The organism is Halomonas sp. MCCC 1A11062 (assembly GCF_021404355.1).
GTDB lineage: Bacteria > Pseudomonadota > Gammaproteobacteria > Pseudomonadales > Halomonadaceae > Halomonas > Halomonas aerodenitrificans.
On record NZ_JABFTW010000014.1, the window covers coordinates 1 to 112,536 of the forward strand.

The window sequence follows — 112,536 nt, forward strand, 5'->3', positions numbered from 1 at the left end:
TCCGGAAACTTAGCCTGCCAGAGATCGTGCACCTAAACCCCGAGCGGGACCCAGTGCCACAGGCAGCCGGATTTTAAAGAGCGAGAACTATTTCATGTGCCAACTATGTTGACAGACTCCGCAATCGGCCTGCCAAAAGGGTGCAGTTCCCTTAGGCTTGGGTGCCAGTGAGCCATAGCGGGGCATGGCGCACTGCGCTTGGCACCTGGGATGTGCACGACCAGCGCCAAATCGGGCCGCTTGCACCAGCTTAGTTCATCGGTGACGAACAGCACACGCCAGGTAACGCAGCGTAAACGCAGGGATGGGAACGGCGCATCAGCGTGCACACAAAGAAAAACGGCACCGACGAGGGTCGGTGCCGCTGGATGGAAGCTTGCGGGATCGCCGTTACTCGTCGCCAGCTTCCTGCATCTGCTTCAGCAGGTAATTCTCGATGCCGACCTTGTCGATAAGGCCGAGCTCGGTCTCGATATGGTCGATGTGCTCTTCTTCATCGGCCAGGATGTGACGGAACAGATCGCGGGAAACGTAGTCCTTGACCTGCTCGCAGTAAGCGATGGCCTCGATGTAGTCGTTGCGGCCTTCATGCTCGATCTTGAGGTCGCTCTCGAGCATCTCGCGCACGTTCTCGCCGATGTGCAGCTTACCGAGGTCCTGCAGGTTGGGTACCCCTTCGAGGAACAGGATGCGCTCGATCAGCTTGTCGGCATGCTTCATTTCGTCGATGGACTCGTCGTACTCCCACTTGGCCAGCGCCTTGAGGCCCCAGTCCTTGTACATCTTGGCATGCAGGAAGTACTGGTTGATCGCCACCAGCTCGTTGCCGAGAGCCTTGTTGAGGTACTCGATGACCTTGGCATCGCCTTTCATTGCCTTTCTCCCTTCTCCGATCGGTCGTGGGGCCTTGCTTTGTCGTTACGTGACGCTCATCCATTAATGATAGGCAGTATCCGGCCAACCACGCAAAAAATCCAACCGGAGCAGCAGGTTGGATCAATGACAACAAGAATGAGAAAGATTGGCGTCACCCGCAGGACGGCTGCCTGCGGGGAAGAAGAGAGCCGCTATACGGCGTAAGCCAGGTCGTTGGCGGAAGCCATGACTTCAGCGGTGATGGCGTCGCGGGTAATGGTCTTGCCCACACAGGCGCACTTGCCGCACTGGGTACCGCAGCCCGTTTCGCGCTGAACCTCGCGCCAGCTGCGCGCGCCGTCCGCCACGGTCTCACGGATCTTGCGGTCTGATACGCCCTTGCAGAGACATACGTACATCGACATCACCTCGCTGTGCTTACGAGGTTTAATGTAAATGATTCGCATAGACTATCGCAAGGGCAAATCGAACATTTTTTGATCGGCGTCACATCACCGCCGCGTCGCCTTGGGCAGCACGACCACTTGCGTTCCGGAGACGATATCCGGCCAGCTGCGACGCTGGCGGTCGAACAGCACCCAGAGGTAGCCCAGGCCGAAGGCGGCCAGGGAGAGCCAGGCCACCACATAGCGGACCAGGCTTTGCATCAGCGTGATCGAGCGGCCATCGAGAGTCTGCACACGCAGGCGCCAGGCCTGCATGCCAAGCGTCATGCCACCGCGCATCCAGGAGAAGGCGAAGAAGACGAAGGCGCCTATCAGCAGCAGCAGTTGCAGCGTCATGCGCTGGGGCTCTCCCGCCCCGACATCCTCCGGGCCCAGGCCCAGCACGTAGCGCACGAATGCCACGTGCAGCACGGCGATGGCGATCCAGATCGCCGCCACCAGAAAGGCGTCGTAGAGCATGGCGCCCAGGCGCCGGCCGAGGCCGGTCGGCCACACATCGTCGAGCTGATCGAAACGTCGTTGCATTGCGGTCTCTTCCTAACGTGTACGTGGGCTCGGTCGCCCAGGCAGTCGCGGCCAGCGCCCCTCAGCCGGTACGGCGCAGCAGGTACAGTCCCAGCCCGGCACTGAACAGAATCGGCGTCAGCACCGCCCATACCGGGGAAAAGCCGAACACCGTCGAGGCCGGTGCCAGCAGGTCCTGCAGGTACTTGAACGTCAACCCGACGATGACCCCATAGAACACCCGCGTACCGGCCGCCACGGTGCGCAGCGGGCCGAACACGAACGAGGCCGCCACCAGCACCAGCGAGCCCATCATCAGCGGCATCAGCATCTTCTGCCAGAAGTAGAGCAACGGCTGGGTCGCCTGCAGGCCCTGATCCCGCAGGAAGCGGGAGTAGGCCCACAGCTCGCTGGGCGCCTGGCTGTTGATCGGCAGCAGCAGCCGATTGAGCTGGGCCGGCGTCAGGTTGGTCTGCCAGGGGTGCTGGGCGTGATGCTCCGCCTCGGTGCGGTCGTCGAAGAAGCGCGTGATGCCCACTTCCTCGAGCTGCCAGCTGCCGTCGCGCCATACCGCACGCTCGGCCACGATGGCCTCGCGCAGTTCGCGCCCCTCGAAGCGATAGCGGGTAAGGTCGAGCACGGTGTCATCGGCGCGTATGGCACCGAAGCGGTAGACGCTGTCGCCCTCACGCTGCCAGCCGCCGCGCTGGACCAGTACCGCCCCTTCGCCCTGCATCTGCTCCAGGCGCCAGGCGCTGGCAAACTGCTCGGTACGCGGGCTGACATACTCGGCGGTCAGCAGCACCACGACCACCACCAGGATGATGGGCTTCATCACCCCCCACAGGATGCGCGCCAGAGAGCGTCCTGCGGCCCGCATCACCGTCAGCTCGTTGCTCGACGCCATGCTGCCCAGACCGATCAGCGCGCCGATCAACACCGCCACCGGGGCGTATTGATAGAAGCGCCATGGCACCCGCATCAACAGATAGAGCAGCACCTGGAAGGCACCGTAGTTGCCCTCTACGTCGTCCAGGTCGTTGATGTAAGAGATCACCAGGTCGAGGCCAAGCAGCACGACCTGGACGACGATGATCGCCCCCAGCACGTTGCGGGCGATATAGCGATCGAGACGATCCGTCAGCATCAACGCATCCCCCTGCGCTGGTGGTGCATCATCAGGCCCAGGCCGAGCGCCAGGAACACGAGGTGAATCGGCCACATGCCGATCACCGCCGGCAGAGTGCCGCGGCCGATGGCATCCAACGCCGCCAGCAGCAGGCTGAGATAACAGACGTGCAGAAAAATCGCCGGCAGCAGCTTGGCGAAGCGTCCCTGACGCGGGTTGACCTTTGAGAGCGGCATCGCCATCAGCGTCAGGATGAAAACCATCAGCGGCAACGACAGGCGCCACTGCAACTGGGCCTGCGCGCGGCTGGAGTCGTCGCCTAGCAGCTCAGCCGTGGTGGCGTACTCCGACGACTCCAGCTCGCGTCGCTCACCGCCGAGCGAGAGGCGTACGGCATAGGTCTCGAACTCCAGCCGCTCGGCCTCGAAGCGCCCCGGGTCGACGCTGTAGCGCTCGCCGTCGGCCAGCACCAGGAAGCGGCTGCCGGTGTCGGGGTCGACGGTCTGGTAGCCGCTGCCGGCGCGGGTCACCGCGGTTTCCGGCGAGCCGTCGCGGCGGCGCTGCCGCTCGCTGATGAACACCTCTAGCATGCGGCTGCCGTCATCGCTGAACGACTCGGTGTAGGCGGTGCGGCCGCCACCGAAGTCCTGAAAGCGCCCCGGTGCCAGGGCAGAGAAGTCGAGCCGGCTGCGCTGTTCCTCCAGCATCACGGCGTTGTGCAGCGCCCCGGCAGGGGTCAGCCACAGGCTGCACAGCCCGACCAATACCGCCACCAGGGAGGCCGGCACCAGGCTGATCTGGAACAGCCGAATGGGGCTGGTACCGCAGGCCACCAGCACGGTGATCTCGCTGTTGAGATAGAGCTGCCCATAGGCCAGCAGAATGCCGAGAAAGAAGGCCAGCGGTAGAATCAGCTCGAGAAAGCCGGGCAGGTGGAACAGCATCAAGTTGCCAAGGATGGTGGCAGGAATGTCGCCCTCCGCCGCATCGGTGAAGTAGCGGATGAACCGGCTGCCCATGATGACCAGCAACAGCACGCCGGCAACGGCGGCCATGGTGAGCAGGATCTCGCGGGTCAGGTATCGAAAAATGATCATGCAGCGGTCTTCCATGCAATGGCGCCATGCCTTGAGTACACTGGGGTGATTCGGCAGGCCCCGGAGCCGTGCCGGCATTATCCAGAATCCCCCATCGCTTGTCTTGTGGAGTCACCATGGAATTCCCAGTTCAGACGGCCAATCCCGCCAAGGCCGAATCGGCCTGCCTCGTGGTCCCGGTTTTCAAGGATAGCGATCTGCTGCCTGCCGCCGCCAAGCTCGACGACGCCAGCGAGCGGCTGATTGGCCAGTTGATCGAGCGCGGCGACTTCGATGCCAAGCTGGGCAACGTGCAACTGCTCCCCTTCGCCCCCGGCCTCAGCGCCGACCGCCTGATGCTGGTGGGGCTGGGCGAGCGCGGCAAGTGCCAGGAGCGGGCCTTCATCAAGGCACTGGATGCCGCCTTCACCGCCGTTGCCGGCCTGCCGGTGGAAGACGTCGCCGTAGCCTTCACCGACGTCCCCGTGCCTGAGCGTAGCATTGCCTGGAAGGCGCGCATGACCGCCGAAGCGGCGCAGCGTGCGGTCTACCGCTTCGACGAGTTCAAATCGGAGAAGGCCCCGCGCCCGCGGCTCGGCAAGGTCGCCCTGCTGCTCAGCGACAGCGAGGCCGCCGGCGAAGCCCGCGAAGGCGCGCGCATCGGCAATGCCGTGGGCCAGGGCGTGGCCTACACCCGCACCCTGGGCAACCTGCCGGGCAACGTCTGCACGCCGAGCTACCTGGCCGACCAGGCCGAGCAGCTCGGCCGTGAATCGGGCGGCACCCTCGCGGTCGAGATCCTCGACGAGGCGGCACTGGAGGAACTCGGCGCCCACAGCCTGCTATCGGTGGGCCGCGGCAGCGAACAGCCCTCGCAGCTGATCGTGATGAAGTACCAGGGCGCCGACAGCGCCGATGAGGCCCCTCACGTACTGGTCGGCAAGGGCATCACCTTCGATACCGGCGGCATCTCGCTCAAGCCCGGCGAGGCCATGGACGAGATGAAGTTCGACATGTGCGGTGCGGCCAGCGTGTTCGGCACCGCCAAAGCGGTACTCGGCATCCGCCCCAAGCTCAACCTGGTGTTCATCGTCGCCGCCGCCGAGAACATGCCTGACGGCCGCGCCACCAAGCCCGGCGACATCATCAAGACGCTAAAAGGGCTCACCGTGGAAGTGCTCAACACCGACGCAGAGGGGCGCCTGGTGCTGTGCGACGCCCTGACCTACGCCGAGCGCTTCGAGCCTGCCAGCGTGGTCGACATCGCCACCCTCACCGGCGCGGCGATCATCGCCCTGGGCCACCACGCCACCGGTCTGCTCTCCAATGACGACGACCTGGCACTGGACCTGCTCGACGCCGGCGAAGCGGCCTGGGACCGCGCCTGGCACCTGCCGTTGTGGGACGAGTACAAGGAGCAGCTCGACTCCAACTTCGCCGACATGGCCAACATCGGCGGTCGCCCGGCCGGTACCATTACCGCGGCCTGCTTCCTCTCGCGATTCGCCGACAAGTTCCCCTGGGCGCACCTGGACATTGCCGGCACCGCCTGGACCTCAGGCAAGCAGAAAGGCGCCAGCGGCCGCCCGGTGGGGCTGCTGACCCAGTACCTGCTCGATCGTGAGGAAGAGGCGCGCCAGGTCGAAAACGAGAGCTGACACCGCCAAGGTTGCCATCCCGGGCGTCAACCGTTACATCTGTCGCATCAGGCGCTCCGGATGCATCCCGCCGGAGCGCCGAAAAGCTCAATAAATCGCCGGAATCCCGGCATAGCGGAGACCCATTTGCCGTGCCCAACGCCACTTTCGACATGCTGCCCACCGCCACGCCCACGGCAGCCAACATTCGCGACGACATTCTCGCCAACCCCGGTTTCGGCCTGCACTTCAGCGACCACATGGCCCACGTGCGCTGGACGGCCGACGCCGGCTGGCACGGTCACGAAGTGCGCCCCTACGGCCCGCTGACCCTCGACCCGGCGGCCGCCGTGCTGCACTACGGCCAGGAGATCTTCGAGGGCATCAAGGCCTACCGTCACCCGGACGGCTCGGTGTGGTCGTTCCGCCCGGAGAAGAACGCCGAGCGCTTTCGCCGCAGCGCGCGCCGCCTGGCGCTGCCGGAACTCGACGACGAAACCTTCGTCGAGTCGCTGCGCGCATTGATGCAGCTCGACCAAGGCTGGGTGCCCACGCCCAAGAACGCGGGCGACGAATCGAGCCTCTACCTGCGCCCGTTCATGATCGCCAGCGAGAAATTCCTCGGCGTACGCCCGGCCAAGGAAGTCGACTACTACGTGATCGCTTCCCCCGCCGGCGCCTACTTCAAGGGCGGCATCGCCCCGGTGTCGATCTGGCTCTCCTCGCACTACAAGCGCGCCGCCCCTGGCGGCACCGGCTTCGCCAAGTGCGGCGGCAACTACGCAGCCTCGCTGGCGGCCCAGAAGGAAGCCGAGAAGTACGGCTGCAGTCAGGTCGCCTTCCTCGACGCCGCCGAGAACAAGTGGATCGAGGAGCTGGGCGGCATGAACCTGTTCTTCGTCTACAAGGACGGCCGCCTGGTCACCCCGCGTCTGACCGACACCATCCTCGAGGGCGTGACCCGCGACTCGGTGCTCACCCTCGGCCGCGACGAAGGCCTGACCCCGGAAGAGCGCGCCATCAGCATCGACGAGTGGCGCGATGGTGTGGCTTCCGGCGAGATCGCCGAAGTCTTCGCCTGCGGTACCGCCGCGGTGATCACTCCGGTGGGCCAGCTGGTCACCGAGGACGGCACCGTGAAGATGCCCGACGCCGGCAACGAGATCGCCAAGCGCCTGCGCGGCAAGCTGCTCGATCTGCAGTACGGCCGGGCCGAAGATAAGCATGGCTGGTTGACCAAGCTGATCTGACAAGGATTCCCTGCTGCGCTCGAGATCCTGGCCGCCGGCGGTGCTCACGATCCTCATTGAGCAACAGTCAACTCCGGTCGCTCCGCTCCGGCGGCGGCCAGCCTCTCATCGCTCGCGACGGGAATCCACGCTTCGTTAATGACATTTGAGTCTGCTACCTAGACGAGGGGCGTCGGGGACAGGGTGAAGAGGAGGTCTTTTGCCATGGATGGCAAAAGTAGCGCCCAGGGATGGGTTCACAGCGCCTCCTCGTAACCCTGTCGCCGGCAAAGCCCCTCTGCCACCGAGGTCAGAGAGCCTTCCATGACCCAGGTCGACTTCTACATTCTCCCCGACACCACGCTGGAAGCGCGGCTCGACTTCGCCTGCCGGCTGGCCGAGACCATCGCCGGCAAGGGCTACCGGCTGCACCTGCACGCCGAGGACGAGGCCATGGCCAGCGATCTCGACGAGCGGCTGTGGACCTTCCGCCCCGAGGCCTACCTGCCCCACGCCCTGCTCGGCAGCGAGATGGCCGAGAGCGTGGCGGTGACCATCGGCTGGGAGCAGCCGCCCGAGCCCAGCGCCGAAGCGCCCATGGCGCTGCTCAACCTCGACCCGGGCATCCCCGAGTGGTTCTCGCGCTTCGAGCGGGTCGCCGAGATCATCAACCAGCACCAGCAGGTGCTCGTCGCCAAGCGCGAGTGCTGGCAGACCTACAAGCAGCGCGGTTATCCCGTCAAGGCACATCAACTCAAGGGGTGAACCCCGCTTCAAGGTTGCGGGAGGCTGCCGGGACCGGGGCTGATCCGGCGGCAGGGCTGCGAGGAGGCGCTGTGAACCCATCCCTGGGCGCTACTTTTGCCATCCATGGCAAAAGACCTCCTCTTCGTCCTGCCCCCGGCGCCCCTCTGAAGTGTTAACACACCTGGCTGACGCCCACTCCCCCATCGCGCTATAATCGAGCCCATTTTTCGCACGCTTTCGATGACTTCCCGCCGCCCGGCCCCACGACCCGGCGGCGATCATTTCTGGACCCGGAACGCCCCATGGACAAGACCTACCAACCCGAGCAGATCGAATCCCGCTGGTACGAGCGCTGGGAGGCCGACGGCCGCTTCGCCCCCTCGGGCGAGGGCGAACCCTACTCGATCATGATCCCGCCGCCCAACGTCACCGGCAGCCTGCACATGGGCCACGCGTTCCAGGACACCATCATGGACACGCTGATCCGCTGGCGCCGCATGCAGGGCAACAACACCCTGTGGCAGGTGGGCACCGACCACGCCGGCATCGCCACCCAGATGCTGGTCGAGCGCAAGGTCGCCGCCGAAGAGGGCAAGAGCCGCCACGACCTGGGCCGCGAGGCGTTCATCGACAGGGTGTGGGAGTGGAAGCACGAATCCGGCGGCCACATCACCCGCCAGCTGCGCCGCATGGGCGCCAGCGTCGACTGGTCGCGCGAACGCTTCACCATGGATGATGGCTTCTACAAGGCGGTTCAGGAAGTCTTCGTGCGGCTCTATGAAGAGGACCTGATCTATCGCGGCAAGCGCCTGGTCAACTGGGACCCCACCCTGCACACCGCCATCTCCGACCTCGAGGTCGAGAACCGCGAGCAGCAGGGCCAGTTCTGGCACTTCCGCTATCCGCTGGCCGACGGCGTGACGACCGATGCCGGCCTCGACTACCTGGTGGTCGCCACCACCCGCCCCGAGACCCTGCTCGGCGATACCGGCGTGGCGGTCAACCCCGAAGATCCGCGCTACGCCTCGCTGATCGGCAAGTTCGTCGAGCTGCCCTTGGTCGGCCGCCGCATCCCCATCGTCGCCGACGAGCACGCCGACATGGAGAAGGGCTCCGGCTGCGTGAAGATCACCCCGGCCCACGACTTCAACGACTACGAGGTGGGTCGCCGCCACGGCCTGCCGCTGATCAACGTCTTCACCCAGGACGCGGCGATCCTGCCCCAGGCCGAGGCCTTCGACATCCAGGGCCGCCCGCTGCCCGAAATCGATCCCAGCCTGCCCCAGGCCTACGCCGGGCTCGACCGCTTCGAGGCGCGCAAGCGGATCGTCGCCGACATGGAGGCCGCCGGGCTGCTCGAACAGATCGAGACGGTCAACAACACCCTGCCCTACGGCGACCGCTCCGGCGACGTCATCGAGCCGCTGCTCACGGACCAGTGGTTCGTCGCCGTGGAGAGCCTGGCCAAGCCCGCCATCGCCGCGGTGGAGAACGGCGACATCCAGTTCGTGCCCAAGAACTACGAGAACATGTACTTCTCGTGGATGCGCGACCTGCAGGACTGGTGCATCTCGCGTCAGCTGTGGTGGGGCCACCGCATTCCCGCCTGGTACGACGCCGAGGGCAACGTCTATGTCGCCCGCACCGAGGCCGAGGCGCGCGAGAAGCACGGTCTTCCCGCCGACCTCGCCCTGACCCAGGACGAAGACGTGCTCGACACCTGGTTCAGCTCGGGGCTGTGGACCTTCGGCACCCTGGGCTGGCCGGAGCAGACCCCGGAACTGGCGACCTTCCACCCCTCCAGCGTGCTGGTCACCGGCTTCGACATCATCTTCTTCTGGGTCGCGCGGATGATCATGCTGACCCTCAAGTTCACCGGCGAGGTGCCGTTCAAGACCGTCTACGTGCACGGCCTGGTGCGCGACGGCCAGGGCCAGAAGATGTCCAAGTCGAAGGGCAACGTGCTCGACCCCATCGACCTGATCGACGGCATCACCCTGGACGAGCTGCTCGAGAAGCGCACCGGCAACATGATGCAGCCGCAGAAGGCCAAGGCCATCGCCAAGGCCACCCGCGACGAGTTCCCCGAGGGCATCGAGCCCCACGGCACCGATGCGCTGCGCTTCACCTTCCTCTCCCAGGCCACCACCGGGCGCGACATCAAGTTCGACATGGGCCGCCTCGACGGCTACCGCAACTTCTGCAACAAGCTGTGGAACGCCTCGCGCTACGTGCTGATGAACGCCGAGGGCCAGGACTGCGGGGTCTCTCTCGAAGGTCAGGGCGAGAGCGTCGAGCTGTCGCTGGCCGACCGCTGGATCGTCTCGCGTCTGCAGCAGACCGAGGCCCAGGTAACCAAGGCGATGGAGGAGTTCCGCTTCGACCACGCCTCCCAGGCACTCTACGAGTTCGTCTGGAACGAGTACTGCGACTGGTACCTGGAGCTCTCCAAGCCGGTGCTGTGGGACGATAACGCCAGCATCGAGGCCAAGCGCGGCACCCGCCGCACCCTGGTGCGGGTGCTGGAGGCGATCCTGCGCCTGGCCCACCCGATGATGCCGTTCATCTCCGAGGAGATCTGGCAGCGCGTGGCTCCCCTGGCGGGCAAGGCTGCGGGCGACGGCAGAGAATCGATCATGGCACAGCCGTGGCCCGTGGCCGAGCAGGAGAAGATCGACGAGCAGGCGACCCGCGACATCGAGTGGCTCAAGGGCGTGATCGTGGCAGTGCGCAACGTGCGTGCCGAGATGAACATCGCCCCGGGCAAGCCGCTGGAGGTGCTGCTGACCAAGGGCTCGCAGGCGGATCGCGAGCGCCTCGAGGCCAACCGCCTGTTCCTCGCCAAGCTGGCCAAGCTGGAAAGCGCCACCTGGCTCGACGACCCGAGCCAGGCGCCGCTGTCGGCCACGCAGTTGGTCGGCGACATGGAGGTGCTGGTGCCCATGGCCGACCTGATCGACAAGGACGCCGAGCTCGCCCGCCTGGCCAAGGAGATCGACAAGCAGGACAAGCTGATCGGCGGCATCGAGAACAAGCTCGGCAACGAGAGCTTCGTGGCCAAGGCGCCGGAAGCGGTGGTCGAGAAGGAGCGCGGCAAGCTCAAGGAGTACCAGGCGGCTCGCGCCGTACTGCTCGAACAGCGCGACAAGATCGCCGCGCTGTGATCCAGCGGCCCGAAACCGCCGCGCGGTGACTTTTCAGCGGCCCGGAGATGACGCCAATGCCTCGAGACGACAGCAGCATGGCCAGCCAGAGCCACGGCTTGACCCTCGAGGCGATTCGCCCGCTGTTTCCACTGCTCGAGCGCAACAGCGCCGGGGCGATCCTGGTCGACGAGGCGAGCCGCCTCATCTGGATCAACGCCTGCTACTGCCGGCTGCTGGGCATCGACGACCCGGCCCGCGTCATCGGCCGCCCGGTCGCCGAGGTGATTCCCCGCACCCGCATGCCCGAAGTGGTGCGCAGCGGGCGCCCCATCCTGCTCGACATCATGGAGTACCAGGCGCGACAGCTGGTGGTCACCCGGTTGCCGCTGCACGACCCGGCCAGCGGCCGGGTCAACGGCGCGGTGGCCTTCATCGTGTTCGACGACCTGGAGCCGCTGACGCCGCTGATCGGCAAGTACCGCCGCCTGCAGCACGACCTGGCGGTGGCCCGGCGCGCCCTGGCCCAACGCGGTTCGCGCTACGCGCTGGCCGATTTCGTCGGTGCCAGTCCCGCGGTGCTCGAGGTCAAGCGCCGCGCCCGCCTGGCCGCCGCCCGGGCCACGCCGGTGCTGCTGCTGGGCGAGACCGGCACCGGCAAGGAGGTGCTGGCCCAGGCCATCCACGGCGACTCGCCACGGGGGGCCAGCCCCTTCGTCGCCGTCAACGTCGCCGCGGTGCCGGAGAACCTGCTCGAGGCCGAGTTCTTCGGCGTCTCGCCGGGTGCCTACACCGGCGCCGACAAGCGCACCCGCCAGGGCAAGTTCCAGCTCGCCGACGGCGGGACCCTGTTCCTCGACGAAGTCGGCGACATGCCCTTGGCGCTACAGGCCAAACTGCTGCGAGCCCTGCAGGAGGGCGAGGTGGAGCCGCTGGGCTCCAACGAGATCAAGCGTGTCGACGTACGCGTAATTGCCGCCACCAGCCGCGACCTGGAAGCCATGGTCGAGGAGGGCAGCTTTCGCTCCGATCTCTACTATCGCCTCAACGTGCTGCGCATTCAGGTGCCGCCGCTGCGCGAGCGTCTCGTCGACCTGGGTATCCTGTGCGAGACCTTGCTCGGACGGATCGCCGCGGAAAGCGGGGAGCCGCGCGCAGAGATCACCTCGGAGGCGGTCGCACTACTGCAGCGCCACACCTGGCCCGGCAACATACGCGAGCTGCGCAACGTGCTGGAACAGACCCTGGCACTGAACGAGGCCTGCAGCGTGATCGACGTGCCGGAGCTGCGCGCCGCCCTGCCCCACACCACCATGACAAACCCTCTGCCGCCGCCCACTTCCGCGGTACGTCCGCTTGCCGAAGTGGTGCTCGCCGCCGAGCGAGATGCCCTGCACAACGCCTTGGCCGCCTGCGGTGGCAACAAGTCCCGTGCGGCGCGAATGCTGGGCGTTCCACGTTCGGTGCTGTACGACAAGCTCTCCCGCATGTCCGAAAAACCGGACGCCTGACCGGATTTTCGGACAAAACAACTTTCCACCAAGGTCTAATGTTGTCCGCATATTCGGACACACCATCTGCTCCACCTCCCCCTGGCAACGATTAACTCTTTGAAACGAAAAGATTTACTCGAAGTGGCATGAAGCGTGCAATGACGTGGTCACGCGTCATGTCTTGACGCGACGTCGCGGCCAGCCGCGACACATCGAGTCACATGGCTGCAACGACAGCGCCGACCAAAGGCGCTGCGACGACAACAAAGCACAAGGAGCCAACATGTCGTTCATTCCGTCTCTCGCCACTCGCCTTCGCCCGCTCACCCTCGGCATTGCCGCCGCCACCTTGATGGTAGGTGCCACCGCTGCCAGTACCGCCAACGCCCAGGAGCGCGTGCGCTGGCAGGTGCCCATCGCCTTTCCCTCGCACCTGGTGGGCCTGAGCACGCCGGTACGCTTCCTCAGCGAATCGCTCGATCAGGCATCCGGCGGCAACATCAACCTGCGCTACTACGAGCCGGGTGAGCTGATCCCGCCGTTCGAGATCCTCGATGCCGTTTCCGAAGGTCGCTACGACGCCGGCTTCACCTGGGTCGGCTACGACCAGGGCAGCATTCCCGCCCTGCCGCTGTTCGCCGGCGCACCGTTCGGCATGGAGCCGCCCGCCTACCTGGCCTGGCACTACTTCGGCGGCGGTGCCGAACTGCTCGAGGAGATCTACGAGGATTACAACGTCCAGCCGCTGCTGTGCAGCATGATCGGCCCCGAAGCAGCGGGCTGGTTCGCCGAGCCGCTGGAAGACCTCAATCAGATCGACGGTCTGCGCATCCGCTTCGCCGGTATCGGCGGGCGCGTGATGGAGCGCCTGGGCGCCTCCGTGACCATGATCCCCGGCGGCGAGCTGTATCAGGCCATGGAGCGCGGCACCATCGACGCCATGGAGTTCTCGGCACCTGCCGTGGACCGCATCCTGGGTATGCAGGAAATCGTGCAGAACTACGTGCTGCCGGGCTGGCACCAGACCTTCACCACCGCTCACCTGCTGATCAACAAGGACAGCTGGGAAGCGCTGGAGCCGCAGACCCGCGCCATGATCGACATGGGCTGCCGGGCCGCCACCCTCTTCGGCTACTCCGAGAGCGAGATGGAGAATCCCAAGGCGCTGCGTGACTTCGAGGAAGAGGGCGTCAATGCTCAGGTGCTCTCCGACGAGATCCTCGGCGAGCTGCGCCGGGTGACCAATGAGGTACAGGCCGAGATCGCCGCCGAGAACGAGATGTTCGGTCGCGTGCTCGAGAGCCAGCGCGAGTTCATGAAGGTGCATGGCAACTGGCACGTCAAGGGCCACCTGCCGCGCTCCTACTACGCGCCGGAAAACCTCGAAGACTGAGAGAACGCCGTCCGAACGGCCAGGCGAGCTAGTCGCTTGGCGCTTCGGCCGGCTTTTCAAGGTTCGTTCATTCCCCAGTAATGGCCGCCGTCGACAGGCGGTGGCCGACTGACCCGATTCCCCGGAGTTACCCATGAGCATCCATGACTCGGCGACCCCGGCGCCGGAGGGGCACTCCGCGCCGCCAGAGCTGCCCACCAACCGCCTGAGTTACCGCCTCGACATGACCATCCTGCTGTTCGGCCGGGCCATCTCCTGGCTGTGGCTGGCCACCCTGGCGGTGGTGCTGACCAACGTGGTCAATCGATTCATTCTCGGCCGCGGCTCCATCGCCGTGGAAGAGCTCTCCTGGCACCTGTTCGGCGCCACCATGATCCTGACCCTGGCCTATGCCGTCGTCAGCGACGACCACGTGCGGGTCGACGTGATTCGCGAGAAGTTCTCGCTGCGTACCCAGGCCTGGATCGAACTGCTGGCCATCGTGCTGCTGGCCCTGCCGATTCTCTATCTGATGGTGGAGCAGCTCTACCAGTACGGTTACCGCTCCTACCTGCGCGGCGAGCGCTCCCAGGCCCCCAGCGGCCTGCCCTATCGCTTCATCATCAAGACCCTGATTCCCATCGGCCTGACGCTGGTAGCGGTGGCGCTGTTCTCGCGGGTGCTGCGCTGCTGCACCCTGCTGTTCGGTTTCCCCAGGCGCATCCACAAGACGACCCCGCGGCAGTAGCCAACACGCGCTCGCTGGAAGACGCCTCGTTCACCTGAAGAGATCGACTATGGGACTGGAACAATTTCTCGTGCTGGCGATGTTCGCCAGCTTCATGAGCCTGCTGCTACTGGGCTTCCCGGTGGCCTGGTCGTTGGCCGGCGTGGGCTTTGCCTTCGCCGTGATCGGTCACGTGCTGGTGGAGTACATGGCTGCCGATCTGTGGTTCTCCTGGGGCGGTACCATCGGGGTGCTCGACCGGCGCATCTACGGTATCGTCGCCAACGAGCTGATGGTGGCCCTGCCGCTGTTCATCTTCATGGGCATCATGCTCGACCGCTCGGGCATCGCCGAGCGGCTGATGAACTCGCTGGTGCGGGTACTGGGCGGTCTGCGCGGTGGCTATGCGGTGACGGTGGTCATCGTCGGCGTGCTGCTGGCCGCCTCCACCGGCATCGTCGGCGCCTCGGTGGTACTCCTCGGCATGCTCTCGCTGGGCCCGATGATGCGCGCCCAGTACAACAAATCGCTGGCCGTGGGCACCGCCTGCTCGGTGGGCACCCTCGGTATCCTGGTGCCGCCCAGCATCATGCTGGTGCTGATGGCCGACCGCATGGGCACCTCCGACGCCTCCGTAGGGCGCCTGTTCATGGCCGCACTGGTGCCCGGCGTGATGTTGGGCGTGATGTACATCGCCTTCATCCTGATTGCCGCCTACCTGAAGAAGGACCTGGCCCCCGCGCCCAAGGATCGCCAGCCGCTCGATGCCCGGGCGTTCCTGCAGGTGTTCATCGCCGTGCTGCCGCCGCTGGGGCTGATACTTGCCGTGCTCGGCTCGATCTTCACCGGCTTCGCCACCACCACCGAGGCCTCGGCGGTGGGTGCACTGGGCGCCATGCTGCTGGCACTGTTCAACCGCCGGCTGACTCTGGCGACCCTGCGTCATGCGCTCTACCAGACCAGCCGCACCACCGCCTTCATCTTCGCCATCTTCATCGGCGCCACGGTGTTCGCCGCCGTGCTGCGGGGCCTGGGTGGCGACGATGTGGTACGTCTGGCACTCACCGGGCTGCCTTTCAGCGAAACCGGCATCGTCCTGACCATCCTGCTGGTGGTGTTCTTGCTGGGCTTCTTCCTCGACTGGGTGGAGATCACACTTATCATCCTACCGCTGGTCGCGCCGGTGGTGTTCAGCCTGGGGGTCGACCCGCTGTGGTTCGCCATGCTGTTCGCCATCTGTCTGCAGACCTCGTTCCTGACGCCGCCGGTGGGCTTCGCGCTGTTCTACATCAAGGGGGTCTGTCCGCCGGGCATCACCACCCGTGACATCTACCTGGGCGTCGCGCCTTTCGTGGCCATCCAACTGCTCGGGCTATTGCTGGTGTTCTTCTTCGCCCCGCTGGCGACCTGGCTGCCCAACGAGATCTATGGCGGTCGCTGACATTTCGACAAGGAGCAAGACATGCAACTGACCGACAAGACGGCCCTGATCACCGGGGCGGCAGGCGGCATCGGACGCGCCATTGCCGAGCGTTATGCCCGCGAAGGGGCAAGAGTGGCGGTGGCCGACCTCGATCTGGCCGCAGCCGAAGCCACGGTGGCAGAGATCCGCGCCAACGGCGGGCGGGCCATGGCACTGGCCATGGACGTGACAGACGAGGCAGTGGTCGACGCAGGCGTCGAGCGAATCGTCGCCGAATGGGATGGCCTGGACATCGCCATCGCCAATGCCGGCATTCAGCATATCGCCCCGCTGCACAGTCTGACCTTCGCCGACTGGCGCAAGGTGCTGGCGGTACATCTGGACGGTGCCTTCCTGGTCACCAGCGCAGCCCTGCGTCAGATGTACCGTCAGGAGCACGGCGGCTGCCTGATCTACATGGGCTCGGTGCACAGCAAGCTCGCCTCACCGCTGAAGGCGCCCTACGTGGCGGCCAAGCATGGCCTGCTGGGGCTTTGCCGAACCGTGGCCAAGGAGGGGGCGAAACATCGGGTGCGCGCCAACATGATCTGTCCCGGCTTCGTGCGCACGCCCTTGGTGGAGCGACAGATTCCCGAGCAGGCCGCAGCACTGGGCATCTCCGAAGAGGCGGTGATACGCGACGTGATGCTCAAAGATACCGTCGACGGCGAGTTCACCACCCTGGAGGACATTGCCGAGCTGGCGCTGCACCTGGCGGCCTTCCCCAGCGCGGCGCTGACCGGGCAGTCGGTGGTGGCCAGCCACGGCTGGTACATGCAATAGGGAAACACAGCACAAATACCTGCGCGAGCGAATCGCTGCGTTGCGCGGTGCTCGGAATCCTCACATATACCCCATATGCTCCGGTTCCTGTGCTCCGTGCGCCTTGCGCTTCATCTCGCTCGTCAATTTGTGCAGCATTTCCTCAAATACCGTGAGCATTAGGGAACGCTGTTCTGCAACGCAGCTTTCCCCTAGAATGGGGCATCGACCATCAACCGTGCCGATGCCCTCATGCCTCATACCGAACCGACCTTCGCGCCTGGCCGCATTCTCGTCTTCAACCTGTTGGGCGCCCTGCTGGTGTGGTCCTGGTTGTCCCCCGGCCTGATGTTCTGGACCGAGCTCGACGATGCGGTGTTCTTCGCCACCAACGCCTGGCTGACCGAGGACAACGAGACCTGGGTGCTGTTCGTGGCGGCGGTGAACAACCGCATGTTCGACGTGGTCAGCCTGATGATCCTGCTGGCAATTTACCTGTGGGCCATCAGCCGCGACCCCGACCCCACCCATCGTATGCTGCGCTGGGGCGGCATCGGCGTCACCATGCTGTTGACCGCGGTGTTCATCGCCCAGGGCTTCCGCATGGTGGTGCCCTACACGCACCCCAGCCCTACACTGGTGTACGACAACGTCAACCTGATCACGGAAATGGTCGACTTCTCGACCAAGGACAGCTCGGGCAGCAGCTTCCCCGGCGATCATGGCGTGAACCTGTTCCTCTTCACCGCCTTCATGTGGCGCTTCGCCGGCCTCAGGGTGATGCTGGTCAGCGCCGTTTTCGCCGTCCTGCTCAGCGCCCCGCGCATTCTCAGCGGCGCCCACTGGTTCAGCGATGTCTTCTTCGCGGCGCTGATGATCAACCTGATCGTCGCGCCCTGGATACTGCTGACGCCGGTAGGACCGGGGCTGGCGCGGGCGATCACTGCAGGACTGGTGAAGGCACGCAATGCCCTGCCAGGACGCTAACCAAATCACTTGCCTATTGCGCTCGATATCCTGGCTGCCGGCGGTACTCACATTCCTCATTGAGCCGCAAGTCAACTCCGGATGCTCCGTTCCGGCGGCAGCCAGCCTATCTTCGCTCATTACGGCAACTGAACTTGCTTAGTCTGTGTTCGACCAATGAAAAAGCGCGGCCTTGGCCGCGCTTTTTCATTTCCATTGCCTTAATTGGCTTTGCGCCAGCCGCCTAGTACCCGCTGATCGCGGCCGAAGAACACCAGCCGGTCGTGGTCGATGAGGAAGCGGTAGGCATCCTCCATCATCCCGGTGACGCGCTTGGCGTCGTCGAGCTGAGGGCAGCCGCGACGCGTGGTGCCCAGCTCACCGAACTGGATGCGGTTGCCCCCGTCGAGATTCACCCGCCCATTGATCTCGTTGCAGCCGTCGCTGCCGGTCACACGACCGTCGGGCGAAACGACGAAATAGGGCGTCTCGGGCATGGAGAGGCGTTCGTTGGTACCGACCAGCAGCAGGTTCCAGCGCTGCCCCACCACCGGATGGTCGCTAGAGACGCGGGGCTGATCTTGACGAGCGGGTTCGGTTGGCTTGCCGCCACATGCGGCCAGAGACATGGCCACGAGCGCCAGCAGCAGCGTTCGGCCAGGCATAGTCTTGATCATCGAGAGATTCGTTCCTTATTCTCGTCGCGGGTTCTTACCAAGATCCAGAATTCGGCATAGAGGCCCAGGGCTCTCTGGCCGGCAGCGCATCGCCCTTCTGCAGCAGCTCGATGGAGATACCGTCGGGGCTGCGTACGAACGCCATGTGGCCGTCGCGGGGCGGGCGGTTGATGGTCACGCCGGCATCCTGCAGCCGCTGGCACAGGGCGTAGATATCGTCGACCCGATAGGCCAGGTGACCGAAGTTGCGCCCGCCGCCGTACTCTTCCGGGTCCCAGTTGTAGGTCAGTTCCAGCTCCGGTGCCTTGAGCTCGGCGGAGCGAGACTCGTCCTCGGGTGCCGCCAGGAACACCAGCGTGAAGCGCCCCTTCTCGTTCTCCTTACGCCTCACCTCCTTCAACCCCAGCAGGTTGCAGTAGAACCGCAACGACGCATCCAGGTCGCTGACTCGAACCATGGTGTGCAGGTACTGCATGAGCCCTCCTACGCTTTGTCTGAAAACTGTCTGCGCTCGGTCATACGGCGTTAAAACTCGGCTCAAAGTACTCATTTACACCGCGTAAACTCCGTCTTTTCGCCGATTTTTGCCTTGCCTGACCGTCGCTCGACGACTTTTCGGACAAAGCTTAGCCAACGTTCAGCAAAGAAATCAGGAAATACTGAACGAGTCGGTATTTCCTGTTCAGTGAGTATACTCGCTGAAGATAGCCGGCGTCCGGTCCTCATGCTGCCAGGTCAGTACGGCATAGTCGTCGTAGCGGCCGGTTTCCATGCCGGGCGAACCGTGGGGCATGCCGGGCACCGTCAGCCCTACTACGTCAGGGCGCTCCTCGAGCAGACGCTTGATGTCGGCGGCCGGTACGTGACCTTCGATCACGTAGCCGTCGATCAGCGCCGTGTGACAGGAGGCCAACTCGGGCGTGACGCCATGCTCTATCTTGATCGAGCGCATGTCGCGGGTTTTGTGCTGACGTACCTCGAAGCCCGCCTCCCTGAGGTGATCGGCCCAGTCGGTGCAGCAGCCGCAGTTGGGATCCTGGTACATCTCCACCACCGAGCCGGCCTGGGTGCTGGTGCCGGGGGTGAAGGCCAGATAGAGGGCCAAGGCACCGCCGCCCAACAGGGAGAGCGCGGTCACCTTTTTCGTCTTGCGGTTCATGGGTAGGCTTTTCATGCTGGGTGGCTCCTGAAGCGTTGACGCCGGATAATCGAATCGTGACAAGCCCCCGATGGCTTGCCAATACCCACTAAGGGAAAGAGAGCGGAAATGTCACACTATTGTGATCTGGCACCGGGTCATCCATGGCATGGCCCCTACCACGAGCAGGAGTACGGCTTTCCCGTCAGGGACGACACGGCGCTGTTCGAACGCCTGATACTGGAGATCAACCAGGCCGGCCTGTCGTGGCTGACAGTACTCAAGAAGCGCGAAGCGTTTCGCCGTGCCTTCGACAACTTCGACATTGCCAAGGTTGCCGCCTACGGCAGCGGTGAACGCGAACGCCTGCTCGGCGACGCCGGTATCATCCGCAATCGACTCAAGGTAGAGGCGGCGATACACAACGCCAACGTCATCCTGGCACTGTGCGACACGCACGGCAGCTTTGCGGCATGGCTCGACCATCACCACCCGCTGACGAAAGAGGAATGGGTCAAGCTGTTCCGCCGCACCTTCCGCTTCACCGGCCCCGAGATCGTCGGCGAGTTCCTTATGAGCACCGGCTACCTACCGGGAGCCCATCATGACGAGTGCCCGGTGCATCGGCGCATCCTGGACTGTGGTCCGGCTTGGTACACGCGCTGAGGGCTAGGGCTACGCTAGATGCAGGGAAAGACTAGGAGTCCAAACGGATGGATACCCTGACGCACGCCGTCCTTGGGGCGGCGGTAGGCGGCACCGTGCTGGGACGCCGGCTGGGACGCAAGGCGGTGCTGATCGGCGCGGCGCTGGGCACCCTGCCCGACTTCGATGTGTTCCTGGATTATGGCGATGCCGTGCTCAACGTTACCGAGCACCGTGGCTTCACCCATTCGCTGTTCGTGCTGACCGGGTTCGGCACCCTGCTGGCACTGCTTGCCCGGCGCTTCGCTCCGGCCCGCGACATCACGCTGGGGCGCTGGTGGGCCTTCTTCGTACTGTGCCTGGTCACCCACCCGCTGCTCGACGTGCTGACCACCTACGGCACCCAGCTCTGGTGGCCGCTGAACGTTCGCCCCAGCGCCTGGCCGGTGGTCTTCATCATCGACCCCCTCTATACCCTGCCGCTGCTGGTAGGCATCGGCTTCGCCATGGCAACGGGCAACGGCTTTCGCGGCCCCGCCTGGGGGCTGGCGCTCTCCTGCGCCTACCTGACCTTTGCCATGCTCGCCAAGGGGGTCGTGGAGCACCGCCTCGAGCCGGTACTCGCGGAGCACGGGATCGAAGATGCGCCGCGGCTGGTGCAGCCCATCCCGTTCAACACCTTGCTGTGGCGGGCAACGATCATCGACGGCGACCGACACTACGAAACCCTGGTGGGGCTGTTCGACGGCGCCGAGACACCGCTATTGGAGATCTTTCGTCGTGGTGCCGAGCTGGAGGCGGACGCCCTGGCTCTGGAGAAGGGAGAGCGTCTGGACTGGTTCGCCGGCCCCTACCTGCGCTATGAGGTGCGCGAGCGCAATGGCCGGGAAACCCTGATCGCTACCGACGTGCGCCTGGGTTTCCCGGGGTTCTATGCCTTCAGCTACGCCCTGGCAACGCGCGAAGGAGAGACGTGGCAGCCGCTGGAGCCCACCGAGATGGTGACGCCTGACTCTCGGGCCGACAGGGAGGCGCTGGGCCAACTGGCCGCCCGCGTTTTCTCTCCCGAGGCCAGGCTGTGCACCAGCGACTTCGTCACCGACCGCTGGGTGGCGGACGTTCCCGAGGCGTGCTGAGCGTTACAGCCTCTCGACCAGCGAGTCGATGGCCTGGCGAGCCTCCTTGAGCGCGGCATTGCGCAGGCCGTCGCCCATGGCAAGTCCTTCGGCATAGATCGTCGAGACGTCGGTGATACCGATCATGCCCAGCATCGCCTTGAGATGCGGTGTCTGGGTATCGTTCTCGGTGCCGGCGTACTGCCCGCCGCGGGCGGCCAGGATCACGGCGCGCTTGCCTTTCACCAGGCCCACCGGCCCCTGCTCGGTATAGCGGAAGGTGGTGCCGGCGCGCATCACCCGGTCGAACCAGGCCTTGAGCTGGGACGGAATGCCGAAGTTGTACATCGGCACGGCCAGCACCAGCACGTCGTGGGCCTGCAGCTCATCGATCAGGTCGTCGGAACGCTGGGCCAGCACCTGCTGCTCGGCAGAGCGTTCTTCGGCCGCCACCTGCCAGCTGGAGAGCTCCTCGAGCCCCAGATGGGGCAGCGAGTCGACGGCCAGGTCGCGATGGGTGATGGCGAGTTCATCGCGGCCGGCGGCACGCTCACGAAGGTGGTTGGCCAGAACATTGGACTGGCCATGCTCGCCGAGGATGGAGGAGGTAACGAGAAGAATACGGGTAGCCATGACGATCTCCCAGATTGGGGTAGTGTTGATCATCATGTTACGTGCAATTAATGCCATTAAAAGCGCATAGTTTTGCGCTTATCATTCGATAAAAACGAAAGTCTATCGCAGCAAAAGGCCCTGCCTATCGGCAGGGCCATGCTCAACTCACACTCAGCCCAATGAATCGTCGAGCGGGAGATTATTTCGATTGCACGCTCAGGAGCTGAAGTTCTGGGCGACGAAGTCCCAATTCAGCACGTTCCACACGTTCTCGAGGTACTTCGGACGCGCGTTGCGGTAATCGATGTAGTAGGCATGCTCCCACACGTCGATGGTCATCAACGGGGTCTGGTCGTGGGCGATGGGGGTGTCGGCATTGCTGGTGTTGACGATGTCGACGCCGCCGTCGGCGGTCTTGATCAGCCAAGTCCAGCCGGCACCGAAGTTGGCCACGGCACTGGCATTGAAGGCGTCCTTGAACTTGTCGAAGGAGCCGAACTTGGCGTTGATTGCCTCAGCCAGGGCACCGCTGGGCTCGCCGCCCCCGTTGGGCGAGAGGCAGTGCCAGTAGAAAGTGTGGTTCCACACCTGGGCTGCCTGGTTGAACAGGCCACCGGTGGCGGATTGGATGATCTCCTCGAGGGACTTGTGGGCGTCCTCGCTGCCTTCGATCAATTCGTTGAGCTTGGTGACGTAAGCCTGGTGGTGCTTGCCGTAGTGATACTCCAGAGTCTCGGCGGAGATGTGCGGCTCGAGGGCATTCTTCTCGTAGGGCAGTGCCGGCAGTTCGAAAGTCATTGTGGTGGCTCCTTGCTTGTCACGGTGAGCGGCGGGCTCGTTCAAGACAACCGGATGGTTAGGGTGCGATGCCCTGGCCACAGCCCCGGTACGTTTCTCCTTCGAAGGTCAGCGTGACCCTGGCCGGGAACGGCTCGCCGCTCATGTCGTCGAAGCAGGCCCGCGCTTCCAGGCGCAGCTCGAAGGGCTGATCGGTCAGGCCGCTGGAGAGCAGCACCCTGCCGCCGCCGTTGTCCATGGCGATGACTCGATAGGGCAACGTCATCTCCCGTGTCCCGTAGTCCATCGTCAGCGTCAGTTCGGGGGTGTCGTGGGCCAGGTTGACGTGCCAGCCCGGCTCATTGCCGCGACCGTGGAACATCACCCCGGGGCGCTGCTCGCGGGTCAGCGCCGAACGCGCCATGGCGGCAGTGCAGTCGAGCCGTCCGTTGGCGCTCTCCACCACGGCCTCTCCGCCCTTGTTCCAGAAGCTGAGATCGCCCTGCTGATAGCGCGCTCCGCTGGCCACCACGGCCGGCACCAGGCGATAGCCGCCGTGGGCCGACCACAGCCGTAGCTCGCGCTCGCCGAAAGCGGTCACCAGATCCTGCTGCGGCGTGCAGCGCCAGGCTTCGAAGTGCTCGGCGCCGCCGGGAAACAGCAGCGTGGGCAGCAACGGTGCCGTGCTGGCCACCTTTGCGCCAGCGGAGCGCGGCCCGTCGACGGGAGCAGCGGCACAGCCGGCCAGCAGCAGCGAAGCGGCAGCCAGCAACGCGGGGCGGAAGGAGAGAGGTAAACGAGAGATCATGACGATTCCTTGGGCATAGCGAACCGGCACAGCATAACAGGCACCGGGCCGTGACGGCCCGATACCTGTTTCACGCACTGCGAACGCAGCGCAGCGGCGCCTTCAGCCGTGGCGGCGACGCAGCTCGCGAGCCGCCGCGACCATGTTGGCCAGGGCCGGCTCAACCTCGGCCCAGCCGCGGGTCTTGAGGCCGCAATCGGGGTTGACCCACAGCCGCTCGACGGGAATCCGCTCTGCCGCCTTCTCCATCAACTGCACCATCCACGCCACGTCAGGCACGTTGGGCGAGTGGATGTCGTAGACGCCCGGGCCGATCTCGTTGGGATAGGCGAAGTCCTGGAAGGCGTCGAGCAGCTCCATGTTCGAACGCGAGGTCTCGATGGTGATGACGTCGGCATCCAGTGCGGCAATGGCCGCGATGATGTCATTGAACTCCGAATAGCACATGTGAGTGTGGATCTGGGTGGTGTCGCGCACCACCGAGGCGGTCAGGCGAAAGCACTCCACGGCCCAGTCGAGGTAGGCCTGCCATTCACCCTGCCGCAGCGGCAATCCCTCGCGCAGCGCCGGTTCGTCGATCTGGATCGCCGGGATGCCGGCGGCCTCGAGGTCGGCCACCTCGTCGCGCAGGGCCAGGGCGATCTGGCGACAGGTCACCTCGCGCGGCTGGTCATCACGCACGAAAGCCCACTGCAGCATGGTCACAGGTCCCGTGAGCATGCCCTTCATCGGCCGCTGGGTGAGCGACTGGGCATAGCGGCTCCAGGCCACCGTCATCGCCGCCGGGCGGCTCACGTCGCCGACGATGACCGGCGGTTTGACGCAGCGCGAGCCATAGCTCTGCACCCAGCCGTTGCGGGTGAAGGCGTAGCCGTCGAGCTGCTCGCCGAAGTACTCGACCATGTCGTTGCGCTCGGCTTCGCCGTGCACCAGCATGTCGATTCCGTAGGCTTCCTGACGCCGTACGGCATCGGCGATCTCGTCGCGCATCTGCGCTTCGTAGGCGTCATGACCCAGCTCGCCGTTCTTGAAGGCGCGCCGGGCGGCGCGGATCTCTGCGGTCTGCGGAAAGGAGCCGATGGTGGTGGTGGGAAACAGCGGCAGGTCCAGCGCGCGCCGCTGGGCTCGGGCCCTGACCGGATAGGGGTTGTCGCGTGAGAGCTCGGCATCACCGACGCCGGCCAGACGCTGAGCGACCTCGGGCCGGTGCAGCCTTGGCGAGGCGCGCCGGGCATCCAGTGCCGCCGTGGCAGCGGTAACCCGGGCACGATCCTCGTCAGTGGCACGATTGCCGAGCAGGCGCGCCAGGGTCACGGTTTCGTCGAGCTTCTGGCGAGCGAAGGCGAGCCAGCTCTTGAGCTCCTCGTCGAGCGTCGTCTCCGCCGCCAGGTCCACCGGCACGTGCAGCAGCGAACAGGAGGGCGCCAGCCACAGCCGCTCGCCGAGGCGCATGCGGGCATTGGCCAGGCGCTCGTGCAGAACCGCCAGATCGGCGCGCCAGATGTTGCGGCCGTCGATGGCGCCCACCGACAGCACCTTGTAGCCCGGCAGATTGTCGAGCACCGCTGTGAGCTGCTCGGGAGCACGCACCGTATCGATGTGCAGGCCATCCACCGGCAGACTCGCGGCCAGGCGCAGGTTGTCGCCGAGGCCACCGAAGTAGGTGGCCACCAGCAGCTTGACCGGGGCGGCGCGCAGGCTGCTGTAGGCGAACTCATAGGCATTGCGCCATTCGATCGGCAGGTCCTGCACCAGCGCCGGCTCGTCCAGCTGCACCCACTCCACGCCCTGTTCGGCCAGCCGCGCGAGTATCTCGCCGTAGACCGGCAGCAGCGCTGGCAGCAGGCTCAGGCGGTCGAAGTCGGCCTCACGCCCCTTGCCCAGCCACAGCCAGGTCAGCGGACCGGTGAGTGCCACCTTGGCCGGGTGTCCCGCAGCATGCGCCTCAGCTACCTCGTCGAACAGCCGCGTGCCGGCGAGCTTGAACGTCTGCCCCGCATGTAGCTCCGGCACCAGGTAGTGATAGTTGGTATCGAAGTATTTGGTCATCTCGCAGGCGGCAGCCGGCGCCCCACTGGGCGCCCGCCCACGGGCCATACGGAACTGGGTGTCGAGCTCGACCTCGCCGCGTGCGACCTCCGCCTCGGCGGCAAAGCGCGCCGGTACGGCCCCCACCATGGCGCTGACGTTGAGTACCTGGTCGTAGAAGGCGAAGTCGCCCACCGTGACCAGATCGAGGCCGGCATCGCGCTGCGCCTGCCAGTGGCGTGCCCGTAGCTCTCGACCCACAGCCTCGAGAGCGTCCCGGCCCAGCTCGCCACGCCAGTAGGCCTCGACAGCCCGCTTGAGCTCGCGGTCGGCGCCGATTCGCGGATAGCCAAGCACATGAGCTAATGTCATGATGAAACCCTCTACGCATGAATGTTGCGGTAGAGTCTCGCTGGCACATGAAATTGAATCAAACTAAATAAATTAACCCAGAACATGAAAGAAGCTCATGATTGAACTTCGTCACCTGCGCACGCTGATCGCGCTGCGCGACGCCGGCTCCCTGGTCGAGGCGGCAGAGCGGGTTCACCTGACCCAATCCGCTCTCTCCCACCAGATCAAGGATCTCGAAGAGCGACTGGGTACCGCCCTGTTCGTGCGCAAGACGCGGCCCGTCGAGTTCACCCGCGCCGGGCAGCGGTTGCTGGTCCTGGCCGAGCAGGTGCTGCCGCTGGTGCGTATGGCCGAGCGCGACGTGGCGCGCTTGATCGGCCATGAACCGGGCCGCCTGCATATGGCCATCGAGTGCCACAGCTGTTTCCAGTGGCTGATGCCGACCATCGACCGCTTCCGCGACCACTGGCCGGAAGTGGAGATCGACATTCCCGGCGGGCACCACTTCGACCCGCTGCCGGCACTGGCCCGCGAGCAGCTCGATCTGGTGATCACCGCCGACCCGCAGCCGCTGACCGGCGTCTATTACGAGCCGCTGTTCCGCTACGAAGGACTGCTGGCCGTGGCCCGCCAGCACCGTCTCGCCGAACACTCCTTCGTGACCCCCTCAGACCTGGCCGAGGAGACGCTGATCACCTACCCGGTAGAGCATGCCCGGCTGGATGTCTTCACCCAATTCCTCGATCCTGCCGGCGTGCGCCCCCGGGAGATCCGTACCGCTGAGCTCACGGTCATGATGATGCAGCTGGTGGCCAGCGGTCGCGGCGTCTGTGCACTGCCCAACTGGGCGTTGACCGAGTATCTGGAGCGGGACTACGTGAAGGCAGTGGGTCTCGGCGAGGCTGGCATGTGGAGCACGCTTTACGCCGCCATCCGCGACGAGAGCCGCGATCAGCCGTGGATGGAAGACTTCCTGCGTACGGCCCGCGAAACCTCCTTCGCCGTGCTCGAAGGCATCAAACCGGCTTGACCGGCGGCAGCCTCTCCTTGCCCACCGGCACCCGCGGCAGCAGCAGCGAGAAGCGTGCGCCGCCCAGCTCCTGGCTGTCGTCGACCACCACGCTGCCACCATGCCAGGCCATGATCTTCTGCACGATGGAGAGCCCCAGCCCATAGCCGCCGCTGCGCCGGGTGCGGCTGTCGTCGAGGCGGGCGAAGGGTTTGAAGATCGACTGGCGCTCACCGGGCGGCACGCCGGGGCCGTCATCCTCGATGTCGAGCCGCACCAGACGCGACTCCAGCGAGAGCCGCACCAGCACCCGCGACTGCGCATGGCGACAGGCGTTGGCCACCAGGTTCTGCAGGGCCCGCTGCAAATAACGTGGATCGGCCTGGACCTCCACCTCGGCCCCCGGGGCCAGCTCGAGACGCAGATGGGCATGCAGCGGCGCCAGGGTCTCGATGACCCGCTCGGCGACGGCCCGGCAGTCGACCCGGGTACGCTCCAGTGCGGTGCCGTTGACCAGGCCGCTGTCGAGGCGGGCATAGGTGAGAATCTCGTCGATGAGCTGGTCGAGCTCCTCGATATCGCTGTCGATGCCGTGCAGCTGGCGGTGAACGGCCGGGTCGTCGGTCATGTCCTCGACCATCTGCATGGCGAAGCGGATCCGCGCCACCGGGGTACGCAGCTCATGGGAAACCGCCCGGATCATCTCCTGCTGCGAACGCAGCAGCGACTGTACCTGAGCCGCCATGGCGTTGAAGGCCATGCCGACCCGACCGATGAAGCCGCCGCCATCGACCTTGACCCGGGTATCGAGGCGGCCGCTGGCGATGCGCCCGGCGGCCAGCTCTAGCCGCGCCAGACGTGCCTCCACGCCACGCACGATCAGATAAATGATCGCCGCCAGCACGCCGAGCATGATCACCAGCACCAGCAGCAGCAGCGAAATGGGGGTGGGTTCCAGCGCCGAGACGGGGCCGATCGACAGCCACTGCCGCGAGCCGTCGGCGGCAGGCACCGCCAGATGCACCGTCAGCGCCCAGTGGCCGGGCAGCAGACGAATCACCAGTTCACCGTCGCGCAGTCGGGAAAGCTGGTGGCTATCGAGTCCTTCGGGGGCCAGGTCACGCAGGTGTACCGGCAGGGCATCGCTGGTCACGCCTTTGAGGCGCCGCTGGCGCGCCTCGCCGTCGACCTCGGCGAGCCAGTCGCCGAGCAGCTGCGCCAGGCCGCGCAGCTGACGCTCGTTGAGCCCCGACAGGCGCGCCTCGAGAATACGCTCCTCACGCGGCAGTTTCCGATAAAGACGCCAGCTGTCTTCGTCGTAGACCTTCACCAGCACGCGGCCCCGATCCAGCCGTCGCCGCTCGAACCAGCTCAGCTCGGTGTCGTCGGGCTCGCGCAGCGAGAGCCGCATGTTGAGCAGATCGGACTGCTGGGTCAGCCAGGTGCCGCGTTCATGAGCCGGCAGGGCCGCCACTCGCCAGGAGAGAAGCTGCAGCGGCGCTTCGGCCAGCTGTTCACGATACTGTTCGACTCGCACCCGGTCGACCAGGGCCAGGCCCATCAGGGCCAGGCCGAAGGTCAGCAGCAACGCCAGCGCCAAGGCCAGATAGACACGCAGAAAGGAGCCATCGGCCAGGAACCGCTGCATCGATCAGGCGTCCTTGACGAACAGGTAGCCCTTGCTGCGTACTGTCTTGATCCGGTGCGGATGGTTGGGGTCGTCGCCGATCTTGGGCCGTATCCGCGATACCCGCACGTCGATGGAACGATCCTGGCCATCGTATTTGATGCCGCGCAGATCGCTGAAGATCTCTTCCCGCGTGAGTACCCGCCCGGCGTTGCTGGCCAGCAGCCACAGCAGGTCGAACTCGGCGCTGGTGAGATCGATACGCTCGCCCTCGAGCCAGGCTTCGCGGGTGGCGCTGTCGACCTCGAGATTACCGAAGGTGAGCCGCGCATCGCCGGACTGGTCGGTATTCTCGGCGCGACGCAACAGCGCCCGCATACGCGCCAGCAGTACCCGTGGCTGAACCGGCTTGGGCACGTAATCGTCGGCCCCCATCTCCAGCCCAAGGACCTGATCCATGTCGTCGGTGCGCGCAGTCAACATCAGAATCGGCCCGGCATAGTTCGGCCTGGCCCGGCGACAGATCGACAATCCATCCTCTCCGGGCAGCATCAGATCGAGAATCACAAGATCCGGCTGCAACGCCTGGATCTGTTCAACGCCTCGCGAGCCCTCGGCCTCCACCGTTACCTTGAAGCCATTCGACTCCAGATAGTCCCGGGTGAGCTCCGCCAGGCGCACGTCATCCTCGATAATCAGCACGTGTTCCATGTCGCTGCTTTCCAGGTTGTCATCCATCCTAGTCATCCCCGTGCTGGGCCTCGTTGTCATTGGGACACCCTGTCCCGCCAATCACTCATCAAGGATACCCGAAATAGGCGCTTTCGCCTGCCTTTGGCGACATTTCGCGTCCTTGCAGCTTGCCAGCGAAGCATAGCCCGGACTGGACGATATCCCAAAGGATGCCCCCTGAACAGTCACAGCTCACCCACAGGTTATCCACTTGAAGACGGCGACAAAGCACACTATCTTGTGCTCTCAAGATGGAACAACACAAGATGATGTGCATTTAGCAAGTCCACCCCTGACTGTCAATGCCTTCATCGCCCCCTGTCTCATCCCCACGAAAAAGGGATCATCGGCTCATGGAACTTCAGACCCCCGACCCGACCGACCTGTCGCTCACGGCCCCGCACACCCTGCGCGTGATCAAGCGCAACGGCGACGTGGTGCCCTTCGATGCCGGCAAGATCGCCGTGGCCATGCGCAAGGCCTTCATCGCCGTGGAGGGCGACAACGTCAGCGCCTCCTCGCGGGTTCGCGACTTCGTCGACCAGGCCAGCCAGGGCATTGCCAGCGCCTTCCTGCGCCGCATGCCCGACGGCGGCACGGTGCACATCGAGGACATTCAGGATCAGGTCGAGCTGGCACTGATGCGGGCCGGTGAGCAAAAGGTGGCCCGCGCCTACGTGCTCTATCGCGAGGAGCACGCCCGCGCCCGCGCCGCCGCCGGCGGCGACATCGAAAAGCCGCATCCCACGCTCAACGTCACCCTCGACGACGGCAGCCGGCGGCCGCTCGACCTCGGCCGCATCGAGACGCTGGTATTCGATGCCTGCGCCGAGCTCGAGAACGTCGACCCCAACCGCATCGTCGAGGCATCGCTGAAGAACCTCTACGACGGCGTTTCGGTGGACGGCGTGTCCCAGGCGCTGATGATGACCGCGCGCACCCTGGTGGAGAAAGAGCCCAACTATACCTACGTCACCGCGCGGCTGCTGCAGGACAGCCTGCGCCGCGAGGCGCTCTCCTTCCTCGGCGTGGCCGAAGAGGCGACCTTCGGCGAGATGGCCGAGCTCTACAAGCCGGCATTCCTGGCGTATGTCGCCCGCGGCATCGAGTACGAACAGCTCGACCCCAGGCTTGCCGAGTTCGATCTCGAGCGGCTCGGCGACGCGCTGGACCACACCCGCGACAACGCCTTCACCTATCTCGGCCTGCAGACCCTCTACGACCGCTACTTCATCCATCGGGACGACGTGCGCTACGAGCTGCCCCAGGTGATGTTCATGCGCGTGGCCATGGGCCTGGCGCTGAACGAGGACGACCGCGAAGCGCGCGCCATCGAATTCTACGAGCTGCTCTCCAGCTTCGACTACATGGCCTCGACGCCGACCCTGTTCAACTCGGGCACCGTGCGCAGCCAGCTCTCCAGCTGCTACCTCACCACCGTTCCCGACGATCTCGACGGCATCTACAGCGCCATCCGCGACAACGCCCTGCTCTCCAAGTGGGCCGGCGGCCTGGGCAACGACTGGACCCCGGTACGCGCGCTGGGCTCCTACATCAAGGGCACCAACGGCAGGAGCCAGGGCGTGGTGCCGTTCCTCAAGGTGGTCAACGACACCGCGGTGGCGGTGAACCAGGGCGGCAAGCGCAAGGGCGCGGTGTGCGCCTATCTGGAGACCTGGCACCTGGACGTGGAGGAGTTCCTCGAGCTGCGCAAGAACACCGGCGACGACCGCCGCCGCACCCATGACATGAACACCGCCAACTGGGTGCCCGACCTGTTCATGAAGCGGGTGTTCGACGACAAGGAGTGGACGCTGTTCTCGCCCGCCACCTGTCCCGACCTGCACGACCTCTACGGCGCCGCCTTCGAGCAGCGCTACGAGGAGTACGAGGCGATGACCCGCTCGGGCCAGCTCAAGCTGTTCAAGCGCGTGCGCGCCAAGGACCTGTGGCGCAAGATGCTCTCGATGCTGTTCGAGACCGGCCACCCGTGGATCACCTTCAAGGACCCGTGCAACCTGCGCAGCCCGCAGCAGCACGCCGGCGTGGTGCACTCCTCCAACCTGTGCACCGAGATCACCCTGAACACCAGCGTCGACGAGATCGCGGTGTGCAACCTGGGCTCGATCAACCTGGCGCAGCACGTGGTCGACGGCAAGCTCGACGACGCCAAGCTCAAAAAGACCGTGCGTACCGCCGTGCGCATGCTCGACAACGTCATCGACATCAACTACTACGCGGTGCCCCAGGCGCGGAACTCCAACCTCAAGCATCGCCCGGTGGGGCTCGGCATCATGGGCTTCCAGGATGCCCTCTACGCCCAGGACATCGCCTACGCCTCCGAGGCGGCAGTGGAGTTCGCCGACCGCTCCATGGAGCTGGTCAGCTATCACGCCATCGAGGCGTCCAGCGACCTGGCCGCCGAGCGTGGCCGCTACGAGAGCTTCGAGGGCTCGCTGTGGAGCCAGGGCATTCTGCCCATCGACTCCATCGACAAGCTGGTGACGGAGCGCGGCGAGAAGTACATCGAGGTGGACACCAGCGCCACCCAGGACTGGGACCGCATCCGCAAGAAGATCGCCGAGCAGGGCATGCGCAACTCCAACGTGATGGCCATCGCCCCTACCGCGACGATCTCCAACATCTGCGGCGTGTCGCAGTCGATCGAGCCCACGTACCAGAACCTCTACGTGAAGTCGAACCTCTCCGGCGAGTTCACCGTGGTCAACGCCTACCTGGTGCACGACCTCAAGGCGCGCGGTCTGTGGGACGAGGTGATGATCAACGACCTCAAGTACTACGACGGCTCGGCCCAGCCCATCGAGCGCATCCCGGACGACCTCAAGGCCAAGTACGCCACCGCCTTCGAGGTGGAACCGAAGTGGCTGGTGGAAGCCGCCTCACGGCGCCAGAAGTGGATCGACCAGGCCCAGTCGCTGAACCTCTACATCAAGGGCGTTTCCGGCAAGAAGCTCGACGTGACCTACCGCATGGCGTGGTTCCGCGGCCTCAAGACCACCTACTACCTGCGCGCCCTGGGCGCCACCTCGGTGGAGAAGTCCACCGTGGACCGCGGCAACCTCAACGCGGTGAGCAACCAGGCGCCCCCGGTGGCCCCGGCAGCTTCCGCGACACCGGCCAGCGAGCCGCGCGGGGTGGAGGACTTCCTCACCGGCAAGGCGGGCAGCGGCTCGCGAGCGCCCAGTGCTGCGGAAATAGACGACCTGGGCTGCGAAGCCTGCCAGTAGGTTAACAAGCTGGCTGCGCTCGGCCATACGGCGTTGGAAATTGGTTCGGAATGCTCATTTACAAACACGTAAACTCCGCTTCCTTACCAATTTCCGCCTTGTCTGGCCATCGCTCGCTCAGCTTCATCCGCAACGAGATTACTCCTGATCCGAACGATATCGGATCCAGCCAAATAAAGGTGAAGCCATGCTGAACTGGGACGAGTTCCACGAGGACGAAACCACCGTCGCCGAGCAGCCGGCCAAGGCCGCGCCGGCGCCTGCCGCCAAGCCACAGCCCGCACCGGCCGACGAGGTCAAGGAGTCCGGCGGCAATTACCGGGTGGCCGACAGCGACCGCCTGGCGCGGGCACGCAAGTCCTTGGAAGAGCTCGACGTAGCCGCCGGTCTCGAGGAGCTGGAGATGGGCGCGGCACGCATTCAGGTCGACGACAAGCAGATGATCAACGCTCGCGCCGACCTCAACCAGCTCGTCCCCTTCAAGTACGAGTGGGCGTGGCAGAAATACCTGGACGGCAGCGCCAACCACTGGATGCCCCAGGAAGTGAACATGAACGCCGACATCGCCCTGTGGAAGAGCCAGGACGGCCTGACACCGGACGAGCGGCGCATCGTCGAGCGCAGCCTGGGCTACTTCTCCACCGCCGACTCGCTGGTGGCCAACAACCTGGTGCTGGCACTCTATCGCCTGATCACCAACCCCGAGTGCCGTCAGTACCTGCTGCGCCAGGCCTTCGAGGAGGCGATCCACACCCACGCCTACCAGTACTGCGTGGAGTCGCTGGGCATGGATGAAGGCGAGGTCTTCAACATGTACCGCGAGGTGCCGTCGGTGGCCGCCAAGTCGGCCTGGAGCCTCAAGCACACCCAGTCGCTGGCGCGCCCGGACTTCAATACCGGCACCCCGGAAACCGACCAGGAGCTGCTGCGTAACCTGGTGGCCTTCTACTGCGTGACCGAAGGCATCTTCTTCTACTGCGGCTTCAGCCAGATCCTCTCCATGGGTCGGCGCAACAAGATGACCGGCGTTGCCGAGCAGTTCCAGTACATCCTGCGCGACGAGTCGATGCACCTGAACTTCGGGGTCGACATGATCAACCAGATCAAGATCGAGAACCCGCACCTGTGGGCGCCCGAGTTCCAGGACGAAGTGACCCAGATGATCCTCGAGGGCACCGAGCTCGAGATCGCCTACGCCCGCGACACCATGCCCCGCGGCGTGCTGGGCATGAACGCGGCGATCATGGAGGAGTACCTGCACTTCATCTGCAACCGCCGTCTGGCCCAGATCGGCCTGAAGGAGCAATTCCCAGGGGCGCAGAACCCCTTCCCGTGGATGAGCGAAATCATCGACCTGCGCAAGGAGAAGAACTTCTTCGAGACCCGCGTCACCGAGTATCAGGTGGGCGGTGCGCTGAGCTGGGATTGAGCCCCACTCGTTCTCACGCCCCACTCGCTGACGAGTGGGGCGCTTAACCAAGCAGGACCCAGGAGCCACCGGCCTTTATGTAGCCAACCAAGACCCACTATCGATTCCAAGTGAGGTAAATGTCATGGCAAGTCACTCTCTGCAAGACCATGCACTGCCCACCGCAGCTCAGCTCCCGCTCGACGCCAGGGCCTGGCAATCGGCCCTCGACCAGGCACTGACCGCCCACGGCGGCCCCAACGCCCTGGCCCTCTACCCCCACGTGGCCTTCGCCTTTCCCTCGTCATCGCCCAACCCCTATACCCGCGAGTATCCGCTGCTCGACTACCACGAGCTCAAGGAGTGGGCGAATTCCCGCGGTTGGCGGGTGCGCCCGGCGCCAGAGCGAGCTCCCGAGGGGGAGAAGTACAGCCCGCCGGTGCGCTTCACGCGCCTGCCCAGTCGCTATCATTGAGGCGCCGCGCTCAATGGGTCAGGCCGGCGGTCCGGTCTGGCCCGGCTGCCAGACTCTTCTGCCGTTGTGGCGATCGCCGTATCCCCCTACCCTCTGGGCAAGGAGATTGGCAACGGCAAGGAGAGCCGCATGGAACCCAGCTGGAAGCACGGCAACCTCATCACCCTGATACCCGACAGCGAGCGCTTCATCCCCGAGCTGCTGGAGGCCATCGACAAGGCCGAGGAGTCGGTTTGGTTCGAGCAGTACCTGATCGAGTCCGGCCGAGTGACGCGTCGTTTCTTCGATGCCATGGAGCGCGCCGCGCAGCGTGGCGTCGCGGTGCATGTGGTGCTCGACAGTTTCGGCGCGGTGAGCCTCGGGCAGCGTGACCGTGAGCGGCTCTCCTCGGCAGGCGTGGCCCTGCGCCACTACAACCCCTTCATGATGCGGCGCCTGCGGCGCAATCTGAATCGCAACCATCGCAAGCTGCTGCTGGTCGATCGCCGTGTCGCCTATACCGGCGGTTACTGCCTCACCGACGACTACCTGGGCGACTGGTTCGACGTGGTGGTACGTGCCGAAGGTCCGGTGGTAGAGGATTGGATCACTCTGTTTGCCGATCTCTGGGAGTCCTCACGCACACGTGGCGACAAGGCCGGCGTCGACCGGGAGCGTCCCGCCGCTTCCGCTTTCGCTCGGGAATGGGAGATGCCGGCCCGCCTGGTGCACAACGAGGGGCCGAGCGACATGTCGATTCGGCATTCACTGCATCGGCACATAACCATGGCCAAGCAGCGACTGTGGATGTACACGCCTTACTTCCTGCCGTCACGGCAGCTGCGCAAGCTGATCGGCGACATCGCCCGGCGCGGCGTGGACGTGCGTCTGCTGGTGGCCGGCAAGGGTCACGACCACCCCAGCGTGCGCTATGCCGGCCAGCGCCACTTCGGCGAGCTACTGGACGCCGGCATTCATATCTACGAGTATCAACCTCGCTTCACCCACGCCAAGTTCTGCATCGTCGACGACTGGGTTACCGTGGGTTCGTGCAATTTCGATCACTGGAGTCTGCATTGGAATCTCGAAGCCAACGTGGAAGTGGAGCATCCCGGCTTCGCCGCCGAGCTGACCGAACTGTTCGAAAGCCATATGGGCGACAGCAAGCCGGTACGCCTGGCAGAGTGGTCCCAGCGTTCCAGTGCGCAGCGCTATCGCGAGCGCTTCGCCGCCCTCATCAGCACCTGGCTGGCAGGGTTGCGTTAAGATTTGCCCATTTTTCTCAATAGATGATGCCCATGCACCCGAGAATCCGCAGCGCTCTCAGGCACTTTTCCACGGCCGGCCTTCTGCTCGGCACGCTGCTGTTCGCCTTTTCGCTCACTCCCAGCCTGCTGCCACGGCCCACCTACGCCCAGGGCATCGTCTCGGGGCTCTCCTTTTCGGCTGGCTATGCGCTGGGCTTCATCGCCCACTGGCTGTGGGACTACCTGCAGCTGCCGCGCCCCCGCTCGCGTATCGAGCGGGTCATCAAGTTGACGGCGGCCGGCCTCTGTACGCTCATCGCCGTGGCCTTCCTGTGGCAGGCCTCGGCCTGGCAGAACCGCATCCGCGACCTGATGGGACTGGAGGAGGTCAGCGGCATCCGCCCGATCAGCATCGCCGTGATCGCCCTGCTGCTCTTCGTGCTGCTGTGGCTACTGGTCAAGCTGTTCCGGCTGACCTTTCGCTTTCTCGCCCGCAAGATGCGCCGCTTCGTGCCGCATCGGATCTCGAACCTGCTGGGCGTGATCGCCGCCGCGGCGCTGTTCTGGTCGGTCATCGACGGGGTCATCTTCACCCTGGCCCTGCGCGCCGCCGACAACTCCTTTCAGCAGATCGACGAGCTGATATTGGATGACCTGCCACCGCCCACCGATCCGATGAAGACCGGCAGCGAGCACTCCTTGATCAGTTGGGAAGCGCTCGGCGGACGCGGCAGGCGTTTCGTGACCCAGGGCCCTTCTGCCGACGACATCGGTGCCTTCCTGGACGCAGAGGCCGTGGCCATGGATCCGGTGCGGGTCTATGTGGGCCTGAGTGCAGCGGATACGCCCGCGGAGCGCGCCCAGCTGGCACTGCAGGAACTCCAGCGGGTCGGCGCCTTCGAGCGCTCAGTGATGGTGCTGGCCACCCCCACCGGAAGAGGCTGGGTCGATCCGGCGGCACTGAACACGGTGGAGTATCTACACCGCGGCGACATCGCCACGGCCACCATGCAGTACTCCTACCTGCCCAGCCATCTGGCGCTGCTGGTCGAAGGGGATTACGGCGCCGAAAACGCCCGCGCCCTGTTCACCACCGTCTACGCATACTGGAGCGGACTGCCCGAAGACGAGCGCCCCCGGCTCTATCTGCACGGCCTCAGCCTCGGCTCGCTCAACTCGGATCTGTCGTTCGACTTCTACGACATCATCGACGACCCCTTCCACGGTGCCTTGTGGAGCGGGCCACCCTTCCGCAGCGACACCTGGCGCACGGTCACCCGGGAACGCGATGGCGGCTCGCCCTCGTGGCTGCCCACCTTCCGCGACGGTGCCGTGGTGCGCTTCATGAACCAGTACCAGGGACTGGACGCCGCGAATGGCGACTGGGGCGATTTCCGCATCGCCTACCTGCAGTACGGCAGCGACCCGATCACCTTCTTCGAGCCGCGCATTCTCTATCGCGAGCCGGAGTGGCTGCGCGAACCACGAGCCCCCGACGTGCTGCCCGAACTGCGCTGGTACCCGGTGGTGACCATGCTGCAGCTGCTCGGCGATCTGGCCGTGGGTCGCGCACCGCCCGGCTACGGGCACACCATCGCCGCCGAGCACTACTTCGATGCCTGGGTGGCACTCACCGAGCCGAACGGGTGGGGCGAAGCAGAGCTGGAGCGGCTGAGAGAACACTTCCGCGAAGTGCGTTAACCCTTGCCACGCCGCCAGCGCCCATAGCGATAGGCCAGCGGCGCCGCGGTCATGCCGTGGGCGAGCATGGACGCCACCACGATCAGGGTGCCCACCGTCCATGCCAGATCGTAGCCGGTTCGACTCGATATGAAGGTGGCGTAGTAGAGCGCCGATACCCCGATGGGGCCGAACCAGCCCATGATCAGGGTGATCGGCAGGTCGCGCATCGCAGGCAGCCAGGGTTTGAGCAGTAGAATCGCCGGCAGACGACGCAGCAGCAGTATCAGCAGTGCCAACAACACCCCCTGCGGGCCCAGCGCCCACCACTCGGCCCATGGAGCGATCAAGCCGAACAGCACGAAGATCGGCATGGTCAGCAGAATGTTGACCGCTTCCTGCACGTTGTCCTCTTCACTGCGCTCCTTGCCCCCCACTTCCTGATCGAAGGCCAGACCCGCCGCAAAGACCCCGAGAATGCTGTTGGTGCCCAGCAGCTCACCCAAGCCCAGCACCAGCAGCGTCAAGGCCAGGGTGATCGAAAGAAAGGAGGGCTGATCGAGATAGCCGCGCTCCTCCGACCACTGCAGTGCCCGTCCTGTCACCCAACCGAGAGCCACCCCGATCAATATCCCACCGCCGACCTCCCACAGCCAGATAGTGACGAACCAGTCGAACCAGGCATCGCCTGCGGGCAGGGTCAGCAGCAGCACCGGCAGCAGCACCAGCGGATATGCCAAGCCATCGTTGGCGCCGGATTCGCTGGAAAGCAGATGGCGGAAGCTCTCGGGTAGGTTCTCCTTGGCCACACCGCCGGTCACGATCGAAGAGGCCACCACCGGATCCGTGGCGCAGATGGCCCCGCCCACCAGCAGCGCCATGAGCAGCGGCCAGCCCATGACCCAATGGGTGAGCAGCGAGCTGATCAAAAACATGGCCGGCATGCCCGCGGCCAGAAGCACCAGCAGCGAACGCCAGTGTACGAAGGGATAGCTGGGCGGCAGGCGCAGCGCGATGCCCATCAGGCTGATGCCCAGCGTCAGGCGGGCCGTCTGCTCGAGCATCTGCTTACCATCGCCCCAAGCCATCGGATTGAGCACGTTCAATCCGTGGGGGCCCAGCGCCACACCGAACAGGAAGGCGGACAGCGGGGCGGAAAGCCAGGAGCGATCCAGCGGGCTCGACAGCAGGCCCACGACCAGTACCAGCCCTCCCACGACGGCGAGAGCGACGTTCAGCTGCTCCATGCCAACTCCTTCGGCTCCTTGCCCGGCTACTCATAACCTAGGCAAACGTGCCCCAGACGTAAACCGAGCAGCCGACCACGGCCGCTATTGCGCGACACGCCCGACCTGCCCTAAAGTAGTTTCATCATCAACTAAACGGGAGGCAGCAGGATGGACGACAAGTCACGCAAGAGCGTCATCAGACGCATCTACGTTCCCACTCACGTGCGTCGTCTTCCCGATGGCGAAAAGGTGACCGTGCCGGGTCACTACCGCAAGCCCAACGGGCAATGATCTCCAGGGCCTCTCGACGAGGCCCTCTCACTGCCAGGCAACGATACGCGGCTCCGCCTCGATATACGCATCGCGGTTGGTCACGTTGTTGATGCTGGTGAAGTTGATGCCACCTGTGCTGTGGATGAAGCTACCGCTTACGATGGAGCCATACAGTCTTGAGGTTCCACTCTGGCTGACATGGCCGCCGGCCCAAAAGATCCCGTAGTTGTCAGTACTACCCGAGAACTGAATATTGCGACCCGCCACGACGAACAGTCCAATTTCGGTATTTGCTGGACTGGTAGTTGTCGTCGCGCCCCTCATGGCGACGCTCTGCGTCGCTACTAGGGTAATCTGACGACCTTCCACACTACCGCTGCCCACCGACATATTACCGTCGCAGAAGACCGTAGCTCCATGAGCCAGCGTACTGAGATTGACGTCGCAACTGTAGATGATGCCCGGCCGGTTGCGGTACTCTTCAAAGACGGCCGGGTGATAGCGCTTATAGCAGTGAGGTGGCGGCGTGGCCCGGGTGCACTGCGACATATCCTCCTCACCAGGACGCTGGCCGGGTAGCGGCACCTCCACCATGCGGTCGCCCCCCGATGTGATGAAGCCACTCTGGTCATCGCCGACCCTCATGCTGACGATGCTGTTGGAATGTACGACGTTAGGCTTTGTCTGAAAAGTCCGCACGCAGGCAACGGTCTATGCACGCCAGGCATACCATGGCCTTGAAGCTGCTGGCCAACTTGTCAAAGCGGGTGCAGATTCGCCGTAGTTCTTTCATCCAGCCAAAGTGGCGCTCGATGATATTCCGCTGCCGGTACTTCGGCTTATCGAACCCTCTGGGCAGCCCTGGCCGTGGTTTCCGGTGTATCTTTCGGTTGCCGATGATAGGTTTCATTCGGTGACGGTCGCAGTAACGACGCAATTCATCACTGTCGTAGCCTTTATCTGCCACCACATAGCGACAGCGCTTGCGAGGCCGGCCTGCCGGGCCAGGGACACTCACGTGCTCCATGGTTGGCATGAAGTGACGCGTATCCGAGTCCTGCCCAGGTGACAGCGTGAACGCCAGAGGCAAGCCGTGGGCATCGCAGACCATGTGGATTTTGGTGGTCAAGCCACCACGGCTGCGGCCCAGCGCATGGTTTACCGGTTCGTCAGGTCCCCCTTTTTACCGCCTCCCGAAGCGGCCCGTGTTGCCCGGATTGTCGTCGAGTCGATCATCCATGTGTCCAGATCCATCAGGCCATCCTCACGCAGCCGCAGCTGTAGCCGGGTCAGGATGGCCTCGAAAGTGCCATCATCGCGCCACTGTCGGAAGCGATCGTAGACCGTCTTCCAAGGACCATAGCGCTCGGGCAGATCACGCCATTTGGCCCCTGAGCACAGGATCCAGAAGATCCCGTTCAACACCTGCCGGTCATCACGGCGCGGGCGGCCCATGGTTTGAGGCGGTGAAACGATATCTTCGATCAGGGACCACCCGTGGTCGGAGATCTCGTAGCGTCCTGCCATATGTCACCTATGCAGCTGCGGCATAGGAAAAATTAGCACATTCGACTTTTCGGACAAAGCCTAGGGTCGATGCTGCCGTCCTCCCTTTGGGCAGGCGTCAAGGTGGAAGTGCCAGTGACTGTAATATCACCGGCACTTAGCAGCCCGCGGGTAAAAGCCGGGGCGGGAATTTCTCTGAACTCCACTCGCGCCACCACGGGCATGCTGCTGGCCACGGTGTGGTCACCCTCACGTATTGCCCCCATGGCGACGATGTAATACTGACCGCCGACTCGCACGTAGCGAAAGGGGCAGCGCAGGTTGCCGCGGCAAGGCCCGGCGCGGCTGCCGGGATAGAACGACGCCCAGCCCTGGGCCGTCAATGCTTCCAGAGCGGCGATGGTGACGAAATCGCCCGCAGTGAGGTGTTCGCCGCCCTCGCCCCAGGCGTAGGAAACGGCCTCCTCGGCGCCCATTTGAGCCAGACTGGCAGCACGATGGTTGCCGGCAAGGCGCTCGTTCACGAGAGCGGACTGGTAGCCCGACAGGCCCAGCATCAAGGTAATGGAGAGTAGCGACAGAACGATGATGAGCGCGGCACCGTGCTGCTGGTGCATGCATGCCTCCCTGGCAAGGACATCGGACATAGCCTCCGGGTGCCTATCCTGGCTTCCGGACTGTCAACTTTCCTAGCTGTAGGGTCCCGGATGATCAAATGAGTCTTAGGAGTTATCCTCTGCTAGCGGCCAGAGGGCTTCTTCAGCAATTCATCCGGGAGCAGGTTCATGGACATCAAGCTTCATAAACAAGCCACCACGACACCGAAGATCCGAGCGGAGATCCAGGCGGCTCCCTCCAGCATCACGGATAGCGAGCTGGCCCGCCAGTATGGCGTTGCCACCGCGACCATCCGGCGCTGGCGTTACCGTGACGACGTCTATGACCGACCGCATACTCGTCACAACCTGTTGGCCACGCTCACTCCCGATCAGGAGGAAGTGCTGATTGCGGCTCGTGAATTCCTTCGCCTCGGCCTGGATGACCTCCTCGTTGTGGCGCGTGAATTCCTGAACCCCAGCTTGTCACGCTCCGGCCTGCACCGCATGCTCAAGCGGCGCGAGGTGCCGACACTGGCAGAACTGGCTCGACAGGACGCCGGCGGTGACGAGAAGCCCCGGCATAAGCCCTTCAAGGACTACGAGCCGGGCTACGTGCATATCGACATCAAGCACCTGCCTCAGATGCCCGACGAGAAGCAGAAACGCTACCTGTACGTCGCCATCGACCGTGCCACGCGCTGGGTCTACCTGGAGGTCAGGTCCAGCCAGTCCGCGAAGGATGCGCGGGCGTTCATGAAGCGGGTGAAGGAGAAAGCACCTTTCAAGGTCCAGACAGTGCTGACCGACAATGGCAAATCCTTCACTGATCGCTTCACGCGGGCGGGTGAGCGCAAACCCAGCGGTCGCCACCCGTTCGATCAGGAGTGCCAGGCCCATGGTATTGAGCATCGTTTGATCAAGCCGGGGAGGCCGCAAACGAATGGCATGGTAGAGCGCTTCAATGGCCGTATCAGCGACGTGCTGGCGACTCGGCGCTATGTCTCAGGCGAAGATCTGGAGCAGACGCTAAAACGCTACTGTTGGCTGTACAATCACCATATTCCGCAGAAGGCGCTGCACCATCAATCCCCGATCGCGGCGATGAAAGAATGGCAGGCCAAGCGGCCTGAATTATTTTCCAAACGGGTAGTCAATCACACGGGACCCGACACCTAGCCCTTGTCAGGGTAGATGGAATTCAGCATATCGACAAATTAACCAGTCCCGCATAAAACCACACTCGAAACCTTCACAATATCAATCGACATCCCCCTTTGGCATAGTTAAAAACCACCGCCCCACGAGAGAACTTTAATCTCAGAAACAACTCCCTGAGCTTCATTGAAAAAATCGCAAGCGCCCCCCATCACCAAACAAGCATTATCAATTGACCTAAAATCGTAGTTATAGAGCGCATTGCCGCCACCAGAAAAAGAAATATTAGCACCTGGTTGAGAAAAAGAATACTCCCCCTCACCGACTTCAAATGCCCCATTAACATTGCTTATATTATCGTAAAACACCTCTCCATTAGAGGAGTTTACTTTTGAATAAGGAGAGATCAATATCGAACCATTAAACTCCCCTTGACCTCCCCCACCACCACTAACCTTATAGTCCCCCAACACAATAATAATCCCATCAAAGGAAGGAGTGCCCGAAAAATCAACATCACCGTTAACAACAAGAACACCGCTTCCAGAGAAGTTTCCAGAAGATGTAAAATCTCCATTAACGAAAGTTAACCTGGCATCCTCAACCTCTCCGGTCTTAGCTCCAAAGTCTATTGTATCGCCAGGAGAAAAAACTCGACTCTCTTTAACGGCCACCCCCCACAAAGCACTCATAAACCGATGAAATTCATTAGCGTCTTTAAGAAGATCCACTCCAATCTCATCAGATATACCACCTTTGTAATTAGATATTCTATTCTTGCTAATATTATCTTCTATAAAACCTTTGTAACCTGCTGTGGAAATGGCAGGGCTGGTGACACCTAAAACCGTTTCCCCTTCTACTCCAAAGGAATTTGAATTAGGTGAATCGAAAGAATTTATATGCCCTGGCAAAGTAATCGGTGACAAGCTTAGCAAGCCGCCCAACTTATGGTAAAAAACTTCAACATTTCTTTCTGAAATGATATCTTGACCAGCCAGCGTATAACCATCACTTACAAGGCGAAAAAGATTACCAGACCCCATTTGACATATTGTATATTGGTATTGGACATGAGCACTTAGCGTGGCAGTTACCACTGACTCAACGCCGCAAACTGGCGCGCTGAAACGATTCTCACTTTGCAAAGCCGTTGATGCACCATACTCCGCAGCCATCATCGCCAGAGAGCTTGACCGATAGTTACCAGCAAGGCGCTCATCGATCTGCGACGACTGCATGCCGGAAATTCCCAGCATGAGCGACATCGCCAGCAGCGAGAGAACCACCACCAGTGCTGCACCTCGTTGCTTTTTCATACTTCCCCCGCGCCCGTGCAGGCATTTTTTATTCTATGGCCTGGTTTCGATTGACGGCGTTGAACGTGAACGAATCCGTCTCGCCATTCCGCCCCGCCATCAGTTGGAAGCTGATCTCCCAGACGCCATCATCGATCTCTTCGGCAAAGAAGCCGTCTTCGTTGAAGGCGGTCACCAACGGCTCGAATGCAGCATTGGACGGGGCGCTCTCGCACTCCTGCCCCATATTGAGAGACCAGCCTTCGTTGGCACTGATTGCCGCCTGACTGAGGCGGTAGACGCGAACCACCGTTCCACTACAGCTTGCCATATCGCCGTTGTTAGGAAACCAGATCGTCAGTTCGTTGCTGTTTGGGTCATAAAGAATGTCATCCGCTCTGCGGATATCACGAATCAGCGTTTCCGTGGCAAAGGTCAGCGCTGCCTGCTTGTTGCTCAGTAGCTCGATCTGGCGAAAGGTCTGGAAACCCATGAGAAACAGCTGCCCGGCTCCCAGGATGATGATCAGACCGATCACCAGCGCCACCATCAGCTCGACCAGGGTGAAACCTGCCTGGCTCGATGCATTTGTGGGAGCGGCTGGCCGAAGCATGGGGCAAGGATCTCTCATAGCTCTGGCAGCCGGAACTGGTAAACGAAGGCATCACCACTCTCGCCATCCGAGTAGCGATCTTCCTGCCAGGAGATGGATACGATGTATTCACAATCGGAAGCGCCGGAGCCGACATTGCTCGCGTCATTGGTCAACACCCTTCCCGTACCGAACCATTGCCCCAACCAACCCCCCTGGATGTCGCCGGCTGCCGGACAGGCGCCGTTGCTTGCCAGCCCTGCCCATGCCCTTTCCTGGGCGTCGATGGCGGCCAGACTCACCACCGCACGCTGATAGCCCATATGGGCACTCTGCAACGCCCTGAGCTGCATGGCTGCCACGCCCAGCAGGCCGATGGAGAGCACCAGAACGGCAATCAGTGCCTCCAGCAGAGTGAAACCCGATTGAGCATGGCGTTGCATGGCGCTCCTCAACTCGTCGGCTTACCGATGCGGCCGGCGGTGCTGACCTGCAGATCCAGGCTGCCGGCGCCGGAGTGGTTTATCGTGATGTCGCAGCCCGACGTGCAGTTCGCACGTCGTCCCAGGGCGTTGAAGGTAATGTTCGTGCTCGTGAGACTGACCTGTCCGCCCCGCGCGGAGCGGATTGCGAGGTCACTGTTGTCAGCGGTCGTGATCCGGTACTCCCAGGGACTCGTCTGGGTCACACGAAAGGTTACCTCTTCCCTGCGCTTGATGGCCTCGCTGCGGGCCTGATTGAGACCGGTCAGAATCACGTTGTAGTCACCCGCCAGCTGATTTCTGGCCATCATGCCCTGGAAGCCCGGCACCGCAATCGTCGCAATGATTGCCATCACCGCAATCGTCACCAGCAGTTCGATCAATGTGAAGCCGGAGTTCTTCATGGCATTCACCAGCAGCCTGCAGGGCTTCTCACCCCTTGGTGGTTCAGGGTCAAGGCGCCGGTGCAGCCATCGGGGCCGCGGCCACTGTTAAGCGCTGCCGTGAGGGTATAGGTCGAGGCCGTACTCGCCAGGCTGATGCCGTAATTTCCGTCGGGGGAGTTCGTGATGACGTTGCAATTGGCGTAGGAGTTGTTGACCGTGTAGCAGCGTTCCAGCTGCCCTGCCGCCTCCATCAACCCGGCATGGGCATCCGTGCGCGTTGCGCGCTCCACATAGCCCCGGTAACTAGGCACCGCAATCGACGCCAGGATGGCGATCACGGCCACCGCAATCATCAGCTCGATCAGGGTGAAGCCGCCCTGCGCGCTGACCGGGGCGTGCCGGGGATGTCGTCGAGCGTGGCTGGCGTAGCGGGTCACTCGGCGCTCCTCCGCGTTCGGTTACACTTGGTTTCAGTATGTATCATGACAACGCCGCCTGCTAGGAGCGTCATGAAAAAAGCCGGGGCAGGCCCGGCTTGGTCGTCTCGTAAAGCATGAGTCAGCTCATGCGTCGGGAATGAGATCCTTGCTTCGCGCCTGCTCAGGATAGCGAATCGCTGGCGATCACGCGCTCACGCAGCTCCCGCGGCATCGAGAAAGTGATGGTTTCCTCACGGCCGGCGAGCTCTTCCGGCGCTTGTGCCCCCATCCCCTGCAGCCGCTCGATCACGCCCTTGACCAGCACTTCCGGCGCGCTGGCCCCGGCGGTGATACCGATGGCGTTGACGCCCTGCAGCCAGGCCGGGTCGATCTGGCTGGCGTCGTCGATCAAATAGGCCGGCGTGCCGACCCGCTCGGCCAGCTCGCGCAGGCGGTTTGAGTTGGAGCTGTTGGGGCTGCCCACCACCAGCAGCAGCTCGCAGCCGGCGGCAAGCTCGCGCACCGCATCCTGACGGTTCTGGGTGGCGTAGCAGATGTCGTCCTTGCGCGGCCCCTGAATCTCGGGAAACTTGGCGCGCAGGGCGTCGATCACCCGCGCGGTGTCGTCCATGGAGAGCGTGGTCTGGGTGACGAAGGCGAGCCGCGCGGGGTCCTTCACCTCGAGGCGCGCGACGTCTTCCTCGTCCTCGACCAGGTAGATGGCACCGCCGTGGGCGGTATCGTAGCGCCCCATGGTGCCTTCGACTTCGGGATGCCCGGCATGACCGATCAGAATGCACTCCTGGCCCCGCTTGGCGTAGCGCAGCACCTCCATGTGCACCTTGGTGACCAGCGGGCAGGTGGCGTCGAACACCTTGAGACCGCGCCGCTCGGCATCCTCCTGCACCGCCCGGGAAACGCCGTGGGCGGAGAAGATCACGATGACGTCGTCGGGCACCTCGTCGAGCTCCTCGACGAAGACGGCGCCGCGTTCGCGCAGAGTGTCGACCACGAAGCGGTTGTGCACCACCTCGTGGCGCACATAGATCGGCGGGCCGAACACGTCCAGTGCGCGGTTGACGATCTCGATGGCGCGATCGACACCGGCACAGAAGCCGCGGGGATTGGCCAGTCGGATTCGCACGGGATTAGCTTGCATGGTTACGTCGCCTTGATGCGTCGGAGCATCGGTAGAAACAGATAAAACGTAGAAAGCGCTGAGTCTCGTCGTTAACAAACTCAGTGTGTCTGCGCGGGCCTGACATCCAACACTTCGACCTCGAAGGTCAGGGTACGTCCGGCCAGCGGATGGTTGAAGTCCACTTCCACGTTGCGCTCGTCGGCAGCGATGATCACGCCGGGCAGTTCACCGCCGGCGGGGTCGGCAAACGACATCACCGTGCCCACCTCGGGCTCGATCTCCTCGAAGTCGTCGCGGCTGAGCATCTGCACGTTCTGCGGATTGCGCTGACCGAAACCATGCTCGGGAGCAATCTCGAAGCTGCCGCTCTCGCCCCCTACCAATCCTTTCAGCGGGCGTTCGAACCCTGGCGGCAGGTTGCCGTCGCCCACCTGGAAGGTGGCCGGCTGCTTGTCACGGGTGGAGTCGACCACGGTGCCGTCCTCCAGCTTGAGGGTGAAGTGCAGCGTCACTTCCATGCCCTCGTCGATGCGAAATTCGCTCATCGTTGCTCTCGCTCAGTCGGTCGTACGCGTTCGCTCATGCACGTTTGGTCGGGGCTTGCCAAGCAGCATAGCAGTTGGGCTCAGCCGCGCCGCCGGGCCTGCTTGCGGCCCTCGAAGACGGATTCCCAGATCAGGCCGATGGCCCCAAGGGTGATGCCGATGTCCGCCACGTTGAAGGCCGGGTAGTACCAGCCGGCCACGTGGAAGGAGAGAAAATCGACCACGTAGCCGTGCACCAGGCGATCGTAGAGGTTGCCCAGGGCACCGCCGATGATCAGCGCCAGCGAGGCGCCGAGCAGCTTCTCGTCGGCCTTGAGCCGGCTCATCCAGATCGTCAGGCCCACCGTGGCGCCCACCGCGATGATGGCGAAGAACCAGCGCTGCCAGCCGGGATGGCCGGCCAGGAAGCTGAACGCCGCCCCGGTGTTGTGCAGCAGCGTGAGGTTGAAGAACGGCAGCACCTCCACCGGCTGGCCGTAGCTCAGCACGCTGGACATCAGTGCCTTGGTGCCGAGGTCCAGCACGACCACGGCGGCGGCCAGCCACAGCCAGCGCAGCGGCTTGCTCATCGGCGGCACCGAAGTGCCGCTGTCATCCTGCTTGTTACGCATAGTGGCGAGTCTCACCCGGCCCCTCCGGTAAATTGCTGATACAGCGGCCGCACAGGTCTGCGTACTCGACGTGGCTGCCCACGTCCTCGCGATGGTGCCAGCAGCGCTCGCACTTCTGGTGCGGGCTGGCGGCCACCGCCACCTTCAGGCCCGCCAGTTCGGTGGCCTCGGCATCTTCCACATTCTGGCCCTCGGCCAGCGGCGCCAGCCGCACTTCGCTGGTGAGCATCACGAAGCGCAGCTCCTCGCCCAGCTTGGCCAGGGTCGAGCCGAGCGTCTCGTCGACGAACAGGGTCACCTCGGCGGCCAGACTGCCCTTGATCACCTTGGCGTTACGCGCATCCTCCAGGCACTTGTTGACTGCCTGCTTGACCTCGAGCACCTGCTCCCAGAATTCGCGCCCCATCTCGGCATCCGGCGCCAGCGTGGAGAGGCCGTCGTAGTAGGTCTCCAGCAGCACGCTGTCGCCCTTGGCGCCGGGGATGTTCTCGTAGATCTCCTCGGCGGTGAAGCTGAGAATCGGCGCCACCCAGCGCGACAACGCCTGGACCACGTGGTAAAGCGCGGTCTGACAGCTGCGCCGGGCCAGTGAGTCGGCCTGGGTGGTGTACTGGCGGTCCTTGATCACGTCGAGGTAGAAGCCACCTAGCTCCCGCGAACAGAAGGTATGAACCTGCTGGTAGACGTCGAGGAAGCGATACTCCTCATAGGCCTTCTCGATGCGCGCCTGGAGCTGGGCGGCACGGTCCACCACCCACTGGTCCAGTGCCAGCATGTCGCCGAAGGCCACACTGTCGCGGGCCGGATCGAAGCCGTTGAGGTTGGCCAGCAGGAAGCGCGCGGTGTTGCGGATGCGCCGGTAGACGTCGGCGGTGCGCTTGAGGATCTCGTCGGAGACCGCCATCTCGCCCGAATAGTCGGTGGAGGCGACCCACAGGCGCAGGATATCGGCGCCCAGCTTGTCCATCACCTCCTGCGGCGCCACCACGTTGCCCATCGACTTGGACATCTTGCGGCCCTGGGCGTCCACGGTGAAGCCATGAGTCAGCAGGCCGCGGTACGGCGGGTGGCCGTCGATGGCGCAGCCGGTCAGCAGCGAGGAGTGGAACCAGCCGCGGTGCTGGTCGGAGCCCTCCAGGTAGAGGTCGGCGCGGGGGCCGGCCTCATGGCCGTGGGGATGCGAGCCGCGCAGCACGTGGCGGTGGGTGGTGCCGGAGTCGAACCACACGTCGAGAGTGTCGGTGACTTTCTCGTACTGTGCCGCCTCGTCGCCCAGCAGCTCGACCGGGTCGAGACGGAACCAGGCGTCGATGCCCTCGCGCTCGACGCGCTTGGCGGCCTCTTCCATCAGCTCGACGGTGCGCGGGTGCAGCTCGCCGGTGGCCTTGTGCAGGAAGAACGGGATCGGCACGCCCCAGTTGCGCTGGCGCGAGATGCACCAGTCGGGACGGTTGGCGATCATGGCGTGCAGCCGCGCCTGGCCCCAGGCCGGGGTGAACTGGGTCGCCTCGATGCCCTCCAGCGCCCGCTCGCGCAGGGTGCGCCCATCTTTCCCTTGGAGGTCCATGCCCACGAACCACTGCGCCGTGGCGCGATAGATCACCGGGGTCTTGTGGCGCCAGCAGTGCATGTAGCTGTGGGTGATGACCTTGTGCGCCAGCAGGGCGCCGACCTCACGCAGCTTGTCGACGATCTGCGGATTGGCCTTCCAGATCAGCTGGCCGCCGAAGAACGGCAGGTCGTCGGCATAGACGCCGTTGCCCTGTACCGGGCTCTTGATCTCCTCGAACGCCATGCCATGGGCACGACAGGTGACGAAGTCGTCGACGCCGTAAGCCGGTGCTGAGTGGACGATACCGGTGCTGCCCACCTCGGACTCGACGTAGTCGGCCAGATAGACCGGCGAGAGACGATCGTAGAACGGGTGGCGGAATTCGATCAGGTCGAGCGCCTGGCCCTTGGCGGTAGCGATCACTTCGCCCTGGAGCTCGTAGCGCTCCAGGCAGCTCTCGACCAGCTCCTCGGCCAGCACCAGCAGGCGTTCGCCGGTATCGACCAGAGCGTAGGTGAACTCGGGATGCACGTTGAGCGCCTGGTTGGCCGGCACGGTCCAGGGCGTGGTGGTCCAGATCACGATGGCGGCGGGCTTGGGCAGCGACGCCAGACCGAAGGCGGCAGCCAGCTTGGCCTCGTCGGCGGCCGGGAAGGCCACGTCGATGGCATCGGACTTCTTGTCCTGGTACTCCACCTCGGCCTCGGCCAGGGCCGAGCCACAGTCGAAGCACCAGTTGACCGGCTTGAGGCCCTTGAACACATAGCCGGCTTCGACCATATCGGCCAGAGCACGGATCTCGCCGGCCTCGTTGGCGTAGTCCATGGTGCGGTAGGGGTGGTCCCAGTCGCCGATCACGCCCAGACGCACGAAGTCGGCGAGCTGGGTCTGGATCTGCGAGGCGGCATACTCGCGGCACAGGGCCCGCGCCTGCTCGGGCTCGAGGTGCTTGCCGTGGGTGGTCTCCACCTTGTGCTCGATGGGCAGACCGTGGCAGTCCCAACCGGGCACGTAAGGGGCGTCGAAGCCGGCCAGATTCTTCGACTTGACGATGATGTCCTTGAGGATCTTGTTGACGGCGTGACCGATGTGGATGCTGCCGTTGGCGTAGGGAGGGCCGTCGTGCAGCACGAAGGCCTCGCGGCCGCGACGCTCTTCACGCAGGCGCTGGTAGAGCTTCATGTCCTGCCACTGCGACACCCGACCGGGCTCGCGCTGAGGCAGGTTGCCGCGCATGGGGAAGTCGGTTTCGGGCAGGTTCAGTGTGTGCTTGTAGTCGCTCATATCCTGGGAGTCAGCCGTCGTCGTGGTCGGCGGAACGTCCCGCCGAGGATTCGAAATTAACGGTCTCGCGCGCCAGCGGCGCCGAAGCCAATGGAAGTGAGTCGTCTGTCAGGCCAAGCTCCCTGGCCCCCTGGCACTCATCGGTAAACTGGCACTCATCGGCAAAATAGCGCCGGGCGCGCGCCTGGTCGGCGGCGATCTGCTGCCTGAGAGCAGCGAAGTCATTAAACTTCACCTCGCCGCGCAGCCTGGCGCAGGGAAACACCGTGAGCCGCTGTCCGTAGAGATCGCCGTCGAAGTCGAACAGGTGCACCTCCAGCACCGGCCGGTCACTGCCCACCGTGGGACGCCAGCCGATATTGGCCACGCCGGGGCAGCGGCGCCCGTCGGGCAGTTCGGTCACCACTGCGTAGACGCCACGCAGCGCCAGGGGCAGTCGCGGCAGCGGCAGGTTGGCCGTGGGCACGCCGATGGTACGCCCCAACTGCTTGTCGGCGACCACGCGGCCGCCGAGCCGATAGGGCCGGCCCAGCATACGTGCCGCCTGGGCGAAGTTGCCGCTGGCCAGCAGGGTGCGCACCCGGGTACTGGAGACACGCTCGTCGTCCAGAGCGAAGGTGCGGGTGTGCTCGACGCCGTAGCCTTCACGCCCGCGCCGCTCCCCCTCTTCCGCCAGCAGGCTGAAATCGCCGCTGCGGTCGCAGCCGAAGCGGAAGTCGTCACCCACCACCAGGTGGCGTACTCCCAACCCTTCGACCAGCACGCGGTCGATGAATTCCACCGCGGTGAGGCTGCGCAGGCGCTCGTTGAACGGCAGGCAGAGCACGTAATCGACCCCGCTCTCGCCCAGCAGGCGCACCTTCTCGCGCAGGCGGGTCAGCCGCGGCGGCGCCTGATCACCGGCGAAGAACTCTCGCGGCTGGGGCTCGAACACCACCACCGTGACCGGCAGGCGCAGCTTCGAGGCCTGCTCGCGGCACTGGTCGAGAATCGCCTGGTGGCCGCGGTGTACGCCATCGAAATTGCCGATGGTGGCCACGCAGCCGCGATGCTCCTCGCGCAGATTGTGCAGTCCTCGAATGACTTCCATTCAGTCTTCACTAAGCCTTCTGGTTGAAAAACGTACAAAGGGGAAGATTATAGCGAACCCCAGTTCCCTTGACAGCCGGCTACCCAATATCACGATATCGAACGAGCGGGCTGTCCCGGAGGCAGGCCTTAGCCTGCTACCTACTATCCTTTCATCCGAAAATGTCGCGGCCTGACCCCCAGCGCCGCCAGCCAGGCGAAGTAGATCGCCGCACCGACCACTACCAACAAGGCCAGCCACTGTACCCGCGTCGCAACGCCCCACTCGAGCCACTGCTGCCACTCCGGCGCCAGCCAGGCCAGGCCCACACTCATCACCACGCAGCCGCCCACCAGTTGCACGGCATAGCGCCCCCAGCCCGACTGGAACACCAGCACACCCTGCTTGTGCAGCAGCCAGCCCAGCAGGCCGGCGTTGAGGAAGGCCGACAGCGCCGTGGCCAGGGCCAGGCCGGCGTGGGCCAGCGGCCAGATCAGGATCAGGTTGAAGACCATGTTGGCGACCATGGCGATGATGCCGACCTTGACCGGCGTCTTGGTGTTCTGGCGGGCGAAGAAGCCCGGTGCCAGCACCTTGATCAGCATGAAGGCGACCAAGCCGAAGGCGTAGGCGCGCAGACTCATGGCCGCCATGACGATGTCGTGCTCGGTCATGGCACCGTAGTGAAACAGCGAGATCAGCAGCGGCTCGGCAAGGATCGCCAGGGCCAGCGCCGCCGGCAGACCCAGCAGCAGAACGGCACGCACCGCCCAGTCGAGCATGGCGGCGAAGTGCTCGCCCGATTGCTCGGCGTGTCGCTTGGAGAGCGCCGGCAGAATCACCGTACCGATGGCGATGCCGAACACCCCCAGCGGCAGCTCCACCAGGCGGTCGGAGTAGTAGAGCCACGACACGCTGCCCGGAGTGAGCAGCGAGGCCAGCACGGTATCCAGCAGCAGGTTGATCTGCGACACCGAGACACCGAACAGCGCCGGCGCCATCAATATCAGGATGCGCTTCACGCCACTGTGGGCGAAGTTGGGCCAGGGTCGCGGCATCAGCCCCAGGCGCGCCAAAAACGGCACCTGGAAAGCGAGCTGGGCAAAGCCGGCAATCAGCACGCCCCAGGCCAGTGCCATGGCCGGCTCGCTCATCAAGGGCGTGAGCAGCACGGCGGCACCGATCAACGAGAGGTTGAGCAGCACCGGCGTGAAGGCCGGCACGGCGAAGCGGTTCCAGGTGTTGAGCACGCTGCCGGCAAAGGCAGTGAGCGAGACCAGCAGCAGATAGGGAAAGGTCAGCCGCAGCATGTCGGCGGTGAGCGCCAGCTTGGCCGGGTCGCGACCGAAGCCCGGGGCAAAGACCCACACCAGCCAGGGTGCGGCGAGCATGGCCAGGGCGGTGATCAGCGCCAGCACCGCGGTGAGGCTGCCGGCCACGGCGTCGAGCAGCTCGCGCACTTCGCGCTTGCTGCCGCGAGTGGCGTACTCGGAGAGCACCGGCACGAAGGCCTGGTTGAAGGCCCCTTCGGCGAACAGGCGGCGCATGAAGTTGGGAATCTTGAACGCCACGAAGAAGGCGTCGGCACCGTTACCGGCACCGAACAGGGTCGCCACCACCACGTCACGCACCAGCCCCATGACCCGCGACACCATGGTCATGACACCCACTACCAGGCCGGAACGCATCAGCCCGCCGGCCTTGGGCGCCACGGCACGGTCGTCATCGGCCACCAGGGGCACGCTCGACTTCGCTGAATCGGGCAACTTCTCGGGTTCCGTCACCGCTCCCATCCTCGACCATCAAGCCTTGGCTGGCATGCAGACACAAAAAAACCGGCCGCAGCCGGTTTTTCACGAGCGTTGCGAACGTGGCCCAAGGGCCGGGTTCGCGACGTCTCCAGGCGACCGGCTTTACGCAGCCAGCGCCTTAATTCGCTTGTTCAGGCGGCTCTTCAGGCGTGCAGCCTTCTTCTTGGAGAGCACGTCCTTGTCGGCGATGCGGTCGATGATCGGCTGCGCCTTCTGGAACTCGGTCATGGCGGTGGCGTGGTCGCCGCCGTTGATGGCCTTGATGACGCGCTTCACATAGGTACGCACCATGGCGCGCTGGCTCGCCTTCAGAACACGACGGCCTTCCGCCTGACGGGCACGCTTGCGGGCTTGCTTGCTGTTTGCCACTGACTATCTCCTGGAAAACTTTGACGCCGCCCGGTCTGGGGCGGCATCGATAACGATTTGTCCGGCTTGGAAATTTCGCTTTCCTGCCGGCCTGGCCATCTCGCCAACGCGAAGGTTGTCGACGGGCCGTGTCTGAGAGGATGGCGCATACTACCACAGGTGCACGGCGTCATGCTACAGGCCGCGCAAACACTGCCTCAAAGCACCACCAGGTTGTCGCGGTGGATCAGCTCCGGCGCCTCCATGTAACCGAGGATCGCCTCGATCTGATGGCTAGGCTGGCCGAGAATTCGACGCGCCTCGTCGGCGCCGTAGTTCACCAGTCCCTTGGCGATGCGCTGTCCCTGCTCATCGACACACAGCACCATGTCGCCACGCACGAAGTCGCCCGACAGCGCCTTGACCCCCACCGCCAGCAGGCTCGAGCCGCTGCCGCGCAGCACCTTCACCGCACCGGCATCCAGCGTGAGGCTGCCACGCACCTGCAGCTGGCCGGCCAGCCAGCGCTTGCGAGCCGCCATGGGGGCCTCTTCAGGACGCAGCAGGGTGCCCAGCGATTCACCGGCGGCCAGCCGGGTCAACACCTCGGGCTGACGCCCGCTGGCAATCACCGTGACGGCACCGGAGCGGGCTGCCAGCCGGGCTGCCTGAATCTTGGTGGTCATGCCGCCGCGGCCGAGCGCACCGCCGCCGCCGGCCATGGCGGCCAGCACCGGGTCGTCGGCACGCCCTTCGCTGATCAAGGTAGCCGCAGGATTGTGGCGCGGGTCGGCGTCGAACAGTCCCTCCTGGTCGGTGAGGATCACCAGCGCCTCGGCCTCGAGCAGGTTGGCCACCAGCGCACCCAGGGTGTCGTTGTCGCCGAAACGGATCTCGTCGGTGACAACGGTGTCGTTCTCGTTGATCACCGGGATTACGCGCAGGTCGACCAGGGTGCGCAGCGCCGAGCGCGCATTGAGGTAGCGCTTGCGGTTGGAGAGATCGTCATGGGTCAGCAGCACCTGGGCAGTGAGCAACCCATGGCGGGCAAAATGGTGCTCGTAGCACTGGGTCAGGCCGTTCTGGCCCACCGCGGCGGCGGCCTGCAGCTCGTGCACCGCCGAAGGTCGGGCCTGCCAGCCCAGCCGCACCATGCCGGCCGCCACCGCGCCCGACGACACCAACACCACTTCGAGCCCCTGACGATGCAGCGCGGCGATCTGGTCCACCCAGCCGCCAATGGCCGCCTCGTCGAGCCCACGCCCATCGTTGGTCAACAGCGCACTGCCAATCTTCACCACTACCCGGCGAGCGCCACGCAGCGCATCGCGACCCGGAACCCGCTCGTTGCTCACCTGTTCACTCTCCAACAAGGCTGCTGCGATTCCCCAACCTTGAGACACTGCGCGAGCGATGGCCAGACTAGGCAAACCTTGGCGAAAGAGCGGAGTTTGCTGTTGCAAATGAGCATCTTGAGCCAAGGTTTAACGACGTATGGCCGAGCGCAGCCAGTGTTCCACCTAGGGGGCGTATTCGACCTCGACATCGTAATCATCATCGTCGAAGTCATCGTCATCGTCGTCCTGATCGCGACGCTTGCGCCGGCGACCCAGCCTCGCTTCGGTGCGCGCCACCGCCTCGGCCTCCATGCGCTCGCGCATCTCGCGCTCGTGCTCGGCGACCTCCTCGTCCTCGTGCTCCAGTCGGCGCTGGTCGGTGAGCCAACGATGGGCTGCCTGCACCAGGGCATCGGTGCCCTCGCCGCTAATGGCCGAGATGCGGAACACGGGGCCCGTCCAGCCCAGCCCCTCGACGATGGCGGCTACTCGCGCTTCGCGCTCCTCTTCAGGCACGAGGTCGAGCTTGTTGAGCACCAGCCAGCGCGGGCGCTCGGCCAGGGTCGGCGAGAACTGCTCGAGCTCGTGGGCGATGGCCCGGGCCACCTCGACCGGATCGGATTCGTCGAAGGGCGCCACGTCGACCACGTGAAAGAGCAGGCGGGTGCGCGTCAGGTGCTTGAGGAAGCGCAGCCCCAGCCCGGCGCCGTCCGACGCCCCCTCGATCAGCCCCGGCACGTCGGCCATCACGAAGTGCTCGTGCATGCCTAGCTTCACCACACCGAGGTTGGGCACCAAGGTGGTGAAGGGGTAGTCGGCCACCTTGGGCTTGGCCGCGGACACCGAGCGGATCAGGGTCGACTTGCCGGCATTGGGCATGCCCAGCAGGCCGACGTCGGCCATCACCTTCATCTCCAGGCGCAGGTTGCGCCGCTCGCCGTCGGTGCCGGGCGTGGTCTTGCGCGGCGCCCGGTTGGTCGACGACTTGAAGTGAATGTTGCCGAGCCCACGGCGACCGCCCTGGGCTACCAGCACCTGCTGTCCGAGTTCGGTGATGTCGGCAATCACCTCGAGGGTGTCTTCGTCGATCACCGTGGTGCCTACCGGCACCTTGACCACCAGGTCGCTACCGGCGCGGCCGCTCATCTGGCGCCCCTGGCCGGGGCGACCGCTCTCGGCCTGATAGAAGCGCTGGAACCTGAAGTCGATCAGCGTGTTGAGGGCATCGTCGCCCACCAGGTAGACGCTGCCGCCATGCCCGCCGTCGCCGCCATCGGGACCACCCTTGGGCACGTATTTCTCGCGGCGGAAGCTCAGGCAGCCATTACCGCCCCTGCCCGCTTCCACGATGATCGAGGCTTCGTCGACGAACTGCATTGTGACTCTCCCGGCGGATACTACCGCCATGATACAAGAAGGCCCCGCCTGAGCGGGGCCTTCCAGTTACCAGTTCGTGCGTTCTCAGGCAGAGACGACGCTGACGAACTTGCGGTTCTTCGGACCCTTGGTCTCGAACTTGATCACACCGTCGCTCAGGGCGAACAGGGTGTGGTCGCGACCGATGCCGACGCCGGTACCGGCGTGGAAGCGGGTGCCGCGCTGACGCACGATGATGTTGCCAGCGGTGACGACCTGGCCGCCGAACAGCTTGACACCAAGGCGTTTGGATTCTGAATCGCGGCCGTTACGGGTAGAGCCGGCTGCCTTCTTATGAGCCATTGCAAAGTCCTCGCTCGTTAAGGGGAAGCCGCTTAGGCGGAAATCCCAGTGATCTTGACTTCAGTGAACCACTGACGGTGGCCCTGACGCTTCATGTGGTGCTTGCGACGACGGAACTTGATGATGCGGATCTTCTCGCCACGGCCGTGGGAAACGATCTCGGCAGCCACCTTGGCACCGTCGACCAGCGGAGCGCCGACGGTCACGTCGTCGCCGTTGGCAACCAGCAGCACCTCATCGAACTCGATGGTTTCGCCGGTGGGGATTTCCAGCTTCTCGAGCTTGAGGGTCTGGCCTTCCTGAACGCGGTACTGCTTGCCACCGCTCTTGATAACAGCGTACATGTATCTCTCTCCAGAACTCATCGGGGTTGGCTCTTCATCGGCCTGCTTCGAGTGGCGCCCCTTTCGGCAGCCATCTGACAGGGAGCGTGATGAGTGGGCCGCGCATTATAACCGCGCCCCGCGGGCCGTTCAAGCACTGAGCACGCTCGCCGAGACAATGCCGCAACCACCCACCGCGGCGCAGCTTGACGCCCACATGGGGGGGCCATAGCATGAGCCGCAGCCCAAGGCCACTGCCATGTCCGGCATGCCGGCCCAACAGCCCGATGACACTGTCTCATGCCAGCCAACGCCTCTTCCCGTTCGACTGACAGCAACACCACCGCCTCTTCGTCGCTGCACGCGGCGGTCGCCGACGATTTTGCCGCGGTCAACCGTACCATCAAGGAGCAGCTGGCATCTCGGGTGCCGCTGGTCGAGACAATCGGTCAGTACATCATCGCCAGCGGCGGCAAGCGGCTGCGTCCGTTGCTGGTACTGCTCGCCGCCCGCGCCCTGGGCTATCAGGGTGACAAGCACATCTCGCTGGCCACGCTGATCGAGTTCATGCATACCTCGACCCTGCTGCACGACGACGTGGTCGACGAATCTCACATGCGCCGCGGCCGCGCCACCGCCAACGACGCCTGGGGCAACGCCCCCTCCGTGCTGGTAGGCGACTACCTCTATTCGCGCTCCTTCCAGATGATGGTGGAGATCGGCTCGCTCAAGATCATGGGCATTCTCTCCGGTGCCACCTGCGTCATCGCCGAGGGCGAGGTGCAGCAGTTGACCAACGTGGGCAACCCCGATGTCGACGAGGCCACCTACTTCGAGACCATCCAGGGCAAGACCGCCATGCTGTTCGAGGCCGCCACCCACAGCGGCGCGGTGCTGGCCGAGGCCGACCCGCAGCAGGAAGCAGCGCTGCAACTCTACGGTCGCTACCTGGGGCTGGCGTTCCAGCTCGTCGACGACCTGCTCGACTACCAAGGCGACGCCAAGGCCATGGGCAAGAACGTGGGCGACGATCTGGCCGAGGGCAAGCCGACCCTGCCGCTGATCCAGGCCATGGCCGCCGGCACCCCGGACCAGGCCCGGACGATCCGTCAGGCCATTCGCCAGGGCGGGCTCGAACGGCTCGACGAGGTGCTGGCCATCGTGCGCGATACCGGCGCGCTGGACTACACCCGGGCACGGGCCGAAGAGATGTCGGCCAAGGCGCTGGAGCAGCTCGACTTTCTGTCTCCCAGCCGCTACCGCGACAGCATGGCCGACCTGGCCCGACTCGCGGTGGAACGCCAAAACTGAAGGTGGAACAGCACCGCCGCGGGGGGCTTGCAAGGCCATGGCTTTTGCGTATAATGCCCATCCGTCGGCTCCTGGAGCCGACACCGAGCATCGCCCAAAAGCGGCTCGAAAAGGAAATAACAGAGTAAGGAAGTAACGGAGTATAGCTCAGCTTGGTAGAGCGCTGCCTTCGGGAGGCAGAGGTCGTAGGTTCGAATCCTGCTACTCCGACCAAAGAATTCATAAGGGCCTTGCAAGCGATTGCGAGGCCTTTTTCGTTGCTTCGCCCACCGTTTTGCCATCCAGCTCCCATCGAGAGCCGACATCTACGTGAACACACCGTAAAAAGGCGCTATGCTGCGCGGCCGGGTCGCCAGACTCCGGCTGGATAAACGCTACAAGCCAAGGAATACAAGCAAAACCATAAGAGACTTGTGCTAGAACAAGTCCTACTCGTACGGAGGTGCTCGTGAAGAACGGCGAGCATGAAGCAGCGCATGGCGGCAGCGAAAGCGAGCACGCCATGTTCCACCCTTACTGGCCCGACGCCGATCTCGAGACGCTGCGTGCCAAGTTCTATCAGCTCTACATCGCCGTGGAGCAGAGCCCGGCGGCCACGGCAATCACCGATACCGAAGGGCGCATCGAGTACGTCAACCGGCGCTTTCTCGAAGTGACCGGCTATTCCCGCGAAGAGTTGATCGGCAAGACTCCGGCCATGATCCAGTCGGGCATGACCCCAGATCACGTCTACCGTGAGCTGTGGCAGACCCTGCGCAGCGGCCGGGTGTGGCGCGGTGAATTGCAGAACCGCAAGAAGAACGGCGAGCTCTATTGGGAAGCCGAAACCATCACTCCGGTACGCGACGACAGCGGCCGGATCGTGCGTTTCGTGGCGGTGAAGGAGGACATCACCGAGCGCAAGCGTCAGGAGGAGGAGCTGCGGCTGCTCGCCAGCGTGTTCCAGACCGGCCAGGCCACGCTGATCACCGATCCCGACATGCGCATCGAACGGGTCAATCAGGCCTTCACCGACATTACCGGCTACCTGCCGGAAGAGGTGATCGGCGAGACCCCTCGACTGTTCAAGTCGGGCCGTCACGACAAGCACTTCTACGCTCAGCTGTGGCAGGCGGTACTGGAAACCGGCCACTGGCAGGGCGAGATCTGGAATCGCAACAAGTACGGCGACATCTATCCGCTGTGGCAGGCGATCACGGCCGTGTACGACGACAACGGCAGGATCCGCCACTTCATTGCCGTCTTCCACAACATCGCCGAGCGCAAGCGCCTGGAAGAGGAGCTGGAGCAACAGGCCACCCGCGACCACCTGACCGGCACTCAAAACCGCCGCGCCTTCGATGTGGCCATGCGCAAGGCAGTACGCCAGGCCGAGCGCAGCGACAACACCTTCTCACTGCTGCTGTTCGACATCGACCACTTCAAGTCGATCAACGATCAGCACGGTCACGACACGGGCGACCTCATCCTCAAGCGTCTGGCCACCCTGGTCGGCCAGACCCTGCGCAGCACCGACCTGCTGGCACGCTGGGGCGGCGAGGAGTTCGCCATCCTGCTGCAGGACACCACGGCGCAAGGAGCCTCGATCTTCGCCGAGCGGCTGCGCCAGCAGGTGGCAGAGACCCTTCTGCACGGCCTGGCCGTGACTATCAGCCTGGGGATCGCGGAATACCGCCGGGGCGACGGCCCAGAGGCGATACTGGCACGCGCCGATAGCGCCCTGTATCGTGCCAAACGCTCGGGGCGCAACCGGGTGGGAATCGCCGACGCCCAGGAGTGATGCCACCGCGCGTCACAGCAGCGGTTCGAGCCGCAACAGCCGACTCACCCCGGCTCCACCATGCCGCCACAGACTGCCGGGCTCGCGCATCAGCTCGACCGGTTCTCCCTGCACGAGGGCCTGCCAGTAGAGCCGCCCCGACGGCGTACGCCCGACCCGATAGCTGAGCGCCGGCGACTTGCCGATCTCGGTCAGGCGCTGGAACTCGTTGGCCAGACCCTGACTGGTCACCAGTACGCCCACCTCGGTATTCCACCACACCGAGCGCGGGTCGGCGTTGGGCGACCCAATGAAGACACGGTCGGCGTCGATTCCCAGCGCCTTGATGTGCAGGGCAGAGGCCGAAGACCCCACACTGAAGCCGATATCGGCATCCGGCTCGTGCTCGGCACGCATCTCGTAGAGTGCGACCCCGCTATCGAGCAACGCCTCCCGCCTGGCCTGGTAGGCACCGTGCACCACCGGCACATCGGTCGCCTCCAGGGCGTTGGTGAATATCTCGACCGCCACGCCGGCCTCGGCCAGCTCCGTCAACAGGCGGGTACCCGGCCTGCCGGGCACGAAATAGGCAGATACGAGGGTCAGCCGCTCGCTCGGCTCTCCCACCTGGTCGTACAGGGCGCCGGCCATGGTACGTTGGAATGCCGGCCGCCCCCGCCAGGCAGGCTTGCCCGGCGGGTCCCACAGCGCAATGCCTTCCCCCCAGTGCAGCTTGCCCACCAGCGGCCCCTGCTCGATGTCGGCATAGCGCTGGCGCAGGTCGGCGAAATAGGGCGAGTCGACACTGCTCTCGAACCACTCGGCGAGCGACGCCAGCAGTTCTTGCCAGGCGTCCTCGTCGACACGGTGATAGCGACCGATGGGCTGAGCTAGGCCGTGGTTCCAGTAGAGGTGGAAACTCTGTGCCAGAGGCTCCACCACCGGCCCCAGCGCCAGCAGGTCGAGATCGGTGAAGTTGCGTGGTTCGCTGGCGCTGTAGTACTCATCGCCCAGGTTGCGCCCGCCGACGATGGCCAGGGAATCGTCGGCGATCCACAGCTTGTTGTGCATGCGCCGGTGCTGACGCGCCGCCTGAGGCGCCGAGGCCAGCACACGGCCTGTCAGCGTGCCCCGACCGACACTCAGGGCGTTGTAGACGCGCACCTGAACGTTGGGGTGGCTGTCGAGCGCGGCCAGCTGCCGACCCTGGCCTACTGCACCGATATCGTCGATCAGCAGGCGCACCTCGACGCCGCGCTCGGCGGCCCCCAGCAGCCGATGCAGCAGTGCCCGGGTGGTCTGCCCATCGCCCATCAGGTAGGTCTGGATATCGAGCCTGCGGTCGGCCTGCTCGCTCAGCAGCACGCGCAGACTGAAAGCATCCTGGCCGCTGGAAAGCAGCGCAAAGCCGCTCTTGCCCGGATGCGCGGAGCCACTCAGGCGCGCCCACTGGCCGAGCCAGGTGGCCTCGCGCTCGGCTGGGGTGAGCGGAGCGGTATGTTCACGGACCGCGGCGCTGCCGGCACAGCCTTGCATTAGCAGGAGCAGTACGCCGCAAAGCGTCAGCAGCCAACTTCGGGCGCGACGTGTGCCGTCAGGATCAGGATTCGTCATCGTGCTCTGCCAGACGGCGAGCCATGGCCTTGCGCGCCCTGTTGCGGCGATAGAGCCGCGCCACGGCCAGCGCCAGGGCAAAGGCCACCATGGCGCCCAGTGTCACTCCCTGCCAGGGCCGGGCGGCCTCGCCCCCCATGACCGTTTCCAGCGTGATGATCAGGATGAAGCCCAGCGCCTGGCTACCGATGGCCAGGGCGCGCAGGGTATCGAAGGTCTTGTGTGCCATGTAGGCTCCCGCCGGTGACAGCGCCGTCCTGGGGCAGTAGGCTTGCTCTGCCTGACGCGTTACTTTATGCAAGTAAGTGATTTTACCCGGTCACGGCGCTTGCGCCGACCCTAAATGCTGGAGCCGAGCCAATGGACGCCTTTGCCCTGGGCCCCGTGCTGATATCCGTACCGCGCCTCTATGCCATTGGCTGTGCCCTGCTGTTGCTGCTCGCCGCCTGGCTGCTGCTGGGGCTCTCGCCCTCGGCGCGGGCGCGCTGGTTCAACGGCCTGCTGCTGGCCTGGCTGGTGGGCGCCCGCCTGGGGCACGTGGCGCTGAACTTCGACGCCTATGCCGCTGCCCCGTTGGACATACTGCGGCTCTGGCAACCCGGCTATCACGGCCTGTGGGGGCTGCTCGCCGCGCTGATCTGGACCGGCTGGGCACTGCGCGACCGGCTACTGTCGATGATCGGCGCCATGGGAGTCACCGTCGGCGCCTCGGCGCTGTGGCTGGTGCTGGTCACCCTGGCCCCCTTCGGCGGCGACATGCCGCTGCGCGAGCTGCCCGACATCACCCTGGAAGACCTCGACGGCGAGCCGGTCAACCTGCAGCAGCTTCAGGGCGAGCTGGTGGTGGTCAACCTGTGGGCCACCTGGTGCCCGCCCTGCCTGCGCGAGATGCCGTTATTAGCCGAGGCCGACACCCGCGACGGCGTTACCGCGGTGGTGATCAATCAAGGTGAGGAGCTACTCCAGGTGGCACGCTACCTGGACGAGCAGGAGCTCGCGTTCCGTTACCCGCTGCTCGATCCGAACCAGCAGATGATCCGCACGATGGAGTCGCCGGGACTCCCCACCACGGTGCTGTTCGACCGTGAAGGCCGCGCAGTGGAGCGCCATGTGGGCGAACTGTCGCGAGCGCAGCTCGACACTTGGCTGGGACGCCACTGATTACCACCCGTAACAGCCGCCCCTACCATTTCCCGCCCTTCTCCACCAGCCTTAAGCCAGCGCGGGCTTTGCGTTAGAATCGCCCGCCCTGCCCGCCGAAGCCATGCTTCGGCGGCAGCGTGCGCACCGTGTTCAGCATCGACCGAGGCATCATGAGCGACTTTTCACCCGGCCAGCGCTGGATCAGCGATGGCGAGGCCGACCTGGGCCTGGGCACCATCCTGAGTTGCGACCACCGTAGCGTTACCGTGCTGTTCGGCGCCAGCCAGGAAACCCGTACCTACAGCAGCCGTCAGGCACCGCTGACCCGCGTCGCTTTCGGCAGCGGCGACCGTGTCCAGTCCGCCGAGGGCTGGAACCTGACCGTCGACGACAGCAAGGAAGTCGACGGCCTGATCGTCTATATCGGCGAGGACGACCAGGGCGAGCTGCGCGAGCTGCCTGAGGCACGCCTGGCCGACAGCATGCAGTTCGACCAAGCCCGCGACCGCCTGCTCACTGGCCAGGTCGACCGCAACGACTGGTTCGATCTGCGCTTCCGCACCCTGCACCACCATCATCGCATCGAGCAGAATCCGGCATTGGGCCTTGCCGGCCCGCGCATCGACCTGATTCCCCATCAGCTCTACATCGCCGACGAAGTGGCCCGACGCCACGCGCCGCGCGTGCTGCTGGCCGACGAGGTGGGGCTGGGCAAGACCATCGAGGCCGGCCTGATCCTGCACCGCATGCTGCTCACCGGCCGTGCCGAACGCGCCCTGATCCTGGTGCCGCCGAGTCTCATGCACCAATGGCTGGTGGAGCTGCTGCGCCGCTTCGCCCTCGAGGTGACCCTGCTCGACGAGCAGCAGAGCCTGGCCCAGGCCGAAGCCAACCCCTTCGAGTCCGGCCAGCTCATCCTGGCCAGCCAGGAGTGGCTGTTCGCCAACCCCCAGCGCCAGGAGCAGGCGGCCGCCTGCAACTGGGACCTGCTGATCGTCGACGAAGCGCACCATCTCGACTGGAGCGCCGAGCAGGTCGGCGCCGGCTACGCCTGCGTCGAGCGCCTGGCCAAGCATGTACCGGGTGTGCTGCTGCTCACCGCCACTCCGGAGCAGATGGGCCTGGAGAGCCACTTCGCCCGCCTGCGCCTGCTCGACCCGGACCGCTACCACAGCCTGGAGGCGTTTCGCGAAGAGGAGCTGCATTACGTGGAGGTGGCCCAGGCCATCGACGCCCTGGAACGCCTGCCGGCCGGCGGCGAGAGTGATCGCGCCAGCGTGGCCGCGGTGATCGGGGAGCATGACAGCCTGGCTCTGCTCGACACCCTGGCCAACCCCGAGAGCGGCCAGCAGCAGCAGGAAAGCGCCCGCGAACAGCTGCGTGAGCAACTGCTCGATCGCCACGGCACCGGCCGGGTGATGTTCCGCAACAGCCGCCGCCATGTGGGCGGCTTCCCCGAGCGTTACCTGCACCTGACCGAACTGCCTCTGCCCTCGGCCTACCGCCGGGTACTGCGCAAGCTCGAGCGCGACGAAGACCATCTCGACGAACTGCTGATCGAGACCGGGCTCGATCATCCCGACGTGCTGATCTACCCCGACGCCACCTATCGCGCGCTCTCGGACGATCCGCTCAATGCCGAGCCGTGGTGGCAGATCGACCCGCGAGTGAATTGGCTGCTGGAGCGCCTGGCTGACGACGGCGAGCAGGGCTTCGCCAACGACAAGGTGCTGGTGATCGCGCACAGCCGCGAGACCGCTCAGGGCCTGGCCGAAGCGCTGCGGGTACTGGGCGGCATTCATGCGCCGGTATTCCACGAGGGGCTGACGCTGGTAGAACGCGACCGTGCGGCGGCCGCCTTCGCCGACGAGGAGGAGGGCAGCCAGGTGCTGGTCTGCTCCGAGATCGGCTCGGAGGGGCGCAACTTCCAGTTCTGCCGCCACCTGGTGATGTTCGACCTGCCCCAGCATCCCGACCAGCTCGAGCAGCGCATCGGCCGGCTTGACCGCATCGGTCAGCGCCATGCCATCGAGATCCACGTGCCGCTGTTCGAAGCCAGCCCCGGGGCGCGTCTGCTGCGCTGGTTTAGCGAGGGGATGGATGCGTTCGACGCTCCCCACGGGGTCGGCAGTGAACTGTTCGACGCCTTCGGCGATGCCCTGGCCGAGGCGCTGCTCGACGACGAGGCCCTCGCCGACGTCATCGCCGAGACCCGCGCCCTGTTCGAGAACCGCCTGACCCAGCGCGATGCCGGGCGCAACCGTCTGCTGGAACTCAACGCCTGCCGCCCGGCGCGGGCCGAAGCGGTCGCCACGGCGATCCGCGAGCTCGACCACGACCCGGCCTTGTCGCGCTACCTCGACCAGGCGCTGGACATCTTCGGCGTCGACAGCCAGGAGCTCGGCGGCGGCCTGCTGCACCTACAGCCCAGCCCGCAGATGCTCGACGGCCTGCCCGGCCTGGCCAAGGGTGAGGAGGGCTTCACCGCCACCCTGTCGCGTGAGCGCGCGCTGGCCCGCGACGACGTGCAGCGGCTCTCCTGGGAGCACCCGCTGCTGCGCGAAATGATGGCGCGCATCCTCGACGGCAACATGGGCAACACCGCGCTCGCCCTGCTCAAGCACCCGGCGATTCCCGCCGGCCGGCTGATGGCGGAACTGGTGTTCCGCACCTACTGCCCGGCGCCGAAGCGGCTGCACGTCAATCGTTTCCTGCCGCCTACCGCGGTACGTGTACTTCTCGACGAGTCCGGCGCCGTGCTCAGCGACAAGGTCTCCTTCACCGGGCTTTCCAAGAACCTGCAGAAGGTCAAGAAGGCCATGGCCCGGGACCTGATTCGCAGCCGCCACGACCAGCTGCGCGAGCTGCTCACCCAGGGCGAGCAGGAGGCTGATCGCGAGCTGCCGAGCATCGTCGAAGCGGCTCAGGTACGCATGCGCCGGGAACTGGACGGAGAGCTGGCCCGCCTGGAGGCACTGGCGCGACTCAACCCGGCGGTGCGCGAGGCGGAACTCGAGGCGCTGCGCCGGGAGCGTGGCGAACTCGACGGCGCCATCGAAGGCACACGGCTACGACTGGACGCCGTGCGGGTGATCGTCACGGTGGGTGACGAGAACCGCTGAGCCCTACGGCGGTAGCCATCAAGACTTGCCGAGGATGTCGGCCAACGCCTGCTCAAGAGTCGGGAAGTGGAACGTGAACCCGGCCTCGAGCAGGCGTGCCGGACGCATGTCGGCGCCGGTCAGCAGCAGCCGCGCCATCTCGCCGAAGGCGGTCTCCAGCACGATGGCCGGCACCGGCATGACGGCCGGCCGATGCAACTGCCTGGCCAGGGTGCGCGCGAACTCGGCGTTGGTGACGGGGTGCGGCGCGCTGCCGTTGAACGGCCCGTCGAGATCGTCACGCTCGAGCAAGAACAGGATGCTGCGCACCAGGTCTTCACGATGGATCCAGGGCATGAACTGGTGTCCGCTGCCGAAGCGCCCCCCGAAGCCCAGCTTGAAGGGTGTCAGCATCTTCTCCAGGCTGCCTCCGCCCGTATCCAGTACCAGCCCGGTACGCAGCAGCGCGACCCGCGTACCGAAATCTGCCGCCTCTCGGGCGGTGTCCTCCCAGCGCTTGCACAGGCGATGCGCGAACTCGTCGTGAGGCGGGGTCTGTTCGGTGACCTCGATCTTGCCCTGATCGCCGTAGAAGCCCATGGCCGATCCCGAGACCATGACGCCGGGGGCTGTGCCGTTGGCCTGCTTGAGCTGCTCGCAGAGGATAACCAGATCGCGGGTGACGTTGACCCGTGAGTCGATCAGCCGGTTCTTCTGCTCGTCGCTCCAGCGCCGGGCGGCGATCGGCTCGCCCGCCAGGTTGACGATGGCATCCGGGGGCGACTCGACGAAGTCGAGCACCGAGCGTCTTATGTCGGCACCTTGGGGCAGTTTGCTCCTGGCCGCGTCCGGATCACGCGACACCACCTGCAGGCGATGCCCGGCCTGCTTCAAGCGCAGGCACAGGCGCTGCCCGACGAAACCGCTGCCACCCGTGATCAATACCCGCATCGCAATCCCTCCCCAGCGCTGCCTTTCGTTATACAGTCGTTGTACACCTCTGCTATGCTGGCGACAATGCAAGAGCCCTGGTAGCGCCAGGGCGCCGATCTGCCAGCACCCTGCCTGTTTTCCGGGAGACAGCCATGTCCTACAGCCTGATCCTTCTCGCCCACGGCTCTAGCGACGCCAAGTGGCGGGCCCCGTTCGAGCACCTTCACCAGGCGCTGACCGCCCGCATGGAGGCGGATCTCAAGCTCGCCTACATGGAGCTTAGCGAACCCTCACTGGAAAGTACCGTGGCTGAACTTGCCGCCTCGGGCACTCGGCGAGCCGAGATCCTGCCACTATTCTTCGCCGCCGGGCGTCATCTGCGCAAGGACGTGCCGGCTCAGGTCGAGGCGCTACGCGCTGCGCACCCCAGTGTCGACCTGCAGCTCCTGCCCCCGGTGGGCGAACATCCCGCCTTCGTCGAGGCCCTGGCCGCCGTGATCGCCGAGCAGGCGGGAGAAGCTGTGCCGACTTGACCCTGATCTCCATCAGTTGTACACCGTTCGAGTAGTGTACAATATTCTCTGCTGCCACCCGCAACGGCGGCCAGGCAGGCAGACGAATCCAGGTGATGGCAAGGCCCACACAACGAACGAGCAGAGGCGCGCATGACCGCAAAGGGGGGCCACCCGGCCGACACACCGCTCTATCCGATTCGCGAGGTGTCCCGAATCACCGGCGTCAACTCGGTGACCCTGCGCGCCTGGGAGCGCCGCTACGGTCTGATTCGCCCTCAGCGCACCCCCAAGGGACACCGGCTCTACGCTCGCGAGGACATCGAAAGGGTCGAGCGTATCCTGCAGTGGCTGAGCCGTGGTGTGCCGGTCAGTCAGGTCAAGGAGCTCATCGACCAGCCTGCCTCCGCACCGCCCCCCGAGCCGGCCTCCGGCGACTGGCCCAGCCAGCAGCGCCAGTTGGTCGCCGCCGTAGAAGCGCTCGACCGCAGCCAGATGGAGACCCTGTTCACACAGAGCCTGGCGCTCTATCCCGTGAACACCTGTTTGTCCGAGCTGTGGCAACCGGTGACACGCGAGCTCGAGGAGCGCTGGCGCGATCAGCTCGGCGCCACCCTGCAGCGACGTTGCCTGGAGTCCTTTCTGCGCACACGCATCGGCATACGCCTCTACCATGCCAACCAGCTCGCCCGGGGCCCGCTGCTGCTGCTCGTACCGCTGCCCGACGACCCGGGCACGCTGTGGCTGCTGCTGGCCGCTCTGGCCGCCAGCGATGCCGGCTATCGCATCCAGCTGCTAGACAGCGCCTTGCCTTTCAGCGAACTTCCCCTGGCCGTCGAGCGCTTGCAGGCGGGGGCAGTGCTGCTGGTCAGCGGCCGGGCCGAGCGTGCCGACGTGATCCGGCGCCAACTGCCACGACTGGCCGAGCAGCTCGACGCCCCGCTGGGGCTGTGCGGCCCTGTGGCACGCATCCGTGACGGCGACCTGGCAGACAGCCTGGTGGAGCTGTTGGGCGACGACCTGCCCCAGGCCATGGCGCGCCTGCGGTCGTTGATTCAGGAAGCCTGAGCCAGGCAAGGTAATGCCATGACCCGCTCACTGGTGTGGTTTCGCAGCGACCTGCGTATTCATGACAACACGGCGCTTGCAGCCGCGGCGCGCCGCGGCCCGGTGGTAGCCGTCTTTCTGCGCAGCCTGCCGCACTGGCAGCGTCATGGACACGGCGCCAACAAGCTCGACTTCTGGCATCGTGGCGTCATCGCCCTGAAGGAGGCGCTGGCTGGCCTCGGTATCCCGCTGCTGCATCGGGACATCGCCGATTTCGGCGAAGCCCCCGCCGCGCTGCTGCAGATCGCCCGTGAGATCGACGCCACCGAGCTGCACTTCAACCGTGAGTACCCGCTGGACGAGCAGCGCCGCGACCAGGCCGTGACGAAGGCCTTTGCCGACGCCGGCCTCACGGCCACAGGCCATCACGATAGCGTGGCCTTCGCCCCAGGCGAACTGCTCACCGGCAAGGGCGACTTCTATGGCGTATTCACCCCCTTCGCGCGGGCCTGGCAGCGCCAGCTGACGCCCGAGCGCCTGGCGCTGCGGGAGACACCGGCGCCGCAGCCATCCCCGGATATCGCCGCCGAGCGGGTCGAACCGCCCACGCTGCCCGCGCCCCCCGTCGATGCCGAGCGCTGGCCCGCGGGCGAGGCCGCGGCGGCCGACCGCCTGGAGCGCTTCCTGCGCTTTCGCGCGCGCCACTACGCCGGACAGCGCGACTTTCCGGCTCTCGCCGGCACCAGCGAACTCTCGCCCTATCTGGCCTTGGGCATGATCTCCCATCGCCAATGCCTGCAGGCGGCCCTGAGTGAAAACGACGGCAGCCTGGCGGAGGGCGATGCCGGCATCGCCAGTTGGGTCAACGAGCTGGTGTGGCGCGAGTTCTATCACCACGTGGCGGTGGGCTTTCCCCGAGTCTGTCGCCATCGCCCGTTCCAGCGCCACACCGAAGCGCTGGCCTGGCGTGACGACGAAGCCGGCTTTCATGCCTGGTGCGAGGGACGCACCGGCTACCCCATCGTCGACGCCGCCATGCGCCAGCTGGTGCGCACCGGCTGGATGCACAACCGGCTGCGCATGATCGCGGCGATGTTCCTGAGCAAGCATCTGTTGATCGACTGGCGGCGGGGTGAAGCGTTCTTCCTGCGCCACTTGGTGGACGGCGAGTTCTGCGCCAACAACGGTGGCTGGCAGTGGGCCGCCTCTACCGGTACCGATGCGGCGCCCTACTTCCGCATTTTCAATCCCACCACTCAGTCGCACCGCTTCGATGCGGACGCTCGCTTCATCGCCGAATACGTGTCCGAACTGGCAGCACTGGCGCCGCGGGATCGCCACGCCCCCAGCGCCGCGCAGTGCAACCAGGTGGGATACCCCCGCCCCGTCGTCGACCACAAGGCGGCCCGCGCCCGCGCGCTTGACGCCTTCAAGTCACTGCCACCGAACGCCTGACCTCAGGCCGCCCCTTCCCAACAGGAGAGATCAGCATGCACCAGGACGACACCCTGGCGACCTTTTGCGCCGCCTTCAATAAGCTAGACAAAAACTGTACAGAATTATTGTACGAGTTATATACTCGCGATGTGACGTTCATCGACCCTTTCCATCGGATCGAGGGGCTAGAGGCGCTCGAAGCCCACTTCCTCAAACTGTACGAAAACGTGACGGAGTGCCGTTTCGTCTTTCACGACAGCTTGAGAGTAGAGCGGCAGGCCTACGTCACCTGGACGATGCAAATGAGGCACCCACGCCTGGCAGGCGGCAACTCCATCGCAGTGGAAGGCTGCTCACAGCTGACCTTCTCGCCCGCTGAGCCGCAGCGGGTCTGTCGGCATCGCGACTACTTCGACGCCGGCGCAATGCTCTACGAGCAGCTACCCGCCATTGGCGGCATGGTGCGCTGGCTGAAGCGACGGGTGGCAGGCTAGGCGCAGGTTCAAACATCAAGGAGCAGGCATGGCCCTTCTGAGTGGAAATCGGCGAATCTGGCTGACCGGCGCCAGCTCGGGCATCGGACGTGCCCTGGCGACTCGCCTGCTCGACGAAGGCCACCTGGTAGCGCTGAGCGGGCGCAGCGAGCCGGCGCTGAAGGCGCTGAGCGAAGGCCGGAGCAACGCTCTGCCGCTGCCGCTCGACGTGACCGACCGCAACGCCGTGGAAACGGCCGGCCGCCACCTCGGCGACCTGTTCGGCCAGTTGGACATGGCGATTCTCAATGCCGGCACCTGCGAGTACCTCGATCCACCACACCTGGACAGCGCCCTGGTCGAGCGCGTGTTTGCGGTCAACTTCTTCGGCGCGGTGTACTGCACCACTGCCGCTCTGCCGCTGTTGCGCCAAGCTCGGCAGGCGGGGAAACGCCCCCTGTTGGCCGCCACTTCTAGCGCTGCGGCCTACCTGGCGCTGCCACGGGCCGAGGCCTACGGCGCTTCGAAGGCCGCCTTGAGCCACTATCTCGAGTCGCTGCGTCTGGATCTGGCCCATGAGGGCATCGACGTCAGCCTGATACATCCCGGCTTCGTCGCCACCCCGTTGACCGAGCGCAACGACTTCGCCATGCCCATGCGGATCTCGGCGGAAGCGGCGGCCAAGGCCATCGTGGCCGGCCTGGAGAAGCGCCGCCTCGACATTCACTTTCCGCGCCGCTTCACCTATGGCATCCGCCTGCTCGGCTTGCTGCCGCCGTCGCTGCGCTTTCGGCTGGGCAAGTGTCTGGTCCGCCACCCCGCCATGGAGACCTGACGCCATGACCGCCAGCCTTTCTTCGCCTCTTGATCGTGCGGTTCCCGCTCAGCGCATCGCCGTGGTGGGCAGCGGCATCAGCGGCATGGCGGCCGCCTGGTACCTCAGCGCCCGCCACCAGGTCACGCTGTTCGAAGCGGCTGAGCGGCTGGGTGGGCATACCGCCACCGTGGACGTCGAACTCGACGCTCGCCGCTACGCCATCGACACCGGCTTCATCGTTTTCAACGATCGCACCTACCCGCATTTCCAGCGCCTGCTCACACAGCTCGGCGTCGCCGTGCAGCCCACCGAGATGAGCTTCTCCGTGCACGAGACGCAGCGTGACTTCGAGTACAACGGCCACACCCTAGGCTCGCTGTTCGCTCAGCGTCGCAACCTCCTCAGCCCGCGCTTCCATCGTCTGTTGGCCGACATCCTGCGCTTCAATCGACAGGCCAGCGACGATCTCAGGTACGAGCGGCTGTCGGCGGCGTTCACCCTGGCCGAGTATCTCGACACTTGGGGCTTCGGCGTCGACTTCCAGCGCCGCTACTTGCTGCCCATGGGCGCGGCCATCTGGTCGGCTAGCCTGGGCGACATACGCCGCATGCCGGCGCTGTTCTTCGTCCGCTTCTTCCATCATCACGGCCTGCTGTCGCTACGTCACCGCCCCCAGTGGTACACCCTGGTCGGCGGCTCGCGGGCCTACATTCCCGACCTGACGGCCCCCTACGCCGAGCGGATCCGGCTGGCCACCCCGGTCCGGGGCATCCGGCGCAGCGCCAACGGCGTCGTGCTGACCACTTCGCGAGGACAGGAAATGTTCGATCAGGTAGTGCTGGCCTGCCACGCCGACGAGGCGCTGCGGCTGCTCGAGGATGCCAGCCAGGCCGAGCGTGAGGTGCTGGGCTCGCTGCCCTACGCCGGCAACGAGGTGGTGCTGCATACCGACACCCGCCTGCTGCCGCGGCGCCGACGCGCCTGGGCCAGCTGGAACTATCGTCTGGACGGGCGCGGCGACGATGCCCGGGCCTCGGTGACCTACAACATGAACATCCTGCAGCGTCTCGAGGCGCCGCACACCTTCTGCGTCACCCTCAACGACGCCGACGCCATCGACCCCTGCCGGGTACTGGGACGCTTTCGCTACTCCCACCCTCAGTTCAGTCTTGCCGGCCAGCACGCTCAGGCCAGACATGGCGAGATCTCGGGCGGCACCCAGCGCACCCACTATTGCGGTGCCTACTGGCGCAACGGATTTCATGAAGACGGGGTATGGAGCGCGCTGCGGGTGGCTCATGCGCTGGGCTGCGACGAAAGCGGCACTCATGCCGTCGGCACGCCGGCCAGGGCGACGGTCAGCGCATGACCACATCGCCGCGCTCACGTGTCTGCCATGGCACGCTGCTGCATCGACGCCACCTGCCCCGCTGCCATCGGTTCGAATATGGGATATGGATGCTGTGGCTCGACCTCGACGAGCTGCCCGAGCTGTTCGACGGGGTGCCGGGCTTCAGCATCCGGCGCCCGGCCCTGGCGCGCTTTCGCCGCGAGGATTATCTGGCACCTTACTCATCCTCCTTGGCCGACGCGGCCCGCGACGAAGTCGCCCGCCAGCTCGGCCGGGCGCCCCAGGGGAGGGTCTGCCTGCTCACCCAGTTACGCACCCTGGGCTCGGGCTTCAACCCCATCTCGCTCTACTACCTCTATCAGCGTGAGGAAGAGGGCGGCGCCCTGGGCGCCGTGCTGGGCGAGGTGACCAACACGCCATGGCGGGAGCGAACTCGCTATGCCTGTGCCGTGGCGCCAGGGCGCTACACCCACGCCGCCGAATTCGCCAAGACCCTGCATGTCTCGCCCTTTCTGCCGCTGGACATGACCTACCGCTGGCGCTTCAACACCCCGGGCGAAACGTTGGCCCTGCACATGGAAACCTGGCGCCAGGGTGAGCGCCACTTCGATGCCAGCCTGACCCTGGCGATGCAACCCGCAACACGCCGGGCGCTGCTTGCAGCCCTGGCGCGCCAGCCCTGGATGAACCTCAAGACCCTCGCCGCCATTCACTACGAGGCACTCAGGCTCTGGGCCAAGGGGGTTCCCGTCCACGACCACCCTCAGCGCAAGGAGACCACGCCGTGAACATGCTCCGCACTCACCCCGAGCGGCCGCTACCCGAACCCGAGTCGGCCCTGATACGCTGGCTGCGGCCGCGTATGCTGGCTCAGCTCGGCAGCCTCGCGGGCGGTACCATCACGTTGATCGAAGGCAGCCAATGCCACCGGCTCGGACAGGGTGGCCCACTGCAGGTCACCCTGGTGGTGCGTCGGGCGAGAGCGTGGCGCCGGCTGGCTCTGGGTGGCAGCCTCGGCGCGGCCGAAGCCTATGTCGATGGCGACTGGGACGTCGACGACCTGGTCGGTCTGATTCGGCTGTGCGCCATCAACATGGAGCGGCTCGACGGTGATGTGGGATCCCGAGTGGCGCGGGCAGGCATCTGGCTGGGCAGCCTGGGGCAGCGCCTGCTGGGTAATACGCTCAGCCGCGCCCGGCGCAACATAGCCGCGCATTACGACATCGGCAACGAGCTCTTTGCTCTCTTCCTCGATCAGCGTCACCGGATGTATTCGAGCGCCGTCTTTCCACATCCGGAAGCCAACCTGGAGGAGGCCTCGACTCACAAGCTCGACCTGCTGCTGACCCAGCTCGACGTGCAGCCGCAGCATCACTTGCTGGAGATCGGTACCGGCTGGGGCGGCCTGGCCATCCATGCCGCCGTCACCCGCGGCTGTCGGGTCACCACCACGACCATTTCCAGCGAACAGTATCGGCATACGCGGCAGCGTGTGCGCGAGGCGGGGCTGGAAGGGCAGATCACGGTGCTGCAGCGGGACTACCGCGAACTCGAAGGCCGCTTTGACCGGCTGGTCTCGGTGGAAATGATCGAGGCCGTCGGCCACCAGTACCTCGACACCTACCTGGCCACGCTCGACCGTCTGCTGAAGGTGGATGGATTAGCCATGCTGCAGGCCATCACCATCCGCGACCAGCGCTACGAGGCGGCCAGACGCGAGGTGGATTTCATCAAGCGCCACGTCTTCCCCGGCGGCTTCCTGCCTTCGCACCGCGCCATACTCGATGGCCTGACCCGGTGCACTTCGCTCAACCTGGGGGCCTTGCAGGAGATTGGCCCACACTACGCCCGCACGCTTCGCGAGTGGCGCCACCGCTTCGAAGCCAACCTGGAGACCGTGCAGCGGCTGGGCTATGACGAACGCTTCATTCGCCTGTGGCGCTACTACCTGTGCTACTGCGAAGCGGGGTTCACCGAGCGCTCCATCGGCACCAGCCAGCTGCTGCTTGCCAAACCCGGAGCCCGACCTGTACCCCGGCTCTAATGGTGCTATGCAGTAGGTTCGGCACGTAGCATCAGCCCCGCCGAGTCGGTCTTGAGCGCCTGCCATTGGGCCTCGATCACCTCTGCCGGCCCCGGGCGGGAGTAGAGGTACCCCTGTACCAGACGGCAGCCGGCCTGCTGCAGAAAGCCGAGCTGACCGTGGGTTTCAACGCCTTCGGCCACCACGTCGAGCCCCAGTCCGCGTGCCATGGCCAGCACCGCGCTGACGATGGCGGCATCGGCGGGGTCGTCGGGCAACGAGCGGATGAAGGCGCGGTCGAGCTTGAGCTTGTCCAGCGGCAGGTTCTTCAGATAGCTCAGTGACGAATAACCCATGCCGAAGTCGTCGATGGCGATGCGGTGCCCCTTGGCGCGCAGCGCTTCCAGGCGCGGCACGATATCGCCGGCGCGCTCGTCGAGCAGTACCGACTCCGTGAGTTCCAGCCCCAACTGAGAGGGCTCGATACCATGCCGGGCCAGGCCGGCGGCGAGCGCCGCTTCCAGTTCACCCTGAAACATCTGGATCGCCGAGATATTGATCCATACCGGCAATTGCGGGAGCCCCATCTCGCGCCAGCGCGCCATTTGCGCCAGTGCCTCGTCGATCACCCAATTGCCCAGCGGCCCCATCAGCCCGTGCCGCTCGGCCAACGGGATGAAGTCGCCGGGCGAGACCATGCCGTGCTCCGGGTGCCGCCAGCGCAGCAACGCCTCCATGCCGACCACGGCGCCGTCCATCACGCGATGCTGGGTCTGGTAGTGGAGTTCGAGCTGTTCACCGTTGGCCAGCGCGTCACGCAGGCCGTAGACCAGCGCCATCTGCGGTGAGTCCTGCACGTCGAGGGCCGGACGAAAACGCCGACTGACGTTGCGCCCATGGCGCTTGGCAGAATAGAGCGCCGACTCCAGACGCTGGAACAGCACGCTGGACTCCTTGCCATCCTCCGGTGCCCGACAGCTGCCGATGGAGAGCCCCAGGCGCAGCGTCTTGCTGCCGACCTCGAACGGCTCGCCCAGATGGTCGCGCAGGCCGGCAACCCACTTGTCATGATCATCGAAGGTAGTGGTACGAATGGCCAGGAATTCGTCACCGCCCAGGCGCCCCACCACACCGCCCGCCATATGATGCGCCAGCCGCTGGCCGAAGCGGGCTAAGAGACGGTCGCCCTGCTCCACCCCCAGGCTGTCGTTGACCGACTTGAAGCCGTCGATGTCGATGATGGCCATGTCGAGGCTTTCGCCAGCGCGCAGATGGCGCAGACGTGAGGTCATCAGATCGTGCAAACGCCGACGGTTGGGCAGCCCGGTGAGCGGATCCTCGAAGCCGATGCGCCGCAGGTCCTGCTCGCGCGCCTTGTGCACCGAGATGTCGGTGAAAGTGCCCACATAGTGAGTGATGCGACCACGGCCATCGGTCACCGCCTTGACCCGCAGCCACTCCGGGAATTCATCCCCCTGCTTGCGCCGATTCCAGATTTCGCCCTCCCAGCGCCCCTTGCTGTGCAGGGTCTGCCAGAAGCGCTTGAAGAAGGCCGAATCATGACGCGACGCCGCCAGGCTGGCGGCGCTAAGCCCACGCACCTCGTCTTCGGTGAAACCGGTGATGCGGGTAAAGGCGGGATTGACGGCCAGAATGCGATTGTCGGCATCGGTGATCTGCACGCCCTCTTCGGAAAGCATCAGCGCCTGCTGCATCAGGTCGGCGTGCTGACGATCGCGCTTGATCTGACGCCAGGCCACCCAGAGCCCGATTGCCACGATGCCGACCGCCACCGTCCGCAAACCGGGATCGGGCAGCCAGATGCAGGCCGGCAGCGCTACCATGGCAGCCCAAAGCAGCGGTCGATTGAAGGCGGAGGATGGCCGCATGTGAGATCCCGCAATGACGGTGGAGAGAGTAAATTGCGCCCATGCAATGCATCGACCCTTCATTGAGTATCGACACTTGACGCCGACACTTTAATCCGTGGTGAAGGTCGCGTCATGCCTGACGTGCAATCGAAGGCCACGGCCAGTAGACTAGGCAGGGCCGCCCGGGCGGGTCGGCTCTGCGCCACGCCGCCGCTGCACTGCATGCGGAAAGGCCCATTACAACTGTGACTCGGAACGACTCAGTGACCAAGCAACACTCTTTCGAACGCGAAGAACTGCTGGCATGTAGCCGCGGCGAGCTTTTCGGCCCCGGCAACGCTCAGCTGCCGGCACCCAACATGTTGATGCTCGATCGTATCACCCGCATCTACGAAGATGGGGGCGACTTTGGCAAGGGCGAACTGATCGCCGAGCTGGATATCCATCCCGACCTGTGGTTCTTCGACTGCCACTTCCCCGGCGATCCGGTCATGCCCGGCTGCCTGGGGCTCGATGCCATGTGGCAACTGGTGGGCTTCTACCTGGGCTGGCTCGGCCACCCCGGCCGCGGCCGCGCCCTGGGCTGTGGCGAGGTGAAGTTCACCGGCCAGATCCTGCCCGACGCCAACAAGGTCACCTACAAGATCGACATCAAGCGCATCATTACCCGGCGCCTGATTCTCGGTATCGCCGACGGCACCGTGTCGGTCGATGGCCGCGACATCTACCAGGCCACCGATCTGCGTGTCGGCCTGTTCACCTCTACCGCGAATTTCTGATACAGGAGGCTTCCATGCGACGAGTGGTAGTCACCGGCCTGGGCATCGTATCCTGCCTGGGCAACGACCCGCAGGCGGTCGTCGAGGCGCTCCGGAATGGGCGCTCGGGCATTCGCTTCAAGGAGGAGTACGCTGAACTTGGCTTTCGTAGCCATGTCGCCGGGGTCGTGGATATCGATCTCGACGCCCTGATCGACCGCAAGCTGCGCCGTTTCATGGGCGATGCCGCGGCCTACGCCTATGTCAGCATGGCGCAGGCCATAGAGGACGCAGGGCTCACTCCCGAGCAGGTGTCCAGCGAGCGCACCGGGCTCATCGCCGGCTCAGGCGGCGCCTCGAGTGCCAACCAGGTCGAAGCGGCCGATGTCATGCGCGAGAAGGGCCTGCGCCGGGTCGGTCCCTACCGGGTCACCCGTACCATGGGCAGCACCGTCTCGGCGTGTCTCGCCACGCCGTTCAAGATCAAGGGGGTCAACTACTCCATCTCCTCCGCCTGCGCCACCTCGGCCCACTGCATCGGCAACGCCATGGAGCAGATCCAACTGGGCAAGCAGGACATCGTCTTCGCCGGCGGCGGCGAAGAGGAGCACTGGACCCTGTCGTGCCTGTTCGATGCCATGGGCGCGCTCTCCACCCAGTACAACGAGACGCCCGAGAAGGCCTCGCGCCCCTATGACAAGGCCCGCGACGGCTTCGTCATCGCCGGCGGCGGCGGCATGCTGGTGCTCGAGGAGCTCGAACACGCCAAGGCACGCGGGGCCAAGATCTACGCCGAGCTGGTCGGCTACGGCGCCACCTCCGACGGCCACGACATGGTCGCCCCTTCCGGCGAGGGCGCAGTGCGCTGCATGCGTCAGGCCATGGCCGGCGTCGACGGCTCCATCGACTACATCAACACCCACGGCACCTCCACGCCGGTGGGCGATGTGGCCGAGCTCAAGGCCATCCGTGAGGTCTTCGGCGACTCCACGCCGCCCATGAGTTCCACCAAGTCGTTGACCGGCCACTCGCTGGGCGCCACCGGCGTGCAGGAGACCATCTACTCCCTGCTGATGATGGAGCATGGCTTCATCGCTGCCTCGGCCAACGTGGAGGAGCTCGACGACCAGGCGGCCGGCTTCGATATCGTGACCAGTCTGCGCGACGGTGTCAGCGTGGATCGCGTGCTCTCCAACAGCTTCGGCTTCGGCGGCACCAATGCCTGCCTGGTGCTGCAGCGCTACCGCGACTGATCCAGGCAGGCGGCTCACGCCCACGGCCAACGCAAAAGGCGCCCTCCTCAGGGCGCCTTTTGCGTAAGCCAGGCGACAGCGCTCAGTCGACGCTGGCCCCCACGGCGGGCTTGGCATCGGCCGGGCGCGGCACTTCGGAAATCTCGGCCAGGCGCGCCTCGATCCAGGCTTCGACCTCTTTCAGCACTTCCTCGGGCGTACGCCCTTCGGTCATAATGGGTTCGCCCACCACCACGTTGAGCACTCCCGGATTCTTCACCCACTGACGCCCCGGCCAGCGCTCGCCGGCATTGTGCGCCACCGGCACCACCGGGACACCGGCGCGACAGGCGATGACGGCACCGCTCTTGTTGTAACGCCGCCGCTGGCCCGGATCCACCCGAGTGCCCTCGGGAAAGATCAATACCGACAGTCCCTCCTGCAGTCGCGCCACCCCCTGGCTCAGCACCTGGCGCATGGCCCGCGCCGGCTTCGATCGGTCGAGCCCGATGGGGTGTAGCAGCCTGAGCCCCCAACCGAACAGCGGAATACGCAACAACTCCTGCTTGAGTACCGTGCACACCGGTGGCTTGAGAATCTGCAGGAAGATGGTCTCCCACTCGCACTGGTGATTGGCCAATATCACGCAGGGCCCATCAGGTAGATGCTCTCGGCCACGGACCCGATAGGTCACACCACAGGTCCAGCGAAACCAGGCGGTCAGGAAATGATTGTAGAGATTGAGCAGCCGATAGCGCGCCGGCAACGCCAGCAGCGGCGCCACAGGCAGCAACAGCGCACCGAAAACCAGAATGGCAAGAAAGTAACCAACATAGAACAGCAGACTGCGCAACACATTCATGGGGTCGTGCCGCCCTCTTCATCGAGTCGGCTGGCGCGGCGCGCCTGGCACCACTCATCGAGCAGACGTCCCACTTCCAGGCGCCAGGGTTTCTGATGCACGCCGAACGCCTCCAGCACCCGTCGACAGTTGAGCACTCGTCGCAGCGGCTGGTCATGATGATGCTTGAGCGCCTTCACCTCGCCCAGCTCGATCTGCTCCCCCAGCCCCTCGAGCCGGGTCGACAGCTGGGTGCGCACCATGGTGGTGAAGGTGTAAGCGCTGACCGGCTCCGTGCCTGCCAAGTGGTAGGCGCCCCAGGCGCTCGAGCCACAGGTCAGCTGGTGCAGCATGCCGACCAGCGCCATGGCCACGGCGTCGGCGGCAGTGGGACAAAAGATCACGTCCTGCGCCGCCCGCACCTCTTCCCCGCTAACCAGGCTGTCGATCACACCGCTGAGCCAGGCATGCCCGCCCTCCAGGGCGAACAACGGCCCCAGCCGCACGATCAGATGGCGCGGATGGCCAGCACGGATGCGATCGCCGATGGCGATCAGGCGACGCAAGCTCTCGTCGCGGGGTGCCGGAATCACATGCTCGTCGATGGGCGTTTCGAAGCCGTCCTGGTAGAGCTGGTCGGATACGCACCAGACCAGCGGCGTATCGGTCTCGCGGCACGCTGCCAGGCAGGCATCCACTCCCTCCCCATGCGCCACGACGGCGGCCGGCTCGATCTCCATCGGCGCCGAGAGCGGCGGAATGATCACCGCCGCCGGAGCCACCTCGCGCAGCAGCGCGGCATCGATGTTCAAACCGGGCTCGATGACGAGCTCGGTGTCGCTACGCCGATGCGCCAGCCTGGCCAACGCCAGGTTGAGGCAGTGGCCGGCATCCAGTACCAACAGCTTCACGATAGCCTCCGGCAGCCTGGGACGGGCAGCGTCAGAACGGGATCTCGTCGTCGAAATCGTCGAAGCTGCCCGGGTCGGGGGCACCGTAGTTGTTCTGCTTCTGACCGCCCTGCTGAGGCTGGCCGCCCTGCTGAGGCTGACCGCCCTGCTGAGGCTGACCGCCCTGTGCCGGCGGGCGCTGCTGGGGCTGGCCGCCGCCATAGCCGCCCTGCTGCGGCGCATTGTTGCCGAAGCCGCCGCCCTGAGCCGGCGGGGCGCCATAGCCGCCCTGTTGCGGCATGGGCGCGCCCTGAGGTGCTCCGTAGCCGCCGCCCTGCTGCTGCATACCGGCGCCCTGACCGCCGAACTCGCCGCCACGGGTATCGAGCATCTGCATGTCGTTGCAGACGATCTCGGTGGTATAGCGGTCCTGACCGTCCTGCCCCTGCCACTTGCGCGTCTGCAGGCGCCCTTCGAGATAGACCCGAGAGCCCTTCTTCAGATACTGCTGAGCGATCTCGGCCAGGCGGTTGAACAGTACCACCGAGTGCCACTCGGTACGCTCCTGGCGCTGCCCGCTCTGCTTGTCGGTCCAGGTGTCGGTAGTGGCGACGCGCAGGTTGGCGACGGGACTGCCGGACGGCATGAATCGCACCTCGGGATCCTGCCCCAGGTTGCCGATGAGTATGACCTTGTTGACGCCACGGGCCATGCTGGACTCCCTTTATCAAATGAACATGTGCATTGTAATGGAACGGCCGATCGGAGCTGCGCCCGAGCGACAGACTAGCCGCCCCGGTTACGACTCGAGCGGATCAGACGCGCCAGGGCATCCTCATCGAGGCGCTGCCGATCCACCTTAAGATACGCCACTCGCTCCTCGGGAACGACCATCACGTCCTCAACGCCGGCCACGTCGGCAAAGCTCGTCATCAGCGTGTCGAGAGCATCCCCGTGCTGGTCGTCGTCGAGCGCCACCACCTCGCTGGACAGATGCGGTACGGTGGGCATGCCCAGCATCAGCAGCCACCAGATGCCGACCAGCGTGGCGCTGCCGGCGAACACCGCCGCCAGCCCCCACTGCTGAGCCAGAAAGCCCCCCAGCACGCCACCGAAGAAGGCGCCCAGGAACTGACTGGTGGAGTAGACGCCCATTGCCGTGCCCTTGGCCCCGGCCGGTGCCAGCTTGCTCAACATCGAAGGCAGCATCGCCTCCAGCAGGTTGAACGCCACGAAGAACAGCAGCAGCCAGGCGAACAGCGCCCAGCCACCACCGAAGACGGCCAGCCCGACCAGGCTTGCGCCGATCGCCGCGATCGCCGTCAGGCTCATGCCGCGCATGCGCTGACGCTTCTCGGCGATGACCACCAACGGCACCATGCCGACGAAAGCCAGCGCCATGATGCCGAGATAGGTCAGACCATGACGCTCGGCCTCGATGCCCGCCTCGACCAGGCGAAACGGCACGGCAACGAAAATCGCCATCAGCACCAAGTGCAGGGCGAAGATCGACAGGTCCAGCCGCCACAGGTCGGCGCGGGTGAGAATGGCGTTCAGCTGCCGGCGGTCGATGCCCACGTCGCGATGACGCAGCCGACGCGGCGCCGGCGGCACCAGCTTCCACAATACCACCAACCCCAGCGCGGCGAGCATGGCGGTGAACCAGAACACCGATGAGAGACCGAACGTCGCGGCCAGCCAGGGGCCCAGCACCATGGCCACGGCAAAGGCCACGCCGATGGAGAGACCGATGGTGGCCATGGCCGCGGTGCGCACCTGCTCGCGGGTCTGATCGGCCAGCAGTGCCATGATCGCCGCCGCCACCGCCCCGCTGCCCTGCAGGCAGCGCCCCAGGATCACCCCGCCGATGGAATCGGCATTGGCCGCCACCACGCTGCCGATCACGAACAGCAGCAGCCCGGCAGCGATCACCGGCTTGCGTCCCAGACGGTCGGAGAGCAGGCCGAAGGGGATCTGCAGCACCGCCTGGGTCAAGCCGTACACGCCCAGTGCCACCCCCACCAGCAGCGGCGTGGCGCCGACCAGCTCGTCGGCATACAACGCCAGTACCGGCAGCACCATGAACAGCCCCAGCATGCGCGTGGCATACAGGCCGGCCAGGCCGGTGATGGCTCGCCGTTCGGAGGCTAGCAGCAGTCCAGAGAGCTTGCGCATAGGGAGTCAGACGATTCCATGGGTAGGCGGGCCGAGGCCCTCGAGATGAGCCGACTATTCTAACGATTCCGGCCCCTACAGGAAACGTTCCGACCAGCGGCGCTTTGGCGCGCATTGCGTCGCAGGCGTATAATCGAGGTTTTGCCAGCGCGCCATGAGGTGGGAATGGACAGGATCGTGGTCAGGGGTGCACGCACCCACAACCTCAAGCAGATCGACGTCGAGCTGCCCCGCGACAGTCTGATCGTGGTGACCGGGCTCTCCGGTTCGGGCAAGTCGTCGCTGGCCTTCGACACGCTCTACGCCGAGGGCCAACGGCGCTACGTGGAATCGCTCTCCACCTATGCCCGCCAGTTCCTGTCGATGATGGAGAAACCCGACGTCGACCACATCGAGGGGCTGTCGCCGGCGATCTCCATCGAGCAGAAATCGACCTCTCACAACCCGCGCTCCACGGTCGGCACCATCACCGAGATCTACGACTACCTGCGCCTGCTGTTCGCCCGCGCCGGCACGCCGCGCTGCCCCGAACACGGCGAGGATCTCGAGGCCAGCACCATTTCGCAAATGGTCGATCAGGTGCTGGCCCTACCCGAGGGCAGCAAACTGATGCTGCTGGCGCCGGTGGTCAAGGGCCGCAAGGGCGAGCACCTGCAGCTGCTCGCCGAGCTGCGCGCCCAGGGCTTCGTGCGGGTGATGGTCGACGGTCAGGCGCTGGAGCTCGACGACATCGCACCGCTGGACAAGAACAAGAAGCACGATATCAGCGTGGTGGTGGATCGCATCAAGGTGCGCGAGGGGCTCCAGCAGCGCCTGGCGGAATCGTTCGAGACTGCGCTCAATCTGGCCGACGGCATCGCCGTGGTGCACTTCATGGATGGCGAGGCCGAGGACATCACCTTCTCGGCGCGCTTCGCCTGCCCGGTGTGCGGCTACGCCATTGCCGAACTCGAGCCGCGCATGTTCTCGTTCAACAACCCGGCCGGCGCCTGCCCCACCTGCGACGGCCTGGGCGTACAACAGGTATTCGACCCCGACAAGCTGATCAGCCACCCGGAGCTGTCCCTGGCCGAAGGCGTGATCAAGGGCTGGGACCGGCGCAGCGTCTACTACTTCAGCCAGCTGCAGGCAGTGGCAGATCACTACCGCTTCACCCTCGAGACACCGTGGCAGGACCTGGCCCGCCACGAGAAGGAGCTGATTCTCTACGGCAGCGGCGACGACGAGATCGCCTTCAGCTACGTCAACGACCGCGGCCGCCGCGTGACCCGCGAGCACCCCTTCGAGGGCGTGCTGCCCAACATGCAGCGACGCTACCGCGAAACCGAATCGAGCATGGTGCGCGAGGAGCTGGCGCGCTACATCGCTGACCGCCCCTGCCCCAGCTGTCACGGCTCGCGCCTGCGCAAGGAGTCCCGCCACGTCTTCGTCGACGAACATACCCTGCCGCAGATCGTGCAGCTGCCCATCGGCGAAGCATGGGACTACTTCCAGCGGCTGACCCTACCGGGGCGCAAGGGCGAGATCGCCCAGAAGGTGATCAACGAGATCCACGCCCGGCTGGAGTTCCTGGTCAACGTCGGCCTCGACTATCTCAACCTGGAGCGCAGCGCCGAGACCCTCTCCGGCGGCGAGGCCCAGCGCATTCGCCTGGCCAGCCAGATCGGCGCCGGCCTGGTGGGCGTGATGTACATCCTCGACGAGCCCTCCATCGGCCTGCATCAGCGTGACAACGACCGCCTGCTCAAGACCCTGATCCACCTGCGCGACCTGGGCAACACCGTGATCGTGGTCGAGCATGACGAGGACGCCATCCGCGCCGCCGACCACGTACTCGACATCGGCCCCGGCGCCGGCGTACACGGCGGACGTATCGTTGCCCAGGGCACGCCGGAAGCGGTGATGGCCAGCGACCACTCGCTCACCGGCCAGTACCTATCGGGCAAGCGCCGCATCGAGGTGCCCAAGTGGCGCATCCCCGGCAACCCGGAGAAGCAGCTGCGGCTGACCGGCGCCCACGGCAACAACCTGCGCAATGTCAGCCTGACCCTGCCGCTGGGGCTGTTCATCTGCGTCACGGGTGTCTCCGGTTCGGGCAAGTCGACGCTGATCAACTCGACCCTGATGCCGATTGCCGCCCGTGAGCTCAATCACGCTACCACCCTGACCCCGGCGCCCTATGAGCACATCGAAGGGCTCGACCAGCTCGACAAGGTGATCGACATCGATCAGAGCCCCATCGGGCGTACGCCGCGCTCCAACCCGGCCACCTATACCGGCATCTTCACGCCGATCCGCGAGCTCTTCGCCGGTACCCAGGAGGCCCGCTCGCGCGGCTACAAGCCGGGGCGCTTCTCGTTCAACGTCAAGGGCGGCCGCTGCGAGGCGTGCCAGGGCGAGGGCATGATCAAGGTCGAGATGCACTTCCTGCCCGACATCTACGTGCCCTGCGACGTGTGCAAGGGCAAGCGCTACAACCGCGAGACGCTGGAGATCGAGTACAAGGGCAAGAGCATCGACGAGGTGCTCGAGATGACCGTGGAGGAAGCGCTGGAGTTCTTCAGTCCGGTGCCGGCCATCGCCCGTCGCCTGCAGACCCTGCTCGATGTTGGACTTTCCTACATCCGTCTGGGCCAGAGCGCCACCACGCTCTCCGGCGGTGAAGCCCAGCGGGTCAAGCTGGCCCGCGAGCTGGCCAAGCGCGACACCGGCAAGACGCTCTACATCCTCGACGAGCCCACCACCGGGCTGCACTTCGAGGACATTCGGCAGCTGCTCGCCGTGCTTCACCGTCTGCGCGACCACGGCAACACCATCGTGGTGATCGAGCACAACCTCGACGTGATCAAGACCGCCGACTGGATCGTCGATCTCGGCCCCGAGGGCGGCTCCGGCGGCGGGCGCATCATCGCCGAGGGCACACCGGAGCAGGTCGCCGAGATGGAAGTCTCCCACACCGGGCGCTTCCTCAAGCCATTGCTGGAGCGGGCCAGGAGCCAGCAGGCCGAGCTGGCAACGTCCAAATAGCACCGCCACAGCGCTACAGCAAAAAAACCCGGCTTCGTGAGAAGCCGGGTTTTTCGTATCTACCGCTACAGCATTGCCGGGCCGGGCCCGCCGCCGGGGATCACTCCTCGGCTGCGGCTTCCTCGACCTCCTCGACGACCGGGCGGTCAACGAGTTCGACGAAGGCCATGGGGGCGTTGTCGCCGGTGCGGAAACCGCACTTGAGGATACGGACGTAACCGCCCGGACGCTCGGCGTAACGCGGACCCAGCTCGTTGAAGAGCTTGCCGACCGCTTCTTTGGAGCGGGTGCGGCTGAAGGCCAGACGACGATTGGCGACGCTGTCCTGCTTGGCCAGGGTGATCAGCGGCTCGATGACGCGACGCAGCTCCTTGGCCTTGGGCAGGGTTGTCTTGATCACTTCATGCTCGATCAGCGACACGCTCATGTTCTTGAACATGGCCTGGCGATGCGAGCTGGTGCGATTCAGATGACGACCACTCTTACGATGACGCATGGTTGCAATTCCTTACCAAACTGGGACTCGAGTCGACGCTCACGCAGAGGCCTTGTCGTCCTTCAGGCTCGCCGGCGGCCAGTTCTCCAGCCGCATGCCGAGGGAAAGACCGCGAGCAGCCAACACGTCCTTGATTTCGTTCAAAGACTTCTTGCCGAGGTTCGGCGTCTTGAGCAGCTCGACTTCGGTGCGCTGAATCAAGTCGCCGATGTAGTAGATGTTCTCGGCCTTCAGGCAGTTGGCACTGCGGACGGTCAACTCGAGATCGTCTACGGGGCGCAGCAGGATCGGATCGACGTGATCCTCTTCCTCCTCGATCTCCTGCTCCTTGTCGGCTTCCAGGTCGACGAACGCTGCCAGCTGCTCCTGCAGGATGGTGGCGCTGCGACGGATGGCCTCTTCCGGATCCAGGGTGCCGTCGGTTTCCAGGTCGATGATCAGCTTGTCCAGGTCGGTACGCTGCTCGACACGGGCGGCATCGACGGCATACGAGACGCGACGCACGGGGCTGAAGGTGGCATCCAGCTGCAGGCGACCGATGGCACGCGACTCATCGTCGGCACCAACACGAGCATCAGCCGGCTCATAGCCACGGCCACGAGCGATCTTGAGCTGCATCTTGAGCTCGGCACCCTCGTTGACGTGAGCGATGACATGCTCCGGGTTGACGATCTCGACGTCGTGATCGAGGACGATGTCGCCCGCGGTCACCACGGCCGGGCCCTGCTTGTTCAGCGAGAGCACTGCCTCGTCGCGACTGTGCATGCGGATGGCCACGTCCTTGAGGTTCAGGAGAATCTCGATGACGTCTTCCTGAACACCCTCGATCGCGCTGTACTCATGCTCGACACCTGCGATCTCGACTTCCACCACGGCGCAGCCGGGCATGGACGAGAGCAGAATGCGACGCAGCGCATTGCCCAGGGTATGGCCAAAGCCACGCTCGAACGGCTCGAGCACGATCTTCGCGTGATGCGCGCTGATCTCTTCGACCTTGATATCGCGCGGACGGAGAAACTCTGTCACTGAACGCTGCATAACTACACCTTTGAGGCTGCCTAACGGTTACTCGGTACTCGCTGCCGGCCCCGAGGGGCCGGCGCGACGCGGTCAGCGACGCTTACTTCGAGTACAGCTCGACGATCAGGTTTTCGTTGATGTCGGCCGACAGATCGCCGCGCTCCGGGATAGCCTTGAAGGTGCCTTCCATCTTCTTCGCGTCGACCTCGATCCAGGCGACGTCGCCACGGTTGGCAGCGATGGAGAGAGCACTCTGGATGCGCGCCTGGTTCTTCGCCTTCTCGCGAACGGAAACCACGTCACCGGGCTTGACCTGATAGGAAGCCACGTTGACGGTGCGGCCGTTGACCGCGATCGCCTTGTGGCTCACCAGCTGGCGTGCCTCGGAACGAGTGGAGCCGAAGCCCATGCGGTAGACGACGTTGTCCAGTCGGGATTCGAGCAGCTGCAGCAGGACTTCGCCGGTGGCGCCGGAGCGACGGGCGGCCTCCTTGTAGTAGCTGCGGAACTGCTTTTCGAGTACGCCGTAGATACGACGCACTTTTTGCTTCTCGCGAAGCTGCAAGCCGTAGTCGGAAAGACGCTGACGGCGCTGGCCGTGCACACCCGGAATCTGCTCGGATTTGCACTTCTTCTCGAAGGGAGTCACACCACTCTTGAGGAAGAGGTCGGTGCCTTCACGACGAGACAGTTTGCACTTCGGTCCAATATAACGAGCCATGAATCTGTCTCCTTAAACGCGGCGTTTCTTCGGCGGACGGCAGCCATTGTGGGGAATGGGCGTCGCGTCAGTGATGCTCTGCACGCGGAAGCCGGCGGCGCTCAGAGCGCGCACGGCGGATTCACGGCCAGGACCGGGGCCCTTGACCAGCACGTCGACGTTTTTCACACCATACTCGGCTGCAGCGGTCGCTGCACGTTCGCTTGCCACTTGAGCAGCGAACGGGGTGCTCTTGCGAGAACCACGAAAACCCGAACCACCGGCAGTTGCCCAAGAGAGAGCATTGCCCTGGCGGTCTGTGATCGTCACGATCGTGTTGTTAAAAGAGGCGTGGATGTGCGCAACGGCGTCCACTACCTGCTTTTTAACCTTTTTACGGTTGCTACGCGGGTTAGCCATGTTGATGTCTATTCCTGTCTTTACGCCAGAACGTGCGTGTTACTTGCGGATCGGCTTACGCGGGCCCTTACGGGTGCGCGCGTTAGTCTTGGTCCGCTGACCACGCAGCGGAAGACTACGACGATGACGCAGACCACGATAGCAACCCAGGTCCATGAGACGCTTGATGTTCAGCGTCACATCACGACGAAGGTCACCTTCCACGGTGTACTTGCCGACCTCTGCACGCAGGGCATCTACTTCTTCAGAAGAGAGCTCCTGGATCTTGGTGGTCGGCGCGATGCCGGTAGCGGCACAGATTTCCTGTGCACGCGTGCGGCCAATCCCGAAGATATAGGTCAGCGAGATCGCCGCATGCTTGTTGTCCGGGATATTGACGCCTGCAATACGGGCCATCAGCTTTCTCCGAAATTTGAGCGGCTTGCTCGATTAGTTACTACAAAAGGCGCAACAGCATACCCCTTTACCCATCTCAGGGCAAGGGGTATGCCGGCACCACTTATTCACAAACGCCAGAATCAACCCTGGCGCTGCTTGTGCCGCGGCTCGATGCAGATGACGCGAACCGCGCCATTGCGCCGAATGATCTTGCAGTTACGGCACATCTTCTTGACGGAAGCTCGAACTTTCATCGTTCCTTCTCCAAAATCGGCGCGGCGCGCCTTGTCACCGGCAGCGCCACTCAGCGCATGATGCCGCCGCTGCCATAGCCTTTCAGGTTGGACTTCTTCATCACCGACTCGTACTGGTGCGACATGAGATGCGACTGCACCTGGGCCATGAAGTCCATGATGACCACCACGATGATCAGCAGCGCGGTACCGCCGAAGAAGAACGGCACGTTCCACGCCACGATCAGGAACTGGGGCATCAAGGAAACCGCAGTGATGTACAGGGCGCCGCACAGGGTCAGACGGGTCATGACCTTGTCGACATAGCGAGCGGTCTGCTCACCAGGACGAATACCCGGGAGGAAGGCCCCTGACTTCTTGAGGTTGTCAGCGACATCCTTGGGATTGAAGACCAGTGCTGTGTAAAAGAAGCAGAAGAATATCACCGCCGCGCCGAAAAGCAAGATGTAGAGCGGCTGTCCCGGGCCCAGGGCCTGGGAGGCACGCTGCAACCACTCCATGCCGTCGCCCGCTCCGACCCACTGGCCAATGGAGGCAGGGAACAGCAGGATGCTGGAAGCGAAGATCGGCGGAATCACACCCGCCATGTTCACCTTCAGCGGCAGATAACTGCTCTGCCCGGCATACATCTTGTTGCCGACCTGACGCCGCGGATAGTTCACCGTGATACGGCGCTGGCCGCGTTCGATGAAGACCACGAAGGCCACGGTCGCCACGCCCAGCACGGAGAGAGCCAGCAGCGGCAGCACGTTCCACGCGCCTTCGTTGCGGGCCAGCTCGAACGCCTGTCCCACCGCACCCGGCAGGCCTGCGACGATACCGGCGAAGATCAGCAGCGAGATACCGTTGCCGATACCCTTTTCGGTGATCTGCTCGCCCAGCCACATCAGGAACACTGCACCCGACACGAAGGTGACGATGGCAGTGAAATAGAAGCTGAAGTCAGCGCTATAGGCGATGCCCTGGCTGGCCAGACCCACCGACATGCCGGTGGCCTGGACGAAGGCCAGCAGCACGGTACCGTAGCGGGTGTACTGGCTGATCTTGCGGCGACCGGCCTCGCCCTCCTTCTTCAACTGCTCGAGGTGGGGCGAGACTGCGGTCAGCAGCTGCATGATGATCGACGCGGAGATGTAGGGCATGATGCCCAGCGCCATGATACTCATGCGCTCCAGGGCGCCACCCGAGAACATGTTGAACATGCCCAGGATGGTGCCCTGCTGCTCCCTGAACAAGGCAGCAAGCTGGTCAGGATTGATACCGGGAACGGGAATATGGGCACCGATACGGTACACCACGATGGCGAGGAGCACGAAGCGCAGACGCGCCCACAGTTCACTCAGACCGCTGCCCATCGCCGGCATGTTTCCTGACTTGGCCATTTAGTCCTCTACCTTGCCGCCGGCAGCTTCGATCGCGGCACGGGCACCCTTGGTGACCTTGACGCCGCGAACGGTGACCGCCTTGTTGACGTCGCCGGAAAGAATGATCTTCGCGTGCAGAGTAGCGTCCTTGAGCACGTTGGCCTGCTTCAGGGTCTCCAGAGTGACTTCGTCACCCTCGACCTTGGCCAGCTCGCTCAGGCGCACCTCTTCGGAGACCAGCGACTTCATGGAAGTGAAGCCGAACTTGGGCAGGCGCCGCTGCAGCGGCATCTGACCACCCTCGAAACCGGGCTTCACGGTGCCGCCGCTACGCGACTTCTGACCCTTGTGGCCACGGCCACCGGTCTTACCCAGACCGGAACCGATGCCACGGCCGACGCGCTTCTCGGCGTGCTTGGAACCCGGTGCCGGGCTCAGCGTGTTGAGTTTCATGGATTACTCTCCCTCTACCCGCACAAGGTAGTTGACCTTGTGGATCATGCCGCGCACGGCAGGGGTGTCTTCCAGCTCGACCGTATGACCGATGCGGCGCAGGCCCAGGCCCTTCATAGTAGCCTTGTGCTTGGGCAGAGTGCCGATGGTGCTACGGATCTGGGTTACCTTGAGTGTGGCTGCCATGGTAGTTACCCCGTGATCGCTTCGACAGACAGACCGCGCTTGGCGGCGATGTCTTCCGGCGACTGCATGGAGGCGAGACCCTTGACGGTCGCGCGCACCACGTTGACCGGATTGGTGGAGCCGTAGCACTTGGCCAGGACGTCATGGACGCCGGCCAGCTCGAGCACGGAGCGCATGGCGCCGCCGGCGATGATCCCGGTACCTTCGGAGGCCGGCTGCATGTACACCTTGGAGGCACCGTGACGGGCCTTGACCGGGTACTGCAGGGTGTGACCCTTGAGGCTCACCTTGACCATGTTGCGGCGCGCCTGGTCCATGGCCTTCTGAATCGCGACCGGCACTTCACGCGCCTTGCCACGACCGAAGCCGACACGACCATTGCCGTCGCCAACGACGGTCAGCGCGGTGAAGCCGAAAATACGACCACCTTTGACCACCTTGGCGACACGGTTGACCTGCACGAGCTTTTCCTGCAGGTCGCCGGTGTTCTGTTCGTTCTTCGCCATCGTAAAACCCTTTAGAATTCCAGGCCGCCTTCACGTGCGGCGTCGGCCAGGGCCTTGACGCGGCCGTGGTACTTGTAACCGGCACGATCGAAGGCCACCTGGGTGATGCCAGCCTGCTTGGCACGTTCGGCAATCAGCGCACCCACCTTGGCGGCGGCGTCAGCGTTACCGGTCGCACCCGCACGCAGGTCCTTGTCCAGCGTGGAAGCGCTGGCCAGCACCTTGCCACCATCCGGCGAGATGATCTGCGCATAGATGTGACGCGGGGTACGGTTGACGCACAGGCGAAACACGCCCAGCTCGCGCATCTTGGCACGAGCGCGGCGGGCACGACGGAGACGAGATTCTTTCTTCGCGTTCATAACCCTGCCTTACTTCTTCTTGGCTTCTTTGCGACGCACCTGCTCGTCGGCGTAGCGCACACCCTTGCCCTTGTAGGGCTCGGGCGGACGGAAGGCGCGGATCTCCGCAGCCACCTGACCGAGCATCTGCTTGTCCGCGCTCTTCAGCACGATGACGGTGTTCTTCGGCGTTTCCGCCGTAACACCCTTGGGCAGGGAGTACTCGACCGGGTGAGAGAAGCCCAGTGACAGATTCAGCGTCTGGCCACTTGCCTGGGCACGATAGCCGACGCCAACGATTTCGAGGGTCTTGGTAAAGCCCTCAGAGACGCCGGTGACCAGGTTCTGGACCAGAGCTCGTGTGGTACCGACCATGGCCCAGGACTTGGCGCTCTCGCTCGGCTTGAAGGTCAGCTGACCCTCTTCCTGAGCGATGACCACGTCCGGGTGAACGGTCAGCGACAGCGTGCCCTGACCGCCCTTGGCGGTCAGCTGGTCGCCGTCGAGTTTGACGTCGACGCCGGCGGGCACTTTAACCGGATATTTGGCTACGCGGGACATTCCAGACTCCTAGAATACGGTGCAGATGACTTCGCCACCGACGCCCGCCTGACGAGCGGCACGGTCGGTCATCACGCCCTTGGAGGTGGTGACGATCGCCACACCCATGCCATCCGCCACCTTGGGCAGTTCACTCTTGCCCTTGTACTGGCGCAGGGACGGCTTGGACACCCGCTGCAGGTGCTCGATGACCGGCTTGCCCTCGAAGTACTTGAGGGTCACGGTCAGCTCGGGCTTGGTACCTTCAGCGACCGCGAAGTCGTTGATGTAACCCTCTTCCTTCAATACGCGGGCCACCTCGACCTTGAGCTTGGAGGACGGCATGGTAACCGTCTCCTTGGTGGCCATCTGCGCATTGCGGATACGGGTGAACATATCCGCCAGAGTATCTTGCATGCTCATTTACGTTGCGCTCCTGATGTTTCCGTGGCGGCTTACCAGCTGGACTTCTTCAGTCCAGGGACCTCGCCACGCATGGCGGCTTCACGCAGCTTGTTACGGCCGAGGCCGAACTTGTTGTAGTAGCCGTGCGGGCGACCAGTGATGCGGCAGCGGTTACGCTGACGCACCGGGCTGGAGTCGCGCGGCAACTGCTGCAGTTTCAGCGTCGCCTCGAAGCGCTCTTCGTCGGAAGAATTCACGCTCTGGATGATCGCCTTGAGCTCGGCACGGCGGGCCGCATACTTCTCGACCAGCTTGGTGCGCTTGAGCTCGCGTTCAATCATGCTCTTCTTTGCCATGATCCCACCCTTATTTCTTGAACGGGAAGTTCAGCGCGCTCAGCAGCGCACGACCTTCCTCGTCGGTGTTGGCAGTAGTGGTGATGGTGACATCCAGACCACGAATCCGGTCGATCTTATCATATTCGATCTCCGGGAAGATGATCTGCTCACGCACACCCATGGAGTAGTTGCCGCGACCGTCGAAGGACTTCGGGTTGAGACCACGGAAGTCACGTACGCGGGGGATCGCGATGTTGACCAGACGATCGAGGAATTCCCACATGCGCTCGGAGCGCAGGGTCACCTTGATGCCGATCGGCCAACCTTCGCGCACCTTGAAGCCCGCGATGGACTTGCGTGCCTTGGTCACCAGCGGCTTCTGACCGGAGAGCTTCTCCAGGTCGCCGATGGCATTCTCGATCAGCTTCTTGTCGCTGGTCGCGTCACCGATGCCCATGTTGAGGGTCACCTTGGTGATCCGCGGCACCTGCATCACGTTGGCGTAGCTGAACTGCTCTTTGAGCTGAGCCACCACCTCGTTCTGATAACGTTCTTTCAAGTTCGCCATTTTGCTACCCGACTCGCGTTAGGCGTCGATCTGCGTCTGCGTCGACTTGTAGATACGTACCTTGGTACCGTCTTCCTTAACCTGGAAGCCGACGCGATCCGCCTTACCGGTCTCCGAGTTGAAGATCGCCACGTTGGACGCGTGAATCGGAGCCTCGCGCTCGACGATACCGCCCTGATTGCCCGCCATAGGGTTGGGCTTGGTGTGACGCTTGATCATGTTCACACCGGACACGACGAAGCGTTCGTCCTTGAGGACGCGCTTGATCGTGCCACGCTTGCCCTTGTCCTTGCCGGCGATGACGATCACTTCATCGTCACGTTTGATCTTTTGCATGTCCGCTTCGCTCCTTACAGCACTTCAGGCGCCAGGGAAATGATCTTCATGAACTTCTCGGTACGAAGCTCACGAGTCACCGGCCCGAAGATACGGGTGCCGATCGGCTGTTCGTTGGTGTTGTTCAACAGAACTGCCGCATTTCCATCGAAGCGGATCAGCGAGCCGTCGGAACGACGAACGCCGCTGCGGGTACGAACCACCACCGCCTTGAGGACCTGGCCTTTCTTGACCTTGCCACGCGGAATGGCTTCCTTCACCGTGACCTTGATGATGTCACCGACCCGCGCGTAGCGGCGGTGCGAACCGCCCAGCACCTTGATGCACTGCACCCGGCGCGCTCCGCTGTTGTCGGCGACATCCAGCATTGTCTGAGTCTGAATCATCGGTTTTCTCCAAACCTAATCTGACTGCTCTCGCCGAGCTCAGCCCCTGGCCTGCTCGATCACCTCGACCAGCGTCCAGGCCTTCTTCTTGGACAGCGGACGGCATTCCTGGATGGAAACCGTGTCGCCGGCCTTGGCCTGGTTCGCCTCGTCATGGGCGTGCAGCTTGGTGGAGCGCTTGACGTACTTGCCATAGATCGGATGACGCTCGCGGCGCTCGATCATGACGACGATGGACTTGTCCATCTTGTCGCTCACCACCTTGCCGGTGAGCGTACGGGCTTTCTTTTCTTCGGCCATCTCAGTCACCTGCCTTCTCGTTGAGCACAGTCTTCACCCGGGCGATGTCCCGACGAACCTGCTTGAGCAGATGAGTCTGGCTGAGCTGGCCGGTGGCCTTCTGCATGCGCAGGTTGAACTGCTCGCGGAGGAGTTCGAAGAGCTGCTCCTGGAGCTGCTCGACTGACTTTTCACGAATTTCCTGGGCTTTCATCACATCACCGTCCGTTTCACAAAGGTGGTGGACACGGGCATCTTCTGAGCGGCCAGGGTGAAGGCCTCGCGGGCCAGCTCCTCGGACACGCCTTCGATTTCATACAGGACCCGACCCGGCTGGATCTGTGCGACCCAGTACTCGACGGAGCCCTTACCCTTACCCATACGGACTTCGAGTGGCTTCTTGGAAATCGGCTTGTCAGGGAAGACGCGGATCCAGATCTTACCGCCACGCTTGACGTGACGGGTGATCGCACGACGGCCGGCTTCGATCTGGCGCGCCGTGATGCGGCCGCGACCGGTTGCCTTGAGGCCGTATTCCCCGAAGCTGATCTTGCTTCCGCGATGCGCCAGGCCACGGTTGCGGCCTTTCATCATCTTGCGGAATTTCATGCGCTTGGGCTGTAACATCGATTCGCTCTCCCCTTACCTGGAACCTTTCTTCTTGGAGGGCGCGGCCTGCGGCTGTTGCTTGGCCTTGGCGCGGACCTCTTCGATGCCCCCGAGGATTTCACCCTTGAAGACCCAAACCTTGACACCGATGATGCCGTAGGTGGTTTTTGCCTCAAAGGTGGCGTAATCGATGTCCGCACGCAGGGTGTGAAGCGGCACGCGACCTTCACGGTACCACTCGGTACGCGCGATTTCGGCGCCACCCAGGCGACCAGACAGCATCACCTTGATACCACCCGCACCGAGGCGCATGGCGTTCTGCACGGAACGCTTCATGGCACGACGGAACATGACGCGACGCTCGAGCTGGCCGGCGATGTTCTGCGCGACGAGCTTGGCGTCCAGCTCCGGCTTGCGGACCTCTTCGATGTTGACGTGCACGGGCACGCCCATCATCGCGGTGACGTCGCGACGCAGCTTGTCGACGTCCTCGCCCTTCTTGCCGATCACGATGCCCGGACGGGCAGTGTGAATGGTGATACGGGCGTTGTTGGCCGGACGCTCGATAGTGATCTTGCTCACGGAAGCGTTCTTCAGACGCTCCTCGAGGAAGCGACGCACTTCGAGGTCGTTGTTCAGCTTGTCGGCATAAGCACCGCGCTCGGCATACCACACCGAGGTGTGATCCTTGACGATACCCAGCCGAATACCTGTCGGATTGACTTTCTGACCCATCTGGTCGACTCCTACTTCTCGGCTACCTTGACGGTGATGTGGCACGTGCGCTTCAGGATGCGATCCGCGCGACCCTTGGCCCGCGGCTTGATGCGCTTGAGCGTCATGCCCTCATCGACGCAGATGGTCGAGACACGCAGCTCGTCGATATCCATGCCGTTGTTTTCTTCCGCATTCGCGATGGCGGACTGCAGCACTTTCTTGACCAGCTTGGCAGCCTTCTTCGGTGAGAAGGTCAGCAGGTCGAGCGCCTCGGCGACAGGCTTACCGCGCACCTGGTCAGCCACCAAACGGGCCTTCTGGGCGGATAAACGAGCGCCACGCAGCTTAGCTGTGACTTCCATCTCTCAATCCTCTCTGGCTTACCGTTTGGCTTTCTTGTCCGCCGCATGACCGCGATAGGTGCGGGTGGCAGCGAATTCGCCCAGCTTGTGGCCAACCATTTCCTCGGAGACGTGCACCGGGACGTGTTGGCGACCGTTATGGACAGCAATGGTGAGCCCAACCATGTTCGGCAGGATCATGGAACGACGCGACCAGGTCTTGATCGGTTTGCGGTCGTTCTTCTCCACTGCAGCCTCAACCTTCTTCAGCAGATGAAGGTCGATAAAAGGACCTTTCTTCAGTGAACGTGGCACAGCCGTTACCTCTTAGTGTCTGTTACTTGGCCTTGCGGCGGCGAACGATCAGCGCATCAGTGCGCTTGTTCTTGCGGGTCTTGTGGCCCTTGGTGGGCACACCCCACGGCGTAACCGGATGGCGACCACCGCTGGTGCGGCCTTCACCGCCACCGTGCGGGTGATCTACCGGGTTCATCGCGACACCGCGAACGGTCGGACGCACGCCTCTCCAGCGCTTTGCACCGGCCTTGCCAAGTTGACGCAGGCTGTGCTCAGAGTTGCTCACTTCACCCAGGGTCGCACGGCAGTCGGCCAGCACCTTGCGCATCTCGCCGGAGCGCAGACGCAAGGTGGCATAGCTGCCTTCACGGGCGACCAGCTGGGCGCTGGTACCGGCACTGCGAGCGATCTGGGCGCCCTTGCCGGGCTTGAGCTCGATGCAGTGAACGGTGGAACCCAGCGGGATGTTACGCAGCGGAAGGGTGTTGCCCTTCTTGATCGCCGCGTTCACGCCGGACTCGAGCTTGTCGCCAGCACTCACGCCCTTGGGCGCGATGATGTAACGACGCTCGCCGTCCAGGTACTTCAGCAGCGCGATGTGCGCGCTACGATTGGGATCGTACTCGAGGCGCTCGACGATGGCAGGAATGCCATCCTTGGTGCGCTTGAAGTCGACGATCCGGTAATGCTGACGGTGACCACCGCCCACGTGGCGGGTTGTGATGCGACCGTTGTTGTTACGTCCACCGCTGCGCGACTGCTTTTCCAGCAGCGGCGCATAGGGCTTGCCCTTGTGCAGGCCTTCGCTGACGACCTTGACGACGTGGCGACGACCGGCGGATGTGGGTTTTGTCTTGACGATTGCCATGATCCGTACTCCTGCCCTTATTCGGCGCCAGTGAAGTCTTCGAGCGTTTCACCAGCTGCCAGGGTCACGTACGCCTTGCGGTAACCCTGACGGCGGCCCAGACCGTGCGCGCTGCGCTTGGTCTTGCCCTTCATGTTCAGCACCTGGACGCGGTCGACCTTCTTGCCAAACAGCACCTGAACGGCCTGCTTGATTTCGGGCTTGGTCGCGTCGCTGGCCACCTTGAACACATACTGGTTGCGCTCGGCGGCGAAAGCGGCCTTCTCGGTCACGTGCGGACCAAGCAGAACCTTGAATACGCGCTCCTGGTTCATGCCAGCTTCTCCTCGAATTTACGCAGAGCAGAGACGGTGACCAGCACCTTGTCGAAGGCGATCAGGCTCACCGGATCGGCAGCAGCCACGTCCACCACATCCACGTTGGGGATGTTGCGGGCGGCCAGATAGAGCTTCTCGTCGACTTCCTCGGTGACGATCAGCGCCTTCTCCAGACCCAGCTCGTTGAGCTTGGCCACCAGCTGCTTGGTCTTCGGCGCATCGACGGTGAACTCGTCGATGGCGATCAGACGCTCCTGGCGCACCAGCTCGGACAGGATGGAACGCATCGCGGCGCGATACATCTTGCGGTTGACCTTCTGCGAGTGGTCCTGCGGACGGGCCGCAAAGGTCACACCACCGCTGCGCCACAGCGGCGAACGGATGGTACCGGCGCGAGCGCGACCGGTGCCCTTCTGACGCCACGGCTTCTTGCCACCGCCGCGCACGTCGGAACGGGTCTTCTGAGCACGGGTGCCCTGGCGACCACCGGCCAGATAGGCGGTGACGACCTGGTGAACCAGCGCCTCGTTGAATTCTTTGCCAAAGGTGGCGTCGGCGACTTCGACAGTACCCGCGCCTGCAGCAAGATTCAGATTCATCGGATCTCTCCCCTTCAGCCAGCTTTGACGGCGCTGCGAACGATGACGTCACTACCGGTAGCACCGGGCACGGCACCCTTGATCAGCAGCAGGTTGCGCTCGGCATCGACCCGCACGACTTCGAGGCTCTGGACGGTGCAGCGGACGTTGCCCATCTGACCGGCCATCTTCTTGCCCTTGAAGACACGACCCGGGGTCTGACACATACCGATGGAACCCGGCGCACGATGCGACAGGGAGTTACCGTGGGTGGCATCCTGGGTACGGAAATTCCAGCGCTTGACGGCGCCCTGGAAGCCCTTGCCCTTGGAGGTGCCGGTCACGTCGACCTTCTGACCAGCTTCGAAGAGGGATACGGTGAGTTCGCCGCCCACTTCCGGAGCCTCATCACCTTCATTGAGGCGGAACTCCATCAGCGAACGACCGGCCTCGATACCTGCCTTGGCGTACTGACCTGCCTGCGCCTTGGTGAGATGCTTGGCCTTGCGGGAGCCGGTTGTGACCTGAATCGCCGCATAACCGTCGGACTCGACGGTCCGCACGCTGGCGACGCGATTCGGCTCAACCTCGATAACGGTTACGGGCACGGAAGCGCCATCTTCGGTAAAGACACGGGTCATACCGGCCTTTCTACCGAGCAAACCGATAGTCATTCTCAGTCTCCTTTAGTGTACGGGGCTATCACCCGCTATGGCTGCCCTTTCCAGAGCATTCCACTAGCACGTTGTATGACGCCATCACGGCGTGGCGGCTGCTGCTCTCACTCGTTTGAAAGAGCGCTGGGCCGCGGGTGTCTAGTGTGGTTAGTCGAGCTTGATCTGCACATCCACGCCAGCGGCGAGGTCGAGCTTCATCAGGGCATCGACGGTCTTTTCAGTCGGCTCGACGATATCGAGCACGCGCTTGTGAGTGCGAATCTCGTACTGGTCACGCGCGTCCTTGTTGACGTGCGGTGAGATCAGCACAGTGTAGCGCTCACGATTGGTCGGCAGCGGGATCGGACCGCGCACCTGAGCACCAGTACGCTTGGCGGTATCAACGATCTCCGCGGCGGACTGGTCGATCAGGCGATGGTCGAATGCCTTCAACCGAATGCGAATCTTCTGGTTCTGCATTTGCCCTAAACTCCAATGGATGTCGACGGCGCGAGCCGCCTACCCACGCATTCAAAGGATGCGCATTATATGCACGCCGGATGCAAGAGTCAAACACTCTGCATCAGGTGCGCAGAAAGGGGGCTCCTCACGGAGCCCCCTTCGATCAGTCAGCAGCCCAGGGCTTACTGAACGATCTTGGCCACGACGCCGGCGCCGACGGTACGACCGCCTTCACGGATGGCGAAACGCAGACCTTCGTCCATGGCGATCGGAGCGATCAGGGTGATAACCATCTTGACGTTGTCGCCCGGCATGACCATCTCGACGCCTTCCGGCAGTTCACAGGTACCGGTCACGTCAGTGGTACGGAAGTAGAACTGCGGACGGTAGCCCTTGAAGAACGGGGTGTGACGACCGCCCTCTTCCTTGGACAGCACGTAGACTTCGGCTTCGAAGACGGTGTGCGGGTTGATGGAACCCGGCTTGGCCAGCACCTGACCACGCTCGACTTCGTCACGCTTGGTGCCGCGCAGCAGGGCGCCGACGTTCTCACCGGCACGACCTTCGTCGAGCAGCTTGCGGAACATCTCGACACCGGTAACGGTAGTCTTGGTGGTGTCCTTGATACCGACGATCTCGACTTCTTCGCCAGCCTTGACGATACCGCGCTCGATACGACCGGTAACCACGGTGCCGCGACCGGAGATGGAGAACACGTCCTCGATCGGCATCAGGAACGGCTGATCGATGGCACGCTCCGGCTCCGGAATGTAGTCGTCCAGGGCCTTGATCAGGTTGGCAACGGCGGTGGTGCCCATGCCGTTCTCGTCCTCACCGTTCAGCGCCATCAGCGCGGAACCGGTGATGATCGGCGTGTCGTCGCCCGGGAAGTCGTACTCGTTCAGGAGCTCACGAACTTCCATCTCGACCAGCTCGAGCAGCTCTTCGTCGTCGACCATGTCGGCCTTGTTCAGGAACACGACGATGTACGGAACGCCAACCTGGCGAGACAGCAGGATGTGCTCGCGAGTCTGCGGCATGGGGCCGTCAGCAGCGGAACAGACCAGGATAGCGCCGTCCATCTGAGCGGCACCGGTGATCATGTTCTTGACGTAGTCGGCGTGCCCCGGGCAGTCGACGTGAGCATAGTGACGCTGCTCGGACTGATACTCGACGTGAGAGGTGGCGATGGTGATACCACGCTCACGCTCTTCCGGAGCGTTGTCGATGGAGTCGAACTGACGCCATTCACCGCCGAAGACCTCAGCAGAAACGCGAGTCAGGGCCGCAGTCAGAGTGGTCTTGCCGTGGTCGACGTGACCGATGGTGCCGACGTTGACGTGCGGTTTGGAACGTTCGAATTTTTCCTTAGCCACTTCGATAACCTCTTTAACGTTTGCTAGCGGTTAGCCTTTCTGGTTGATGACGGCTTCAACGATGCTGGAGGGCGCCTCTTCGTACTTCGCGAACTCCATAACGTAGCTCGCACGACCCTGGGTCTGAGAACGCAGATCGGTTGCATAACCGAACATCTCGCCCAGAGGCACCATCGCGCGGATGATCTTGCCGGAGGAAGAGTCATCCATGCCTTGCACCAGACCGCGGCGACGGTTCAGGTCGCCCATGACGTCACCCATGAAATCCTCGGGGGTCACGACTTCGACCTTCATCACCGGTTCCAGCAGCACGGCCTTGGCCTTGCGGGCCCCTTCCTTGACAGCCATGGAAGAGGCGACCTTGAACGCGTTCTCGTTCGAGTCCACGTCATGGTAGGAGCCATCGTACAGCGTGACCTTGACGTCGATCATCGGGTAACCCGCGATGACACCGTTCTGCAGCTGCTCGTAGGCCCCTTTCTCGACGGCACCCACGTACTCCTTGGGTACCACACCGCCGACGATCTCGGAAGCGAACTTGAAGTGCATCTCTTCGTCTTCGCCCTTGTCCGCCTCGGTGAGCGGCTCGATGCGCAGCCAGACATGACCGTACTGGCCACGACCGCCGGACTGACGCACGAACTTGCCTTCCTGCTCGACCTTGCCGCGAATGGTTTCGCGGTAAGCCACCTGCGGCTTGCCGATGTTGGCCTCGACCTTGAACTCGCGACGCATGCGGTCGACGATGATGTCGAGGTGCAGCTCGCCCATGCCGGAGATGATGGTCTGACCGGTCTCTTCGTCGGTCTTGACGCGGAATGACGGATCTTCCTGGGCCAGTTTGCCCAGCGCCACACCCATCTTCTCCTGGTCGGCCTTGGACTTCGGCTCTACGGCCACCGAGATGACCGGCTCCGGGAATTCCATGCGCTCGAGAATGATCTTGTTCTCCAGGTCGCACAGGGTGTCACCGGTGGTGACGTCCTTCAAGCCGATGCAGGCGGCGATGTCGCCGGCCAGAATTTCCTTGATCTCTTCGCGGGAGTTGGCATGCATCTGCACGATACGGCCAACGCGCTCCTTCTTCTGCTTGACCGAGTTATAGACGCTGTCGCCCGACTTCAGCACGCCCGAGTAGACGCGAATGAAGGTCAGGGTACCGACGAAGGGATCGGTGGCGATCTTGAATGCCAGGGCGGCAAAAGGAGCACTATCGTCCGCTTCACGCGTGGCGACGGTGCCGTCCTTGTCGTCCAGCTCACCTTCGATGGCCTTGACCTCGGCCGGAGATGGCATGTATTCGATCACGGCGTCGAGCACCGCCTGCACGCCCTTGTTCTTGAACGCAGAGCCGCAGGTGACCAGCACGATCTCGTTGTCCAGGGTACGACGACGCAGGCCGGCCTTGATCTCCTCGGTGGAGAGCTCGCCCTCTTCGAGGTACTTGTCCATCAGCTCTTCGGAGGCTTCGGCAGCGGCTTCGACCATCTGCTCGCGATACTCCTCGGCCGTCTCCTGGAGCTCGGCGGGAATGTCGACGAGCTCGTAGCTCATGCCCTGGTCGGCTTCGTTCCAGAGGATCGCCTTCATCTCGATCAGATCGATGACGCCCTTGAACTCGTCCTCGGTGCCCCAGTTGATCTGGATCGGCACGGCGTTGGCGTTCAGGCGCTCCTTGAGCTGCTTCACGACCATGAAGAAGTCGGCGCCGGTACGGTCCATCTTGTTGACGAACACCATGCGCGGCACTTCGTACTTGTTGGCCTGGCGCCAGACGGTCTCGGTCTGGGGCTGAACGCCGGAGCTGCCGCACAGCACTACGACGGCGCCATCGAGCACGCGCAGGGAGCGCTCGACTTCAATGGTGAAGTCGACGTGCCCAGGGGTGTCGATGATGTTGATGCGGTGCTCGTCGAACTGCTGGTTCATGCCCTTCCAGAAGGTCGTCACAGCAGCGGAGGTAATGGTGATACCGCGCTCCTGCTCCTGCTCCATCCAGTCGGTGGTCGCCGCACCATCGTGCACCTCACCGAGTTTGTGAGACAGACCGGTGTAGAAAAGCACACGCTCGGTAGTGGTGGTCTTGCCCGCGTCGACGTGGGCACAGATCCCGATATTGCGATAGCGGTTGAGAGGTGTCTTGCGTGCCACGGTGAAACTCCCCGTTGATTGGCGATGCGTTGAGAGGCGCTGCGCTTAGAAACGGTAGTGCGAGAACGCCTTGTTGGCCTCGGCCATGCGATGCACGTCTTCACGCTTCTTGACCGCGGAGCCCTTGCCTTCGGCGGCATCGAGCATTTCGCCGGCAAGGCGCTGCACCATGGTCTTTTCACCGCGCTTGCGCGCCGCATCCACCAACCAGCGCATGGCCAGCGCCTGGCGACGCGAGGGACGAACTTCCACGGGCACCTGATAGGTCGCACCGCCAACGCGGCGGGACTTGACCTCGACCATCGGCTGAATGGCTTCCAGCGCGCGATCGAAGATCTCCAGCGGCTCTTCCTTACTACGCTCGGCAACCGTGTCCAGCGCACCGTAGACGATACGCTCAGCTGTGGACTTCTTGCCGCTAACCATCAGGTGGTTCATGAACTTGGCCAGGCGCTCGCTTCCGAACTTGGGATCCGGCAGGATCTCGCGCTTGGCAACAACTCTTCTTCTAGGCATGACAAGCCCTCTATCGAAGGGTCTTTCAGGCAAACCCGGAACTCCCGCACGCTCAGCTCGAACCCGCGACGCCCGACCTTACTCTTATCAGACCGAAATTGATTCTGGTAACGCCTCGAGGTCGATCAGGACTTCGGACGCTTGGTGCCGTACTTGGAACGGCCCTGCTTACGGTTCTGCACGCCGGAGGTGTCGAGGGCGCCGCGCACGGTGTGGTAACGCACACCCGGCAAGTCCTTGACACGGCCGCCGCGGATCAGCACGACAGAGTGTTCCTGAAGGTTGTGACCTTCACCGCCGATGTAGGACGAAACCTCGAACCCGTTGGTCAGGCGCACACGGCAGACCTTACGCAGGGCCGAGTTCGGCTTCTTCGGGGTAGTGGTATAGACGCGGGTGCAGACACCGCGCTTCTGCGGACAGGCCTGCAGCGCCGGCACGTCGCTCTTGGCGGCGGGGCGCTTGCGCGGCTTGCGCACGAGCTGGTTGATCGTTGCCATGTTGTGTAGCTGACTCCAATGGTTGCCTTGCCTTTCAGCGGACGCGGGCGCACCCACCCCACTGTTAAAGGCTGCGCATTCTAAGGTCTAACGGGGTCAGGCGTCAAGCGACGGGGAGCTTCCCGGCACCTGACGCCCACCTCGCTTACAGCTCGTCGTCGTCCGAGTCGAGAGCGGTGAGCTGGGCGCCCAGCTCCTGCTCGACGTCGAAAGCCGACGGGTGGAGCAGACGCTCGGTATCTTCCCGCTTGCGGCGACGCTCCTGATGGTGGGCCAGCCCCGTACCTGCCGGGATCAGACGACCAACCACCACGTTCTCCTTGAGGCCGCGCAGGTAGTCGCGCTTGCCGGTTACCGCCGCCTCGGTCAGCACCCGCGTGGTCTCCTGGAAGGAGGCCGCGGAGATGAACGATTCGGTGGCCAGGCTGGCCTTGGTGATACCCAGCAGCACACGCTGGTAGCGAGCCGGGAATTTCTCGGCATGTTCCAGCAGCGCATTCTGCTCGAGCACCTTGACCAGTTCGACCTGGTCGCCCGGGATGAAATCCGAGTCGCCCGAGTCGGTGATCTCAACCTTGCGCAGCATCTGACGCACGATCACTTCGATGTGCTTGTCGTTGATGCCCACGCCCTGGAGGCGATAGACCTCCTGGATCTCAGCGGTGATGTACTTGGCCAGCTCCGCCACACCTAGCAGGCGCAGGATGTCGTGGGGGTTGCTCGGGCCATCGGAGATCACCTCGCCCTTCTCCACGGTCTCGCCTTCGAAGACCGCGATCTGGCGCCATTTCGGGATCAGCATCTCGAACGGATCGCCACCGTCGTCCGGTGTGATGGTCAGACGACGCTTGCCCTTGGTCTCCTTGCCGAAGCTGATCGTACCGCTGACTTCGGCGAGGATGGCCGGTTCCTTCGGCTTGCGCGCTTCGAACAGGTCGGCCACGCGGGGCAGACCACCGGTGATGTCCTTGTTGCCGGACGCTTCCACCGGAATACGCGCAACGATTTCACCGATACCGATCTTGGCACCATGGTCGACCGAGACGATGGCCTTGCCGGGCAGCAAGTATTGCACCGGGGTGTTCGAGCCCGTCACGCTGATGGGCTCACCGCTCTCGTCGGTGAGCAGGATCATCGGGCGGCTGTCGCGACCGGCCTGCGGGCGCGCCGCCGACTCGATCACCTCGATGGACGACAGGCCGGTCATCTCGTCCACGCTGCGGTGGATGGTGACACCCTCGACCATGTCGACGTACTGCACTTTACCTTCGACTTCGGCAATGATCGGGTGGGTGTGCGGATCCCACTTGGCGACCATCTGGCCGGCATCCACCGCGTCGCCGTCCTTGATCGACAGCTCGGCGCCGTAAGGCAGCTTGTAGTACTCGCGCTCGCGGCCGTGCTCGTCGGCCACCGCCAGGGCGCTGGAGCGGGACACCACCACCAGCTTGCCGTCGGTGCGCTCGACGAACTTCATGTTGTGCAGACGGACCTTGCCGCCGTGCTTGACCTGAACGCTGTCCACCGCAGAGGCACGCGATGCCGCACCGCCGATGTGGAAGGTACGCATGGTCAGCTGGGTACCCGGCTCACCGATCGACTGGGCGGCGATGACGCCGACGGCCTCGCCGATGTTGACCTGATGCCCGCGGGCCAGATCGCGGCCGTAGCACGACGAGCAGACCCCGTGAGTCGATTCGCAGGTGATGGCGCTGCGCACCACGATCTCGTCGACGCCCATGGTGTCGAGACGCTCGCACCAGGCTTCGTCGAGCAGGGTGCCCTTCTCGATCAGCACTTCTTCGGTGCTGGGGTCGATGACGTCCTGGGCCACCACGCGACCCAGCACGCGCTGGGCCAGGGAGACGATGATGTCGCCGCCTTCGATGACCGGGTGCAGGGTCAGCCCCTGCTCGGTGCCGCAATCGGTCTCGGTGATCACCATGTCCTGCGCCACGTCGACCAGACGACGGGTCAGGTAACCGGAGTTGGCGGTCTTGAGGGCGGTATCCGCCAGACCCTTACGCGCGCCGTGGGTCGAGATGAAGTACTGCAGTACGTTCAGACCCTCGCGGAAGTTGGCCACGATGGGTGTCTCGATGATCGAGCCGTCCGGCTTCGCCATCAGGCCACGCATACCTGCCAGCTGACGGATCTGAGCCGCGCTACCCCGGGCACCGGAGTCGGCCATGATGAAGACGCTATTGAACGAGTCCTGCTCCACCTCGTTGCCGTTGCGGTCGATCACGGTCTCCTTGGAGATACCCGCCATCATCGCCTTGGCCACCTTGTCGTTGGCCTTGGACCAGATATCGATGACCTTGTTGTACTTCTCGCCAGCGGTGACGAGACCGGAGGAGAACTGGTCCTCGATCTCCTTGACCTCGGCCTCGGCGGCTTCGACGATCTCGCTCTTGGCGTCGGGAATGACGAAGTCATTGACGCCGATGGAAGCGCCGGACCAGGTCGCCATACGGAAACCGGTGTACATCAACTGGTCGGCAAAGATCACCGTCGGCTTGAGGCCGGCACGACGATACACCTCGTTGAGCAGCTTGGAGATTGCCTTCTTCTTCATCGGCTGATCGACCAGCTCGAACGGCACGCCGTCGGGCAGGATACGGAACAGCAGCGCACGACCCACGGTGGTGTCATAGAGGGTGCGGGCGGTGCTGCGCTCGCCGCTCTCCTCGTCGATGATCACCTCGGTGAGACGCACCTTGACCCGGGCATGCAGCGACACGCTCTGGGTACCGAAGGCACGCTCCACCTCCTTGAGGTCGGAGAACACCATGCCCTCGCCCTTGGCGTTGATCTTCTCGCGGGTCATGTAGTACAGACCCAATACCACGTCCTGGGACGGCACGATGATCGGGTCACCGTTGGCCGGCGACAGCACGTTGTTGGTGGCCATCATCAGCGCCCGCGCCTCGAGCTGGGCTTCCAGCGTCAGCGGCACGTGAACCGCCATCTGGTCACCGTCGAAGTCGGCGTTGTAGGCGGCACACACCAGCGGGTGCAGCTGGATCGCCTTGCCCTCGATCAGCAGCGGCTCGAAGGCCTGGATGCCGAGACGGTGCAGGGTCGGGGCGCGGTTGAGCAGCACCGGGTGTTCGCGAATGACGTCGGCGAGGATGTCCCACACCTCGGGCAGCTCGCGCTCGACCATCTTCTTGGCCGCCTTGATGGTGGAGGCGTGGCCCAAGGCCTGCAGCTTGGAATAGATGAACGGCTTGAACAGCTCGAGCGCCATCTTCTTGGGCAGACCGCACTGGTGCAGACGCAGGGTCGGGCCGACGGTGATCACCGAACGGCCGGAGTAGTCGACGCGCTTGCCCAGCAGGTTCTGACGGAAACGCCCCTGCTTGCCCTTGATCATGTCGGCCAGGGACTTCAGCGGACGCTTGTTGGAACCGGTGATGGCACGGCCGCGACGACCGTTGTCGAGCAGCGCATCGACCGCTTCCTGCAGCATGCGCTTCTCGTTGCGCACGATGATGTCCGGCGCGTTGAGATCGAGCAGCCGCTTCAAGCGGTTGTTGCGGTTGATCACCCGGCGGTACAGGTCGTTGAGGTCGGAGGTGGCGAAGCGACCGCCGTCCAGCGGCACCAGCGGACGCAGGTCCGGCGGCAGCACCGGCAGCACTTCCATGACCATCCACGCCGGATCGTTACCGGAGTTGAGGAAGGCCTCCAGCAGCTTGAGCCGCTTGGAGAGCTTCTTGATCTTGGTCTCGGAGTTGGTCTGCGGGATCTCCTCGCGCAGACGGTCGACCTCCTCGGAGAGGTCGATGTCCTTGAGCAGCGCCTGGATCGCCTCGGCGCCCATGCGGGCGTCGAAGTCGTCACCGAACTCCTCGAGGGCCTCGAAGTACTGCTCGTCGTTGAGCAGTTGGCCGCGCTCCAGAGTGGTCATGCCCGGATCGATGACCACGAAGCTCTCGAAATAGAGCACCCGCTCGATATCGCGCAGAGTCATGTCGAGGAACATGCCGATACGCGACGGCAGCGACTTGAGGAACCAGATGTGCGCCACCGGCGAGGCTAGCTCGATGTGGCCCATGCGCTCGCGACGCACGGCTGCCTTGGTCACCTCGACGCCGCACTTCTCGCAGATGATGCCGCGGTGCTTCATGCGCTTGTACTTGCCGCACAGGCACTCGTAGTCCTTCACCGGACCGAAGATCTTGGCGCAGAACAGCCCGTCCCGCTCCGGCTTGAAGGTACGGTAGTTGATGGTCTCGGGCTTCTTGACCTCGCCATAGGACCAGGAGCGAATCATGTCCGGCGAGGCGAGCGAGATCTTGATCGCGTCGAACTCTTCGGACTGTGATTGCGATTTGAGGACTTTCACCAAATCTTTCATGGAGTCGGCTCCTAGCTCTCTAACTCGATATCGATGCCCAGCGAACGGATTTCCTTCACCAGTACGTTGAAGGATTCCGGCATGCCGGCATGCATGGTGTGGTCGCCGTCGACGATGCTCTTGTACATCTTGGTGCGACCTTCCACGTCGTCGGACTTCACCGTGAGCATCTCCTGGAGGGTATAGGCGGCGCCGTAGGCTTCCAGCGCCCACACCTCCATCTCACCGAAACGCTGACCGCCGAACTGCGCCTTGCCGCCCAGCGGTTGCTGGGTGACGAGCGAGTAGGAGCCAGTGGAACGGGCGTGCATCTTGTCGTCCACCAGGTGGTTGAGCTTGAGCATGTACATATAGCCCACCGTCACCGGGCGGTCGAAGGCGTCACCGGTACGCCCGTCGTACAGCGCCATCTGGCCGGAATCCGGCAGATCCGCCAGGCGCAGCAGGTGCTTGATCTCGCCTTCCGCCGCGCCGTCGAACACCGGCGAAGCCATCGGCACGCCGCCGCGCAGGTTCTTGGCCAGGGCGATCACCTCGTCGTCGGAGAGCGAGTCGATGTCCTCGATCCGGGTACCTTCGGTGGAGTTGTACACCTTGCCCAGGAACTCGCGAATCTCGCTCACCTGCTGGGTGCGTGCATCGCGCAGCAGAGCGTCGATCTTGACGCCGAGGCCCTGGGCCGCCAGGCCCAGGTGGGTCTCGAGGATCTGACCGACGTTCATCCGCGACGGTACGCCCAGCGGGTTGAGGACGATGTCCACCGGCACGCCGTTGTCGTCGAAGGGCATGTCTTCTACCGGCATGATTGCCGAGATGACACCCTTGTTACCGTGACGGCCGGCCATCTTGTCACCCGGCTGGATGCGACGCTTGACCGCCATGTAGACCTTGACGATCTTGAGTACGCCCGGCGCCAGGTCGTCGCCCTGGGTCAGCTTGCGCTTCTTGTCCTCGAAGCGCTCCTCCATCTCCTTGCGACGGTTCTCCAACTGCTCGTCGGCCTGGGCCAGCAGCTCGTTGAGCGACTCGTCCTGCAGGCGCAGCTTGAACCACTGCTGACGCGGCAGTTCGTCGAGGTAGCTGTCGGAGAGCACGTCGCCTTTCTTCAGCTTGGGTCCGCCGTTGACCGGCTGGCCGGAGAGCGTGCGCTTGAGACGCTCGAAGGTGGCGTCCTCGGCGATGCGGTAGGTCTCCTGCAGGTCCTTGCGCACCTCGTCGAGCTGCATCTGCTCGATGGCCAGCGCCCGGGAGTCCTTCTCCACGCCGTCGCGGGTGAACACCTGCACGTCGATCACGGTACCGCGCATGCCGGTGGGGGCACGCAGCGAAGTATCCTTCACGTCGGAGGCCTTCTCACCGAAGATCGCCCGCAGCAGCTTCTCTTCCGGGGTCAGCTGGGTCTCGCCCTTGGGCGTGACCTTGCCCACCAGGATGTCGCCCGGGCCGACTTCGGCGCCGATGTAGACCACGCCGGCCTCGTCCAGCTTGGAGAGTGCCGACTCACCCACGTTGGGGATATCCGAGGTGATCTCCTCCGGCCCCAGCTTGGTGTCGCGGGAAACGCAGGTCAGCTCCTGGATGTGGATGGTGGTGAAGCGATCCTCCTGCACCACGCGCTCCGAGAGCAGAATCGAGTCCTCGAAGTTGTAGCCGTTCCAAGGCATGAAGGCGATGCGCATGTTCTGACCCAGGGCCAGGTCACCCATGTCGACGGAGGGACCGTCGGCCAGGATGTCGCCGCGCTCGACCACGTCGCCGGGACGCACGATGGGGCGCTGGTTCATGCAGGTGTTCTGGTTGGAACGCACGTACTTGGTAAGGTTGTAGATGTCGACGCCGGCTTCGCCGCCGATGATCTCGTCCTCGTTGATACGTACCACGATGCGCTTGGCGTCGACCGAGTCGATGACCCCGCCGCGACGCGCCACAGCACATACGCCGGAGTCGCGGGCGACGAAACGCTCCATGCCGGTACCCACCAGCGGCTTCTCGGCGCGCAGGGTCGGTACCGCCTGACGCTGCATGTTCGAGCCCATCAGAGCGCGGTTGGCATCGTCGTGCTCGAGGAACGGGATCAGCGCCGCTGCCACCGAGACCACCTGACGCGGAGACACGTCCATCAGGGTGACCTGCTCGGGGCGCATGAAGGTGGTCTCGCCCTTGTGGCGCACCTGTACCAGGTCGTCGACCAGCTTGCCGCTCTCATCGACGGTGGCCGAAGCCTGGGCGATGATGAAGTCGCCCTCCTCGATGGCCGAGAGGTGCACCACCTCGTCGGTCACCTGGCGGTCCACTACCTTGCGGTACGGCGTCTCGAGGAAGCCGTAGCTGTTGGTGTGGCTGTAGGTGGCCAGCGAGTTGATCAGACCGATGTTCGGACCTTCCGGGGTCTCGATCGGACACAGACGGCCATAGTGGGTGGCGTGAACGTCGCGCACCTCGAAGCCGGCCCGCTCGCGGGTCAGACCGCCCGGACCAAGCGCGGAGACGCGGCGCTTGTGGGTGACCTCGGAGAGCGGGTTGTTCTGGTCCATGAACTGCGAGAGCTGGCTGGAACCGAAGAACTCCTTGACCGCCGCCGCCACCGGCTTGGCATTGATCAGGTCCTGCGGCATCAGGCCTTCGCTCTCGGCCATGGAGAGACGTTCCTTGACCGCACGCTCGACGCGCACCAGGCCCACGCGGAACTGATTCTCGGCCATCTCGCCGACGCAGCGGATACGACGGTTGCCCAGGTGATCGATATCGTCGACTTCGCCGAAGCCGTTACGGATGTAGATCAGCTCCTTGAGCACGTCGAGGATGTCACGGTTGTCGAGCACGCCGGAGCCGACGTCGGAATCACGACGCAGGCGACGATTGAACTTCATGCGACCGACACCGGAAAGGTCGTAGCGGTCTTCGGTGAAGAACAGGTTGTGGAACAGCGTCTCGGCGGCTTCCTTGGTGGGCGGCTCGCCGGGGCGCATCATGCGGTAGATCTCGACCAGCGCCTCGAGCTGCGAGCTGGTGGTATCCAGACGCAGGGTCTCGGAGACGAACGGGCCGCAGTCGAGATCGTTGGTGTACAGCGTCTCGAGCTTGGTGATGCCGGCCTGGCCCAGCTTCTCGAGCAGTTCCGGGGTGATCACGCTGTTGCAGGGGCAGATCAGCTCGCCGGTATTGGCATCGACCTGATCCTTGGCCAGGGTCTTGCCGAACAGGTAATCCATCGGCACTTCGAGGCGCTCGAGGCCGGCCTTCTCCAGCTGACGGATATGCTTCTGGGTGATACGGCGACCTTCCTCGACGATCAGGTTGCCATCGGCATCCTTGATGTCGAAGGTGGCGGTTTCGCCACGCAGGCGCGACGGCACCAGCTCCACCGAGAAACCGCTCTTCTCGATGTGGAAGACGCTGGTGTCGAAGAACTCGTCGAGGATCTCCTCGGCACTCATGCCCAGCGCGCGCAGCAGCACCGTGGCCGGCAGCTTGCGGCGACGGTCGATACGCACGAAGACGTTGTCCTTGGGATCGAACTCGAAGTCGAGCCAGGAGCCGCGATAAGGAATCACGCGAGCGGAATAGAGCAGCTTGCCCGAGGAGTGGCTCTTGCCCTTGTCATGATCGAAGAACACGCCCGGCGAGCGATGCAGCTGGGAAACGATGACCCGCTCGGTGCCGTTGACCACGAAGGTGCCGTTCTCGGTCATCAGGGGGATCTCCCCCATGTAGACTTCCTGCTCCTTGATGTCCTTGATGGCCTTGTTGGAAGAGTCGCGATCGTAGATGATCAAGCGAACCTTGACCCGCAAGGGAGCGGAGTAGGTGACGCCACGCAGCTGGCACTCCTTGACGTCGAAGGCCGGGGTACCGAAGCGATAGCTGACGTACTCGAGCGCCGCGTTGCCGGAGAAGCTCTCGATCGGGAACACGGACTTGAACGCCGCATGCAGTCCGGTCTCGAGGCGCTCATCGGGGGCGCGGTCCTGCTGGAGGAAGTCGTAGTAGGAATCAAGCTGGATCGCCAGCAGGTAGGGCACATCCATCACTTGGGGCAGTTTGCCGAAATCCTTGCGGATGCGTTTTTTCTCAGTGTATGAGTAAGCCATCTGTATTCCCCAGCTTGTTCACCATGGGTGACCGATGCGTGGTCGGCGCCGCCCGACGAGACCGCCCCCGTCAGGCGCTGACGGCAAGCTCCACAGGGGGTAGCTCGCCGTCGGGATTCTGCTAGCGACGCTGCGTCAGCAAGGCGCTAGTGCAACAGAAAAAGGCCGGCAGCGGGAGGGCCCGCCACCAGCCGTGGAAGCTTACGCAGCGCGTGAAGCCATGGAAACCAAGGGGTTACTTGAGTTCCACGGTGGCGCCGGCTTCTTCCAGCTTCTTCTTGGCCTCATCGGCCTCTGCCTTGGGCATGGCTTCCTTGATGGTAGCCGGGGCGCCGTCGACGGCAGCCTTGGCTTCCTTCAGGCCCAGACCGGTGATCTCGCGCACAGCCTTGATCACGTTGACCTTCTTGTCGCCGGCGCTGGCCAGTACCAGGTCGAACTCGGTCTGCTCTTCGGCAGCGGCTTCACCACCAGCAGCCGGACCGGCCACGACGGCGGCAGCGGCAGAGACGCCGAACTTCTCTTCCATCGCTTCGATCAGCTCGACGACTTCCATCACGGACATGTCGGCGACGGCGTTGATGATGTCTTCTTTG

General features: G+C 64.3%; 112 protein-coding genes and 1 tRNA gene (1 of these 113 only partly in view). 36 read left to right on the plus strand and 77 right to left on the minus strand.

Translation table 11 applies throughout. The features are described 5' to 3' along the window. Positions 1-390: 390 nt before the first annotated feature. The 5 genes from bfr to lptF all read right to left on the minus strand — a co-directional run bounded on the left by bfr (position 391) and on the right by lptF (position 4,052). Positions 391-873, minus strand: a complete 483-nt coding sequence (gene bfr / locus HOP58_RS14895) for a bacterioferritin (RefSeq protein WP_234255391.1) — start codon at positions 871-873, stop codon at positions 391-393. Between the two features lie 194 nt (positions 874-1,067). Continuing rightward, positions 1,068-1,274, minus strand: a complete 207-nt coding sequence (locus tag HOP58_RS14900) for a (2Fe-2S)-binding protein (RefSeq protein WP_010626566.1) — start codon at positions 1,272-1,274, stop codon at positions 1,068-1,070. A gap of 93 nt (positions 1,275-1,367) precedes the next feature. Beyond that, complete coding sequence (locus HOP58_RS14905; RefSeq protein WP_234260770.1) at positions 1,368-1,847, minus strand: RDD family protein; 480 nt, start codon at positions 1,845-1,847, stop codon at positions 1,368-1,370. A 61-nt stretch (positions 1,848-1,908) separates the two neighbouring features. Further along, entirely contained in the window at positions 1,909-2,973 is a 1,065-nt protein-coding gene (lptG, locus tag HOP58_RS14910; protein ID WP_234255393.1) for an LPS export ABC transporter permease LptG, read from the minus strand. Beyond that, positions 2,973-4,052: an LPS export ABC transporter permease LptF gene (gene lptF, locus HOP58_RS14915; protein WP_234260771.1), complete on the minus strand. Its 1,080-nt coding sequence runs from the start codon at positions 4,050-4,052 to the stop codon at positions 2,973-2,975. The genes lptG and lptF overlap by 1 nt, the downstream gene beginning before the upstream one ends. Before the next feature lie 116 nt (positions 4,053-4,168). Between lptF and HOP58_RS14920 the strand changes: the two genes are divergently transcribed. From HOP58_RS14920 to HOP58_RS14965, 10 genes are all read left to right on the plus strand, one after another. Further along, entirely contained in the window at positions 4,169-5,689 is a 1,521-nt protein-coding gene (locus HOP58_RS14920; protein WP_234260772.1) for a leucyl aminopeptidase, read from the plus strand. 152 nt (positions 5,690-5,841) lie between these two features. Next, positions 5,842-6,918 carry a branched-chain amino acid aminotransferase gene (locus tag HOP58_RS14925; protein ID WP_234260808.1) on the plus strand — a complete coding sequence of 359 codons (1,077 nt, stop codon included), beginning with the start codon at positions 5,842-5,844 and terminating at the stop codon, positions 6,916-6,918. A 303-nt stretch (positions 6,919-7,221) separates the two neighbouring features. Then, positions 7,222-7,662 carry a DNA polymerase III subunit chi gene (locus HOP58_RS14930; RefSeq protein WP_086508068.1) on the plus strand — a complete coding sequence of 147 codons (441 nt, stop codon included), beginning with the start codon at positions 7,222-7,224 and terminating at the stop codon, positions 7,660-7,662. 284 nt (positions 7,663-7,946) lie between these two features. Then, entirely contained in the window at positions 7,947-10,808 is a 2,862-nt protein-coding gene (locus HOP58_RS14935; protein ID WP_234260773.1) for a valine--tRNA ligase, read from the plus strand. A 56-nt stretch (positions 10,809-10,864) separates the two neighbouring features. Then, a complete protein-coding gene (locus tag HOP58_RS14940) occupies positions 10,865-12,298 on the plus strand; it encodes a sigma 54-interacting transcriptional regulator (protein WP_234260774.1) in 1,434 nt (477 codons plus the stop codon). A 265-nt stretch (positions 12,299-12,563) separates the two neighbouring features. Then, positions 12,564-13,673, plus strand: coding sequence for a TRAP transporter substrate-binding protein (locus tag HOP58_RS14945; protein ID WP_010626556.1), 1,110 nt, complete (start codon positions 12,564-12,566; stop codon positions 13,671-13,673). 133 nt (positions 13,674-13,806) lie between these two features. After that, on the plus strand, positions 13,807-14,400 hold the full coding sequence (locus HOP58_RS14950; RefSeq protein ID WP_010626555.1) for a TRAP transporter small permease subunit: 594 nt from the start codon (positions 13,807-13,809) through the stop codon (positions 14,398-14,400). 49 nt (positions 14,401-14,449) lie between these two features. After that, entirely contained in the window at positions 14,450-15,820 is a 1,371-nt protein-coding gene (locus tag HOP58_RS14955) for a TRAP transporter large permease subunit (protein WP_010626554.1), read from the plus strand. Between the two features lie 21 nt (positions 15,821-15,841). Then, the gene (locus HOP58_RS14960; RefSeq protein ID WP_234255399.1) at positions 15,842-16,624 is read left to right on the plus strand and encodes a 3-hydroxybutyrate dehydrogenase; all 783 of its coding nucleotides are present in this window, start codon (positions 15,842-15,844) and stop codon (positions 16,622-16,624) included. Between the two features lie 231 nt (positions 16,625-16,855). Further along, positions 16,856-17,590 (plus strand): phosphatase PAP2 family protein, encoded by a 735-nt coding sequence (locus HOP58_RS14965; RefSeq protein ID WP_234260775.1) that lies wholly within the window; start codon positions 16,856-16,858, stop codon positions 17,588-17,590. 200 nt (positions 17,591-17,790) lie between these two features. On the opposite strand, the gene HOP58_RS14970 is transcribed toward HOP58_RS14965, so the two are convergent. From HOP58_RS14970 to HOP58_RS14980, 3 genes are all read right to left on the minus strand, one after another. Next, a complete protein-coding gene (locus tag HOP58_RS14970; protein WP_234260776.1) occupies positions 17,791-18,246 on the minus strand; it encodes an META domain-containing protein in 456 nt (151 codons plus the stop codon). Between the two features lie 34 nt (positions 18,247-18,280). Next, the gene (gene gloA / locus HOP58_RS14975; protein ID WP_010626550.1) at positions 18,281-18,721 is read right to left on the minus strand and encodes a lactoylglutathione lyase; all 441 of its coding nucleotides are present in this window, start codon (positions 18,719-18,721) and stop codon (positions 18,281-18,283) included. 207 nt (positions 18,722-18,928) lie between these two features. Beyond that, the gene (locus HOP58_RS14980; protein ID WP_010626549.1) at positions 18,929-19,420 is read right to left on the minus strand and encodes a DUF411 domain-containing protein; all 492 of its coding nucleotides are present in this window, start codon (positions 19,418-19,420) and stop codon (positions 18,929-18,931) included. Between the two features lie 93 nt (positions 19,421-19,513). On the opposite strand from HOP58_RS14980, the gene HOP58_RS14985 reads away from it, so the two are divergent. Together HOP58_RS14985 and HOP58_RS14990 are read left to right on the plus strand one after the other, a co-directional pair. Then, positions 19,514-20,050 carry a DNA-3-methyladenine glycosylase I gene (locus HOP58_RS14985; protein ID WP_234260777.1) on the plus strand — a complete coding sequence of 179 codons (537 nt, stop codon included), beginning with the start codon at positions 19,514-19,516 and terminating at the stop codon, positions 20,048-20,050. Between the two features lie 47 nt (positions 20,051-20,097). Next, positions 20,098-21,165: a metal-dependent hydrolase gene (locus HOP58_RS14990; RefSeq protein ID WP_234260778.1), complete on the plus strand. Its 1,068-nt coding sequence runs from the start codon at positions 20,098-20,100 to the stop codon at positions 21,163-21,165. Between the two features lie 3 nt (positions 21,166-21,168). Here HOP58_RS14990 and HOP58_RS14995 read toward each other — a convergent pair whose 3' ends face one another. The 4 genes from HOP58_RS14995 to metE form a co-directional block, all read right to left on the minus strand. After that, the gene (locus tag HOP58_RS14995) at positions 21,169-21,777 is read right to left on the minus strand and encodes an NAD(P)H-dependent oxidoreductase (RefSeq protein ID WP_234260779.1); all 609 of its coding nucleotides are present in this window, start codon (positions 21,775-21,777) and stop codon (positions 21,169-21,171) included. Between the two features lie 198 nt (positions 21,778-21,975). After that, positions 21,976-22,557, minus strand: a complete 582-nt coding sequence (locus HOP58_RS15000; protein ID WP_234255406.1) for a Fe-Mn family superoxide dismutase — start codon at positions 22,555-22,557, stop codon at positions 21,976-21,978. A 58-nt stretch (positions 22,558-22,615) separates the two neighbouring features. Next, positions 22,616-23,344, minus strand: a complete 729-nt coding sequence (locus HOP58_RS15005; RefSeq protein WP_234260780.1) for an MliC family protein — start codon at positions 23,342-23,344, stop codon at positions 22,616-22,618. A gap of 102 nt (positions 23,345-23,446) precedes the next feature. Continuing rightward, positions 23,447-25,744 carry a 5-methyltetrahydropteroyltriglutamate--homocysteine S-methyltransferase gene (gene metE / locus HOP58_RS15010; protein ID WP_234260781.1) on the minus strand — a complete coding sequence of 766 codons (2,298 nt, stop codon included), beginning with the start codon at positions 25,742-25,744 and terminating at the stop codon, positions 23,447-23,449. Between the two features lie 97 nt (positions 25,745-25,841). On the opposite strand from metE, the gene HOP58_RS15015 reads away from it, so the two are divergent. After that, complete coding sequence (locus tag HOP58_RS15015; protein ID WP_234255409.1) at positions 25,842-26,756, plus strand: LysR family transcriptional regulator; 915 nt, start codon at positions 25,842-25,844, stop codon at positions 26,754-26,756. Here the strand turns inward: HOP58_RS15015 and HOP58_RS15020 are convergent. Together HOP58_RS15020 and HOP58_RS15025 are read right to left on the minus strand one after the other, a co-directional pair. After that, positions 26,743-28,383 (minus strand): ATP-binding protein, encoded by a 1,641-nt coding sequence (locus HOP58_RS15020; protein ID WP_234255410.1) that lies wholly within the window; start codon positions 28,381-28,383, stop codon positions 26,743-26,745. The two genes, HOP58_RS15015 and HOP58_RS15020, sit on opposite strands and share 14 nt — an antisense overlap. A gap of 3 nt (positions 28,384-28,386) precedes the next feature. Continuing rightward, positions 28,387-29,100 carry a response regulator gene (locus HOP58_RS15025; protein ID WP_234255411.1) on the minus strand — a complete coding sequence of 238 codons (714 nt, stop codon included), beginning with the start codon at positions 29,098-29,100 and terminating at the stop codon, positions 28,387-28,389. Positions 29,101-29,447: 347 nt separating this feature from the next. On the opposite strand from HOP58_RS15025, the gene HOP58_RS15030 reads away from it, so the two are divergent. The 5 genes from HOP58_RS15030 (at position 29,448) to HOP58_RS15050 (ending at position 37,152) form a co-directional block, all read left to right on the plus strand. Beyond that, entirely contained in the window at positions 29,448-32,342 is a 2,895-nt protein-coding gene (locus HOP58_RS15030) for a ribonucleoside-diphosphate reductase subunit alpha (RefSeq protein WP_234260782.1), read from the plus strand. Between the two features lie 187 nt (positions 32,343-32,529). Continuing rightward, positions 32,530-33,771 carry a ribonucleotide-diphosphate reductase subunit beta gene (locus tag HOP58_RS15035; protein ID WP_234251261.1) on the plus strand — a complete coding sequence of 414 codons (1,242 nt, stop codon included), beginning with the start codon at positions 32,530-32,532 and terminating at the stop codon, positions 33,769-33,771. Between the two features lie 124 nt (positions 33,772-33,895). After that, positions 33,896-34,225: a hypothetical protein gene (locus HOP58_RS15040; protein ID WP_234260783.1), complete on the plus strand. Its 330-nt coding sequence runs from the start codon at positions 33,896-33,898 to the stop codon at positions 34,223-34,225. A 129-nt stretch (positions 34,226-34,354) separates the two neighbouring features. Then, on the plus strand, positions 34,355-35,470 hold the full coding sequence (locus tag HOP58_RS15045) for a phosphatidylserine/phosphatidylglycerophosphate/cardiolipin synthase family protein (protein WP_234260784.1): 1,116 nt from the start codon (positions 34,355-34,357) through the stop codon (positions 35,468-35,470). Between the two features lie 32 nt (positions 35,471-35,502). After that, positions 35,503-37,152 carry an alpha/beta-hydrolase family protein gene (locus tag HOP58_RS15050; RefSeq protein WP_234260785.1) on the plus strand — a complete coding sequence of 550 codons (1,650 nt, stop codon included), beginning with the start codon at positions 35,503-35,505 and terminating at the stop codon, positions 37,150-37,152. On the opposite strand, the gene HOP58_RS15055 is transcribed toward HOP58_RS15050, so the two are convergent. Beyond that, positions 37,149-38,378: a cation:proton antiporter gene (locus HOP58_RS15055; RefSeq protein WP_234260786.1), complete on the minus strand. Its 1,230-nt coding sequence runs from the start codon at positions 38,376-38,378 to the stop codon at positions 37,149-37,151. The two genes, HOP58_RS15050 and HOP58_RS15055, sit on opposite strands and share 4 nt — an antisense overlap. 150 nt (positions 38,379-38,528) lie before the next feature. Between HOP58_RS15055 and HOP58_RS23060 the strand changes: the two genes are divergently transcribed. After that, the gene (locus HOP58_RS23060) at positions 38,529-38,651 is read left to right on the plus strand and encodes a hypothetical protein (RefSeq protein ID WP_254914129.1); all 123 of its coding nucleotides are present in this window, start codon (positions 38,529-38,531) and stop codon (positions 38,649-38,651) included. Between the two features lie 27 nt (positions 38,652-38,678). On the opposite strand, the gene HOP58_RS15060 is transcribed toward HOP58_RS23060, so the two are convergent. From HOP58_RS15060 to HOP58_RS15070, 3 genes are all read right to left on the minus strand, one after another. Then, a complete protein-coding gene (locus tag HOP58_RS15060) occupies positions 38,679-39,278 on the minus strand; it encodes a hypothetical protein (protein WP_234260787.1) in 600 nt (199 codons plus the stop codon). Positions 39,279-39,306: 28 nt separating this feature from the next. Then, positions 39,307-40,160, minus strand: a protein-coding gene (locus tag HOP58_RS15065) for an IS5 family transposase (RefSeq protein WP_234247305.1) whose coding sequence is annotated in 2 segments (ribosomal slippage) — positions 39,307-39,810 and positions 39,813-40,160 — 852 coding nt in all. Because the reading frame shifts where the segments join, the coding sequence is not laid out codon by codon here. Positions 40,161-40,192: 32 nt separating this feature from the next. Beyond that, positions 40,193-40,756: a PilX N-terminal domain-containing pilus assembly protein gene (locus HOP58_RS15070; protein ID WP_234260788.1), complete on the minus strand. Its 564-nt coding sequence runs from the start codon at positions 40,754-40,756 to the stop codon at positions 40,193-40,195. Between the two features lie 168 nt (positions 40,757-40,924). Between HOP58_RS15070 and HOP58_RS15075 the strand changes: the two genes are divergently transcribed. After that, complete coding sequence (locus HOP58_RS15075; RefSeq protein ID WP_234260789.1) at positions 40,925-41,914, plus strand: IS481 family transposase; 990 nt, start codon at positions 40,925-40,927, stop codon at positions 41,912-41,914. 107 nt (positions 41,915-42,021) lie between these two features. On the opposite strand, the gene HOP58_RS15080 is transcribed toward HOP58_RS15075, so the two are convergent. The 16 genes from HOP58_RS15080 to rplU all read right to left on the minus strand — a co-directional run bounded on the left by HOP58_RS15080 (position 42,022) and on the right by rplU (position 56,831). Then, on the minus strand, positions 42,022-43,212 hold the full coding sequence (locus tag HOP58_RS15080; protein ID WP_234260790.1) for a PilX N-terminal domain-containing pilus assembly protein: 1,191 nt from the start codon (positions 43,210-43,212) through the stop codon (positions 42,022-42,024). 28 nt (positions 43,213-43,240) lie between these two features. Beyond that, positions 43,241-43,804, minus strand: a complete 564-nt coding sequence (locus tag HOP58_RS15085; RefSeq protein ID WP_234260791.1) for a prepilin-type N-terminal cleavage/methylation domain-containing protein — start codon at positions 43,802-43,804, stop codon at positions 43,241-43,243. Between the two features lie 14 nt (positions 43,805-43,818). Then, entirely contained in the window at positions 43,819-44,226 is a 408-nt protein-coding gene (gene pilV / locus HOP58_RS23170; RefSeq protein ID WP_276574766.1) for a type IV pilus modification protein PilV, read from the minus strand. An 8-nt stretch (positions 44,227-44,234) separates the two neighbouring features. Then, positions 44,235-44,669, minus strand: a complete 435-nt coding sequence (locus HOP58_RS15095) for a GspH/FimT family pseudopilin (RefSeq protein ID WP_234260792.1) — start codon at positions 44,667-44,669, stop codon at positions 44,235-44,237. A 5-nt stretch (positions 44,670-44,674) separates the two neighbouring features. Continuing rightward, the gene (locus tag HOP58_RS15100; protein ID WP_010626528.1) at positions 44,675-45,088 is read right to left on the minus strand and encodes a type IV pilin protein; all 414 of its coding nucleotides are present in this window, start codon (positions 45,086-45,088) and stop codon (positions 44,675-44,677) included. A 163-nt stretch (positions 45,089-45,251) separates the two neighbouring features. Next, positions 45,252-46,229 carry a 4-hydroxy-3-methylbut-2-enyl diphosphate reductase gene (ispH, locus tag HOP58_RS15105; RefSeq protein ID WP_103969089.1) on the minus strand — a complete coding sequence of 326 codons (978 nt, stop codon included), beginning with the start codon at positions 46,227-46,229 and terminating at the stop codon, positions 45,252-45,254. An 80-nt stretch (positions 46,230-46,309) separates the two neighbouring features. After that, a complete protein-coding gene (gene fkpB / locus HOP58_RS15110; protein WP_086508028.1) occupies positions 46,310-46,756 on the minus strand; it encodes an FKBP-type peptidyl-prolyl cis-trans isomerase in 447 nt (148 codons plus the stop codon). 80 nt (positions 46,757-46,836) lie between these two features. After that, positions 46,837-47,367, minus strand: coding sequence for a signal peptidase II (gene lspA, locus HOP58_RS15115; protein ID WP_103969090.1), 531 nt, complete (start codon positions 47,365-47,367; stop codon positions 46,837-46,839). Continuing rightward, entirely contained in the window at positions 47,360-50,203 is a 2,844-nt protein-coding gene (gene ileS / locus HOP58_RS15120) for an isoleucine--tRNA ligase (RefSeq protein WP_234260793.1), read from the minus strand. Before ileS ends, lspA begins: the two co-directional genes overlap by 8 nt. 10 nt (positions 50,204-50,213) lie before the next feature. Beyond that, entirely contained in the window at positions 50,214-51,293 is a 1,080-nt protein-coding gene (gene ribF, locus HOP58_RS15125) for a bifunctional riboflavin kinase/FAD synthetase (protein WP_234260794.1), read from the minus strand. A gap of 143 nt (positions 51,294-51,436) precedes the next feature. Beyond that, complete coding sequence (gene murJ, locus HOP58_RS15130; RefSeq protein ID WP_141638511.1) at positions 51,437-52,960, minus strand: murein biosynthesis integral membrane protein MurJ; 1,524 nt, start codon at positions 52,958-52,960, stop codon at positions 51,437-51,439. A gap of 225 nt (positions 52,961-53,185) precedes the next feature. Then, entirely contained in the window at positions 53,186-53,452 is a 267-nt protein-coding gene (gene rpsT / locus HOP58_RS15135; RefSeq protein WP_010626521.1) for a 30S ribosomal protein S20, read from the minus strand. A 197-nt stretch (positions 53,453-53,649) separates the two neighbouring features. Then, positions 53,650-54,786: a glutamate 5-kinase gene (proB, locus tag HOP58_RS15140; RefSeq protein ID WP_026037877.1), complete on the minus strand. Its 1,137-nt coding sequence runs from the start codon at positions 54,784-54,786 to the stop codon at positions 53,650-53,652. A 165-nt stretch (positions 54,787-54,951) separates the two neighbouring features. After that, the gene (gene cgtA, locus HOP58_RS15145; protein ID WP_234260795.1) at positions 54,952-56,145 is read right to left on the minus strand and encodes an Obg family GTPase CgtA; all 1,194 of its coding nucleotides are present in this window, start codon (positions 56,143-56,145) and stop codon (positions 54,952-54,954) included. An 84-nt stretch (positions 56,146-56,229) separates the two neighbouring features. Continuing rightward, the gene (rpmA, locus tag HOP58_RS15150) at positions 56,230-56,487 is read right to left on the minus strand and encodes a 50S ribosomal protein L27 (RefSeq protein WP_010626518.1); all 258 of its coding nucleotides are present in this window, start codon (positions 56,485-56,487) and stop codon (positions 56,230-56,232) included. A gap of 32 nt (positions 56,488-56,519) precedes the next feature. Further along, positions 56,520-56,831, minus strand: a complete 312-nt coding sequence (rplU, locus tag HOP58_RS15155; RefSeq protein WP_010626517.1) for a 50S ribosomal protein L21 — start codon at positions 56,829-56,831, stop codon at positions 56,520-56,522. Between the two features lie 279 nt (positions 56,832-57,110). On the opposite strand from rplU, the gene ispB reads away from it, so the two are divergent. From ispB to HOP58_RS15170, 3 genes are all read left to right on the plus strand, one after another. After that, positions 57,111-58,121 (plus strand): octaprenyl diphosphate synthase, encoded by a 1,011-nt coding sequence (ispB, locus tag HOP58_RS15160; RefSeq protein ID WP_010626516.1) that lies wholly within the window; start codon positions 57,111-57,113, stop codon positions 58,119-58,121. A gap of 136 nt (positions 58,122-58,257) precedes the next feature. Then, positions 58,258-58,334, plus strand: a tRNA-Pro gene (locus HOP58_RS15165). A gap of 235 nt (positions 58,335-58,569) precedes the next feature. Then, positions 58,570-59,901 carry a diguanylate cyclase gene (locus HOP58_RS15170; protein ID WP_234260796.1) on the plus strand — a complete coding sequence of 444 codons (1,332 nt, stop codon included), beginning with the start codon at positions 58,570-58,572 and terminating at the stop codon, positions 59,899-59,901. Positions 59,902-59,913: 12 nt separating this feature from the next. On the opposite strand, the gene HOP58_RS15175 is transcribed toward HOP58_RS15170, so the two are convergent. Together HOP58_RS15175 and HOP58_RS15180 are read right to left on the minus strand one after the other, a co-directional pair. Further along, positions 59,914-61,494: a phospholipase D family protein gene (locus HOP58_RS15175; RefSeq protein ID WP_234260797.1), complete on the minus strand. Its 1,581-nt coding sequence runs from the start codon at positions 61,492-61,494 to the stop codon at positions 59,914-59,916. Then, positions 61,481-61,723, minus strand: a complete 243-nt coding sequence (locus tag HOP58_RS15180; RefSeq protein ID WP_010626513.1) for a hypothetical protein — start codon at positions 61,721-61,723, stop codon at positions 61,481-61,483. The genes HOP58_RS15175 and HOP58_RS15180 overlap by 14 nt, the downstream gene beginning before the upstream one ends. A gap of 131 nt (positions 61,724-61,854) precedes the next feature. On the opposite strand from HOP58_RS15180, the gene HOP58_RS15185 reads away from it, so the two are divergent. Together HOP58_RS15185 and rapA are read left to right on the plus strand one after the other, a co-directional pair. Beyond that, on the plus strand, positions 61,855-62,655 hold the full coding sequence (locus HOP58_RS15185; protein ID WP_234260798.1) for a TlpA family protein disulfide reductase: 801 nt from the start codon (positions 61,855-61,857) through the stop codon (positions 62,653-62,655). 152 nt (positions 62,656-62,807) lie between these two features. Further along, positions 62,808-65,759 (plus strand): RNA polymerase-associated protein RapA, encoded by a 2,952-nt coding sequence (rapA, locus tag HOP58_RS15190; RefSeq protein ID WP_234260799.1) that lies wholly within the window; start codon positions 62,808-62,810, stop codon positions 65,757-65,759. Between the two features lie 18 nt (positions 65,760-65,777). Here rapA and HOP58_RS15195 read toward each other — a convergent pair whose 3' ends face one another. Next, on the minus strand, positions 65,778-66,689 hold the full coding sequence (locus HOP58_RS15195) for a TIGR01777 family oxidoreductase (protein ID WP_010626510.1): 912 nt from the start codon (positions 66,687-66,689) through the stop codon (positions 65,778-65,780). A 134-nt stretch (positions 66,690-66,823) separates the two neighbouring features. Between HOP58_RS15195 and HOP58_RS15200 the strand changes: the two genes are divergently transcribed. The 8 genes from HOP58_RS15200 (at position 66,824) to HOP58_RS15235 (ending at position 74,352) form a co-directional block, all read left to right on the plus strand. Next, entirely contained in the window at positions 66,824-67,204 is a 381-nt protein-coding gene (locus tag HOP58_RS15200; protein WP_010626509.1) for a CbiX/SirB N-terminal domain-containing protein, read from the plus strand. Positions 67,205-67,336: 132 nt separating this feature from the next. Continuing rightward, a complete protein-coding gene (locus tag HOP58_RS15205; protein WP_010626508.1) occupies positions 67,337-68,251 on the plus strand; it encodes a MerR family transcriptional regulator in 915 nt (304 codons plus the stop codon). Positions 68,252-68,269: 18 nt separating this feature from the next. Beyond that, the gene (gene phrB / locus HOP58_RS15210) at positions 68,270-69,685 is read left to right on the plus strand and encodes a deoxyribodipyrimidine photo-lyase (protein ID WP_234260800.1); all 1,416 of its coding nucleotides are present in this window, start codon (positions 68,270-68,272) and stop codon (positions 69,683-69,685) included. A gap of 35 nt (positions 69,686-69,720) precedes the next feature. Beyond that, the gene (locus HOP58_RS15215; RefSeq protein WP_234260801.1) at positions 69,721-70,161 is read left to right on the plus strand and encodes a nuclear transport factor 2 family protein; all 441 of its coding nucleotides are present in this window, start codon (positions 69,721-69,723) and stop codon (positions 70,159-70,161) included. A gap of 28 nt (positions 70,162-70,189) precedes the next feature. Continuing rightward, a complete protein-coding gene (locus HOP58_RS15220; protein WP_010626504.1) occupies positions 70,190-70,975 on the plus strand; it encodes an SDR family NAD(P)-dependent oxidoreductase in 786 nt (261 codons plus the stop codon). Positions 70,976-70,979: 4 nt separating this feature from the next. Then, positions 70,980-72,326, plus strand: a complete 1,347-nt coding sequence (locus HOP58_RS15225; RefSeq protein WP_234260802.1) for an FAD-dependent oxidoreductase — start codon at positions 70,980-70,982, stop codon at positions 72,324-72,326. Continuing rightward, on the plus strand, positions 72,323-73,096 hold the full coding sequence (locus HOP58_RS15230; protein WP_234260803.1) for a DUF1365 domain-containing protein: 774 nt from the start codon (positions 72,323-72,325) through the stop codon (positions 73,094-73,096). The genes HOP58_RS15225 and HOP58_RS15230 overlap by 4 nt, the downstream gene beginning before the upstream one ends. 2 nt (positions 73,097-73,098) lie before the next feature. Then, positions 73,099-74,352: a cyclopropane-fatty-acyl-phospholipid synthase family protein gene (locus tag HOP58_RS15235; RefSeq protein ID WP_234260810.1), complete on the plus strand. Its 1,254-nt coding sequence runs from the start codon at positions 73,099-73,101 to the stop codon at positions 74,350-74,352. 5 nt (positions 74,353-74,357) lie between these two features. On the opposite strand, the gene HOP58_RS15240 is transcribed toward HOP58_RS15235, so the two are convergent. Beyond that, positions 74,358-76,220 (minus strand): GGDEF domain-containing phosphodiesterase, encoded by a 1,863-nt coding sequence (locus tag HOP58_RS15240; RefSeq protein ID WP_010626500.1) that lies wholly within the window; start codon positions 76,218-76,220, stop codon positions 74,358-74,360. 245 nt (positions 76,221-76,465) lie between these two features. On the opposite strand from HOP58_RS15240, the gene fabA reads away from it, so the two are divergent. Together fabA and fabB are read left to right on the plus strand one after the other, a co-directional pair. Next, the gene (gene fabA / locus HOP58_RS15245; protein WP_010626499.1) at positions 76,466-76,981 is read left to right on the plus strand and encodes a 3-hydroxyacyl-[acyl-carrier-protein] dehydratase FabA; all 516 of its coding nucleotides are present in this window, start codon (positions 76,466-76,468) and stop codon (positions 76,979-76,981) included. A gap of 14 nt (positions 76,982-76,995) precedes the next feature. Beyond that, positions 76,996-78,213, plus strand: a complete 1,218-nt coding sequence (gene fabB, locus HOP58_RS15250) for a beta-ketoacyl-ACP synthase I (protein WP_010626498.1) — start codon at positions 76,996-76,998, stop codon at positions 78,211-78,213. A gap of 82 nt (positions 78,214-78,295) precedes the next feature. Here fabB and HOP58_RS15255 read toward each other — a convergent pair whose 3' ends face one another. The 4 genes from HOP58_RS15255 to HOP58_RS15270 form a co-directional block, all read right to left on the minus strand. Then, complete coding sequence (locus tag HOP58_RS15255; RefSeq protein WP_234260804.1) at positions 78,296-79,054, minus strand: lysophospholipid acyltransferase family protein; 759 nt, start codon at positions 79,052-79,054, stop codon at positions 78,296-78,298. Beyond that, complete coding sequence (locus tag HOP58_RS15260) at positions 79,051-79,944, minus strand: sugar nucleotide-binding protein (protein WP_234255597.1); 894 nt, start codon at positions 79,942-79,944, stop codon at positions 79,051-79,053. The genes HOP58_RS15255 and HOP58_RS15260 overlap by 4 nt, the downstream gene beginning before the upstream one ends. A 31-nt stretch (positions 79,945-79,975) precedes the next feature. Beyond that, positions 79,976-80,635, minus strand: coding sequence for a single-stranded DNA-binding protein (ssb, locus tag HOP58_RS15265; protein ID WP_234260805.1), 660 nt, complete (start codon positions 80,633-80,635; stop codon positions 79,976-79,978). A gap of 74 nt (positions 80,636-80,709) precedes the next feature. After that, positions 80,710-82,098 (minus strand): MFS transporter, encoded by a 1,389-nt coding sequence (locus HOP58_RS15270; RefSeq protein ID WP_234255599.1) that lies wholly within the window; start codon positions 82,096-82,098, stop codon positions 80,710-80,712. A gap of 165 nt (positions 82,099-82,263) precedes the next feature. Here HOP58_RS15270 and uvrA point away from each other — a divergent pair, with 165 nt between their 5' ends. Next, the gene (gene uvrA, locus HOP58_RS15275; protein WP_234255600.1) at positions 82,264-85,125 is read left to right on the plus strand and encodes an excinuclease ABC subunit UvrA; all 2,862 of its coding nucleotides are present in this window, start codon (positions 82,264-82,266) and stop codon (positions 85,123-85,125) included. A gap of 100 nt (positions 85,126-85,225) precedes the next feature. Here uvrA and rplQ read toward each other — a convergent pair whose 3' ends face one another. The 35 genes from rplQ to rplL all read right to left on the minus strand — a co-directional run. Continuing rightward, on the minus strand, positions 85,226-85,621 hold the full coding sequence (gene rplQ / locus HOP58_RS15280; RefSeq protein ID WP_010626491.1) for a 50S ribosomal protein L17: 396 nt from the start codon (positions 85,619-85,621) through the stop codon (positions 85,226-85,228). 39 nt (positions 85,622-85,660) lie between these two features. Then, positions 85,661-86,659, minus strand: a complete 999-nt coding sequence (gene rpoA / locus HOP58_RS15285; protein ID WP_010626490.1) for a DNA-directed RNA polymerase subunit alpha — start codon at positions 86,657-86,659, stop codon at positions 85,661-85,663. A gap of 82 nt (positions 86,660-86,741) precedes the next feature. Further along, entirely contained in the window at positions 86,742-87,362 is a 621-nt protein-coding gene (gene rpsD / locus HOP58_RS15290; protein WP_010626489.1) for a 30S ribosomal protein S4, read from the minus strand. A 12-nt stretch (positions 87,363-87,374) separates the two neighbouring features. Then, positions 87,375-87,761, minus strand: a complete 387-nt coding sequence (gene rpsK, locus HOP58_RS15295; protein WP_010626488.1) for a 30S ribosomal protein S11 — start codon at positions 87,759-87,761, stop codon at positions 87,375-87,377. A gap of 39 nt (positions 87,762-87,800) precedes the next feature. Next, positions 87,801-88,157, minus strand: a complete 357-nt coding sequence (rpsM, locus tag HOP58_RS15300; RefSeq protein ID WP_010626487.1) for a 30S ribosomal protein S13 — start codon at positions 88,155-88,157, stop codon at positions 87,801-87,803. Between the two features lie 122 nt (positions 88,158-88,279). Beyond that, a complete protein-coding gene (rpmJ, locus tag HOP58_RS15305) occupies positions 88,280-88,393 on the minus strand; it encodes a 50S ribosomal protein L36 (protein WP_009099023.1) in 114 nt (37 codons plus the stop codon). Between the two features lie 50 nt (positions 88,394-88,443). Next, positions 88,444-89,775, minus strand: a complete 1,332-nt coding sequence (secY, locus tag HOP58_RS15310) for a preprotein translocase subunit SecY (RefSeq protein ID WP_026037871.1) — start codon at positions 89,773-89,775, stop codon at positions 88,444-88,446. Beyond that, the gene (gene rplO / locus HOP58_RS15315) at positions 89,776-90,210 is read right to left on the minus strand and encodes a 50S ribosomal protein L15 (RefSeq protein WP_010626485.1); all 435 of its coding nucleotides are present in this window, start codon (positions 90,208-90,210) and stop codon (positions 89,776-89,778) included. Positions 90,211-90,213: 3 nt separating this feature from the next. After that, a complete protein-coding gene (gene rpmD, locus HOP58_RS15320; RefSeq protein WP_010626484.1) occupies positions 90,214-90,396 on the minus strand; it encodes a 50S ribosomal protein L30 in 183 nt (60 codons plus the stop codon). Between the two features lie 5 nt (positions 90,397-90,401). Then, positions 90,402-90,902 (minus strand): 30S ribosomal protein S5, encoded by a 501-nt coding sequence (gene rpsE / locus HOP58_RS15325; RefSeq protein WP_010626483.1) that lies wholly within the window; start codon positions 90,900-90,902, stop codon positions 90,402-90,404. Positions 90,903-90,913: 11 nt separating this feature from the next. Beyond that, positions 90,914-91,264, minus strand: coding sequence for a 50S ribosomal protein L18 (gene rplR, locus HOP58_RS15330; protein WP_010626482.1), 351 nt, complete (start codon positions 91,262-91,264; stop codon positions 90,914-90,916). Positions 91,265-91,273: 9 nt separating this feature from the next. Continuing rightward, entirely contained in the window at positions 91,274-91,804 is a 531-nt protein-coding gene (gene rplF, locus HOP58_RS15335) for a 50S ribosomal protein L6 (protein WP_010626481.1), read from the minus strand. 9 nt (positions 91,805-91,813) lie between these two features. Beyond that, positions 91,814-92,206, minus strand: coding sequence for a 30S ribosomal protein S8 (rpsH, locus tag HOP58_RS15340; RefSeq protein ID WP_010626480.1), 393 nt, complete (start codon positions 92,204-92,206; stop codon positions 91,814-91,816). A gap of 32 nt (positions 92,207-92,238) precedes the next feature. Then, a complete protein-coding gene (gene rpsN / locus HOP58_RS15345; RefSeq protein WP_010626479.1) occupies positions 92,239-92,544 on the minus strand; it encodes a 30S ribosomal protein S14 in 306 nt (101 codons plus the stop codon). Between the two features lie 10 nt (positions 92,545-92,554). Beyond that, positions 92,555-93,094, minus strand: coding sequence for a 50S ribosomal protein L5 (rplE, locus tag HOP58_RS15350; RefSeq protein WP_010626478.1), 540 nt, complete (start codon positions 93,092-93,094; stop codon positions 92,555-92,557). 18 nt (positions 93,095-93,112) lie between these two features. Then, positions 93,113-93,430 carry a 50S ribosomal protein L24 gene (gene rplX, locus HOP58_RS15355; RefSeq protein ID WP_010626477.1) on the minus strand — a complete coding sequence of 106 codons (318 nt, stop codon included), beginning with the start codon at positions 93,428-93,430 and terminating at the stop codon, positions 93,113-93,115. Between the two features lie 14 nt (positions 93,431-93,444). Continuing rightward, positions 93,445-93,816 (minus strand): 50S ribosomal protein L14, encoded by a 372-nt coding sequence (gene rplN / locus HOP58_RS15360; RefSeq protein ID WP_010626476.1) that lies wholly within the window; start codon positions 93,814-93,816, stop codon positions 93,445-93,447. A gap of 39 nt (positions 93,817-93,855) precedes the next feature. Continuing rightward, complete coding sequence (rpsQ, locus tag HOP58_RS15365) at positions 93,856-94,116, minus strand: 30S ribosomal protein S17 (RefSeq protein ID WP_010626475.1); 261 nt, start codon at positions 94,114-94,116, stop codon at positions 93,856-93,858. A 1-nt stretch (position 94,117) separates the two neighbouring features. After that, the gene (gene rpmC / locus HOP58_RS15370; RefSeq protein ID WP_010626474.1) at positions 94,118-94,309 is read right to left on the minus strand and encodes a 50S ribosomal protein L29; all 192 of its coding nucleotides are present in this window, start codon (positions 94,307-94,309) and stop codon (positions 94,118-94,120) included. Continuing rightward, positions 94,309-94,722 carry a 50S ribosomal protein L16 gene (gene rplP, locus HOP58_RS15375; RefSeq protein WP_010626473.1) on the minus strand — a complete coding sequence of 138 codons (414 nt, stop codon included), beginning with the start codon at positions 94,720-94,722 and terminating at the stop codon, positions 94,309-94,311. The genes rpmC and rplP overlap by 1 nt, the downstream gene beginning before the upstream one ends. Positions 94,723-94,737: 15 nt before the next feature. Then, positions 94,738-95,439 carry a 30S ribosomal protein S3 gene (gene rpsC / locus HOP58_RS15380; RefSeq protein WP_010626472.1) on the minus strand — a complete coding sequence of 234 codons (702 nt, stop codon included), beginning with the start codon at positions 95,437-95,439 and terminating at the stop codon, positions 94,738-94,740. Positions 95,440-95,450: 11 nt separating this feature from the next. After that, positions 95,451-95,783, minus strand: coding sequence for a 50S ribosomal protein L22 (gene rplV / locus HOP58_RS15385; protein WP_010626471.1), 333 nt, complete (start codon positions 95,781-95,783; stop codon positions 95,451-95,453). Positions 95,784-95,801: 18 nt separating this feature from the next. Continuing rightward, positions 95,802-96,077, minus strand: a complete 276-nt coding sequence (gene rpsS / locus HOP58_RS15390; protein ID WP_009098993.1) for a 30S ribosomal protein S19 — start codon at positions 96,075-96,077, stop codon at positions 95,802-95,804. Between the two features lie 22 nt (positions 96,078-96,099). Further along, entirely contained in the window at positions 96,100-96,927 is an 828-nt protein-coding gene (rplB, locus tag HOP58_RS15395; RefSeq protein WP_010626470.1) for a 50S ribosomal protein L2, read from the minus strand. A gap of 17 nt (positions 96,928-96,944) precedes the next feature. After that, a complete protein-coding gene (gene rplW / locus HOP58_RS15400) occupies positions 96,945-97,241 on the minus strand; it encodes a 50S ribosomal protein L23 (protein ID WP_010626469.1) in 297 nt (98 codons plus the stop codon). After that, positions 97,238-97,843, minus strand: coding sequence for a 50S ribosomal protein L4 (gene rplD / locus HOP58_RS15405; RefSeq protein WP_086507993.1), 606 nt, complete (start codon positions 97,841-97,843; stop codon positions 97,238-97,240). The genes rplW and rplD overlap by 4 nt, the downstream gene beginning before the upstream one ends. Before the next feature lie 14 nt (positions 97,844-97,857). Next, complete coding sequence (rplC, locus tag HOP58_RS15410) at positions 97,858-98,496, minus strand: 50S ribosomal protein L3 (protein ID WP_010626467.1); 639 nt, start codon at positions 98,494-98,496, stop codon at positions 97,858-97,860. Positions 98,497-98,646: 150 nt separating this feature from the next. Next, positions 98,647-98,958, minus strand: coding sequence for a 30S ribosomal protein S10 (gene rpsJ, locus HOP58_RS15415; protein ID WP_010626466.1), 312 nt, complete (start codon positions 98,956-98,958; stop codon positions 98,647-98,649). Positions 98,959-99,122: 164 nt separating this feature from the next. Next, positions 99,123-100,316 (minus strand): elongation factor Tu, encoded by a 1,194-nt coding sequence (tuf, locus tag HOP58_RS15420; protein WP_010626465.1) that lies wholly within the window; start codon positions 100,314-100,316, stop codon positions 99,123-99,125. 30 nt (positions 100,317-100,346) lie between these two features. Next, the gene (gene fusA, locus HOP58_RS15425; protein WP_010626464.1) at positions 100,347-102,467 is read right to left on the minus strand and encodes an elongation factor G; all 2,121 of its coding nucleotides are present in this window, start codon (positions 102,465-102,467) and stop codon (positions 100,347-100,349) included. 45 nt (positions 102,468-102,512) lie between these two features. Continuing rightward, entirely contained in the window at positions 102,513-102,983 is a 471-nt protein-coding gene (gene rpsG, locus HOP58_RS15430) for a 30S ribosomal protein S7 (protein WP_010626463.1), read from the minus strand. A 125-nt stretch (positions 102,984-103,108) separates the two neighbouring features. Then, positions 103,109-103,483, minus strand: a complete 375-nt coding sequence (gene rpsL / locus HOP58_RS15435; RefSeq protein WP_010626462.1) for a 30S ribosomal protein S12 — start codon at positions 103,481-103,483, stop codon at positions 103,109-103,111. Positions 103,484-103,628: 145 nt separating this feature from the next. Next, the gene (rpoC, locus tag HOP58_RS15440) at positions 103,629-107,849 is read right to left on the minus strand and encodes a DNA-directed RNA polymerase subunit beta' (RefSeq protein WP_234260806.1); all 4,221 of its coding nucleotides are present in this window, start codon (positions 107,847-107,849) and stop codon (positions 103,629-103,631) included. Between the two features lie 11 nt (positions 107,850-107,860). Further along, a complete protein-coding gene (gene rpoB, locus HOP58_RS15445; protein WP_010626460.1) occupies positions 107,861-111,940 on the minus strand; it encodes a DNA-directed RNA polymerase subunit beta in 4,080 nt (1,359 codons plus the stop codon). A gap of 235 nt (positions 111,941-112,175) precedes the next feature. Continuing rightward, a protein-coding gene (gene rplL, locus HOP58_RS15450) for a 50S ribosomal protein L7/L12 (RefSeq protein WP_010626459.1) crosses the window boundary here: on the minus strand, positions 112,176-112,536 show its 3' portion. The gene runs 11 nt beyond the window's last position; 361 of the gene's 372 nt are visible here — the last part of the coding sequence; its start codon lies off the right edge, out of view; its stop codon occupies positions 112,176-112,178.

Excerpts from the sequence above, each read along its gene's own strand:
- HOP58_RS15180 (WP_010626513.1), bottom strand. The coding sequence starts at position 61,723 with ATGGCACACAAGACCTTCGATACCCTGCGCGCCCTGGCCATCGGTAGC.
- metE (WP_234260781.1), bottom strand. The coding sequence starts at position 25,744 with ATGACATTAGCTCATGTGCTTGGCTATCCGCGAATCGGCGCCGACCGC.
- rpsK (WP_010626488.1), bottom strand. The coding sequence starts at position 87,761 with ATGGCTAACCCGCGTAGCAACCGTAAAAAGGTTAAAAAGCAGGTAGTG.
- rplR (WP_010626482.1), bottom strand. The coding sequence starts at position 91,264 with ATGAACGCGAAGAAAGAATCTCGTCTCCGTCGTGCCCGCCGCGCTCGT.
- rpsH (WP_010626480.1), bottom strand. The coding sequence starts at position 92,206 with ATGAGCATGCAAGATACTCTGGCGGATATGTTCACCCGTATCCGCAAT.
- lptF (WP_234260771.1), bottom strand. The coding sequence starts at position 4,052 with ATGATCATTTTTCGATACCTGACCCGCGAGATCCTGCTCACCATGGCC.
- HOP58_RS15040 (WP_234260783.1), top strand. The coding sequence starts at position 33,896 with ATGGCAAGTCACTCTCTGCAAGACCATGCACTGCCCACCGCAGCTCAG.
- rpmC (WP_010626474.1), bottom strand. The coding sequence starts at position 94,309 with ATGAAAGCCCAGGAAATTCGTGAAAAGTCAGTCGAGCAGCTCCAGGAG.
- HOP58_RS15070 (WP_234260788.1), bottom strand. The coding sequence starts at position 40,756 with ATGCACCAGCAGCACGGTGCCGCGCTCATCATCGTTCTGTCGCTACTC.
- pilV (WP_276574766.1), bottom strand. The coding sequence starts at position 44,226 with ATGCAACGCCATGCTCAATCGGGTTTCACTCTGCTGGAGGCACTGATT.
- HOP58_RS15060 (WP_234260787.1), bottom strand. The coding sequence starts at position 39,278 with ATGAGGGTCGGCGATGACCAGAGTGGCTTCATCACATCGGGGGGCGAC.
- HOP58_RS14960 (WP_234255399.1), top strand. The coding sequence starts at position 15,842 with ATGCAACTGACCGACAAGACGGCCCTGATCACCGGGGCGGCAGGCGGC.
- uvrA (WP_234255600.1), top strand. The coding sequence starts at position 82,264 with ATGGACAGGATCGTGGTCAGGGGTGCACGCACCCACAACCTCAAGCAG.
- HOP58_RS15020 (WP_234255410.1), bottom strand. The coding sequence starts at position 28,383 with ATGCAGCGGTTCCTGGCCGATGGCTCCTTTCTGCGTGTCTATCTGGCC.
- HOP58_RS15050 (WP_234260785.1), top strand. The coding sequence starts at position 35,503 with ATGCACCCGAGAATCCGCAGCGCTCTCAGGCACTTTTCCACGGCCGGC.
- rpsD (WP_010626489.1), bottom strand. The coding sequence starts at position 87,362 with ATGGCTCGTTATATTGGACCGAAGTGCAAACTGTCTCGTCGTGAAGGC.
- ispB (WP_010626516.1), top strand. The coding sequence starts at position 57,111 with ATGCCAGCCAACGCCTCTTCCCGTTCGACTGACAGCAACACCACCGCC.
- rplX (WP_010626477.1), bottom strand. The coding sequence starts at position 93,430 with ATGCAAAAGATCAAACGTGACGATGAAGTGATCGTCATCGCCGGCAAG.
- HOP58_RS15185 (WP_234260798.1), top strand. The coding sequence starts at position 61,855 with ATGGACGCCTTTGCCCTGGGCCCCGTGCTGATATCCGTACCGCGCCTC.
- HOP58_RS14970 (WP_234260776.1), bottom strand. The coding sequence starts at position 18,246 with ATGATCAAGACTATGCCTGGCCGAACGCTGCTGCTGGCGCTCGTGGCC.
- rpsL (WP_010626462.1), bottom strand. The coding sequence starts at position 103,483 with ATGGCAACGATCAACCAGCTCGTGCGCAAGCCGCGCAAGCGCCCCGCC.
- rpsQ (WP_010626475.1), bottom strand. The coding sequence starts at position 94,116 with ATGGCCGAAGAAAAGAAAGCCCGTACGCTCACCGGCAAGGTGGTGAGC.
- ssb (WP_234260805.1), bottom strand. The coding sequence starts at position 80,635 with ATGGCCCGTGGCGTCAACAAGGTCATACTCATCGGCAACCTGGGGCAG.
- rplV (WP_010626471.1), bottom strand. The coding sequence starts at position 95,783 with ATGGAAGTCACAGCTAAGCTGCGTGGCGCTCGTTTATCCGCCCAGAAG.
- rplF (WP_010626481.1), bottom strand. The coding sequence starts at position 91,804 with ATGTCCCGCGTAGCCAAATATCCGGTTAAAGTGCCCGCCGGCGTCGAC.
- rpmD (WP_010626484.1), bottom strand. The coding sequence starts at position 90,396 with ATGGCAGCCACACTCAAGGTAACCCAGATCCGTAGCACCATCGGCACT.
- rplQ (WP_010626491.1), bottom strand. The coding sequence starts at position 85,621 with ATGCGTCATCGTAAGAGTGGTCGTCATCTGAATCGCACCAGCTCGCAT.
- HOP58_RS15095 (WP_234260792.1), bottom strand. The coding sequence starts at position 44,669 with ATGAAGAACTCCGGCTTCACATTGATCGAACTGCTGGTGACGATTGCG.
- murJ (WP_141638511.1), bottom strand. The coding sequence starts at position 52,960 with ATGCGTTCCGGCCTGGTAGTGGGTGTCATGACCATGGTGTCGCGGGTC.
- HOP58_RS14920 (WP_234260772.1), top strand. The coding sequence starts at position 4,169 with ATGGAATTCCCAGTTCAGACGGCCAATCCCGCCAAGGCCGAATCGGCC.
- phrB (WP_234260800.1), top strand. The coding sequence starts at position 68,270 with ATGACCCGCTCACTGGTGTGGTTTCGCAGCGACCTGCGTATTCATGAC.
- ileS (WP_234260793.1), bottom strand. The coding sequence starts at position 50,203 with ATGAGCGACTACAAGCACACACTGAACCTGCCCGAAACCGACTTCCCC.
- HOP58_RS15055 (WP_234260786.1), bottom strand. The coding sequence starts at position 38,378 with ATGGAGCAGCTGAACGTCGCTCTCGCCGTCGTGGGAGGGCTGGTACTG.
- rpsG (WP_010626463.1), bottom strand. The coding sequence starts at position 102,983 with ATGCCTAGAAGAAGAGTTGTTGCCAAGCGCGAGATCCTGCCGGATCCC.
- rpsC (WP_010626472.1), bottom strand. The coding sequence starts at position 95,439 with ATGGGTCAGAAAGTCAATCCGACAGGTATTCGGCTGGGTATCGTCAAG.
- lspA (WP_103969090.1), bottom strand. The coding sequence starts at position 47,367 with ATGCGTAACAAGCAGGATGACAGCGGCACTTCGGTGCCGCCGATGAGC.
- lptG (WP_234255393.1), bottom strand. The coding sequence starts at position 2,973 with ATGCTGACGGATCGTCTCGATCGCTATATCGCCCGCAACGTGCTGGGG.
- rplU (WP_010626517.1), bottom strand. The coding sequence starts at position 56,831 with ATGTACGCTGTTATCAAGAGCGGTGGCAAGCAGTACCGCGTTCAGGAA.
- cgtA (WP_234260795.1), bottom strand. The coding sequence starts at position 56,145 with ATGCAGTTCGTCGACGAAGCCTCGATCATCGTGGAAGCGGGCAGGGGC.
- rpoB (WP_010626460.1), bottom strand. The coding sequence starts at position 111,940 with ATGGCTTACTCATACACTGAGAAAAAACGCATCCGCAAGGATTTCGGC.
- HOP58_RS15035 (WP_234251261.1), top strand. The coding sequence starts at position 32,530 with ATGCTGAACTGGGACGAGTTCCACGAGGACGAAACCACCGTCGCCGAG.
- HOP58_RS14945 (WP_010626556.1), top strand. The coding sequence starts at position 12,564 with ATGTCGTTCATTCCGTCTCTCGCCACTCGCCTTCGCCCGCTCACCCTC.
- HOP58_RS14925 (WP_234260808.1), top strand. The coding sequence starts at position 5,842 with ATGCTGCCCACCGCCACGCCCACGGCAGCCAACATTCGCGACGACATT.
- HOP58_RS14900 (WP_010626566.1), bottom strand. The coding sequence starts at position 1,274 with ATGTACGTATGTCTCTGCAAGGGCGTATCAGACCGCAAGATCCGTGAG.
- HOP58_RS15255 (WP_234260804.1), bottom strand. The coding sequence starts at position 79,054 with ATGAATGTGTTGCGCAGTCTGCTGTTCTATGTTGGTTACTTTCTTGCC.
- rplC (WP_010626467.1), bottom strand. The coding sequence starts at position 98,496 with ATGACTATCGGTTTGCTCGGTAGAAAGGCCGGTATGACCCGTGTCTTT.
- HOP58_RS14985 (WP_234260777.1), top strand. The coding sequence starts at position 19,514 with ATGTCACACTATTGTGATCTGGCACCGGGTCATCCATGGCATGGCCCC.
- rpsN (WP_010626479.1), bottom strand. The coding sequence starts at position 92,544 with ATGGCAAAGAAGAGCATGATTGAACGCGAGCTCAAGCGCACCAAGCTG.
- HOP58_RS15200 (WP_010626509.1), top strand. The coding sequence starts at position 66,824 with ATGTCCTACAGCCTGATCCTTCTCGCCCACGGCTCTAGCGACGCCAAG.
- rplE (WP_010626478.1), bottom strand. The coding sequence starts at position 93,094 with ATGGCGAACTTGAAAGAACGTTATCAGAACGAGGTGGTGGCTCAGCTC.
- HOP58_RS15085 (WP_234260791.1), bottom strand. The coding sequence starts at position 43,804 with ATGCTTCGGCCAGCCGCTCCCACAAATGCATCGAGCCAGGCAGGTTTC.
- HOP58_RS15240 (WP_010626500.1), bottom strand. The coding sequence starts at position 76,220 with ATGCGGCCATCCTCCGCCTTCAATCGACCGCTGCTTTGGGCTGCCATG.
- rpoA (WP_010626490.1), bottom strand. The coding sequence starts at position 86,659 with ATGCAGCGTTCAGTGACAGAGTTTCTCCGTCCGCGCGATATCAAGGTC.
- HOP58_RS14905 (WP_234260770.1), bottom strand. The coding sequence starts at position 1,847 with ATGCAACGACGTTTCGATCAGCTCGACGATGTGTGGCCGACCGGCCTC.
- rplN (WP_010626476.1), bottom strand. The coding sequence starts at position 93,816 with ATGATTCAGACTCAGACAATGCTGGATGTCGCCGACAACAGCGGAGCG.
- HOP58_RS14950 (WP_010626555.1), top strand. The coding sequence starts at position 13,807 with ATGAGCATCCATGACTCGGCGACCCCGGCGCCGGAGGGGCACTCCGCG.
- fkpB (WP_086508028.1), bottom strand. The coding sequence starts at position 46,756 with ATGAGCGAATTTCGCATCGACGAGGGCATGGAAGTGACGCTGCACTTC.
- rplO (WP_010626485.1), bottom strand. The coding sequence starts at position 90,210 with ATGAAACTCAACACGCTGAGCCCGGCACCGGGTTCCAAGCACGCCGAG.
- rplP (WP_010626473.1), bottom strand. The coding sequence starts at position 94,722 with ATGTTACAGCCCAAGCGCATGAAATTCCGCAAGATGATGAAAGGCCGC.
- rplD (WP_086507993.1), bottom strand. The coding sequence starts at position 97,843 with ATGAATCTGAATCTTGCTGCAGGCGCGGGTACTGTCGAAGTCGCCGAC.
- HOP58_RS15045 (WP_234260784.1), top strand. The coding sequence starts at position 34,355 with ATGGAACCCAGCTGGAAGCACGGCAACCTCATCACCCTGATACCCGAC.
- HOP58_RS15230 (WP_234260803.1), top strand. The coding sequence starts at position 72,323 with ATGACCACATCGCCGCGCTCACGTGTCTGCCATGGCACGCTGCTGCAT.
- rpoC (WP_234260806.1), bottom strand. The coding sequence starts at position 107,849 with ATGAAAGATTTGGTGAAAGTCCTCAAATCGCAATCACAGTCCGAAGAG.
- HOP58_RS15000 (WP_234255406.1), bottom strand. The coding sequence starts at position 22,557 with ATGACTTTCGAACTGCCGGCACTGCCCTACGAGAAGAATGCCCTCGAG.
- HOP58_RS15205 (WP_010626508.1), top strand. The coding sequence starts at position 67,337 with ATGACCGCAAAGGGGGGCCACCCGGCCGACACACCGCTCTATCCGATT.
- HOP58_RS15015 (WP_234255409.1), top strand. The coding sequence starts at position 25,842 with ATGATTGAACTTCGTCACCTGCGCACGCTGATCGCGCTGCGCGACGCC.
- HOP58_RS23060 (WP_254914129.1), top strand. The coding sequence starts at position 38,529 with ATGGACGACAAGTCACGCAAGAGCGTCATCAGACGCATCTACGTTCCC.
- HOP58_RS14935 (WP_234260773.1), top strand. The coding sequence starts at position 7,947 with ATGGACAAGACCTACCAACCCGAGCAGATCGAATCCCGCTGGTACGAG.
- gloA (WP_010626550.1), bottom strand. The coding sequence starts at position 18,721 with ATGCAGTACCTGCACACCATGGTTCGAGTCAGCGACCTGGATGCGTCG.
- ispH (WP_103969089.1), bottom strand. The coding sequence starts at position 46,229 with ATGCAAGCTAATCCCGTGCGAATCCGACTGGCCAATCCCCGCGGCTTC.
- HOP58_RS14995 (WP_234260779.1), bottom strand. The coding sequence starts at position 21,777 with ATGGCTACCCGTATTCTTCTCGTTACCTCCTCCATCCTCGGCGAGCAT.
- HOP58_RS15080 (WP_234260790.1), bottom strand. The coding sequence starts at position 43,212 with ATGAAAAAGCAACGAGGTGCAGCACTGGTGGTGGTTCTCTCGCTGCTG.
- HOP58_RS15220 (WP_010626504.1), top strand. The coding sequence starts at position 70,190 with ATGGCCCTTCTGAGTGGAAATCGGCGAATCTGGCTGACCGGCGCCAGC.
- bfr (WP_234255391.1), bottom strand. The coding sequence starts at position 873 with ATGAAAGGCGATGCCAAGGTCATCGAGTACCTCAACAAGGCTCTCGGC.
- HOP58_RS14980 (WP_010626549.1), bottom strand. The coding sequence starts at position 19,420 with ATGAAAAGCCTACCCATGAACCGCAAGACGAAAAAGGTGACCGCGCTC.
- ribF (WP_234260794.1), bottom strand. The coding sequence starts at position 51,293 with ATGGAAGTCATTCGAGGACTGCACAATCTGCGCGAGGAGCATCGCGGC.
- HOP58_RS15215 (WP_234260801.1), top strand. The coding sequence starts at position 69,721 with ATGCACCAGGACGACACCCTGGCGACCTTTTGCGCCGCCTTCAATAAG.
- HOP58_RS15025 (WP_234255411.1), bottom strand. The coding sequence starts at position 29,100 with ATGGATGACAACCTGGAAAGCAGCGACATGGAACACGTGCTGATTATC.
- HOP58_RS15075 (WP_234260789.1), top strand. The coding sequence starts at position 40,925 with ATGGACATCAAGCTTCATAAACAAGCCACCACGACACCGAAGATCCGA.
- rpsE (WP_010626483.1), bottom strand. The coding sequence starts at position 90,902 with ATGGCGAAGAACGAACAGAACACCGGCGACCTGCAGGAAAAGCTCGTG.
- fabB (WP_010626498.1), top strand. The coding sequence starts at position 76,996 with ATGCGACGAGTGGTAGTCACCGGCCTGGGCATCGTATCCTGCCTGGGC.
- HOP58_RS15270 (WP_234255599.1), bottom strand. The coding sequence starts at position 82,098 with ATGCGCAAGCTCTCTGGACTGCTGCTAGCCTCCGAACGGCGAGCCATC.
- HOP58_RS14990 (WP_234260778.1), top strand. The coding sequence starts at position 20,098 with ATGGATACCCTGACGCACGCCGTCCTTGGGGCGGCGGTAGGCGGCACC.
- HOP58_RS14965 (WP_234260775.1), top strand. The coding sequence starts at position 16,856 with ATGCCTCATACCGAACCGACCTTCGCGCCTGGCCGCATTCTCGTCTTC.
- rplB (WP_010626470.1), bottom strand. The coding sequence starts at position 96,927 with ATGGCAATCGTCAAGACAAAACCCACATCCGCCGGTCGTCGCCACGTC.
- HOP58_RS15005 (WP_234260780.1), bottom strand. The coding sequence starts at position 23,344 with ATGATCTCTCGTTTACCTCTCTCCTTCCGCCCCGCGTTGCTGGCTGCC.
- HOP58_RS15195 (WP_010626510.1), bottom strand. The coding sequence starts at position 66,689 with ATGCGGGTATTGATCACGGGTGGCAGCGGTTTCGTCGGGCAGCGCCTG.
- HOP58_RS14930 (WP_086508068.1), top strand. The coding sequence starts at position 7,222 with ATGACCCAGGTCGACTTCTACATTCTCCCCGACACCACGCTGGAAGCG.
- rpmA (WP_010626518.1), bottom strand. The coding sequence starts at position 56,487 with ATGGCTCATAAGAAGGCAGCCGGCTCTACCCGTAACGGCCGCGATTCA.
- rplW (WP_010626469.1), bottom strand. The coding sequence starts at position 97,241 with ATGAACCAGGAGCGCGTATTCAAGGTTCTGCTTGGTCCGCACGTGACC.
- rpsJ (WP_010626466.1), bottom strand. The coding sequence starts at position 98,958 with ATGCAGAACCAGAAGATTCGCATTCGGTTGAAGGCATTCGACCATCGC.
- secY (WP_026037871.1), bottom strand. The coding sequence starts at position 89,775 with ATGGCCAAGTCAGGAAACATGCCGGCGATGGGCAGCGGTCTGAGTGAA.
- rpsM (WP_010626487.1), bottom strand. The coding sequence starts at position 88,157 with ATGGCCCGTATTGCAGGCGTCAATATCCCGGACAACAAGCATGCGGCG.
- rapA (WP_234260799.1), top strand. The coding sequence starts at position 62,808 with ATGAGCGACTTTTCACCCGGCCAGCGCTGGATCAGCGATGGCGAGGCC.
- HOP58_RS15175 (WP_234260797.1), bottom strand. The coding sequence starts at position 61,494 with ATGACGAATCCTGATCCTGACGGCACACGTCGCGCCCGAAGTTGGCTG.
- HOP58_RS14940 (WP_234260774.1), top strand. The coding sequence starts at position 10,865 with ATGCCTCGAGACGACAGCAGCATGGCCAGCCAGAGCCACGGCTTGACC.
- HOP58_RS15225 (WP_234260802.1), top strand. The coding sequence starts at position 70,980 with ATGACCGCCAGCCTTTCTTCGCCTCTTGATCGTGCGGTTCCCGCTCAG.
- rpmJ (WP_009099023.1), bottom strand. The coding sequence starts at position 88,393 with ATGAAAGTTCGAGCTTCCGTCAAGAAGATGTGCCGTAACTGCAAGATC.
- HOP58_RS14955 (WP_010626554.1), top strand. The coding sequence starts at position 14,450 with ATGGGACTGGAACAATTTCTCGTGCTGGCGATGTTCGCCAGCTTCATG.
- HOP58_RS15030 (WP_234260782.1), top strand. The coding sequence starts at position 29,448 with ATGGAACTTCAGACCCCCGACCCGACCGACCTGTCGCTCACGGCCCCG.
- HOP58_RS15235 (WP_234260810.1), top strand. The coding sequence starts at position 73,099 with ATGCTCCGCACTCACCCCGAGCGGCCGCTACCCGAACCCGAGTCGGCC.